The sequence below is a fragment of the Pseudomonas sp. NGC7 genome (assembly GCF_047159675.1).
Taxonomy (GTDB): Bacteria; Pseudomonadota; Gammaproteobacteria; order Pseudomonadales; family Pseudomonadaceae; genus Aquipseudomonas; species Aquipseudomonas kermanshahensis.
Genome location: NZ_BAAFZY010000001.1, coordinates 512,050 through 623,782 on the forward strand (window position 1 = coordinate 512,050; position 111,733 = coordinate 623,782).

A 111,733-nucleotide genomic window follows, 5' to 3' on the forward strand; every position below is an offset into this window, starting at 1 on the left:
TTTGCCGGGGCGTTCTGGCTGAATATTCTGCTGACGCTGTGTGGGTACATTCCGGGGATCGTGCACGCGGTGTATATCATCGCCAAGCGCTAAGAAACGCGGGGCCGCAGTGCGGCCCCCTTGGCTTTACTGGCCCAACACCCGGCAATAAAACGCCCATTCCTCTTCCAACGCATGCGCCAGGTTCTGTGCATTACGGAACCCGTGCCGCTCTTCCGCATAGAAGTGCCCCTCGGCTGCAATGCCATTTGCCTTCAGGGCGTCCAGCATCAGGCGCGTCTGCTCTGGCACCACCACCGCATCCAGCTCACCCTGGAAGAAAATCACCGGCACTTTGATCTGCGCTGCATGCAACAAGGGCGTGCGTGCGCGATAACGTTCGGCGTCCTGCAGCGGGTCGCCGATCAACCAGTCCAGGTAGTCCCCTTCGAACTTGTGCGTGGCGCGGCCCAGTGCGACTGGGTCACTGACGCCGTACAGGCTGGCGCCGGCCCGGAACACATCATGGAACGCCAGGGCACATAGCGTGGTGTATCCGCCCGCGCTGCCGCCGCGAATGAAGGCCTTGCTCGGGTCGATCAGCCCCAGCCCCGCTAGGTGCGCAACCGCCGCGCAGGCATCCTCGACATCGCTCTCGCCCCAGCGCAGGTGCAGCGCCTGGCGATAGGCCCGGCCATAACCCGTGCTGCCGCGGTAGTTAAGGTCGGCGACGGCGAAGCCGCGCTGGGTCCAATACTGGATGCGTGGGTCGAGCGCTGGGTAGCACGCCGAGGTCGGCCCGCCATGAATAAACACCACCAAGGGCGCGGGCGCTTTGGCGTTCATGGCCGGGTAGAAGAAACCATGGGCGATACCGTTGCCGCTGGCGTAGCGCATGGCCTGCGGCTTGCTGATGCATTCGGCGGGCAGCACCTCGGCACCACCGGCCAGTACCCGCACCTCATGATTGCTCAGGTCGATGGCAATGACGGCGGGTGGGCTGACGGGCGAGGCGGCGATGGCATAGAGCTGCCCGGCATCCATCGCCAGGCTGCGAAAGCGGGTGTAGGCGCTGGCAAAACGCTCCACTTGCTGGTTTGCGGTTATCAGCCCTAGTTGCGCAAAGCCATCCTCGAACCAACTGGCTACATAGCGTTGCGGCCCCAGCGCGAGCCAGGTGCTGGTACCCAGTTGCCAGGGCGCGCCGGCATGGTCGGCGGGTTCGGCGGGCAGGGCCTGCCAGTGCCCGGCGATCTCCCCCCAGGGCTGCCAGAAGCCATTGCGGTCCGACAGGCAATACAAGCGGCCTTGCGCATCGAAACGCGGTTGTTGCAGGGATTCGTCCAAGCCCGCCACGCAACGCGCAGGCCCCCAGGCGCCGCTGCTGTCACGCTCGCGCAGCAGCAAGCGCGTCTGTGTCCAAGGTTGCGCCGGGCGGTCCCATTCGACCCAGGCCAAGCGCTGCCCGTCGCCGCTCAAGGTGGGTGACGCGTAGAAGTCGGCACCTTCAGCCAGCACCTCGCGGGCGCCTTCGCGCAGGGCAACCAGGCGATGCTCCACGGTTGGCCCATGGTGCTCCTCGACTGCCAGCACCTGGCCGTCATGCCAGTGCACATCGCCGTAGCGGCAGTCGTCTGCCTGGGTCAGCGGGCGCGGCACTTCGCCGTCCAGCCCTTGGGTATACACCTGTTGATCCGTTTCGTTGACGAAGACCAGCCCGTCACCGCCGACGCAGAAACTGCCGCCGCCGTATTCGTACACCCGGCTGCGCACACTGAAGCCATCCGGTGTCAGGCACTGGGCTTGGTACTGGTGCCAGTGCCAGATTCGGCAGGCACCATCGGCCGGGCGAAATTCGTTCCAGAACAGCCCGGCCGGGCTGACCTTGAGCTCGGCGAAGTCGGTGCCTGCAGCAACGGCCTGGGCTGCGCTGAATTCAGCCGCGAGCGATGACACGGGAGTTTCGTTCATTGCGGAAGGTCATCTCTTCAATCGCGAGTTGGGCGGTTTCTGCCTCCTCGCGGGCCTTGAGGATGATGCCGTGGTCAGCCGATTTTGCGCACACCGGGTCGGCGTTACTGGCATCGCCGGTGAGCATGAAGGCCTGGCAACGGCAACCGCCGAAGTCCTTTTCCTTCTCATCGCAGGAGCGGCAGGGCTCAGGCATCCATTGGTAACCGCGGAAACGGTTGAAGCCGAACGAGTCGTACCAGATATGCCGCAGGTCGTGGTCACGCACGTTGGGGAACTGCACCGGCAGTTGGCGGGCGCCGTGGCAGGGCAGGGCGGTGCCGTCCGGGGTGATGGTCAGGAACAGGCTGCCCCAGCCATTCATACAGGCCTTGGGGCGCTCTTCGTAATAGTCCGGGGTGACGAAGATCAGCTTGCAGGGGTTGCCCTCGGCTTTGAGCTTGTCACGGTACTGGTTGGTGATGCGCTCGGCGCGCTCTAGCTGCGCGCGGGTCGGCAGCAGGCCCAGGCGGTTGAGGTGCGCCCAGCCATAGAACTGGCAGGTGGCGAGCTCGACGAAGTCGGCTTCGAGGGCGATGCACAGCTCGATGATGCGGTCGATCTTGTCGATGTTGTGCCGATGGGTAACGAAGTTGAGCACCATCGGGTAGCCGTGTGCCTTCACGGCACGGGCCATCTCCAGCTTCTGCGCGAAGGCTTTTTTCGAGCCGGCCAGCAGGTTGTTCACCTGCTCGTCGCTGGCCTGGAAGCTGATCTGGATATGGTCCAGGCCGGCTTTTTTGAATTCGGCGATGCGGGCTTCGGTCAGGCCGATGCCGGAGGTGATCAGGTTGGTGTAGTAGCCCAGCCGACGGGCCTCACCGATCAGCTCGGCGAGGTCCTGGCGCACCAGCGGTTCGCCGCCGGAGAAACCAATCTGCGCGGCGCCCATTTCTCGCGCTTCGGCCATCACCTTGAACCACTGCGCGGTGCTCAGTTCCTGGCCTTGGGCGGCGAAGTCCAGCGGGTTGGAGCAGTACGGGCATTGCAGCGGGCAACGGTAGGTGAGCTCGGCCAGCAGCCACAGCGGCAAGCCGACCTCGGGCGTGGCCGGCAACTCAGGCGAGGACGATCCAGTGTTCGCCACGGGCCACCTCCATGAACTGCTCGATGTCGTCGGCAACTTCCGGCACATCGGGGAACTGCCGCGCAAGTTCGGCAATGATTGCCGCGACGTCGCGCTGGCCATCGATCAGGCCACCGATCAGCGCAGCGCTTTCGTTGAGCTTGATCATGCCCTCGGGGTACAGCAACACATGGCCTTTCTGTGCCGGCTCGTACTGGAAGCGGTAGCCAGGGCGCCAGTTGGGCACTTGCTTGCGATCGAAACTCATAGGGCGATCCCCTTGTGCCAGACCCGTTCCTGGGTGACCGAATGATAAGGCGGGCGGTTCAGCTCGTAGGCCATGCTCATGGCATCGAGCATGCTCCAAAGAATATCCAGCTTGAACTGCAGGATCTCCAGCATACGCTCCTGGCCCGCATGGGTGGTGTAGTGCTGCAAGGTGATTGCCAGGCCGTGCTCGACATCACGCCGCGCCTGGCCCAGGCGCGTGCGGAAGTATTCGTAACCGGCGGGGTCGATCCAGGGGTAGTGCTGTGGCCAGCTGTCCAGGCGCGACTGGTGGATCTGCGGGGCGAACAGCTCGGTCAGCGAGCTGCTGGCCGCCTCTTGCCAACTGGCGCGGCGGGCGAAGTTGACGTAGGCGTCGACGGCAAAGCGCACGCCGGGCAGTACCAGCTCCTGGGAGCGCAGTTGATCAGGGTCCAGGCCCACGGCCTGGCCAAGGCGCAGCCAGGCCTCAATACCGCCGTCTTCGCCAGGCGCGCCGTCATGGTCGAGCAGGCGCTGGATCCACTCACGGCGTACTTCGCGGTCCGGGCAGTTGGCCAGGATCGCGGCATCCTTCATCGGGATGTTGACCTGGTAGTAGAAGCGGTTGGCTACCCAGCCCTGGATCTGCTCGCGGCTGGCGCGGCCCTGGTACATCGCCACGTGATACGGGTGATGAATATGGTAGTAGGCACCTTTGGCGCGCAGGGCCTGCTCGAATTCGGCAGGGGACATCGGCAACGGGTCGCTCATCAGGCCTCCTTAAAGCTCGATGCTCATGCCATCGAAGGCGACTTCAACGCCTCGACGCTGGACCTCGGCCCGTTCTGGCGAGTCTTCATCGAGAATTGGGTTGGTGTTGTTGATGTGGATAAGTACCTTGCGCTGGCGCGGGAAACCATCGAGCACCTCGAGCATGCCGCCGGGGCCGTTTTGCGCCAGGTGGCCCATCTCGCGCCCGGTGCGGGTGCCGACACCACGGCGCTGCATTTCATCGTCTTCCCACAGGGTGCCGTCGACCAGCAGGCAGTCGGCGCCGTGCATCATCGCCAGCAGCTTGTCGTCGACCTGGCCCAGGCCCGGGGCGTAGAACAGCTTGCCACCGGTGCGGGTGTCTTCGACCAGCAAGCCCAGGTTGTCACCTGGGTGCGGGTCGAAGCGGTGCGGCGAATAGGGGGGCGCGGCGCTGCGCAGGGGGAAGGGCGTGAACCTGAGGTTGGGGCAGGCGTCGATAACGAAGCTGCCTTCGAGCTCGATACGGTTCCATTGCAGGCCGCCGTTCCAGTGGCTGAGCATGTTGAACAGCGGAAAGCCGGTGGTCAGGTCTTGGTGGACCATGTCTGTGCACCACACCGGGTGCGGGCAGCCTTCGCGCAGGCTGAGCAGGCCGGTGGTGTGGTCGATCTGGCTGTCGAGCAGGACGATGGCATTGATGCCGGTATCGCGCAGGGCGCGGGCCGGCTGCATCGGCGCGAAGGCCTGCAGTTGGGCGCGGATGTCGGGCGAGGCATTGCACAAGACCCAGTGCTCGCCATCGTCGGACAGCGCGATGGACGATTGCGTGCGCGCCGTGGCCCGCAGGCTGCCGTCGCGGTAGCCCTTGCAGTTGACGCAGTTGCAGTTCCACTGGGGGAAGCCGCCGCCGGCGGCAGAACCGAGAATCTGGATGTACATGGCCACTCTCTACCGGGAAACCGTATCCAAAAAACACAAACGCCCCGGCGGGCCGAGGCGTCGAACCGTAAGCAGGGCTTAGCGGTTGGCGAAGTACATGGTGACTTCGAAGCCGATACGCAGATCAGTGTATGCAGGTTTGGTCCACATGGGATGACTCCTTCCGAACGGGGTTGGGTTGGTCAGCTACTTATTGGGTACCGCCGTACGCCGGAGGTTCCCTTGACTGAGATTGCGCTATCTTACAAGAAAAATTTGTACCGAAAGGTTAATTCTTCGAAAAGCGCCCTTGCAGTTAACGTAACAATCCTCGTTTTTGCTAGTGCCAGGATGGGTCTGGCGCTGCGCTGTTGGCCAGGCAGAGCCAAGGGGCATGTGGGGCCAGAAGGCTGTCGAGCAGCGCATCAAGGTCCGCTTGCCGAGCCATGAGGATAGACCACTGTAGGTCATTCAGCCTGTCGGGTCGTGTCGCCAGGTGTGTCTGCCACGCCCATTCGGCCACCTCGGCATTGGCCATCGCAGGCTCGGCGAACTGCTCGGCCAGCGCCTGCTGTGCTGCGCTGTCGAGCACCACGCCTTTGCTTAGGACCGGTTGCAGGTGAGCGAGAATTTGAGCAGGGGTGGCATGGGGCGATTGCACGCCAAACAGCAGGCCAGCGCAGCCTTCAATCTGACGGAAGGCGCTGAACACCGCGTAGCCCAGTTGCAGCTCTACCCGTAGGCGTTGATACACCGGCCCCTGCAACAGCTGCGCGAGCAGGCGGCCGATGGCTTGCTGGTCAGCTGGCAGTGGGCAGAACAGCAACACTGCGTTTTCGCTGCCGGCCAGTGCAGCGTCTACCCATCGACGGGCTTGCCACTGGGGCGGCGCAGTGGCCGTGGTGCCTTGCCCGGGGCAGTGGGTCAGCACGGTGCCGAGAGGGCCCGTGTCTTCAAAGCCCAGTGCCAGGCCATGCCAGCGGGCCTGTTTCCACGCCTGCGCAAGCTGCCTCGGTTCGAGCGAGCCCGCGGGTAGCGGTTCGGCCTTGTGGGCATGCATGGCATCAGGCAGTCGCTTGAGCAGGGCTCTGATCGGGATTAGGGCGGGCGCGGGCGGCGGGGTCTGCCAATCGGCAGGTGAGGGCGCGTTCAGCAGCGCGAGGGCTTCGGTGACGGCGTTCATCACCGCCGACGGTTGGCCGGCGCACTGTAGCTGCCAATATTCGCCAGCTTCGCTGAACTGTAGGTGCAGCCCGGCGCGTTCGGCGCGCTCCTGCAAGGGGCGCAGCGCCTGGCAAAGGATTGGGAACACGCCATGGCGCAGGTTTGAGGGCAGGTGCCAGCGCAGATAAAGGGCGGCGTATTGGCGTGATGCCGGGAGCATGTCGCTGATGGCCAGTGCTTTAGGTAACGGCGCGGTCGCGGGGGGCGGTGCGGCGGTCAGCAGAGCGTCTGCGGCGGGTATCTGCCATTGGCCATGCTCGCTGCTGGGAAGGCTGGCAAGCAGTGCCTTCAGCGCGCTCAGGCCTTGTTCGTCGAGTGCGGCGAAGGGCTGGCCTGAGCTGTCCCGTCGTGCCAGCTCCAGCGGGCTGGCGGCCCACTCACGGCTGCGCTGCAATTGACTGAACGCGGCGTTCAGCCGCTGCGGATCGGCCTGACGGACAAAACCGAACCAGCTATGCAGCAATGCGATCGCCTCATCCTTGCAGGCATCAGCCCCGAGCTGCAGGTCGATGTGCCAGAGCAGCTGCCCGGCGAACGCATACAACGTTTCGGCTTTGAAGCCTTGCAGCCAACCGCGCTGGCGAAGCGCACTCAGCCAGCCGCCTGGTCGGCTGTCGTCGAGCAGGTCGATCAGCAACCCCAGTGCGCGCTCGGCACCTTCTGGCAGGCTTTCGTGGGCGAACGTCAGTGGCTGCCCGGCCCTGCGCAGTGGCGGCGGCGATGCCTGCGTGGCACGGCTACCGGCCGGGAACAGGCTGCCAGATTCCCGACCCAGGCGTTCCAGTGCTTCCAGCGGTTGTGGGCCGCACAGGCTCAGTGTGATCTGCCCACCTTGGTAGAAGCGTTGGTGAAACAGGCCAAGGGCGCGTTGAAACGCAGGATCTTGCAGGGCGAGGGTATAACGATTGCCCGCCTGAAAACTGCTCAGCGGATGCTGGGGCGAAACCGACTGCAGCAGGGCGAATTGCTGCTGAGCCTGCGGGTTACGTGACCAGGCGATGAACTCGGCATGAATGACCTCACGCTCCCGGCGCTGGCGCTCGATGCCAAGGTCGGGTTCGGCCAGCATCTGGCACAGGCGCTCCAGCCCGCCGGCTAAAGCCGCGGGGGGGACCTCGAAGAAAAAGTCGGTGGTGCGCTCACGGGTGCTGGCGTTGACCTGGCCACCGAGGGCCTGCACATACCGCATCAGGCCGTCCTCCAACGGGAAGCGTGCTGTGCCCAGGAAGAACAGGTGTTCGAGAAAATGCGCCATGCCCGGCCATTTTGCCGGGGCATCGTGGCTGCCTGCCTGCACCCGCAACGCGGCCGCTGCACGCTTGAGGCGCGGGGCATGGCGCAGGGTCAGCTGCAAGCCGTTGGCGAGGGTGAGGTGCTGCGTGGCGTCAGGCATGGGGGCTCCAGGTAGGCGTTCATGCTAACGCATTTGTGCTGCCTGGCCTGGCCCAATCGCCGGCAAGCCGGCGCCTACGGGGCCTGTTTGCGTTGTCATTGTGGGAGCAACTGTCTTGTGGTGGTTGTGCCGGCCCCATCGCTGGCAAGCCAGCTCCCACAGGTGCGGCGCTAGCCTTTGAGGCTACACAGTTCGGGTGGGAGCCGGCTTGCCGGCGATTGGGCCGCAACGCGGCCCCTGTCAGCCCTCGCGCACATGCAGTTCCTGGCGCAAGTCGGTCAGGTAAGGAAACGCCTTGCGCCCTTCTACCACCTGCTCACGCGCAAGCTCGGCCAGCAACTGGCACTCGTCCCGCCCGGCCATGGCCAGCAGGCTGCCATCCGGGCCGATGATGCTGCTCTGGCCGCAATAGTGGATGTCGCCCTCGGCCCCACAATAGTTGGCATACACCAGGTAACACTGGTTCTCCTGCGCCCGCACTCGCACCGTCACCTGGCAGATGAAATCGTAAGGCGCCATGTTCGCCGTCGGTACCAGGATCAGTTCGGCGCCGTCCAGCGCCAGGCGCCGGGCGTTCTCCGGAAACTCGATGTCGTAGCAGATCAGCAGGCCGACCTTCCAGCCTTCCAGTTCCACAACGGGGAAAAGGTCGGGGCCTGCGCTGAACATCGAGCGGTCCAGCTCACCGAACAGGTGCGTCTTACGGTAGTTGCACAGGCTGCGACCATGGGCATCGATCAACTGCACGCTGTTGTAGAACGCGCCATCATCGCTGCGCTCCGGGTAGCCATAGGCGATGGCGATGCGATGCGCCTGGGCGATCTCCACCACGTCCATGGCCGCGGGGCCATCACTGGCCTCGGCCAGGCGCTCGACCTGGGCCAGGCCGATGTTGTAGCCGGTGAGGAACATCTCCGGGCACACCAGCAGCTGGGCGCCGCGTTCAGCCGCCCGTTGCGCCTGGTGCTGCAGCCGTTGCAGATTGCCGGGCACGTCCAGTGGGTTGGGCGCGCCCTGGAACAGAGCGATACGCATGGCGCCTCCTTGTCTCAGTCGGCCAGGGCGATCGGGCCGATTTCATCGAACACATCGCCTGGGCCTGGGTTGTCCGGGTGGGTCTGGCCACCGAAGTGATTCATGATACCCCACACGGCATTGAGCGACGTCTGCACCGCGCCTTCCACCCACGCCGGCGTCCACGACACGTCGTCGCCGGCGATGAACATGCCGCGCTGTTCGGCGGGCATGTCCTGCTGCATGAAGTGCGCGTACATGCGCTGGTTGTAGCGGTAATGGCCCGGCAGCGCGCCCTTGAAGGCACCGAGAAAGTGCGGGTCGGCCTCCCACGAGATGGTGATCGGGTCGCCGATGATGTGCCCGGCGATATCGGTCTTCGGGTAGATTTTCTTCAGTGCGTCGAGGGCCAGTTGCACGCGTTTTTCCACCGGGTGCGGGAGCATCTTCAGGGCATCGCTCATCCACGCGTAGGACAGGCAGATCACCCCCGGCTTGTCGTCGCCGTTGTCGAACAGGTAGGTACCGCGGGTGAGGCGGTCGGTGAGCGTCATGCTCATCAGGTCACGGCCGGTTTGCGGGTCTTTGTCCTTCCAGAACGGGCGGTCGACCATCACGAAGGTTTTCGACGATTGCATGTAGCGGGTACGGTCCAGGGCCATCCACATCTTCTGCGAGAACAGCGACTCTTCGCAGTCGATCTGCGTGGTCAGCAGCCAGGTCTGGCACGTTGCAAGCACGGCGGCGTAATGGCGGGTGTCGCCCCAGTTGTCGGTCACCGCCAACTGGCCATCGGCGGCGCGGGCAATACGTTTGACCCCGGTGCGCGGCGCACCGCCGTGCAGCGAGCTGAGGCTGGTGCCTTGCGGCCAATGGGCGCAGCGCTCCGGCACATGGCGCCAGATGCCTTGCGGCACCTGCTCGACGCCGCCCACGACCAAGTGTTGGTGGTCGTCGCAATTGGTCATCACCACGCGGAAGATTTCCAGCATCGAGTTGGGGAAGTCCGAGTCCCAGCCTCCGGTACCGAAGCCGACCTGGCCGAACACCTCCCGGTGCTGGAAGCTCAGCTTGGCGAAGGAGCGCGAGGTGGCGACGAAGTCGTAGAACGTGCGGTCGTCCCACAGGGGCACCAGCGTGTTCCACAGCGCTTTCAGGCGCGGTACATCACGGTCACGGATCGCCTGCTGGATATCGGCAAACTGCGCGCCACTTTCCAGGGCGTCGGCCCAGGCGTCGGCCACCTCGTGGAAAAGGTCGGGCAGGTCCGCGGCCTTTTCGGCGTAGTAGGTCTGGCCTTCCAGGTCGATCACCGTGCTGCCCGAGGCGGGGGTCAGCGGGTTGGGGAATGGCTTGGTCTCCAGGCCCAACTTGTCCACATAGTGGTAGAAGGCCGTCGAAGAGACCGGAAAGCGCATGCCACCCAACTCGGCGATGATCCCGTCGGTGCCGTTGAAGGCTTGCGAACGCAGCCGGCCACCCAGTTTCGACGCTTCATAGACGACAGGCTTGAGGCCCAGCTTCATCAACTCGTAAGCCGCTACCAGGCCAGCGATCCCGGCCCCTACAATTGCCACTTCCTCACCCTGGCGCTCGGCCGGGATGCTGCCCAGGCCGGCCGGGTGTTCCAGCCAGTCATCGAAGGCGAAGGGGAAGTCCGGGCCGAAGATGGTGATGGGCTTTTTACCGTCGGCGGGGTGGCGGTTCTTGTTGTTCATGAAGTGACCTTGCCAGAGGGGCTGCGCAGAGAGCGGAGCCTGAGTATAGGAGATGCCTGGGGGGCATTTTAGGGCGTGGGGGGTTCGTAATTAAGATGCAGAGTGTTGGCTGAATGTATGTTTTTTCGTCGAAATGAGCATTAATTGGTTATTTTTGACGAGATCGATGGTGACGGTTAAGGGTTTGTCTGGAGATTTGCAGCGCCTGTGAGATCGAGCGCCGCCCGCGCGGCGCATCGCGAGCAACGCTCGCTCCTACGTTTGTTTCTGGCCAATAACGCCTGTGACAGGCGCGCGCGACTGCCTTGTTTGTTCGACGTAATATCGAGTCATGCGCCAAGGCGGCCGCGCGCGTTTACCCCAGGAAGAATTGGCCCGAAACAAACGTAGGAGATTCTATGGTGCGAGGGAAGCATCAAGTAGGCGCTTCCTCCGCCGTCCCCCTCAATATCAAGGCGCAAGCAGAAGCGAGCGGTGTCCCTCCTCCTCCCTTCAAGTCCTACCATACAAGCGAGCGTTGCTCGCGATGCGCCGCGCGGGCGGCGCTCGATCTCATGCGCGCCGCCAATCGCAAGCCTGGCACCTCGTGCCCCTCACGTCACAGCAGCTGCCCCCGGTCCACCTTGCTGCTCAAAATGATCGATGTGGTGGTCTTCTCCACCCCATCGACACTGCCGATCTGGTCAAGCAACTGGTCCAGTTGCTCCGGCGAGTCGGTCCGCAGCCAAGCCACATAATCGAACTCGCCACTCACCGCGCACAGTTGCTGCACCTGCCCCATGGCACTCAGACGCCGCACTACCTCCTTGCCGGAACGGGGCTGCACCTTGATCCCGACATACGCCTGCAAGCCACCGCCCATCACGTGTTGGCCCAGGCGCACACCATAGCCTGAGATCACCTTGTTCTTCTCCAGCCGCTCCAGGCGTGAGTTGACCGTGGTGCGCGCGATACCCAGCAGGCGGGCGAGGGTGGCAACGCTTTCGCGGGCATTGATTTGCAGCAGGGCGATCAGCTGGCGGTCGATTTCATCCAGCGAAATGTGGCGGGCATCCGACATGGCAAGTCTCTACAGTGGGCCCGCTAGCCTAGCCAGCCAATGGCAACCAGGGCAAGGCTGCGTCACTGGCTTTCTTTCGGCATCATGGCAGGCCGACCGTACTGGACCCGCGCCGTGAACTTCGCAAATCTGCTCGAATGCTGGCGACTGGAAGTCTCCAACAAGAAAAAGCCCGGCCGCTGCATCAGCCTGCTGTTCAACGTGCTGCGCCGCGCCCGCAAGGACAACAAGCTGCGCTTTCTCTTTGCCTTCCGCCTGGCCCAGTACCTCGACGCACGAGGCGGCCTGGCCCAGCGTCATGCCGCGCGCATGCAGCAACGGCTCAATCTGAAGTACGCCGTGGACATCGACATCGGCGCCCAAATCGCCCCCGGGCTGCGCATCGCCCACCTGCCTGGCGTGGTGATTACCCGCCACGTGAGCATCGGGCGTAACTTTTTCATCCGGCAGAATTGCTCGATCGGCATCAAGACCCTAGGGCTGGAGGCGTATGCGTTGCGCATTGGCGATAACGTCAGCGTGGGCGCCAACAGCTGCATAGTGGCGGACCGGATCAGCATTGGCGATAACGTGGTGATTGGTGCCATGTCGCTGGTGATGCGGGACATTCCGGCGGGGACCACGTTTTACAATGCGCGGCAGGTTGAGATGAAGCCTCGGACGAGCTACTGAACACTTTTTTGCGCTGGACAACAGGCACAAAAAAGCCGCGCGATTGCGCGGCTTTGTCGTATTTGGTGGGCCCACACGGACTCGAACCGTGGACCAAAGGATTATGAGTCCTCTGCTCTAACCAACTGAGCTATAGGCCCTCAGTAAGTGGCCGGATTATAACGAGGGTTTTGAAAGGGTGCCATCCGAAAGATCGGATAGTGCTATACGAAGAAACGTCGCGGCGAACTCCTCTGGGGGTAAGGGCAGGCTGACGATGTAGCCTTGGATCTGTTCACAGCCCTCGGCTGCCAGGAAGCGCTGCTGGGCCTGGTTCTCCACACCTTCGGCAATGATCGTGAACTGCATGCTGCGGCCCAGGGCAATGATCGCCCTGGCGATGGCAGCGTCGTGGGGGTCGTCAGGTAGGCCGCGGATGAACGACTTGTCGATCTTGAGGATGTCCAACGGCAGGCGTTTAAGGTAGCTGAGGGACGAATAACCCGTGCCGAAGTCGTCGATGGCCAGCTGCACGCCCAGTTTTTTCAACTGGTGCAGCACGGCCAGGGCTTCTTCTGCCTGGCTCATGATGAAGTTCTCGGTGATCTCCAACTGCAGGTCGCCGGCCTTGAGCTGGTAGGTCTTTAACAACTGTTCGATGCGCCGTGCCAGGTGGGGGTGGCGCAGTTGGGCGCCGGCCAGGTTGATCGACAGTGGGCCAAAGTCTTCGTAGTGCATCTTCCAGATGTGCATCTGCTGGCACGCCTTTTCAAGCACCCAGTCACCGAGCTGCAGAATGGTGCCGTTCTCTTCCGCCAGGTGAATGAAGTGCTCTGGCGGCACTTCGCCAAAGGTCGGGTGGCTCCAGCGGATCAGCGCTTCGGCGCCGACCAGGCTCTGGGTCTTGAGGCTGAGCTTGGGCTGGAAGCACAGGCTCATTTCGTTGCGTTCGACGGCGCGGCGCAGCTCATGTTCGAGGGCGATGCGCTCGCTGGCCTGGGCGGTGAGGTCGCGGGTGTAGGCTTCTACGCGGTTGCGGCCTTTGGCTTTGGAGCGGTACATGGCGGCGTCGGCATTGCGGATCAGTGTGGAGACGTCGCTACCGTCCTGTGGATAAAGGCTGATACCGATGCTGGCGCTGGTGAAAAACTCGTGCTCGCCGGCCTGGAAGGGCGCGCTGAAGCAAGCCAGCAGTTTGCCGGCGATGCTGTTGGCGTCGCTGGGCCTGTGCAGGCCGGGCAACAGGATGATGAACTCGTCACCGCCCAGGCGCGCCACGGTGTCGACGTCGCGTACCTGTTCTTTCAGGCGCTGGGCGATGCCTTTGAGCAACAGGTCGCCGACCGGGTGGCCCAGGCTGTCGTTGATGTGCTTGAAGCGGTCGAGGTCGAGGAACAACACCGCGCCCTGGCGGTTCGAGACTTGGGCACAGGTGAGCACGGCCTGCAGGCGGTTCTCGAACAGGGCGCGGTTGGGCAGGCCGGTGAGCGGGTCGTGGTGAGCCTGGTAATCCAGCTTGGCCTGGGCGTGCTTGAGGCTGGAAATGTCGGCGAACACGGCGACGAAATGGGTGATCTCGTACTCGCTGTTGCGCACCGCGCTGATGGTCAGCCAACTGGGGTACAGCTCGCCATTCTTGCGTTTGTTGTAGATCTCGCCCTGCCAGTGCCCCTCGTCGGTCAGTTGATGCCACATGGCGGCATAGAAGGCGCTGTCGTGCTGGCCTGAGGCAAGCAGGCGCGGGGTTTGGCCGAGCGCCTCGATCTCGCCGTAGCCGGTAATTTCGCTGAAGGCGCGGTTGACCGCGCTGATGCGCTGGTCGATGTCGGTGATCAGCACGCCCTCGGCGGTGTTTTCGAACACGGTGGCGGCCAGCTGCAGTTTTTCCTGCATGAGGTGGCGCTCGGTGATGTCGCGGGCAATGGTCAGCATGCAGTCGACACCGCCGATCGGCAGGGGCCGGGCGGACAGTTCGCACAGGCGGATCTGCCCATCGCTGCGGCGGATGTGGCAGCTGAAGTCACGTACGAAGCCATCACGCTTGAGCTGGTCGACCAGCCGCTTGCGCTCGTTGAGGTCCACCCAGATGCCCAGGTCAAGGGAGGTCTGGTCGATGGTCGGGTTCAGGTCGTAGCCGGTGAGGCGGCAGAAGCCTTCGTTGACTTCAATCAGCAGCCCGTCGCTCTGGCGCGACAGCAGCAGGCCGTCGGGCGATGCGTGGAATGCCTTGGCGAACTTCTCTTCCGAAGTTTGCAGTTGCTCCTGGGTTTCTTTGAGCTGGCTGATGTCGCGCACGGCCACGACCAGCGCCGGCGTGCCATCGAGCTCGAATGTTTCTGCCGAGGTCAGGCCTGTGAACAACTGGCCATTGCTGCGGCGGAAGCTCATTTCCAGGTTGCGGATGCCGCCTTGGTGCAGGCGTTCGAGCAGCCGCGGCCCGGTGCCGGCGACGGCCCACAGGTTCAGCTCGGTGGCGGTGCGGCCGATCACTTGACCTGGGGTGAGGCCGATCTGCTCTTCGAAGGCTTCGTTGACCTCCAGCAGGCAGCCGTCGCTGTGGCGGGCGATCAGCAGGATGTCCGGGCACTGCTGGAACACCGAGGCGAACTTCTGCTCCGACAGGCGCAGGGCGTCTTCGGTGCGCTTGGTTTCGCTGATGTCGATCATCAGCCCGCGCATTACCGGCCGGTGGCCATGCTCGATCATGCTGACGATGTTGCGAATCCACAGGGGCTGCCCGTCGGCGCGGATGACCCGGTAGTCGAGGCTGTGATCGCGGCCGGCTGCGGTTTCACTGTCGCAATAAGCCTGGGCCCAGAGCGCGTCCTCCGGGTGCAGAATGCTGCGCCAGAAGCCGGGCTTGAGCCAGTCATGCAACGGGTAGCCGAGCAGGTCTTCGGCATGGGGCGAGACATAGTTGTAGGTGAAATCGTTGGCGTCGGCTTCCCAGGCGATGGCCGACAGGCTCTCGACCAGGCCGCGGTAGTGATACTCGCTGCTTCGCAGTTCTTGTTCGAGGGCGATGCGCCGGGAAATTTCCGAGCTAAGCCTGCGGTTGATGCGGATCACCACGGCAAGAACCGCCACCAGCAACAGCACCGCAGGCAGGCCATACACCAGCATGTCGGACCAGAACAGGCGCTGGTCCACCACGTTACCGACCCAGCGCTGTTGAATACGGTTGATCTCGGCGCTGCTCATGTCGGCCATGACTTTGTCGAGAATGCCCACCAGGACTTTGTTGTCCCGTGGTGCGGCCATGGCCAGTTGGTAGCGGTAGGGCGTTTCGCCACTGACATAGAGGCCGTCGAGCTTGAGCTGGCGAAGGCTCCAGATACTCGAGGCGAGGTCGCCGACCACGGCGTCGACTTCGTCTGTGGCCAGTGCCTGCAGGGTCGAACTGACGTTGGGCATGGCCACCAGGTTCAGGTCGGGGTGGTGGGTGCGCAGCAGTTCGTGCGGGGCGTAGTTTTCGACCACAGCGATCTTCAGGCCGTACAGGTCCTTCAATGAGCGGGGTTGCGCGCCGCCTTTGTGGGCCAGGATAACAATCGGGAAGTCGAGGTAGGGGCGCGTAAAGGCCAGGTAACCCTGGCGCTCGGGAGTCGACATGATGCCGGGTAGCAGGTCGAGCTGGTTATTGCGCGCCTGCGCCAATACCTCGGTCCAGCTCTTGGGCTCGACCGGTTTTAGCGTCACGCCCAGGCGTTCCTGGATCGTGTCGATGTAGTCGGCGGCCAATCCCTGGTACCGGCCCTCCTGGTCGCGAAACTCGAACGGTGGCCAAGAGGCGTCTACGCCCAGGCTTAACTGCGGGTGGGCAGCCAGCCAGGCTTTTTCCTCGTCTGTCAGGGTCAGGGCGCCGGCCGTTGTGGTCCACAGGATAAGGAGCAGCAACAGAATGGCCGGCATTAGGGGCATAGCGGCCTCGCTATCAGAGTGTCTGACGTCGAGTGTAGACGGGCATTCAGGGGGATGTGGGGCAGAAATCAGGCATTGTGTCGCCGCTTTGGCCACAAAAGAAAAACCCCGGCCTGGGCCGGGGTTTGTCATCACTCGTCGAGGAAGGAACGCAGATGCTCGCTGCGCGTCGGGTGGCGCAATTTGCGCAACGCCTTCGCTTCGATCTGACGGATCCGTTCACGGGTCACGTCAAACTGCTTACCTACCTCTTCGAGGGTGTGGTCGGTGTTCATGTCGATGCCGAAGCGCATACGCAGCACTTTGGCTTCGCGGGCGGTCAGGCCCGAGAGCACGTCACGGGTGGCTTCCTTGAGGCTTTCGACCGTGGCTACGTCGATCGGGGACTGCATGGTCGAGTCCTCGATGAAGTCGCCCAGGTGCGAATCTTCGTCGTCACCAATTGGGGTTTCCATGGAGATCGGCTCTTTGGCGATCTTCAGTACCTTGCGGATCTTGTCCTCAGGCATTTCCATGCGCTCGCCCAGCTCTTCCGGGGTCGGTTCACGGCCCATTTCCTGCAGCATCTGGCGGGAAATACGGTTGAGCTTGTTGATCGTCTCGATCATGTGCACCGGAATACGGATGGTGCGGGCCTGGTCGGCGATCGAACGGGTGATCGCCTGGCGAATCCACCAGGTGGCATAGGTCGAGAACTTGTAGCCGCGACGGTATTCGAACTTGTCCACCGCTTTCATCAAGCCGATGTTGCCTTCCTGGATCAGATCGAGGAACTGCAGGCCACGGTTGGTGTACTTCTTGGCGATGGAGATCACCAGACGCAGGTTCGCCTCGACCATTTCTTTCTTGGCGCGGCGGGCCTTGGCTTCACCGATCGACATGCGACGGTTGATTTCCTTGATCTCCGCGACGGTCAGGCCAGTCTCGGTCTCAAGGTCGATCAGCTTCTGTTGGCAGGCGACGATGGCAGCGTCTTTTTCACCCAGGGCAGCAGCCCACTTGGTGTTACGCTTGGCCAGGTCACCGCTCCAGGTCTGGTCGGTTTCGTTGCTTGGGAACATGCGCAGGAAGTCGGCACGCGGCATGCGAGCGTCACGGACGCACAGTTGCATGATGGCGCGTTCTTGCTGACGCAGGCGGCTCAGTGCATCACGCACGCGCTCGACCAGTACCTCGAACTGCTTGGGTACCAGCTTGATCGGCATGAACAGATCGGCCAGCGCCTGCATGGCGCCGATGCTCTCGGCATGGCTACGGCCATGCTTTTTCAGCACCTTGAGGGTGACGGCGAGCTGATCGGAAACCGCACCGAAACGCTGAGCGGCAACGACTGGGTCCGGGCCACTTTCGGCCTCTTCCTCATCGTCGCTCTCTTCGCTTTCTTCTTCGTCGTCCGTTTCTTCCTTGGCAGCCGCAACCTTGGCACCTGGAACAGGCACTTCTTCGGTCGGGGCAGCGATGTTGTCATCAGGGTCGATATAACCGCTGAGCACATCGGACAAACGGCCACCTTCGGTGGTGACGCGGTCGTATTCGCTGAGAATGTAGTCGACAGTACCCGGGAAGTGAGCGATGGCGCCCATGACTTCACGGATGCCTTCCTCGATACGCTTGGCGATTTCGATCTCGCCTTCGCGGGTCAGCAGCTCGACAGTACCCATTTCACGCATGTACATGCGCACTGGGTCGGTCGTGCGGCCGATATCGGTTTCAACTGCCGCCAACGCAGCAGCGGCTTCTTCGGCCGCGGCTTCGTCGGTGTCGGCTTCCGCCAACAGAAGGGCATCCGCATCCGGAGCACTCTCGAATACGTTGATCCCCATGTCGTTGATCATGCGGATGATGTCTTCCACCTGTTCAGGATCTGAAATATCCTCAGGCAGGTGGTCGTTGACCTCCGCGTAAGTCAGGTAGCCCTGCTCACGACCGCGGGTGATCAACTCTTTGATACGAGACTGCTGTTGCGCTTTTCCGGACATAACACCCTATCCACTGAAGGTCTTGGCGGGCAAAAAACAAGCCGAGGATTATACCCGAGCATGGGCCTCACGCGCCAGATGAGGTCGGCGTTTGTGCGGGAACATTCCTGCTAAGCAGGGCGAGAAGCTGCGATTTTTCCTCACTGCTCAACTCGCTTTGACGCGCTTTCCTGAGCAGATGTTCCAGGCTGCGCTCGCGTTGGCGGGCGGACAAGCTAGTTATAGTGTCGAAAAACTGTTGTTCAAGGTTGTCGGCTACGATCAGCCATTCCTTCTCGGCCAGCGCCCGCAGCAAACGGCCCTGTTCAGTGCCGTGCCAGCGTGCGATCAACTGCATTGAGCTTAGCCCAGGATTCTTCTGAGCGGCTTCGATCAATGCCACCAGCAACTGGCTGTACAGGTGCTCTTCGTCGGCGAAGTGGCTGGCATCTTCCACCTTGCCGGCCAGTAATGGGTGGTGCAGCAACGTGCGCAAGGCCGCCAGGGTCGGGGGCTCCACGGGTGCCGGGGTGCGCGGTGGGGCCTCGTCGCGTTGCTGCCAGGGCTTGCCGCCTTTGCGGTTTTTGTCCCAAGGCTTGTCGCTCCACGGCTTCTTGCCGCCCGCCTTGTTCGGCTTCCATTGTTGCTCTTGCTGCGCCGGCGCGTAGTCGTGCTGCGGCATGTCGCCGTAGTCAGGCGTGTAGCTGGCCATGGCATCGTAGTCATAGCCCGGATCGTAGTCCGGGACGCTGCTACTGGCTGCCGGTTGTTGGGCCAGTTGCTCGACTTGCTGAGGGTCGAGGCCGGTGATTTCCTTCAGGCGGTTACGCATCAACTGACGCAAGTTGGCGCCAGGGATTTTTTCGATCAACGGTGCAGCCAGGGTCGCCAAATGCGCCTTGCCTTCTAGCGAGCGCGGGTCAGCTTCGGCGCTCAGTTGCTCGAAAAAGTAATCTGCCAGGGGTTGGGCATGCTGGTTGATGCGTGCCATGAAGGCATCGGTGCCTTCGGCGCGCACCAGGCTGTCCGGGTCTTCGCCTTCGGGCAGGAACAGAAAGCGTGCGCGGCGGCCATCCTGCAGGGCCGACAGGGTCGACTCCAGCGCGCGCCAGGCCGCCTTGCGCCCGGCCTGGTCGCCGTCGAAACAGAACAGCACGCTGGGCACCACGCGGAACAGGCGCTTGAGGTGCTCTTCGCTGGTGGCGGTACCGAGGGTGGCGACGGCGTTGCGCAGGCCCTGCTGGGCCAGTGCGATGACGTCCATGTAGCCTTCGACGACGATGATTTCGTCGAGGTTGCGGTTGTGCTTGCGCGCCTCGTAAAGCCCGTAGAGTTCCTGGCCTTTATGAAAAACCGGGGTTTCCGGGGAGTTGAGGTACTTGGGTTTGTCGTCACCCAGTACGCGGCCGCCGAAGGCGATCACGCGGCCACGGCTGTCGCGGATCGGGAACATCACGCGGTCGCGGAAGCGGTCATAGCGTTTGCCGGTTTCGGCGTTCTCGATCAGCAGGCCGGCATCGATCATGACCTTTTGCTGCAGGGTGTCGGCGCCCAAGTGCTTGAGCAGGTTGTCCCAGCCAGGTGGCGCGAAGCCCAGGCCGAAGTCCCGGGCAATCTCCCCAGACAGGCCGCGGCCTTTGAGGTAGTCCACCGCCGCTTTGCGGGTGGGGTGGTTGCGCAGTGCCTGGCGGTAGAATTCGGTAGCGGCTTCCAGTAGCGGATACAGCGGTGAATCGGTTGGCTGGCGCGGCTTTTGTGCGCGACGGCCTTCTTCGCGGGGCACTTCCATGCCAGCGGCGCGGGCCAGTTCCTCGACGGCCTGGGGGAAGTCCAGGTTGTCGTGGTCCATGACGAAGCCGAGGGCGTTGCCACCGGCGCCGCAACCGAAGCAGTAATAGAACTGCTTGTCGGGGCTGACCGTGAAGGACGGGGTCTTTTCCTTGTGGAACGGGCAGCAGGCCGAGTAGTTTTTGCCGGTTTTTTTCAGCTGGACGCGCGAACTCACCACGTCGACAATGTCGAGGCGGTTGATAAGGTCGTCAATGAAACTCTGGGGAATCAGCCCGGCCATGGCAGTCTCGTCATCTGGCAACTGGCAAGTCTAATCGCTCACGCGCCGGTTGGGGCGAATGCTGCAAGGGGAAGTGCGAGGGAAGTATGTGCTCGTCGCCAGCCAATGAAGGCTCGTCAGACAGGACGTGCACGATCTGGTCAATGACCAGCTCTGACGTTTCAGGCAGGTTGCCCCCATGCAGTTCGCATGACGCGAGTGCATAAAAGGCCTTGAGCTAGCTGCCCAAGTTTGAAGCAGTTGTGAAGCAACCGCTGCCATCGGCCCGGCGGTGAGCCGGGCAGGGCAGAAGCTTTGCGTAGAACGTCTGTATTAGTACAGACGAACGGCGCGGCGCTGTTCGCGCTGAACTTTCTTGGCGTGGCGCTTAACAGCAGCAGCTGCTTTACGCTTACGCTCGGCGGTCGGCTTCTCGTAAAACTCGCGGCTACGAACTTCAGCCAGTACACCGGCTTTTTCGCAGGAGCGCTTGAAACGACGCAGAGCTACGTCGAAGGGTTCGTTCTCTTTAACTTTGACGGCTGGCATCCAGGGCTACCTTAATTCATTACCGGGGTAGACGTGCTCCTGGCAAAACAAAGGTGTGCTGGAGAACGTCGGTTTTCAAGGGTTGCGGATGTTAACCCTTAGCTGGCCGGAATGCAAAGCCTCTGATCGAAAACCGCTGGTCGGCACCCGACACGGCGACTATCATGCGCGGCTTCGAATTCAGCCCCCACAAGGGACGAGCCCATGCTAGTACTGGGATTGGAAACATCCTGCGACGAAACTGGCGTCGCATTATATGACAGCGAACGCGGTTTGTTGGCCGACGCGCTGTTCAGCCAGATCGACCTGCACCGCGTGTTCGGCGGTGTGGTACCGGAGCTTGCCTCACGCGATCACGTCAAGCGCATGCTGCCGTTGATTCGCCAGGTATTGGACGAGGCTGGCTGCGTGGCCACCGAGATCGATGCCATCGCCTACACCGCGGGTCCTGGGCTGGTCGGCGCACTGCTGGTCGGCGCGTCCTGCGCTCAGGCCCTGGCGTTTGCCTGGGACATCCCGGCCATTGGCGTGCACCACATGGAAGGCCATCTTCTGGCGCCCATGCTGGAAGAAAACCCGCCCGAGTTTCCGTTCGTCGCTTTGTTGGTGTCGGGTGGCCATACCCAGTTGGTCAGGGTGGATGGCATCGGCCAGTACGAGCTGTTGGGCGAAAGCCTGGACGACGCAGCCGGTGAGGCGTTCGACAAGACCGCCAAGCTGATCGGCCTGAACTACCCCGGCGGCCCGGAAATCGCCCGGCTGGCCGAGCAGGGCGTGCCAGGGCGGTTTGTTTTCCCACGGCCGATGACCGATCGCCCCGGGCTGGAATTCAGCTTCAGTGGCCTCAAGACGTTCGCCCTGAATACCTGGCAGCAGTGCCGTGATGCTGGCGACGACGGTGAGCAAACCCGTTGCGACGTGTCGCTGGCATTCCAGCAGGCGGTGGTGGAGACTTTGACCATCAAGTGCAAGCGGGCCCTGAAGCAGACGGGCCTGAAGCGGCTGGTGATTGCCGGTGGTGTCAGCGCCAACAAGGCCTTGCGAGCCTCCCTCGAGGAAATGCTGGGTGGCATGAAGGGCAACGTGTACTACGCCCGCCCGCAGTTCTGCACCGACAACGGCGCGATGATCGCCTATGCCGGCTGCCAGCGCCTGTTGGCCGGGCAGCAGCAGGACCTGGCGATCAGCGTGCAGGCGCGCTGGCCGATGGAGCAGTTGCCGCCGGTCTGAAAGTTGTCAGAAGTGGCGTTCACGCCCGGCGAACAGGTCGCGTAGGTTGTTGCGGTGGCCCCAGACGATCATCAGCGTGAGCACGCTGATCGGCAGCAATGCCTCGGGTTCGCGCCAGGCGAGCAGGGGCAAGGTCAGCGGCGTGGCGATAAGCGCCGCCAGTGAGCTGGTACGTGTGAGGTAGAAGGTCAGCAGCCAGGCAGCGATGGCCAGTAATGCCGCCGGGAAGTACAGGCCCATGAGCATGCCGGCCGCCGTTGCCACGCCCTTGCCGCCCTGGAAGCGAAAGTACAGCGGGAACAGGTGGCCCAGCACCGCGCACACGCCAACCCAGGCCTGCTCCTGCAGGTCGAGGCCGGCAGCGCGGGCAAGCAATACGGGCAACAAGCCCTTGCACAGGTCGCCAAGCAGGGTCAGGATCGCCAGCTTGCGGCCTGCCAGGCGAAGCATGTTGGTGGCCCCGGCATTGCCTGAACCGCTGGCACGGGGGTCCGGGCTGCCGAAAAGGCGGCTCAGGACAATGGCGAAGGACAGCGAGCCGAGCAGGTAGGCGAGCAGCGCCAATAACCAAAACATGCTAACTATTCCGGGCGAGGACGCCCTGATTCTAACGGCGCCAGTCGCCCTTGTCGTGCTGTGGAGAGAAGTGCTTGGACAGAGTGTTCATCGAAGGCCTGGAAGTCGATACCGTCATCGGTGCCTATGACTGGGAGCGGGATATTCGCCAGTGCTTGCGCCTGGACCTGAGTTTTGCCTGGGACAACCGCCCGGCGGCGGCCGGCGACGATCTCAGCCTGGCGCTGGACTACGCCAGTGTTTCGGCGCGTATCCAGGCATTTTCCGAACAGGCTCGCTTCGAGTTGGTAGAAACCTTCGCCGAGCGCCTGGTCGCGGTGCTGATGGAAGAATTCCAGATTCCGTGGGTGCGGTTGAAGCTGACCAAGCCAGGCGCGGTTCCGGCTGCCCGTGGCGGTGTTGGCGTGGAGATCGAGCGCGGATGTCTCTGAACACGGTTTACCTGGGCTTGGGCAGTAATATCGACCGGCATGCGCACTTGTGTGCCGGGCTCGATGCCTTGGCGGGCATTCTCACCGACATGCGCTGTTCGCCAGCGTTTGAAAGCCAGGCGGTCGGGATCAAGAGTGGGCCGTTCATCAACTTCGTGGTGACCGGCAAGACCGATTTGCCGTTGATGGAGCTGGACCGCCGCCTCAAGTTCATCGAGGCCGACAACGGCCGTTACGCGCCAGAGCGTAAAGGGCTGCCGCTGGATATCGACGTGCTGCTGTATGACGATCTGCACGGCACGTTCGATGGGTTGGTGCTGCCGCGGGCCGAGATTTTGAAAAACGCGTTTGTGCTGTGGCCATTGTCGCTGCTGGCGCCAGAGCTGGTGCACCCGGGGGTGGGCAAGCCGATGGCGCAGGTGTGGCAGGAGGCGCGGATCGATCAGGTGCTGGCGCCGGTTGCCTTTGAGTGGCGCGGGTTGCAACTGACGCCTGCCTGATCCGGGAGATCTGGTTGCCTGTGCCGGCCCTTTCGCGCTCCCACAGGGACCGCAAAATGCCTGAAAGCAGCGGCGTACTGGTGGGAGCGGGCTTGCCCCGCGAAAGGGCCAGGCCAGGCAATCGATAAATCAGCCTTCTGCACTACCCTTGTAGGCAACAAGCGCCTTCAACCGCTCACCTTTGAGTGCCTCCCCCAACGCCTGCCCGGTCAGCCCAGCCTGCACCAGCGGCTTCACATCCACCGCCCTCGCCGCCGCCGCTGCGCCCCTTAGGTAATCAGCCTGTGGATAAGCCCGCTCGCCCTGACGGGCACGCGCATCCATCTGGCAGGCGCTGAGGAAATCGTCAAAACGCTGTGGCCGGCGGTACACATCGAACTTCTGCAACAGCCCCAGCAATGCCTCAGGATCCAGCTCAAAGGCCTGGTTGCAGTGTGTTAGGCACTCACCCACCAGCATGGCCAGCTCCTGGCACTCGCGCGGTGCCTTGAAGCGCTGGCTGACCGCCTTGATCACTGCCGGCTGCAGCTCGCGCAGCAGGCAAGCCCAGCGCACGTGCAGCGGTTGACCGTGCAGCGCAGCCTGCTCCAGGCCTGCCAGTGCGTGATGGCTGTCGATGAGCTCAGGCAGCAACTCCTGCAAGGCGTCGCACGCGTGCAAGACCTCGAAGAACACCTGGGGTTGCGGCTCCATCAGCGCGCGCTCGATCTCTTTCCAGCTGCGCTCAGCGGTGAGCGCTTGCAGCTCGCCGGAGGCGCTGATCTGGCGCATCAGCGCCAGCGTCTCGTCAGCGACCTTGAAACCGAGGGGGGCGTAGCGTGCGGCAAAGCGGGCAACCCGCAGCACCCGCAGCGGGTCTTCGGCGAATGCCGGGGAAACGTGGCGTAACAGGCGCCTGTCGAGATCTTCTTTGCCGTGGTAGGGGTCGTACAGCGTGCCCGCATCATCCTCCGCCATCGCATTGATGGTCAGGTCGCGGCGGATCAGGTCTTCTTCGAGGGTGACGTCGGGGCTTGCATGGAAGGTAAACCCGCCATACCCCCGCCCGCTCTTGCGCTCGGTGCGCGCCAGGGCATATTCCTCACCGCTTTTGGGGTGGATGAAAACCGGAAAATCAGCCCCCACCGGGCGATAGCCCAGGGCTTGCATCTGTTCGACGGTCGCGCCAACCACCAGCCAATCGATATCGCTGACGGGGCGCCCGAGCAAGCGGTCGCGCACGGCGCCGCCGACTTTGTAGATGTGCATGTACAGCCTCCATAACTGCCCACAGGATAACCTGTTGGCAGTCATGCAGGGGCAGCGGTGCTAAAGGTGGTGGATGACGGCCAGGTCCATGCGGCCATAGTCGGCGCTTTCGCTGTGCTCGCCGCGGGGTGGCATGTGGTGGGTCTTCATGACCTGGTCGCCCTGTACGGTCTCCAGGTGGATGTCGAAGCCCCACAGGCGATGCAGGTGCTTGAGCACTTCCTCGGTCGAGTCGCCCAGGGGTTTGCGGTTGTGCTGTTGGTGGCGCAGGGTCAGCGAGCGGTCGCCGCGCCGGTCGATGCTCCAGATCTGCACGTTCGGTTCGCGGTTGCCCAGGTTGTATTGCGCCGCCAGTTGCTCGCGGATGACCCGATAACCGGTCTCATCATGGATGGCGGGCACCAGCAGGTCATCGCGCTGGTCGTCGTCCAGAATGCTGAACAGCTTGAGGTCGCGGATCACCTTGGGCGACAGGTACTGCAGGATGAAGCTCTCGTCCTTGAAGCTGCTCATGGCGAACTTGATGGTCGATAGCCAGTCACTGCCGGCAATGTCGGGGAACCAGTGGCGATCCTCCTCGGTAGGGTTTTCGCAGATCCGGCGGATGTCGGTGTACATCGCAAACCCCAGCGCATAGGGGTTGATGCCGTTGTAGTAAGGGCTGTCAAAGCCTGGCTGGAACACCACGCTGGTGTGCGATTGCAGGAACTCCATGATGAAACCGTCGGTGACCAGGCCTTCGTCGTACAGGTCGTTCATCAGGGTGTAGTGCCAGAAGGTAGCCCACCCTTCGTTCATGACCTGGGTCTGGCGCTGCGGGTAGAAATACTGGGCGATCTTGCGCACGATGCGCACCACTTCACGTTGCCAGGGCTCGAGCAGCGGGGCGTGTTTTTCGATGAAATAGAGGATGTTTTCCTGAGGTTCGGCGGGGAAACGCGCATCATCGCGGTCGCCGCCTTTTTCTGCGCCCTTGGGAATGGTGCGCCACAGGTCGTTGATTTGCCGCTGCAGGTGCTCTTCACGCTCTTTTTGCCGGCGCCGTTCCTCTTCGGCGGAAATGGGGTAGGGGCGCTTGTAACGGTCGACGCCGTAGTTCATCAGGGCGTGGCAGGAGTCGATGAGGTCTTCGACCGCATCGATGCCGTGGCGCTCTTCACATTGGGCGATGTACTGCTTGGCGAACACCAGGTAGTCGATGATCGAACTGGCATCGGTCCAGGTGCGGAACAGGTAATTGCCTTTGAAGAAGCTGTTATGGCCGTAGCAGGCGTGAGCAATCACCAGCGCCTGCATGCACATGGTGTTTTCTTCCATCAGGTAGGCGATGCACGGATCGGAGTTGATTACGATCTCGTAGGCCAAGCCCATCTGGCCCCGACTGTAGGATTTTTCGGTGCTGAGGAACTGTTTGCCATAGGACCAGTGGTGGTAACCCAGTGGCATGCCGACCGAGGCGTAGGCATCCATCATCTGCTCGGCGGTGATCACTTCGATCTGATTGGGGTAGGTGTCCAGGGCGTAACGCTCGGCCAGACGGCTGATTTCCCGGTCGTAAGTCTGGATCAGGTCGAACGTCCACTCGGACCCGGTGGAAATGGGTTGGCGTTTCTGAGCTCTGGCGGTCATGTGGCTAACCTGCGCTGGAAGAGTTCACGGAAGACCGGGTAGATGTCGCCGGCCGATACCAACTGCTGCTGGGCGAACGTGTCGGGGAAGCCCTCGCCGATTCGCTCGTACTCGTACCACAGCGCCTGATGCTCACGTGGGGTGATCTCAACGTAAGTGTAGTACTGCACGTGCGGCATGATCTGCTTGGAGAGGATCTCGCGGCAGATCGGCGAGTCGTCGTTCCAGTTGTCACCGTCAGAGGCTTGCGCGGCGTAAATGTTCCAATCGCTGGCCGGGTAGCGCTCGGCCATGATTTCCTGCATCAGCTTGAGTGCGCTGGAGACGATGGTGCCGCCGGTTTCCCGCGAATAGAAGAACTCTTCTTCGTCCACTTCCCGCGCACTGGTGTGGTGGCGGATGAAGACCACTTCGATACGGTCGTAATTGCGCTTGAGGAACAGGTACAACAGGATGAAAAAGCGCTTGGCGATGTCTTTGGTGGCCTGGGTCATGGAGCCGGACACGTCCATCAGGCAGAACATCACCGCTTTTGAACTGGGGTTGGGCTGCTTGACCAGCAGGTTGTACTTCAAGTCGAAGGTATCGAGGAAGGGCAGGCGGTTGATGCGCGCCTTGAGGCGTTCGATCTCTTGCTCGACTTCCTGGATGTCCGTGAAATTGTCAGGTTCCTCGACCTTCAGGCGGTCGAGTTCTTTCTGCGCCTCACGCAACAGGGCGCGGCTGCTGCCGGTCAGGGCGATACGCCGGGCATGGGCCGAACGCAGGGTGCGCACGATGTTGATGCGCGACGGGTTGCCTTCGTTGGCGATACCGGCGCGTACGGTCTTGAAGGTGTCGGCACCGGTCAGGTGACGTTTGACCAGGTTGGGCAGTTCGAGGTCTTCGAACATGAACTCGAGAAACTCTTCCTGGGTGATCTGGAAGACGAATTCGTCCATGCCCTCGCCGGAGTTGCCGGCTTTGCCGCGGCCACCACCACCACCGCCCCCTTGAGGCCTGGGGATGTGTTCGCCGGCAGTGAATTCCTTGTTGCCAGGGTGCACGATGGTCTGCTTGCCGCCACGACCGTGGTGCAACACCGGTTCATCGATGTCCCGTCCCGGAATGCTGATTTGCTCGCCATGCTCCATGTCCATGATGGAGCGGCGGCTCACGGCCTCTTCGACGGCCTTCTTGATGTGGTCACGGTAGCGCCGCAGAAAACGCTGGCGGTTGACCGTGCTCTTGTTCTTGCCGTTCAGGCGTCGGTCGATTACGTAGCTCATGGTCCCTCCGGTAGCTGGGAACAGCTGCACGCTTCAAGCTACGAGCTGCACGTAAAAGCAGCTGCCGCCGCCCGAGGCTGGCACTGCAGCCTTGGGCGTGCGGTGTGTAGCTTGCCGCTTTATTGCGATTTCCTGACCCGCAGGTACCATTCCGACAGCAGACGAACCTGCTTGTCGGTGTAGCCACGCTCCACCATCCGGGTGACGAAGTCGTTGTGTTTCTTCTGGTCTTCCTTGCTGGCCTTGGCATTGAAGCTGATGACCGGCAGCAAGTCTTCGGTGTTGGAGAACATTTTCTTCTCGATCACCACCCGCAGCTTTTCATAGCTGAGCCAGCTCGGGTTCTTGCCGTTGTTGTTGGCGCGTGCGCGCAGTACGAAGTTGACGATCTCGTTGCGGAAGTCTTTCGGGTTGCTGATACCGGCCGGCTTCTCGATTTTTTCCAACTCTTCGTTGAGGGCAATGCGGTTGAGGATCTCGCCGGTTTCAGGGTCGCGGTATTCCTGGTCCTGAATCCAGAAGTCGGCGTACAGCACATAGCGGTCGAAGATGTTCTGGCCGTATTCGCTGTAGGACTCCAGGTAAGCAGTCTGGATTTCCTTGCCGATGAACTCGATGTAGCGCGGCGCCAGGTATTCCTTCAGGTAGCGCAGGTAGCGTTCGCGCACTTCGGCCGGGAACTGTTCCTGTTCGATTTGCTGTTCGAGCACGTACAACAGGTGAACCGGGTTGGCTGCGATCTCGTGTGGGTCGAAGTTGAAGACTTTGGAGAGGATCTTGAACGCGAAGCGGGTCGACAGGCCGTTCATCCCTTCGTCGACACCTGCCGAGTCGCGGTATTCCTGGATCGACTTGGCTTTCGGATCAGTGTCCTTGAGGTTTTCGCCATCGTAGACGCGCATCTTCGAATAGATGTTGGAGTTCTCTGGCTCTTTGAGGCGTGAGAGCACGGTGAACTGGGCCAGCATCTTGAGGGTGTCGGGCGCGCAGTGGGCCTTGGCCAGCGAGCTGTTGACCAGCAGTTTGTCGTAGATCTTGATCTCGTCACTGACGCGCAGGCAGTAGGGCACCTTGACGATGTAGATCCGGTCGATGAAGGCTTCGTTGTTCTTGTTGTTACGGAACGTGTGCCACTCCGATTCGTTGGAGTGGGCCAGCAGGATACCGGTGTAGGGAATCGCCCCCAGCCCCTCGGTACTGTTGTAGTTACCTTCCTGGGTCGCGGTAAGCAGTGGGTGCAAGACCTTGATCGGCGCCTTGAACATCTCGACGAATTCCATCAGGCCCTGGTTGGCCCGGCACAGCGCACCCGAATAGCTGTAGGCGTCGGCGTCGTTCTGTGGGTATTCCTCGAGCTTGCGGATGTCCACCTTGCCGACGAGGGCAGAGATGTCCTGGTTGTTCTCATCGCCAGGTTCGGTCTTGGCAATGGCGATCTGGTTGAGGATCGACGGATAGAGCTTGACCACTTTGAACTTGGAAATGTCGCCGCCGAACTCCTGCAGGCGCTTGGTGGCCCAGGGCGACATGATGGTGTTCAGGTAGCGCCGTGGGATCCCAAACTCTTCCTCGAGAATGGCCCCATCTTCGGTGGCGTTGAACAAGCCCAGTGGCGATTCGAATACAGGTGAGCCCTTGATGGCGTAGAAGGGCACCTTTTCCATCAGCTGCTTGAGCTTTTCGGCCAGCGACGACTTGCCGCCACCTACCGGGCCCAGCAGGTAAAGGATCTGTTTCTTCTCTTCCAGGCCCTGCGCCGCATGGCGGAAGTACGACACGATCTGGTCGATGCATTCTTCCATGCCATGGAAGTCTTCAAAGGCCGGATAGCGCCTGATCACCTTGTTGGAGAAGATCCGCGATAGCCTGGAATTGTTAGAGGTGTCGACAAGCTCCGGTTCGCCGATGGCCAGCAACAGCCGTTCTGCCGCCGATGCGTAGGCGCTGCGATCCTGCTTGCACAGCTCGAGGTACTCCTGCAGCGAAAGTTCTTCCTGGCGGGTGGACTCGAAACGTTGTTGGAAGTGGCTAAAAATGCTCATGACGTCACCTCGCTCGATACGTGGAGACGACGCCGGATCAGTCAGCTGATGCTGGCATGCAACCGGGTTCGCCGATTGCTGTATACCCCCCAGAACACCCTTGAAACGCTACCGATGACCCGCACGCCGGTGTACCGGCTCTCCCCTTTTTTGGATGGCCTGGGCTTAAGGATAGTTGGTAATACGCAAGGTCAAGGGCGTGAGGCCGAGAAGTTGCTCGCGACCGTTCGTCAGGTGAGCCGCGAGCCCGCATGGGGCGCGGGCTGCAGTAAAAATGAAAAAATTATTCGGCAGCGCCTTGGGCGGTCTCGGCTGGGTAGGTGGCGCGCCACAGCTCAAAGCCGCCATCGACGCTGTACACCTCTGAAAAGCCCTGGCCCGCCAGGTAGGCGGCAGCGCTCTGGCTGGAATTGCCGTGGTAGCAGACCACCAGGGTCGGTGCATCGAGGTCGGCGTTGCGGATGAAATCGGCGACCGAATGGTTGTCCAGGTGGGTGGCGCCGCTGATGTGGCCGGCGGCAAAGGCTTGTGGGTCGCGAATGTCGACCACTACCGCACCTTGCGCGCGCAGGGCCAGAGCCTGCTCGGGAGGGATGCGTTTGAATTCGCTCATGGCTACGGTTTCCTTCAGGGCTGATCGTTGATTCTAGTGGGTTGTACCGGCGGGCGTACGGTGCCGTCGTCGGAACAGTCGCAGCGATGGTATTCACCGCTGTCAACGTTGTAGAGGGTCATGGCACCGCCCCACACGCAACCGGTGTCCAGGGCGATGATGCCGGGCTCGTCGACGCGCCCTTCAAGGGCGGCCCAATGGCCGAAGATGATCTTCACGTGGCGTGAACGGCGGTCCTTGTGCGCATACCAGGGCTTGTAGCCTTTGGGGGCGGTGCCCAGGCCTTCCTTGCTCTTTAGGTCGAGCTTGCCCTCGGGGGTGCAGAAGCGCATGCGCGTGAGGTAGTTGGTGATCACCCGCAGGCGCTCGATGCCGGTGAGGTTCTTGCTCCACTTGTTGGGCTCGTTGCCGTACATGCCGTCGAGATAAAGCTTGAGCCGGCCGTCGTCGCGCAGTGCTTCCTCGACTTCGGCGGCGAGCTCCAGGGCTCTGCCCAGGGTCCATTGTGGCGGTATGCCGGCATGCACCATGGCAATGCCGCGGGGCTCGTCGTAGTGCAGCAGTTTTTGCCGGCGCAGCCAGTCGAACAGCAGGTCGGCATCCGGCGCTTCGATGATTTCGCGCAGGGTGTCGCTTTTTTTCAGGCGTTCGACGTTGTGCCAGGCGGCCAGCAGGTGCAGGTCATGGTTGCCCAGCACGCAGACCAGCGACTGGCGGATCGAGTAGAGGAAACGCAGGGTCTCCAGCGATTCGGGGCCACGATTGACCAGGTCGCCGACCAGCCACAGGCGGTCGACGGCGGGGTTGAAGCGAACACGTTCGAGCAGGCACTTGAGCGGTTGCAGGCAGCCTTGCAGGTCACCGACGGCGTACGTTGCCATCAGTGCAGGGCCCCGGGTACCGCCAGGCGGAAGGGCGCGATTTCGGCGTCGAAGCGTTTACCGTCTTCGGCGAACATCTGGTAGCTGCCCTGCATGGTGCCCACGCGGGTGCTGATGACCGCGCCGCTGCTGTAGGTGTGGCTCTGGCCCGGGTCGATGTTAGGTTGCTGGCCGACCACGCCGGCGCCGCGCACTTCTTCGACTTCACCGTCACCGTTGGTGATCAGCCAGTGCCGCGACAGCAACTTGGCTGTGACAGAACCGTTGTTTTGCACGGTGATGGTGTAGGCGAAAGCGAAACGACTGTTTTCGGGGTCGGATTGTTCTTTGAGGTAACGGGTCACGACGCTGACGTCGATCTGGTAACGGGGATCGGACATGCAAAGGCCTTGGGCGAACTGACGCAATAATGCAGTCTAGGCCATTGGCGGGGGGGAGGGCCAGCGGTGTGGTCGCGGGCAGGTATGTGCAGGTGGGGTGGGGTGGCAGTGCCGGCCTCTTCGCGGGCAAGTCGGACCGCGAAGAGGCCGTAAAAGGCGCTAATCAGGCTTGTTGATCGGCCAACTGGTCAGCCAGGCGCACGAAGGCGGCCAGGTCCAGCTGCTCAGGCCGCAGGCTGCCATCTACGCCAGCGGCTTCGATCGCCTGGCTGTCGAGCAGGCCTTTAAGGGTGTTGCGCAGTGTCTTGCGGCGCTGGTTGAAGGCTTCGCGAACGACACGCTCCAGCAGCAGGTGGTCCTTGGCCGGGAACGGCAGCACTTCATGTGGCACCAGGCGCACGATGGCCGAGTCCACCTTAGGCGGCGGGTTGAACGCGCCAGGGCCAACGTTGAACAGGTGTTCGACCCGGCAGTGGTACTGCACCATGATCGACAGGCGGCCCCAATCACCGCCACCCGGGCCTGCGGCCATGCGCTCGACCACTTCCTTCTGCAGCATGAAGTGCATGTCGCGGATCAGGCCGGCATGGCTTAGCAGGTGGAAGATCAGCGGGGTGGAGATGTTGTAGGGCAGGTTGCCGACCACCTTGAGGCTGCGCGGTGGCACACCCAGCTGGTTGAAGTCGAACTTCAGGGCGTCGCCCTGGTGCAGGCGGAAGTTGTCGCGCCCGGCAAACTTGTGCTGCAGGATCGGCACCAGGTCCTTGTCCAGCTCCACTACGTCCAGTTGCGCGCCGCTGCCCAGCAGGCCTTCGGTGAGGGCGCCCTGGCCCGGGCCGATTTCCAGCAGGTGTTCACCTGCCTTGGCGTTGATGGCGCGCAGGATGCGGTCGATGATGCCGGCGTCGTGCAGGAAGTTCTGGCCGAAGCGCTTGCGCGCCCGGTGTTGGTATTGCTCGTTCATGGTCGGTTCTCGGCCATCTGGTAGGCGGTTTCCAGCGCGACCCGCAGGCTGCCGGTGTCGACCTTGCCGGTGCCGGCCAGGTCCAGGGCGGTGCCGTGGTCGACCGACGTGCGGATGATCGGCAGGCCCAAGGTCACATTGACTGCGGCGCCGAAACCTTTGTACTTGAGTACAGGCAGGCCCTGGTCGTGGTACATCGCCAGCACTGCGTCGCAGTGCTCCAGATATTTGGGGGTAAACAGGGTATCGGCCGGCAGCGGTCCGCGCAGGTCCATGCCTTCGGCACGCAGGCGGGCCAGTGTCGGTTCGATGATGTCGATTTCTTCGCGGCCCAGATGGCCGCCTTCTCCGGCGTGCGGGTTGAGGCCGCACACCAGGATGCGAGGGTTGGCAATGCCGAACTTGTCGCGCATGTCGGCATGCAGGATGCGGGTGACACGCTCGACGCGTTCGGCCGTGATGGCGTCGGCAATGTCGCGCAGTGGCAAGTGCGTGGTCACCAGGGCCACGCGCAGGCCACGGGTCGCCAGCATCATCACCACCTGTGCGGTGTGGGTCAGCTCGGCCAGAAACTCGGTATGCCCGGAGAAGGCAATGCCGCTTTCGTTGATCACACCCTTGTGCACCGGGGCGGTGATCATACCGGCGAAATGCCCGTCGAGGCAGCCGTTGCCGGCGCGGGTCAGGGTTTCCAATACGAAGCCAGCATTGGCCTTGTCCAGTTGCCCAGCCGTCACGGCGCTGGCCAAGGGCGTATCCCACACATACAGGCTGCCCGCAGGCGCGGGCTGGTCGGGCCAGTGCCCAGGCGCTACCGGCAGCAGGTTGACGGCCAGCCCCAGCTGCGTGGCCCGCTCGGCGAGCAGGTCACGGCTGGTGATGGCGATCAGGGGGTGGGGCTGGGCGTCTGCGGCGAGCAGCAAGCACAGGTCAGGACCTATGCCAGCTGGCTCGCCGGGGGTGACGGCGAAGCGCAGGGGCTTCACTGGGCGGCCTGGTCGGCGCCAGGCAGCTTGATTTCAACGTAGGCTTCGTCGCGGATCTGGCGCAGCCAGGTCTGCAGCTCTTCGTCGTACTTGCGGTTGCGCAGCACATTCATGGCCTGCTGCTCGCGTGCCTGCTCGGTGCTGTCGGTGGCGCGGCGGCCCAGCACTTCCAGGACGTGCCAGCCGTACTGGGTTTTGAACGGTTTGGTCACCACACCTTGCTGGGCGGTGGCCATCTGCTCGCGGAACTCCGGTACCAGGCTGTTCGGGTCGACCCAGTTGAGGTCGCCGCCGTTGAGTGCGGAGCCCGGGTCTTCCGAGAAGCTCTTCGCCAGCTCGCCGAAGTCTTCGCCGTTCTGGATACGGTCGTACAAGCGCTCGGCCAGCTGCTTGGTGGCCGCTTCGCTACGGATTTCGCTCGGCTTGATCAGGATGTGGCGGACATGCACTTCGTCACGCAGCACGTTCTCGCCGCCACCACGCTTCTCCTCGAGCTTGAGCAGGATGAAGCCGTTGGGGATGCGGATTGGCTGGGTGATGTCGCCGACCGACATGTTGCTGAGCATCTTGGCGAAGTCAGGTGGCAACTGGCCGGCTTTACGCCAGCCCATTTCACCACCCTCAAGGGCGTTTTCGCTGGCCGAGTTGGCAATCGCCACCTGGCCGAAGTCCGCGCCCTGGCGCAGTTGCTGGTAGAGCTCACCGACCTTGCGCGCCGCTTTCTGGATGTCGTCCGAATTGGCGGCTTCTGGGGTCGGGATGAGGATGTTGGCCAGGCGGTACTCTTCCGAGAGCTGCATCTTGCCCAGGTCCGAGTTCAGGTAGTTTTTCACTTCCTGCTCGGAAACCTGAATGCGCTCGGCCACACGGCGCTGACGCACGCGGCTGATGATCATTTCGCGCTTGACCTGCTCGCGCGCGTCGTCGAACGACAGACCATCATGGGCGAGGGCTGCGCGGAACTGGTCCAGCGACATGCCGTTGCGCTGGGCAATGGTGCCGATGGCCTGGTTCAGCTCCTCATCGGTGATGCGGATACCGGAGCGCTCGCCGATCTGCAACTGCAGGTTCTCGACGATCAGGCGCTCGAGCACCTGCTGTTCCAGAGCGCTGGTCGGTGGCACGCCGGCGCCACGCTTGGCGATGGTTTGCTGAACTTCGTGGACGCGCTGGTCCAGTTGGCTCTGCATGACCACGTCGTTGTCGACGATGGCCACCACTTTGTCCAGGGGTTGTACCGCGGCATGCACCGCGCCACTCAGCAATGCAGCGCCCAGCAACACTGGGCGCAGACGATCAATAAGCTTGGTCTTCACGTGTACGGTAACCTTGAATGCCTTCGTCGAGGAAAGATTCGACCTTGTTGCCTACTACACCACCGAGGCCTTTCAGCACGATCTGCAGGAAGATACCGTGGTCGCCTTTTTCGTTCTGCGGGAGTGCCTGGCTGAAGTCGTCGTAGTCGATCCAGTAACGGTTGACCAGGCGCAGCTTCCAGCAGCAGTTGTCGTATTCGAAACCGCCCATGGCTTCCAGGGTGCGGTTGCGGTTGTAGTCATGCTGCCAGCGAGCGATCACGCTCCACTGTGGAACGATCGGCCAGATGACCGAGAAGTCATGCTGTTGGATCTTGTAGTAATCCTTGATGTAGTTCGGATCACCAGGCGTGCCGTAGTCGCCGCCACCCACTTTCCAGGTACCCGTGGTCGAGTCGTAGGCAATGGTGTCGTTGCGGTAGCGGTAGCCGAGGTTGACGATCTTGTTCGGATTGTCTTCAGGCTGGTAGTGGAACATCGCGCTGCCCGAGCGGGTGCTGCGGCTGTCCGGGTCCCAGTTGAAGTCCGAATTGAAGCGCCAGTCGCGGTTGAAGTTGTAGCTGTACAGCAGTGCGTACGGCGACACGTCAGACTGCGAGTCTTTACGGGTGCGGTAGTCGATGCCTGGCAGTTGGACCTTGCGGTCCTTGAAGTACAGCGCCTGACCGATGCTGAAGCTCTGACGCTCGAAGCCGTTGTCTTCGATCCAGCGCGTGGTCACGCCCAGCGACAGCTTGTTCTCGTCGCCGATGCGGTCGGTACCGCTGAAGCGGTTGTCGCGGAACAGCGAGTCGTAGCTGAACAGGGTTTCGCCCGAGTCGAACAGCGGGATGTCCTTCTGGTCCTCGTAAGGGACGTAGAGGTAGAACATGCGCGGTTCGAGGGTCTGGCGGTAGTTGGTACCGAACATCGACGTGTTGCGATCGAAGTACAGGCCGCTGTCGACGCTGAAAATCGGAACGTCGCGGTTCAGGCTGCTGTTGAAGTCGCCGTTGAGCGCGACCGAGGCTGGGTTGTTGGCGATGTCGCTCTTGCCCTTGCCATCCAGATCGAGGTCATAGTGGGTGTACATGTACTTAAGCTTCGGCGTGATGTAGCCGTAGCTGGCTTGCATAGGCAAGCTCATGGACGGGGCAACGTTCAGTCGCGTGCCGTTGGCGCGGGCAACACCGAAGATGTTCTCGTCCAGTCGACGGCCAGGAACGCCGGCACTTGCGTCAGGGTTGCCATCTTTGTCGAGTACGAAGTCGTTTTTCAGGTCACGATCAAAGCGAACCGCTTCAGTCTCATACCCAAAATTCAAACCACCCGGCTGGAACGGCAGTGCGCCATTGAGGGTGATCTGCGGCAGACGGTCATACGGCGTGATCTGCGAGATGGTCGCCATCTCGTAGGCATGCACGTTCAACCGTGCGGTATAGCTGTCACCACGGTAGGTCAGGGCACCCTGCTGGTTGAGCAGGTCACGGCTTTCGACGCCGATCTGGTCAGACTCCAGGTCCTGGAAGTAGAACGGGTCGCTGATGTCGGTGTAGTCCACCTCGGTCATCAGGCGCTCGTCCAGCCCGCCCTTGTGCTGCCAGTTGACCATCCAGCGCTGATCTTTGTAGTCAGTCTGGTCTTTACGGTCGTCGTCCTTGTCGTTCAGGTACGCGCCGCCGAACTGGCCTTCGCTGGATGGGGTCAGGTAACGGAACTCACCTTCCATCAGCAGGCCGCGCTTGGTCATGTAGCGCGGGTACAACGTGGCGTCATAGTTGGGCGCCAGGTTGAAGTAGTACGGCGTGACCAGCATGAAGCCGGTGTCGCTGCTGCTGCTGAACGATGGCGGCAGGAAGCCGGACTGGCGACGGTCGTCGATCGGGAAGTAGATGTACGGTGTGTAGAACACCGGGAAATCCTTGACCCGCAAGGTGACGTTGGTCGCGGTACCGAAGCCGGTCGCCGGGTTCAGGGTGATGTTGTTGCCCTTCAGCTGCCAGGCGTTGCTGCCCGGTTCGCAGGTGGTGTACGTACCGTCTTTCAGACGGATGATGGCGTTTTCGCCACGCTTGGCGTACAGGGCGTTGCCGCGAATGTGCGACTTGTGCATCACGTATTCGGCGTTGTCGACCTGGGCTTCACCCGTGTCGAGCTGGATCTGCGCCTCGTCACCCACTACCAGCGAGCCGTTGTCACGGATCTTGACGTTGCCCTTGAGCTCGCCACGGTTTTCGGTCTGGTAGAGGTTGGCCTCGTCGGCCTCGGCCTGCATGCTGCCTTGGCGCATGACCACGTTACCGGCGAGGGTAGCGATCTGCTGCTCCTGCTGGTACTTGGAAACCTTGGCATTGATGTAGGTCGGCGATTCATCCTTGGGCGTGGTGTCGGCCATGCCTGGGCGGGTCGGCTCGATGTACGCGCCACCGCAGTACGGGCCGGTTTCGGCCAGCTGGGCTGCGGTGAGCTTGTCACGGGGGACCCAGTCCAGGTGGCTGTAGTCTTCGCTGCGCGACTTCAGGCCACGGCCCTTGGCCTCGGTGACCAGCATCGGTTTGTCCGCGGTTTCGGCCTCGGCCGCCTGGGCCTCGGTGCCGGAACTGAGGGCAGCACCCTCGTGCACCGGACGCGGCGGCAGGTTGTTGACTGGAGTCTTGGGCTTGCAGTCCCAACCGCCGGAGGCGGACACTTGGCAGTCGAACTGTTCGGCTGCCACGACGTACGACGTGGCCAGAGGTTGCAGGGCCAGCAAACCGCCGGTGACCAGCAACGGAAACTTTCTACGAAACGCGGGGGATTTCAATGCCATCTTATTAGTCCGGGCTTCCTGCGTGCCATCTGCCCGCGTGTGGGGCCGCACGCCTCTCGATGGTCTGAAAAAGATGCTGGATAATAAAGCATGACCCGCTTGACGGCTAGGGCCGTCGGAGACCCTTGTAATGCCTGATCACGATGTACGCTTGCAACAACTGACTGTCTGGCTCGATGAGCAGCTCAACAATCTTTTTCTGAAAAACGCCTGGGGCGAAGTGCCAGCAGGTAGCCTGACGGCCGCCAGTAGCGATGCGAGCTTCCGTCGCTACTTCCGCTGGCAGGGCGCTGGGCGCAGTTTCGTGATCATGGACGCCCCGCCGCCGCAGGAGAACTGCCGACCGTTCGTCGCCATCGATCACCTGCTGGCCAGTGCCGGTGTGCATGTGCCAGTGATCCATGCCGAAGACCTGGAGCGCGGTTTCCTGCTGCTGGGCGACCTGGGCCATCAGACATACCTGGACATCATTGATGCCGACAACGCCGATGCCCTGTTCAGTGACGCCATCGATGCGCTGCTGGCGTTCCAGCGCCTGCCGATGGACGCGCCACTGCCGAGCTACGACGATGCCCTGCTGCGCCGTGAAGTCGAACTGTTCCCGGAATGGTACGTCGGGCGCGCGCTTGGCTTGACCCTCACCGAAGCCCAGCAAGCCACCTGGCAGCGTGTGAGCCAGGCGCTGATCGACAGTGCCCTGGCCCAGCCCAAGGTGCTGGTGCACCGCGACTACATGCCGCGCAACCTGATGCAGAGCACGCCAAACCCAGGCGTGCTGGACTTCCAGGACGCCGTCTATGGCCCGGTCACCTATGACATCACCTGCCTGTTCAAGGATGCCTTCCTCAGCTGGCCACAGGCCCGTGTCGAAGCCTGGCTGCGGGATTACTGGCAAAAGGCGCAGGCGGCCGGCATTCCGGTACAGGCCGACTTCGAGGCGTTCCACCGTGCCAGCGACCTGATGGGCGTGCAGCGCCACCTCAAGGTCATCGGTATTTTCGCCCGCATCTGCCACCGCGACGGTAAGCCACGTTACCTGACAGACGTCCCGCGCTTCTTCGCCTATATAGATGAAGTGATCAAGCGCCGCCCCGAGTTGGCGGAGCTGGGTGAACTGATCGCGGAACTCCAGGCCGGAGCGTGTGCATGAAGGCGATGATCCTGGCGGCAGGCAAGGGCGAGCGCATGCGCCCTTTGACCTTGCATACCCCCAAACCCCTGGTGCCGGTCGCCGGTCAGCCGTTGATCGAATACCACCTGCGCGCCTTGGCGGCTGCGGGTATTACCGAGGTGGTGATCAACCATGCCTGGCTCGGCCAGCAGATCGAAGACCACCTGGGCGATGGCAGCCGCTTCGGCCTGAGCATCCGCTATTCACCCGAGGGCGAGCCGCTTGAAACCGGTGGCGGGATCTTCAAGGCGCTGCCGTTGTTGGGTGAGGCGCCGTTTCTGCTGATCAATGGTGACGTCTGGACCGACTACGATTTCGCTCGCCTGCAAGCGCCGCTTGCGGGCCTGGCGCATCTGGTGCTGGTCGACAACCCTGGCCATCACGGCCGTGGCGACTTCCGTCTGGTAGCCCAGCAGGTCGTGGATGGCGACGACGCACCGGGTACCCTGACCTTCAGTGGCCTGTCGGTGCTGGACCCGGCGTTGTTCGACGGTTGCCAGCCGGGTGCTTTCAAGCTGGCACCCCTGCTGCGTCAGGCCATGGCGCAGGGCAAGGTCAGTGGTGAGCACTACCGTGGCCATTGGGTCGACGTCGGTACGCTCGAGCGCCTGGCGCAGGCTGAACGCCTGATCGGCGAGCGCGCCTGACATGTGGTGGCCAAGCACGGTGATTGGTGCCGGTGCCGGTTTTGCCGTCGCCAGCATCCCGGGCGCCCTGCTCGGTGCCCTGGTAGGGCAGGCCATGGACCGGCGCCTGCAGGTGCGCGGCTGGGAGGACCTGCGCGAGCGCTTGGGCGGGCGCCCGGCCTTGCGTGACGAAGAATTGCTGTTCGTGCTGCTGGGCAGGCTGGCCAAGTGCGATGGCCGGGTTGCCGAGCAGCATATCCAGCAGGCACGCCAAGAGATGGTGCGCCTGGACCTGGCCGACGCGGCCCGGCTGCGGGCCATAGCCGCGTTCAACCGCGGCAAGGCCGGCAAGGACCGACTGGCCGGCCACCTGCGTCGTATCCGCGAGCAGCCGCATGCCGCCGAGGGGACCTTGCGCGCCTGTTGGCGCATGGTCTGGGCCGACGGCAAGGTCGGCGCCAAAGAGCGCGACTTGCTGTTGGACTGGGGGCAGACGCTGGGCTTGAGCCGGCGGCAGGTGCAAGCCCTGTCGTTGGAGTACGAGCCGCGCAAGTCCGGGCTGGACGGCGGCACCATGACCTACGCGGCAGCCATGCGCCTGCTGGCCGTGGAGGCAGATACCGAGGGCGACAAGGTCAAGCAGGCATATCGCCGGCTGGTTAGCCGCCATCACCCGGACAAGCTGGCGGGCAGCGGTGCCACGGATGCCCAGGTGCGTGCAGCGACCGAGCGGACCCGGGAGTTGCATCAGGCGTATGCGCTGATTCGCAAGCGGCGGGGGTTGTAGAAAAGCGGGGGCGCTTTACGCCCCTTTTCGCGGCGCAAGGCCGCTCCTACAAGTGCTGTGCATCCCTCGGGCTTTGCGCAAAATTGTAGGAGCGGCCTTGTGTCGCGAAAGGGGGGCAAAGCACCCCCATCGATTTCAGCTCACTCTTGCGGGTTCATCCACCCGCGCACCCGGCGGAACAACTGTTCCTGTTCAGCAGCTTTGTTACCGGGCATGGCAATCAGCGACAACTGGCGGTACTGGCTGTCCTTCTGCCGTTTGCTGGCCTGCAAGCGCAGTTCCGCTGCACGGCGATCGCCCGTGCGGGTGGCGTAATACACGTCGGCGGTCGGCACCTTGAGGGTCGGCGCGAGGCTTTCCAGGTCATGTTCCACCCGTGCCGGCGTCTGCGCGGCGATCATCACCAGCTTTTGCACCTGCGCGGGTTGTTTCTCGCTCAGGTAGCGGGCTGCCCAGTACGCGCCACTGCCATGGCCGATCAGCACGATGCTGCGTGAGTCATGCTGTTGCGCGTAAGCCACCGCCGCGTCGAGGCGGGCGAAGATACGCTCGGCGTCGGCCGGGTCATTCTGCTCGCTGGCCTGTGCGGCATCGGTGCTTTCTGCTGTGTCGGGGTCGGCGGCAGTCGCCTGGGCGACGTTGGCGTTGGCATCGGTCGGTGTGTCTTTGGCGGGCGCTGTTTCGCCCTCGTCCTTGGCAGGGGCCGCTGCGGGCTTGGCTTCGACACGCGCCTGCGGGCTATCGGTAAGCAGGTCGGGCAGGCTGACGCTGAGGCTGTGCCAGCCCACATCGGGGAACTTGCGCCGCAACGGGCCGACGGCGTTCGGCCAGTCGGCCGTTTCACCGGCACCGGGCACGAGGATCACCGCACCTTTGGGGTCGCTGCTGTTGGCCGGCTTCCACAGGGCCAGGAAGCTTTCGGCACCCGCCTGCAGGGTTTGCTGCTCGGCCTTGGGCACCAAGCGCTCCAGGGCCAGTGCGTCTTCCTGACTGCGTTCCAGCAGGGGCGGGCGGGTGGCTTCGGCCGGTGGGGCTTCGGCAGTGGTCGGTGGTTTTTCAGCGTCGGCGGCCATGGCCCCGAGCGGAAGGATCGAGGCTAGGCAGCACATTGCCAGCGTCGTGCGATAAAGTGTGGACATGCGTCAACCCAAGGCCAGAATGATACCGGCAGCCTAATAGTATTTGCCCGTGACGGCCATGTTAGGGCCGCCCTTGCCAAGACGAGCGTGTAGATGAAGCGAATGCGTCGCCTGTTGGTTATCGGCTGCTTGTGGCTGCCCTTGATCGCCTTGGCAAGGCCTGAAGCCGTGCCGAGCGTTGCCCTTGAACCCGCGCAACAGCAGTGGTTGGACACCCACCGCAGCCTGCGCGTCGGCCTGGTGCTGCAAGCGCCTTATGCGCAGTTCGACCGGCGCTTGCAGCAACTGTACGGGGCCAACGTCGAGTTGGTGAACGCGTTGGCGCAGGCACTGAGGCTGGACCTCACCTGGCGCAACTTTGCCGACCAGGCCAGCCTCGAGCACGCGTTGCAGGCCGGTGAAATCGATTTTGCCCCCGGCCTTACACAAACCCCGGCAAGCCTGCGCCTGTGGCTGTTCAGCGACCCGTACATGCGCGTGCCGCAGCTGGTGGTCGGCCCACGCACAGGCGCCATGGCCGTCGAGCTGGAAAAACTCGAACCCGATCAGCGCGTCGCGGTGCGCATGCCCAGCCCGTTGGCAGACTACCTGCGCAGCAACTACGGCACGCTCAACCTGCAGGGCGTGCCCAACGAGCGCGAGGCCTTGCAGTTGGTCGTGGGTGGCCAGGCCAGCTACGCGGTGCTCGATGAAGCCCAGCTCAGCCGCCTGTCGCGTGAAAGCGAGTTCGGCGAGCTGGCGGTGGTTGGCGATATTGGCCTGCCGCAGCTGCTGCGGGTGGGTTCGCGGCGCGACTGGCCGTTGCTGGCCGACGTGCTTGAACGTGGCCTGCAGGCCATGCCGGCCAAGGCCTTGGAACAACTTCACCAACGCTGGTTGCAACCCAAGTACCCACGCTTGAGCGAGTCGGCAGGCTTCTGGCAAAACCTCTCCATGCTGTTTGGCATGTTGTTGCTGTGTGCGCTGGTCACGTTGATCTGGCAGCGCCGCCAGCAGCGCCAACTGGAACGTAGCCTGCTGGCCACCCGTGAGAACCTGGCTGAGCGCCAAGTGCGTGAAGAGGCGCTGCGGCTGAGCCAGTTCGCCATCGACCAGAGCACCGTGGGCATTTTGTGGGTCAATTGGGACAGCCATGTCCGTTATGCCAACCATGCCGCAGAGCGCATGCTGGGCTATGGTGAGGGCGCGTTGCTGGAGCGCCCGCTGAGCGACTTTGAGCCCAACTTGAACATGGACCGTTGGTTGGAGCTTTGGCGCGGCGCGCGGGCGGGGGAAGGGGGTGTGGGGCAATTCGAGACCCATTGCCTGCGCGCCGACCTCAGCGTGTTGCCGGTGGAGCTTTCGTTAAGCTTCCTGCGTTTTCGTGATGCCGAGTACCTGGTGGTGTACATCGCCGATGTCACTGAGCGCCACCGCGCACTGGCAGCGCTGCGCGAAAGTGAAGCGCGCCTCAAAGGCATCGCCGGCAACGTGCCGGGGCTGGTGTTCCGGCTGGAACGTGACCCGGCCGAAGGCGACCTGGAGTTCCCCTACATTAGCGAAGGCAGCGAGGCCTTGGTCGGCTACGCACCTGCCGAAATCCAGCACCCGCAGATGGGCCTGCGCAACCTGGTGCACCCCGAAGACCGCAGCGACTATCACCGGGTGCAGGACCTGGCCTTGGCCAGCAACCAGGACTGGTCCTGGCAAGGGCGCATCCTCACGCGCCAGGGTGAACAGCGTTGGGCCGACATCAAGGCCAGTACCCGGCGCCTGGCCGATGGCCGGGTGGTGTGGGACGGTATCGTCTGGGACATCACCCAGGGCAAGCGGGCAGAACTGGCGTTGGCGCGCTCCCAAGAGCAACTGCGCGAACTGTCGGCGCACCTGGAGAGCGTGCGCGAAGAAGAAAAGGCCCGCATCGCCCGCGAAGTGCACGATGAGCTGGGGCAGATGCTGACCGTGCTCAAGCTCGAAGTCTCGATGTGTGAGCTGGCCTTTGCCGAGCTGGATCCGGGGCTTAACGAGCGTTTGTCGAGCATGAAGCGCCTGATCGCGCAGCTGTTCCAGCTGGTGCGCGATGTGGCCACGGCATTGCGCCCGCCCATTCTCGACGCTGGTATCGCCTCGGCCATCGAGTGGCAAGCACGGCGTTTCGAGGCGCGTACACAGATTCCCTGCCTGGTGCAGGTACCGGATAATCTGCCAGCATTGAGTGATGCCAAGGCGACCGGGCTGTTTCGTATCCTTCAGGAGGCGCTGACCAATGTCATGCGCCATGCCCAGGCGCACAGCGTAGAGATCGAACTGGTGCGTGAAGCGGGGCAATTGCGCATGACCGTCAGCGACGACGGCACGGGTTTTTGCCGCGATCAGACCCGGCCCACCTCGTTCGGCCTGGTGGGCGTGCGCGAGCGCGTGCTGATGCTGGGTGGCAGTATGACGCTGGACAGTGAACCGGGCGAGGGCACCAGCCTGAGCGTGGCCATTCCGTTGGAGTAGGAGACCGATCGTGATTCGAGTGCTGGTGGCGGAAGACCACACCATTGTCCGTGAAGGCATCAAGCAATTGATTGGCCTGGCCAAGGACATGCAAGTGGTGGGTGAGGCCGGCAATGGCGAGCAGTTGCTCGAAGCCTTGCGCCATATGCCGTGTGAAGTGGTGTTGCTGGATATCTCGATGCCCGGCGTCAGCGGCCTTGAGGCCATCCCCAGAATCCGCGCCCTGAACGACCCTCCGGCGATCCTGATGCTGTCGATGCATGACGAGGCGCAGATGGCGGCGCGGGCGCTCAAGGCCGGTGCCGCAGGTTATGCCACCAAGGACAGTGACCCTGCCTTGCTGCTGACCGCTATTCGGCGGGTGGCCGGGGGCGGGCGCTATATCGACCCAGCGTTGGCCGACCGCATGGTCTTCGAGGTGGGCCTGACCGAGTCCCGCCCGTTGCACACGCTGCTCTCGGAGCGGGAATTTTCGGTGTTCGAGCGCCTGGCCCAGGGCGCCAACGTCAACGACATTGCCCAGCAACTGGCGCTGTCGAGCAAGACCATCAGTACCCACAAGGCGCGGTTGATGCAGAAGCTCAAGGTGAACTCGCTGGCGGAACTGGTGAAGTACGCCATGGAGCACAAGCTGGTCTGAGTGTTCTGGTTGCGACATGGCCTGACGGTTGGCAATGAGCGAGTACTGTGGGAGCGGGCTTGCCCCGCGAAAGGGCAGGCAAGCTCAACCTCATTGCCTGGGGTGGCGCATTCGCGGGGCAAGCCCGCTCCCACAAGATGAAGTGGTGTGCCTGGGGTCTATTCCAATCCCGCCATTCTTGTAGGGCGATCCCTACACAGAATCTTCCATCTGGATGATGGCATTCTCTCAGTACCCCCGATTTTCGGGCGCTTGCGTCTTGTCTAGTCTTTGCCTACGCAGTCATCCAACAAGAAGGTGCAGGCATGAGCGAGGCGAATTCGAACGCTGCAACCAGCGAAACGCTGGTCAGCTTCCGTGGTGTGCAGAAGAGCTACGACGGCGAGTCGCTGATCGTCAAAGACCTCAACCTGGACATCCGCAAGGGCGAGTTCCTCACCTTGCTCGGCCCGTCCGGCTCGGGCAAGACCACCAGCCTGATGATGCTGGCCGGTTTCGAAACCCCCACCGCCGGCGAGATCCAGCTGGCGGGGCGCTCGATCAACAACGTGCCGCCGCACAAGCGCGACATCGGCATGGTGTTCCAGAACTACGCGCTGTTCCCGCACATGACCGTGGCCGAAAACCTGGCCTTCCCGCTGACCGTGCGCAACCTGAGCAAGACCGACATCAGCGAGCGGGTCAAGCGTGTGCTCAACATGGTGCAGCTCAATGCCTTTGCCAAACGCTACCCCGGCCAGCTGTCCGGTGGCCAGCAGCAGCGGGTGGCCCTGGCGCGGGCCTTGGTGTTTGAGCCACAGCTGGTGCTGATGGACGAACCCCTGGGCGCACTCGACAAGCAGCTGCGTGAACACATGCAGATGGAGATCAAGCATATCCACCAGCGCCTGGGGGTGACTGTGGTGTATGTGACCCACGACCAGGGCGAGGCGCTGACCATGTCTGACCGGGTGGCGGTGTTCCACCAGGGCGAAATCCAGCAGATCGCCGACCCACGCACCCTCTATGAAAAGCCGTGCAACACCTTCGTCGCCAACTTCATCGGTGAGAACAACCGCATCAACGGCACCCTGCTGGCCAGTGATGGCCATCGCTGCCAGGTGCAACTGGCGCGGGGCGAGCGGGTCGAGGCGCTGGCGGTGAATGTCGGCCAGGCCGGCGAGCCGGTGACCTTGTCGATCCGCCCGGAACGGGTGCGCCTCAATGGCCACAGCGAAAATTGCGTCAACCGCTTCTCTGGCCGTGTGGCCGAGTTCATTTACCTGGGCGACCACGTACGTGTGCGCCTGGAAGTCTGTGGCAAGGCCGACTTCTTCGTGAAGCAGCCGATCGCCGAGCTCGACCCGGCACTGGCCGTGGGCGATGTGGTACCGCTGGGCTGGGAGGTGGAGCACGCCCGCGCGCTCGATCCGATTGCCGAAGCCCATTGATGGATTGCTTCACCAACCCTGTACTGTGGAGAGAATAATAATGCACAAGCAGTTGAAACTGACCGCCCTGGCCCTGGGGCTGTTCGCCGCTGGCCAGGCCATGGCGGCCGACCTGACCGTGATCTCTTTCGGTGGCGCCAACAAGGCCGCCCAGGTCAAGGCGTTCTACGAGCCTTGGGAAAAGGCGGGTAACGGCAAGATCGTCGCCGGTGAGTACAACGGTGAAATGGCCAAGGTCAAGGCCATGGTCGACACCAAGAGTGTGTCCTGGAACCTGGTGGAAGTCGAGTCGCCAGAGCTGTCTCGCGGTTGCGACGAGGGTATGTTCGAGGAGCTCGACCCTGCGCTGTTCGGCGATGCAGCCGACTATGTGCCGGGTGCCATCCAGCAATGCGGCGTGGGCTTCTTCGTCTGGTCGACGGTACTGGCCTACAACGCCGACAAGCTCAAGACGGCGCCTACCAGCTGGGCCGATTTCTGGGACACCAAGCAGTTCCCGGGCAAGCGTGGCCTGCGCAAAGGCGCCAAGTACACGATGGAATTCGCCTTGATGGCCGATGGCGTTGCGCCCAAGGATGTGTACAAGGTGCTGGCAACCAAGGAAGGCCAAGACCGCGCCTTCAAGAAGCTCGACGAACTCAAACCCAGCATTCAGTGGTGGGAAGCCGGCGCCCAACCGCCGCAGTTCCTGGCCTCGGGCGACGTGGTCATGAGCTCGGCCTATAACGGCCGGATCGCCGCCGTGCAGAAAGAGAGCAACCTCAAGGTGGTGTGGAACGGCGGCATCTACGACTTCGATGCCTGGGCAATTCCAAAAGGCGCCAAGAACGTCGAAGAGGCGAAGAAGTTCATCGCCTACAGCGTTCAGCCCGAGCAGCAGAAAACCTACTCCGAGAACATCGCCTACGGCCCGGCCAATACCAAGGCCGTCAGCCTGCTGTCGGACGAGGTGAAGAAAGACATGCCGACCACGCCTGAGAACATTGCCAATCAGGTGCAGATCGACGTGGCCTTCTGGGCTGACAACAGCGAGCAGCTGGAACAACGCTTCAACGCCTGGGCGGCGAAGAAGTAAACGACAAGGAGCCGCTACGCGGCTCATCGCCGGCAAGCCGGCTCCCACAGGCCAGGCGTAGCGCCTGAGCCCAACGCTGTATCTGTGGGAGCCGGCTTGCCGGCGATGGCTGCGCAGCAGCCCTGATTTCAGCCGGTTTTTACGGAGTTCGCCATGGCCATTGCAGTGCCCCTCAACGAAGGCGCAGGTCCAAGTCTCAAGCAGCGCCTCAAGCACGCCGAGCGGGTCAACCGCTGGAAGGCGCAGGCGTTGATCGCGCCGCTGGCGCTGTTCCTTCTGCTGGTGTTTCTGGTGCCGATCGCTGCGCTGTTGTACAAGAGCGTCGGCAACCCGGAGGTGGTCGCCGGCCTGCCGCGTACCGTCGAAGCGGTGTCGCAGTGGGATGGCAAGAGCTTGCCCGGTGAGGCGGTATACAAGGCACTGAGCCAGGACCTGGCTGAGTCGCGCAAGAACCAGACCCTGGGCGACCTCTCCAAGCGCCTGAACATGGAACTTGCGGGCTACCGCAGCCTGTTGACCAAGACCGCCCGAGCGTTGCCGTTCAAGGCTGAACCTGCCTCTTATAAAGAAGCACTGCAAACCCTCGATGAGCGTTGGGGCGACCCGGCCTACTGGCAGGCGATCCGCCGCAATACCAGCTCGGTCACCTCGTTCTACCTGCTGGCGTCGCTCGACCACCGTATCGATGACCTTGGCGAGCTGGCCAAGGCCACGCCTGACCAGGCCATTTACCTGGATATCTTTGCCCGCACCCTGTGGATGGGGGTGGTGATCACCGCCATCTGCCTGGTGCTGGCCTACCCGCTGGCGTACTTGCTGGCCAATCTCCCGGCCCGGCAGAGCAACCTGCTGATGATTCTGGTGCTATTGCCGTTCTGGACCTCGATCCTGGTGCGGGTGGCGGCGTGGATCGTGCTGCTGCAGTCGGGCGGGTTGATCAACAGTGCGCTGATGGCCATGGGCATCATCGATGAACCGCTGGAGCTGGTGTTCAACCGCACCGGTGTGTACATCTCGATGGTCCATATCCTGCTGCCGTTCATGATCCTGCCGCTGTACAGCGTGATGAAGGGCATTTCGCCCAGCTACATGCGTGCGGCCATCTCGCTGGGTTGCCACCCGTTCGCCAGTTTCTGGCGGGTGTACTTCCCGCAGACCTACGCCGGTGTTGGCGCGGGCTGCCTGCTGGTGTTCATCCTGGCTATCGGCTACTACATCACCCCGGCATTGCTGGGCAGCCCGAATGACCAGATGGTCAGCTACTTCGTGGCCTTCTACACCAACACCAGCATCAACTGGGGCATGGCGACCGCGCTGGGCGGGCTGCTGCTGCTGGCGACCGTGCTGTTGTACCTGATCTATAGCTGGCTGGTCGGCGCCAGCCGCCTGCGCCTGAGCTGAGGAGCCTTGTCATGCTGAGCCCTTACATGTCACCCGTGGAGCGGGTCTGGTACTACAGCCTGCGCATTCTTTGCGGCTTGATCCTGCTGTTTCTGATTTTGCCGGTGCTGGTGATCGTGCCGCTGTCGTTCAACAGTGGCAGCTTTCTGGTGTACCCGTTGCAGGGCTTTTCGCTGCAGTGGTACCAGGACTTCTTCGGCTCTGCCGAGTGGATGCGGGCGCTGAAGAACAGCATCATCGTCGCCCCGGCGGCCACGGTGCTGGCGATGGTGTTCGGTACGTTGGCGGCGATTGGCCTGACCCGCGGCGACTTTCCGGGCAAGTCGCTGGTGATGGCGCTGGTGATTTCGCCGATGGTGGTGCCGGTGGTGATCATCGGTGTGGCCAGTTACCTCTTCTTCGCACCATTGGGGATGGGCAACAGCTTTACCTCGTTGATCCTGGTGCATGCGGTATTGGGTGTGCCGTTCGTCATCATCACCGTGTCGGCGACGTTGCAGGGCTTCAACTACAACCTGGTGCGCGCGGCGGCCAGCCTGGGCGCTTCCCCGCTGGTGGCGTTCCGCCGGGTGACGCTGCCGTTGATCGCCCCAGGGGTGATCTCGGGTGCGCTGTTTGCCTTTGCGACGTCGTTCGACGAGGTGGTGGTGACGTTGTTCCTCGCCGGGCCTGAGCAGGCGACCTTGCCACGGCAGATGTTCAGCGGTATCCGCGAGAACCTGAGCCCGACCATTGCGGCAGCGGCCACGTTACTGATCGCGTTTTCGGTGGTGCTGCTGCTGACCCTGGAGTGGTTGCGTGGGCGCAGTGAGAAGCTGAGAACCCAGCAGCCTGCTTGATTGATGTTGCCTGTGCCGGCCTCTTCGCGGGCAAGCCCGCGAAGAGGCCGGTACAGGTTGAAACAGCCGCTCGACACGGATTGATACCAATCAGCCTCTACCCGTTCGCCTGAGTTACAATGCGCGCCACCGTGATTCTGACCTACAGGTGCGCCATGCAGCCCTACGCTATTGCCCCCTCCATTCTCTCCGCCGATTTCGCCCGCCTGGGCGAGGACGTCGACAAGGTGCTGGCCGCGGGTGCCGACATCGTTCACTTCGATGTGATGGACAACCACTACGTCCCCAACCTGACCATCGGCCCGATGGTGTGCACCGCCCTGCGCAAGTACGGCGTGACTGCCCCGATCGATGTGCACCTGATGGTCAGCCCGGTCGACCGTATCATCGGCGACTTCATCGACGCCGGCGCCACCTACATCACCTTCCACCCGGAAGCCAGCCAGCACATCGACCGCTCGCTGCAGCTGATCCGCGACGGTGGTTGCAAGGCCGGCCTGGTGTTCAACCCGGCGACCAGCCTGGATGTCCTCAAGTATGTGATGGACAAAGTCGACATGGTCCTGCTGATGAGCGTCAACCCAGGCTTTGGCGGGCAGAAGTTCATCCCCGGCACCCTCGACAAGCTGCGTGAGGCGCGCGCGCTGATCGACGCCAGCGGCCGCGATATCCGTCTGGAAATCGACGGTGGCGTCAACGTCAACAATATCCGCGAAATCGCCGCTGCTGGCGCTGACACCTTCGTTGCCGGTTCGGCCATCTTCAATGCCCCGGACTATCAGGAAGTCATCGCCAAAATGCGCGCCGAACTGGCCCAGGCCCGCCCATGAGCGGCTTCGAGCAGCTGTTCCCAGGGACGCTGCCAAGGCTGGTGATGTTCGATCTGGACGGTACCCTGATCGACTCCGTGCCAGACCTGGCCGCCGCCGTGGACCGCATGCTGCTCGAACTTGGGCGCCCGCCAGCGGGCTTGGACGCCGTACGCCACTGGGTTGGCAACGGTGCCCAGGTGCTGGTGCGCCGGGCGCTGGCCGGGGGCATCGAGCATACCTCGGTGGACGATGCGCTGGCCGAACAGGCGCTGGCGCTGTTCATGGAGGCTTATGCCGAAAGCCATGAACTGACCGTGGTCTACCCCGGCGTGCGCGACACCCTGCGCTGGCTGCGCAAGCAAGGCGTGGAGATGGCGCTGATCACCAACAAGCCCGAGCGCTTCGTCGCCCCGCTGCTCGACCAGATGAAGATCGGTCGCTACTTCCGCTGGATCATCGGCGGAGACACCCTGCCACAAAAGAAACCCGACCCCGCGGCACTGCTGTTCGTCATGCAGATGGCCGGTGTCACGCCGCAACAGTCGCTGTTCGTCGGCGATTCGCGCAGCGATGTGCTGGCCGCCAAGGCCGCCGGTGTGCAGTGCGTGGGCCTGACCTACGGCTACAACCACGGCCGGCCGATCAACGACGAATCGCCGAGCCTGGTGATCGACGACCTGCGTGCATTGCTGCCCGGTTGCGCAGACCCGGCCACTGGGATAACGTTGGCGGACCTTCAAGCCTCACAAGACAGAGAGTCCACCGTGGCGGTTACTGGCAAATTCTGGATGAAAGTCATCAAGGCCCTGGCCCGTTGGCGTTGGCGCGCCTGACTTCTGCTCGCCGGCCGCTGCCGGCCCGTCCGTTTGCCTGACCTTACTGCTGCTTGCCACGAGGCTACTCATGACCCGCGAAGAATTCCTGCGCCTGGCCGCTGCCGGCTACAACCGCATCCCCCTGGCCTGTGAAACCCTGGCCGACTTCGACACGCCGCTGTCGATCTACCTGAAACTGGCCGACCAGCCCAACTCCTATTTGCTCGAGTCCGTACAGGGCGGCGAGAAGTGGGGGCGTTACTCGATGATCGGCCTGCCATCGCGCACGGTGATGCGTGTGCATGGCTACCACGTCAGTATCCTGCAGGATGGCGTCGAGGTAGAGCGCCACGACGTCGACGACCCGCTGGCCTTCGTCGAGTCGTTCAAGGACCGCTACAAGGTCGCGGATATTCCCGGGCTGCCGCGTTTCAACGGTGGGCTGGTCGGCTACTTTGGCTATGACTGCGTGCGCTATGTGGAGAAGCGTCTGGGCGCGAGCCCGAACCCGGACCCGCTGGGCGTGCCGGATATCCTGCTGATGGTGTCTGACGCCGTGGTGGTGTTCGACAACCTGGCGGGCAAGATGCATGCAATCGTGCTGGTCGACCCGGCTGAAGAGCAAGCCTTCGAGCAGGGCAAGGCTCGCCTGGCCGGGTTGCTGGAGACCCTGCGCCAGCCGATTACCCCGCGCCGTGGCCTGGACCTGAGCGGCCCGCTCGCCGCCGAGCCGGAATTCCGTTCCAGCTATACCCGCGAGGATTACGAGAACGCGGTTGGCCGCATCAAGGAGTACATCCTGGCCGGTGACTGCATGCAGGTGGTGCCGTCCCAGCGCATGTCGATCGACTTCAAGTCTGCGCCCATCGACCTGTACCGTGCGTTGCGCTGCTTCAACCCGACGCCGTACATGTACTTCTTCAATTTCGGCGACTTCCATGTGGTCGGCAGTTCGCCTGAAGTGCTGGTGCGTGTCGAGGACAACCTGGTCACCGTGCGCCCGATCGCCGGCACGCGCCCACGGGGTGCGACGGAGGAAGCCGACCGTGCGCTGGAAGACGACTTGCTGTCGGACGAGAAAGAGATTGCCGAGCACCTGATGCTGATCGACCTGGGCCGCAACGACGTGGGCCGTGTGTCCTCGACCGGCAGCGTGCGCCTGACCGAGAAGATGGTGATCGAGCGTTACTCCAACGTGATGCACATCGTGTCCAACGTCACCGGGCAACTGCGTGCAGGCCTTACCGCCATGGATGCATTGCGGGCGATTCTGCCAGCCGGCACCTTGTCGGGTGCACCGAAAATCCGCGCCATGGAGATCATCGACGAGCTGGAGCCGGTCAAGCGTGGCGTTTACGGTGGTGCAGTGGGCTACTTTGCCTGGAACGGCAACATGGACACCGCGATTGCCATCCGCACTGCGGTGATCAAGGACGGCGAGCTGCATGTGCAGGCGGGTGGCGGCATCGTGGCCGACTCCGTGCCGGCGCTGGAGTGGGAAGAAACCATCAACAAGCGCCGCGCAATGTTCCGCGCGGTGGCCTTGGCTGAGCAGACGTCCGCCAAGTAATGCTGGGAATTGGGGGCTGCTGTGCAGCCCCTCGCCGGCATGAGGGAGCGGGTGAACCCGCTTCCTCAGGGCCCAAATCACTCAGAAGTCCAAGCTGACCGCCAAACTCACCCCCTGCTGCGTCAACTCATCACTCTTGCGCCAGTTGTAATTCCCTCGCACATGCACCCCCGCCATCAGCTCATGGCTCAAGCCCAAGCTGGCCCGGGTGAGGTCACTGTGCGGCGTATACCCGGTCAGGGTGAAGTCGTGCGCTGCCAACGTCGTCAGGTGCATCGTCACGTCCTGTTGGTCATCCTCGAACTCGTGCTCCTGGGCAACCTCGGCAAACAGCCGCGTCCCCGTTGCCACCTGCACACTGCCTAACAGCCCGATGCCCAGCCGCCGCGAGGTCCGTTCCTGGTCATCGAAGCCCAGCGCTGTCGAGCGCCCGCTCTTCTCGTCATAACCATCGACCTTGACCCGGGCATAGTCGGCGCTGATGAATGGCGCCAGTTGCCACGGGCTGCTCTCAGCGGCCAGGTTGTAACCCAGCCGGCCCGTCACCGCCCACGCTTCGCCATCGGTATCGCCTTTTTCGCTGCGGTCATTCACGCCCAGTGCGAAGGTGCGTTTGAGGTCGCTGTAGTCCAGGTGCCCGGCCGTCAGTGCAGCATCGGCCCACCAGCGGTCCTGGCGGTATTGGGCGAACGCCGTGGCCAGGTAGCTGTCGAGCTTGTAGTCCGAGTCCTGTTCACCCGCCTCCAGTTTCTGCCGATATACGCCACCCGCCAGGCCCAGGCGCCAGGCATCGTTCAAACGGTAGCTGCCACCCAGGGTCAGGTTGTAGCCGCGGCCGTCGCCGCTGGCCGCGCTGCGCTGGCCGTCAAAGTCCAAGTCCTGCGCGCCGGTGGCGACGAAGGCCTGCCATTGCCCCACGGCTTGCCAGGGCGTTTGCCACTGGTTGCGCAGCTCGTCCTGGTGGGCGCGCAGCGTGGCGTGGGCCATTTCCGGCAACAGGGTCAGTTCCCAGGGGGCGGAGATGATCGAGTAGGCGTAGTCGGCTATCAACTGCTGGCCGGCAATGGTCGGGTGTACCGAGTCGTTGAACAGCAGTTTGGTTGGGTCCGGAGTGGCGCCGTTGATGCCGTAGACCGGGTTTTCGACGCAGCCTTGACCGCTGTAGCAGGTGCCGACCAGGTTCTGGCCGCTGGCCAAGCCGAATTGGGTCGGGCTGGCCAAGGCCTCACCCAGTAATACCGGAATGTTCAGAGGGATGATCTCGGCGTCGATCTGCCCGAGTTGATTGAGCAGTGACTGGTTGAACACGCCCGACAGCAGCGACAGCGGGTTCTGTTGCGGGGTGCCGCTGAAGTTCGGCGTTTGGCCCAGGTCGGGCAGCAACCAGACCATGATGTAGCGGGCGCCGCCTTGTTGCAGGGCCTGGGCGCTGGCAGCCAGCCGGCCTCCAGCCGCGGCGGCATCGGCGGGGCTGTTCACCAGGCCCTGGAGGAAGTCGTTACCGCCACCGGTGAGGTAATAGAGCGCGTTGGGGTCGGCGCGCAGGCCATTGGCCAGGTAGCCGGGGCGTTCACGGAAGACAAAGCCTGGCGCCGGTCCATTGGGGGGGACGATCACTTTCGACGATTCGGTGATCGAATCGAGAATCTGCTGCGTCGTGTAGCCGCCCACTGCCCAGTTGTTGCCATCAGGCCGGATGCCGACCGACGTGGAGGGGTTGAGTTCGTCTTGCCCGATGCCCAGCCGACCGCCAAGAATCATCGGCGAAACCGGCGCGAAGTTACCGTCGGCATCGCGGTTGGTGAAACGCTGGCCTGCCGTACCGCCGGTCAGGTCAGGAAACTGGCCGGCGTCACTCAGGCTGTCGCCAAATACGATCAAGGTCGAATAAGGGGAAGGGGCAGCGAATGCCTGGCTGCAGGCCAGGGCCAAAGAGGCGAGGGTAAAGCGCAACAAGGGAGCTTTTCGCATCAGAGAACATCCTTTTCTTTGTTTTTATGAGGACTACCCGATCGACCATAGCAAATCGCGGGGCTTGTCTCCCAAGTCCATTCGTTTCCCCGTGTTTACAGGCATATTGCGCCCATCGCCCCGGTAGGCTACTGTGCCGGGACGTATGAGCGAGACCTATCCTGTGTTGATCGTCAGCAAACTCTTGATGCGCGTTATCAAGGCCCACGCCCGTTGGCGTTGGCGCGCCTGACTTTATCTCCTGCCGGCCAGCCCGGCCCGTTTCTGTTTGCCTTCTTATCCGTTTCCGAATGCCCTTAGTGGCAATGCCATGCTGCGGGCGGTGTAGGAAGGTTCGTATTCTGAAGTCAGTAGATTCAAGAGGTTTAGCCCGATGTTACTGATGATCGACAACTACGACTCATTCACTTACAACGTCGTCCAATACCTCGGCGAGCTAGGTGCCGAGGTCAAGGTCATTCGCAATGACGAAATGACTATCGCTGAAATCGAAGCCCTCAACCCGGAGCGCATCGTTGTCTCCCCTGGCCCCTGCACGCCGAGCGAGGCGGGTGTGTCGATTGAGGCGATCCTGCACTTTGCTGGCAAGCTGCCGATTCTGGGCGTCTGCCTGGGCCACCAGTCCATCGGCCAGGCATTTGGCGGCGACGTCGTGCGTGCCCGCCAGGTGATGCACGGCAAGACCAGCCCCGTGCTGCACCGCGACCTGGGCGTGTTCGCCGGCCTCAACAACCCGCTGACCGTGACTCGCTACCACTCCCTGGTGGTCAAGCGTGAAACCCTGCCCGATTGCCTGGAGGTCACTGCCTGGACTGCCCATGCAGACGGTACGGTCGACGAGATCATGGGCCTGCGCCACAAAACCCTGAATATCGAAGGGGTGCAGTTCCACCCCGAGTCCATCCTCACCGAGCAGGGCCACGAGCTGTTCGCCAACTTCCTCAAGCAGACCGGCGGCCGCCGCTAAGGATCGAACATGGATATCAAGAGCGCGCTGAGCCGCATCGTCGGTCATCTGGACTTGTCCACCGAAGAAATGAGCGACGTCATGCGTCAGATCATGACCGGTCAATGCAGTGAGGCGCAGATCGGCGCCTTCCTGATGGGCATGCGCATGAAAAGCGAGAGCATCGACGAGATCGTCGGCGCGGTGTCGGTGATGCGTGAGCTGGCCGACAAGGTCGAGCTGAAGAGCCTCGATGGGGTGGTCGATATCGTCGGCACCGGTGGCGATGGCGCCAACATCTTCAACGTCTCCACCGCCTCCTCGTTTGTGCTCGCCGCGGCCGGTTGCCCGGTGGCCAAGCACGGTAACCGTGCGGTCTCGGGCAAGAGCGGTAGCGCCGACCTGCTGGAAGCCGCTGGCATCTACCTGAACCTGACCCCGGTGCAGGTCGCCCGCTGCATCGACAGCCTGGGCATCGGCTTCATGTTTGCCCAGAGCCATCACAAGGCAATGAAGTACGCCGCTGGCCCGCGCCGTGAGTTGGGCCTGCGCACCCTGTTCAACATGCTGGGCCCGCTTACGAATCCGGCCGGTGTGAAGCACCAGGTGGTCGGCGTGTTCACCCAGGCCCTGTGCCGCCCGCTGGCCGAAGTGCTGCAGCGGTTGGGCAGCAAGCACGTGCTGGTGGTGCATTCCAAGGACGGCCTGGACGAGTTCAGCCTGGCGGCGCCGACGTTTGTCGCCGAGCTGAAAAATGGCCAGATCACCGAGTATTGGGTAGAGCCGGAAGACCTCGGCATGAAGAGCCAAAGCCTGCATGGCCTGGCGGTTGAAGGCCCACAGGCCTCCTTCGAGCTGATTCGTGATGCCCTGGGCCGACGCAAGACCGAGAACGGCCAGAAAGCCGCGGAAATGATCGTGCTCAATGCGGGCGCCGCGCTGTACGCCGCGGATCATGCCATGACCCTGGCACAGGGCGTGGAGCTTGCCCATGACGTGCTGCACACCGGCCTTGCCTGGGAAAAGCTGCAGGAGCTGGGTGCCTTCACCGCCGTATTCAAGCTGGAGAACGAAGCATGAGCGTACCGACCGTGCTGGAAAAGATCATCGCCCGCAAAGTTGAGGAAGTGGCCGAGCGCAGTGCCCGGGTCAGCCTGGCTGAGCTGGAGCGCCTGGCCAAGGCCGCCGACGCGCCACGTGGTTTTGCCAATGCGCTGATTGAGCAGGCCAAGCGCAAGCAGCCGGCGGTCATTGCCGAGGTCAAGAAGGCGTCGCCGAGCAAGGGCGTGATTCGCGAGCACTTCGTGCCAGCGGAAATCGCCGTCAGCTACGAGAAGGGCGGGGCGACCTGCCTGTCGGTGTTGACCGATGTGGATTACTTCCAAGGCGCTGATGTGTACCTGCAGGAGGCGCGCGCGGCAGTGTCGCTGCCGGTGATCCGCAAGGATTTCATGATCGACCCCTACCAGATCGTCGAGGCCCGTGCACTGGGCGCTGACTGCGTGCTGTTGATCGTCTCGGCGCTGGATGACGTGAAGATGGCCGAACTGGCTGCCACAGCCAAGGCTGTAGGCCTTGATGTGTTGGTCGAAGTGCATGACGGCGATGAGCTGGAGCGTGCGTTGAAAACCCTCGACACGCCGCTGGTGGGGGTGAACAACCGCAACCTGCACACCTTCGAGGTCAGCCTGGAAACCACCCTTGACCTGCTGCCGCGTATTCCGCGTGATCGCCTGGCGATTACCGAGAGCGGTATCCTCAACCGGGCCGATGTAGAGCTGATGGCAATCAACGAGGTTTACTCGTTCCTGGTGGGTGAGGCGTTCATGCGCGCTGATCAGCCTGGGCTGGAATTGCAGCGGTTGTTCTTCCCTGAGCAGGTGAAGAAGACTGTTCAGCCACTGGACTGATCGAAACGAAGCCGGCGTGACTGCCGGCTTTTTTGTATGCCTGTAATGGCCCTTTCGCGGGTAAACCCGCACCCACAGGTTCTTTGGCACCCTTGTGGCTGTGTTGAACCTGCGGGGATCGATAACAACATCAAAGGTGGATCAATGACCGATCAACCCCTGGCACTGACCGTTGAACAAGGCCTGCATGCCGAACAGGACCTGCTGGCCGCCGTCTGCCGCGGCGAACGCGACAGCGGTGTGCTGTTTTGGCGCCCGACCGACCATGCCCTGGTCATGCCGCGGCGCATGAGCCGCCTGGACAACTTTGAAGCCGCCTGTGCCGAGCTGGCGATCGCTGGCTGGCCGGTGCTGTTGCGTGAGACCGGCGGTGAACCGGTGCCGCAGTCGCATGCCACGGTCAATGTGGCGCTGGTCTATGTGGCGCCGCGCAGTGAAGGTGACCATGGGCGCATCGAAAATGCCTACGAGCGCCTGTGCCTGCCGCTGTGCGAGGTGCTACGCGAGTGGGGCGGGGTGGCTTCGGTGGGCGAGATCGACGGGGCGTTCTGCGACGGCCGCTATAACGTCAACCTCAATGGCCGAAAACTGGTCGGCACGGCCCAACGCTGGCGCCAGGGGCTGGGTGGCAAACGCCCGGTGGTGTTGGTGCATGGCGCGTTGCTGCTGGATAACGAGCGTGAATCGATGGTCGCGGCAGTCAACCGCTTCAACGAATGCTGCGAGCTGGAGCAGCGCTGCCGCGCCGATGCGCATATAGCCTTGCACGAAGTGGCGCCCCAAGCGCCCTGGTTCGAGCGCCTGTCACAGGCTTATGCCAAGGTGCTGGCCGATTTGCCCAAGGACTAACGGGTACCGTAGACCACCATGGTCTTGCCCTTGACCTGCACCAGGCTGCGTTCCTCGAGGTCTTTGAGGACGCGGCCGACCATCTCCCGCGAACAACCGACGATACGCCCAATCTCCTGCCGAGTGATCTTGATCTGCATACCGTCCGGGTGGGTCATTGCATCGGGTTGCTTGCACAGTTCGAGCAGGCAGCGGGCAACACGCCCGGTGACATCGAAGAAGGCCAGGTCGCCAACCTTACGCGTGGTATTACGCAGGCGCTGGGCCATCTGGCCGCCCAGGGCGTAGAGGATGTCGGGGTCTTGACGCGAGAGTTCGCGAAACTTGTCGTAACTGATCTCTGCTACTTCGCATTCAGTCTTGGCGCGGACCCAGGCGCTGCGCTGCTGCTCGCCTTCTACGGGCTCGAAAAGGCCCAGCTCGCCAAAGAAATCGCCATTGTTGAGGTAGGCAATGATCATTTCGTGACCATCGTCGTCCTCAATCAGGATGGTCACCGAACCCTTGATGATGAACGACAGTGTTTCGGCCTTGTCGCCGGCGCAGATAATGTTGCTTTTTGCGGTGTAGCGGCGGCGTTGGCAGTGCACCAGCAGTTTGTCGATGTTCTTGATCTTGGCGGGTAGGGCGGAGGCAACCATCACGAAATCCTGTTCGATACGACGCATAGGTTTCTTATAAAGAGTGTCTGGCAGAACGCGCCAGTCATTTGGCGCCAGCTTATCAGACACTACAGGATGTTTCGGTACTAAACCGACACGTCTTGAGCTTTTCCGACAGCCACACAAGGTCTAAGCTGACACCCTTTTCCGAAAATTAGGAGTCCGGGTAGATGAAGGCACGTATCCAGTGGGCCGGTGACGCGATGTTCCTCGGCGAGTCGGGGAGCGGGCATGTCGTCGTGATGGACGGCCCACCCGAGGCCGGTGGCCGAAACCTGGGCGTGCGCCCGATGGAAATGCTGCTGCTGGGCCTGGGTGGTTGCAGCAGTTTCGATGTAGTGAGCATCTTGAAGAAGTCGCGCCAGGCCGTGGAAAGCTGCGAGGCGTTCCTGGAAGCTGAGCGCGCCAGTGAAGACCCGAAGGTGTTCACCAAGATCCACATGAACTTCGTGGTCAAGGGCCGTGGCTTGAAAGAGGCCCAGGTCAAACGCGCAGTGGAGCTGTCGGCGGAGAAGTACTGCTCGGCTTCGATCATGCTGGAGCGTGCAGGTGTCGAGATTACCCACGGTTACGAGATTGTAGAGCTGGGTTAAGTGCTGGATTGTTGGGGCTGCTTCGCAGCCCATCGCAGGCAAGCCAGCTCCTACAGGCCCGCGCCGTTTTGGAGGCTTGCGTTGAACCTGTAGGAGCTGGCTTGCCTGCGATGGGCCGCGAAGCGGCCCCTGCTATCTTCAGTCACGTAATGCCGGAAGGGCCATTCGCAACCATTGCGGTAAACCGTTTCTGAATACCTGGCTCAACCGCTCCCGCCGCTTCTGGTAAACCAGACCCAGCCAGATAACCCCCAGCCCAATCACCGTCACCACCACCGGGAACAGCAGCGATTCGGCGAATACCTCGTACGACAGGTAGCCCAGGTAAGCCGCCACGCCCAATGCCCCGAACACCATGAACACCGGCCTGCGTAACAGCACGGCGATGCCCATCAGGCCGATATTGATCAGGCAGTAGAGGGCCTTGCCCAATTCGCTACCGCTGTCCACCAGGGTCAACCCGCCCCAGAACGCCGCAAGCCCAGCCAGATACCCCCAGTGGGCGTAGTCCTCACGCGTGCGGCCGTCCACCACCAGAAACACCAGCAGCATGCCCAAGCCGAACCACAGCGACACTTCGCGTCGTTGTTCCCAGCTGAACGGCGAGCCATAGAACCATTCGCTGAGGTCCATCGACATGAACCACAGCGCCACGGCAATGGGCATCATGATGAACGGGAAGGGGATCAGCCTTAGCATGAGCAACCCGGCAATAACCGTTGCTGCTTCCATCATCAGCCAGCCACCCTGCACATAGGTGTAGTACTGGTGATAGGCGGTTTGCCTGTCATCCATCGGCCACCAGCCTACCAGGCGTTCGATGGCGAATACCGCCAGCGGCACGATGCTGACCGCGACCGCCGCCAGTACACCGGCGGCAATCGGCTGGGCGCGCCGCTGCACATTAAGGGCAAACAGGGTTAGCAGGACGATGTACACGGTGGCAATGGCCAGCAGTGCCCGGTCGCCGATCGACATCCAGGCTTCGGTCAGCAGCCAGCCCATGGCGCCCATTATGAGCAAGGCGCCGAAATAGAAGGCGACGTGCGCCAGCTGAAAACTGCCACGTGTTGCCGGTTGCTGGCGCAGAAACTGCAGCAGGGCCTTGTCTTGGCCCGGCTGAAGGATGCCGGCTTGCACGGCACGCGCCAGGTCCTTGGCGCTGAAACGTTCCGTCATGGGGGAGCCTTCAGATGCGGTACGTGCTTTTGGTCATGACCTTGGCCAGCAGGCTCATGCCGAAACGCACAGGGGCAGGGAAGCGATAGCCGCCCGCTTCGAGGGCAGATTCGGCGTGCTGCTCTTCATCGATGCGCATCTGCTCGAGAATTGCGCGGGACTTTTCGTCCTCGTGCGGGATTTGCTCCAGGTGTTCGTCCAGGTGTTTGCACACCTGATGCTCGGTGGCCGCAACGAAGCCCAGGCTGACCTTGTCGCTGACCAGGCCGGCGAGGGCGCCAATACCGAACGACATGCCGTAGAACAACGGGTTGAGCACGCTCGGGTGGCTGTTCAGCTGACGAATGCGCTGTTCACACCAGGCCAGGTGGTCGATTTCTTCCTCGGCGGCGTGCTCCATGGCTTTGCGTACCTGGGGCAGCTTGGCGGTCAGGGCCTGGCCTTGGTACAGCGCCTGGGCGCAGACTTCGCCGGTATGGTTGATGCGCATGAGGCCGGCAATGTGACGGCTCTGGGCGTCGTCCAGGTCGGCATCCGGCTGGACGATGGCCGGGGATGGGCGGGACGGTTGGCCGCTGAAGGGCAGCAAGGTGCGCATGGCGGTATCGGCCTGCAGCAACAAGCGGTCGAGCGGCGAGTAGTGACGTTCGGTAGCCATCGGGCACCTCCGCAAGAGTGTGCCCGACAGTTTACCGCAATAGCGCAAGGGTCGCTTGCCCTGGATCAGCCCGGTGGCCAGTGCATCTGGCGTTGGCCAAGCACGTGCATATGGATGTGGTAGACGGTCTGCCCACCTTGCTCGTTGCAGTTCATGACCACGCGGAAGCCGTCATCGCAACCCAGTTCTTTGGCCAGGCGCTGAGCAGTGAACAGGATGTGGCCGGCCAGGCCTTTATCCTCTTCGGTCAAATCGTTGAGGGTGCGGATGTGCTTTTTCGGGATGACCAGAAAATGCACGGGCGCCTGGGGGGCGATATCGTGGAACGCCAGAACCTGGTCGTCCTCGTAAATGATCTTCGCCGGGATTTCCCGGTTGATGATCCTGGTGAATAAATCGTCCACAGCACTTGCTCCATGGTGAGGGTCCGGGCCGAGTGTACTCAGCCGGGCGCCGCTCGCCCAGTGGCTATTCCATTCCGACCGGGCAGTAACGGCGATGGATTACCCCGGCGAGCTTGCGCACCAGCCAGCGCGGTAGCAGGCGTGGCGCGAACGCCAGCCAGCGATTGCGTCGGCCGGGGGTGATCAGCGTCCGGTTTTTGTCCAGCGCCCGCACGGTGTACAGCGCCACTTCCTCGGGGCTGAGGCAGCGCGTGCTGCCCTCGAGCCGCGGAATGCACCGGCGCGAAGAGCGTACCGGGCCAGGGCAGAGTACCGAGACCTTGATGCCGGTGCGTTTGAGCTCCTCGCGCAATGCTTGGGAGAAACTCAACACATAAGCTTTGCTGGCCGCGTAGGCCGCCATCCAGGGGCCTGGTGCGACGCCGGCCAGGCCTGCGACATTGAGGATCTGCCCGCCGCCCTGTACAGCCATCAGGTTGCCGATGGCATGGCAGAGGCGGCTCATGGCCAGGATATTGACCTCCAGCAGGTCCTGCTCGTCGGCCCACTCGTGGGCCAGGAACGGCCCGTAGGTGCGCAGCCCCGCGCAGTTGACCAGCAGGTCGATTCGCCGCTCACCTTCTTCCAGCTCTAGCACAAAGCCCGAAAGGCGAAGCGGCTGGCTGAGGTCACAGGCGCGGAACAACACCTCGACACCGAAGCGTTGGGTCAGCTCGATGGCCACCGGCTCCACCGTTTCGCGCTGACGTGCCACCAGGATCAGATTGCGCCCGCGCCGTGCCAGCGCTTCCGCCAGGGCCAGGCCCAGGCCGCTGGAAGCACCAGTGATCATGGCGTAACGGGTCATGCAAAGGCTCCTGGGGGCTGAAGAGGGCGCCTAGTGTACAGCTTGGCTGGGCAAGGTGTTGCCTTTTGCTACAAGGCCTGAACGCGAATACCCTGGCAGCGATCCAGGGCTTCCCGGTACTCGCTTTGCAGGCGTTCGATCAGCACGCGGGCGTCCGGCAGGTCATGGATATCGCCCACCCCCTGGCCTGCCGACCATACGGTTTTCCAGGCCTTGGCTTCGTCGTCGATCGGCTTGAGCTTGCCCAGTTCGTGGCCACTCTTGAGTGCGTTCATGTCATAGCCCGCCTGCTCCAGGCTCGGGCGCAGGAAACTCGCCGGCACACCGGAGACCGCCGGGGTGTGGACGATATCCACGGCATGGGCATCGAGCAGCATCTGCTTGTAGGCATCCTGCGCCTGGCTTTGCGCGGTGGCAATGAAGCGGGTGCCCATGTATGCCAGGTCCGCACCGAGCAGTTGTGCCGCGAGAATTTCATGGCCATGGTTGATGCAGCCCGCCAACAGCAGGGTCTTGTCGAAGAACTGCCGGATTTCGGCCACCAGGGCGAATGGGCTCCAGGTACCGGCATGGCCGCCGGCACCCGCCGCGACGGCGATCAAGCCATCGACGCCGGCCTCGGCGGCTTTCTCGGCATGGCGGCGGGTGGTGACATCGTGGAACACCAGGCCGCCGTAGCTGTGCACGGCATCGACCACTTCCTTCACCGCGCCCAGGCTGGTGATGACGATGGGTACCTTGTGCGCTACACACAGGGCAAGGTCCGCCTGTAAGCGCGGGTTGGTCGGGTGCACGATCAAGTTCACCGCATAGGGGGCCGGTGCTTGCAACTGTGCCAGGCCTGCCTCGATCTCTTCTAGCCAAGCCTTGAACCCGGCACTGTCGCGCTGGTTCAGCGCCGGGAAGCTGCCCACCACGCCACTGGCGCAGCAGGCCAGCACCAGGCTCGGGTTGGAAATCAGGAACATCGGTGCTGCCACCACGGGCAGGCGCAGGCGTTGTTCGAGCGAGGCGGGCAATGACATGGCAAGGCTCCTGTAGGGGGTTACCGTCAGAACGGTTTGACCACCACGAGAATTACGATACCCAGCAGGAACAGCACCGGGACTTCGTTGAACCAGCGGTAGTAGACGTGGCTGCGGGTATTGGCGCCGCTGGCGAAGCGTTTGCGCTGCGCGCCGCACATGTGATGGTAGCCGGTCAGCAGGATGACCAGGGTGAGCTTGGCGTGCAGCCAACCTTGGCTCAGCCAGCCCGGGGTCAGGTAGAGCATCCAGGCGCCGAACACATAGGTGGCGATCATGGCCGGGTTCATGATGCCGCGGTACAGCTTGCGCTCCATGGTCACGAAGCGGTCCTGGCTGATGCTGTCCTGGCTCTGGGCGTGGTAGACGAACAGCCGGGGCAGGTAGAACAGGCCGGCGAACCAGCAGACCACGCTGACGATATGCAGCGCTTTGATCCATAGGTAAAGCATTGAGGGAGTTCCTTCAGGTTTTCACGGTCGTCAGATAGTAGTGGTCAAGCGCCCGAAGGGTCACCCGAAGAGTTGTTACAGGCGGCTTGCGCCCCTATTATCGTGCGCTTTCCAGTGGGCTCGTTGATAAGGGGCAAGCGTTATGATCAAGGTCGGTATCGTCGGCGGCACGGGTTACACCGGCGTCGAACTGTTGCGTCTGCTGGCGCAGCATCCACAGGCCGAAGTGGCGGTCATCACTTCGCGCTCCGAGGCGGGCGTGGCGGTAGCTGACATGTACCCGAACCTGCGCGGCCACTATGACGGCCTGGCGTTCAGCGTGCCGGACAGCAAGGCCCTGGCGGCGTGCGACGTGGTGTTTTTCGCAACGCCCCATGGTGTCGCCCACGCCCTGGCAGGCGAACTGCTGGCGGCCGGCACCAAAGTGATCGACCTGTCTGCCGACTTCCGTCTGCAGGATGCTACCGAGTGGGGCAAGTGGTACGGCCAGCCTCATGGTGCGCCAGAACTGCTCAAGGACGCCGTCTATGGCCTGCCTGAAGTCAACCGCGAAAAAATCCGCCAGGCACGCCTGATTGCGGTCCCGGGCTGCTACCCGACGGCCACCCAGCTGGGCTTCTTGCCACTGCTGGAGGCTGGCCTGGCCGACCCGTCGCGCCTGATTGCCGACTGCAAGTCGGGTGTCAGTGGTGCCGGGCGTGGCGCTGCAGTGGGCTCGCTGTTCTGTGAGGCTGGCGAGAGCATGAAAGCCTATGCGGTCAAGGGCCATCGCCACCTGCCTGAAATCAGCCAAGGCTTGCGCCTGGCGGCGGGCAAGGATATTGGCCTGACCTTCGTGCCGCACCTCACGCCCATGATCCGGGGTATTCACGCCACCCTGTACGCCACCGTGGCAGATACGTCGGTCGATCTGCAGGCGCTGTTCGAGAAGCGTTATGCCGATGAACCGTTCGTCGATGTGATGCCCGCTGGCAGCCACCCGGAAACCCGCAGCGTGCGCGGTGCGAACGTCTGCCGTATCGCTGTGCATCGTCCGCAGGGCGGTGATCTGGTGGTGGTGCTGTCGGTGATCGACAACCTGGTCAAGGGCGCGTCGGGCCAGGCGGTGCAGAACCTGAATATCCTGTTCGGCCTGGACGAGCGTATGGGCCTGTCCCACGCGGGCCTGCTCCCCTAACAGGGTAAGCTGGCACAGGGGCCCGCCGTGTGCGGGCCTTTTTGTGGGCGCGACTAAAGCCGCACAATTCTTGACCATTTTTCTCGGAGAAGCGGATAATGCGCGTCATCGAGTTTTATGGCGGCAACTGCGCCGGGAGAATCAGCATGAGCGTCGAAACCTTCACCCCTACCGGTCTGGAATTCACCCAAGGGGCAGCCCAAAAGGTGAAGACCCTGGTCAACGAGGAAGGCAATGAGCGTCTGAAGTTGCGTGTGTTCGTGACCGGCGGTGGCTGCTCGGGCTTCCAGTATGGTTTCACCTTCGATGAAGATGTGGCCGAAGATGACACCATCGTCGAGCGTGAAGGCGTGTCGCTGGTGGTCGACCCGATGAGCTTCCAGTACCTGGCAGGTGCCGAAGTGGACTATCAGGAAGGCCTGGAAGGCTCGCGCTTCGTCATCAAGAACCCGAACGCCGCCACCACCTGCGGCTGTGGTTCTTCGTTCTCGATCTGATCACGGGCTGTACGAAAACGCCGCGCATTTGCGCGGCGTTTTGCATTCTGGCGGGGTGTTAAGCGGGGTAGATGGCGCCAAGCACGCGCAGCCCACGGGCCGCTGTCACGCTGGGGCGGTTGGCTGGAATGCCTTCCAGGCAGCAATGCGCAAGCCAGGCAAAGGCCATGGCCTCTACCCAGTCCGGGTCGACGCCATGCGCTGCGGTGCTGCCCACCTGGGCACCTGGCAACAGTTGGGCAAGCCGGCGCATCAGTGTGCCGTTGCGGGCCCCGCCACCGCACACCAGCAGTGCCTCAGTGCCTTGCTGCGCAGTGCACAGTGATTCGATGATGCTGCGCGCGGTCAGCTCCAGCAGGGTCGCCTGCACATCTTCGGCACGGTAGGGTGGTAGCTGGCTCAGGTGGCTGTGCAGCCACGCCAGGTTGAACACTTCGCGGCCTGTGCTCTTGGGGCCGGCGCCTGCAAAGAACGGGTCGCGCAACAGCGCCGCAAGCAAGTCCTCGATCACCACGCCACTCGCCGCCCAGGCGCCGTCAGCATCGTAATGCTGGCCGCGCGAGTGCTCGATCCAGGCGTCCAGCAGCACGTTGCCCGGCCCACAGTCGAAACCATGCACCGGCGTGTCGTTGGCAATCAGGCTGAGGTTGCTGAAGCCGCCGACATTAAGCACGGCGAGCCGTTTGCCCAGGTGGCCGAAGAGCGTTTCGTGAAAGGCCGGGACCAGCGGAGCCCCTTGCCCGCCAGCGGCTACATCCCGGCGTCGGAAGTCGCCGATCACGCTGATCTGGGTAAGCTCGGCAAGCAGCGCCGGGTTGCCAATTTGCACCGTGAAGCCGCGGGCGGGTTCATGGCGGATTGTCTGGCCATGGCTGCCGATGGCGCGGACAGCGTTGGCTTGCAAGCCCTGGCTCGCGAGCAGGTGGCCGATGCCTTCGGCTGCCAGGCTGGCCCAGCGGTTCTCGGCCAATGCAGCACGGGCAATCTCGTCAGGGCCGCTGGCGCAAAGGCTCAGCAAGTCCTGGCGAAGGTCGGTAGGCATGGGGATGTAGTGAGTGGCGAGCAGTTGAGGCTGCTCGCGCTGTTCGATCAGGGCGATGTCCAGGCCATCTAAGCTGGTACCGGACATGACCCCCAGATAAAGCGCCATGGCTTAGCGCTTGTTCGCTGCGAGCATGGTGGCCTTTTCCTGATCCATGCGGGCGATCAGTGGCTGGCTCTGCTGCAGGAAGCGTTGGCGTTCGGCCTTGGCGATCGGGTCGGACATCGGCACTTTCTGGCTCAGCGGGTCAACGTGAACGCCGTTGACCTGGAACTCGTAATGCAGGTGTGGGCCTGTGGAGAGGCCGGTGGTGCCGATGTAGCCGATGATCTGGCCCTGCTTGACCGAGCCGCCGGTCTTGATGCCTTTGGCAAAGCCTTGCATGTGGCCGTAAAGGGTCTTGTAGCGGTTGCCGTGCTGGATGATCACGGTATTGCCGTAGCCGCCACGGCGCCCCGCCAGTTCGATACGGCCGTCACCCGCTGCCTTGATCGGTGTGCCGCGGGGGGCGGCATAGTCGACGCCTTTGTGGGCGCGGATCTTGTTCAGAATCGGGTGTTTGCGGCCAGCGGAGAAGCGTGAGCTGATGCGGGCGAAGTCCACCGGGGTACGGATGAACGCTTTGCGCAGGCTGTTGCCATCGGCGGTGTAGTAGCTGGTATTGCCTTGTTTGTTGGTGTAACGCACCGCAGTGTAGGTTTTGCCGCGGTTGGTGAAGCGTGCAGAGAGGATGTTGCCGGTGCCAACCACCTTGCCATCCATGACTTTCTGCTCGTACACCACGTCGAATTCGTCGCCCGGGCGGATGTCCTGGGCGAAGTCGATGTCGTAGCCAAGGACGCGAGCCATGTCCATGGTCATGCTGTGGGAAAGGCCGGCGCGTTGGGCGGAGGCCGACAACGAGCTCTTGATCACGCCATGGGCATAGGCCGTGCGGACCACGGGCTTGCTGATTTCGCGGTTGAAGGTGTAGCCCTTGGCGTTTTTGGTCAGGCGAATGGTTTCAAGGTTGCTGACCTTGCTGTGGAGGTTGGTCAGCTGGCCGTCCTTGTCGAGCTCGAACTGCAGCACCTGGCCGTGCTTGAGCTGGCTGAACTGCTTCGCCTGCTTGTTGCTGGCCAGCACCTCATGAACCGCGCTGGCTGGCAAGCCGACCTTGGCGAACAGGGTGGAGAGGGTGTCGCCACGCGCTACGGTGACTTCGCGGTGGCCGGGCTGCTTGGCGGCCTCGGCTACCGGTGCTGCTGCAGGCTTTTCCTGTTCAGCTTTCTCGGTGGCCGACTCGGCCTCTTCGATCTGGGCGAACGGCGAGCTTTGCTCAGCGTCAGCCTGCACCAGCGGCGCGGCCTTGGATTCTTCTTTCAGTTGCTCGACCGGGCTTTCCAGTTCGAGGTTGAGGGTGGTTTTCTTGGCTTCGACTTCGCTGGAGGGAAATACCAGCAGTGCCAGGCTGAGCAGGGCGGCGATGCCGCTGGCGGCCAACAGATGGCTTTTCGGATAAAGCGGGGGCGCTTTAGGCGGTTCGTTGGTCATAGGTAAGGTGACTTTTTGAAGAAAAGTGAATATGGAAAAGATGAATGACATGATGAAGATGAAATAACTGTATAAAATATAACCAAATCCATTTTCACGCAAGGGCGCGTAGACGCCGCAAGCCTGCGGTCAGGTCACATTCCGTTGCGAAACTTGTATTTGATGGCCGATCTTGTATGGTTGGCTCCCCTTGAATCTGAGCCTTGCGGGTCTGTCTATGAAGTCGGTTGAAGAGCAGCTGGCGCTTATCAAGCGCGGTGCGGAAGAAGTATTGGTCGAGTCGGAACTGGTGGAGAAGCTCAAGCGCGGCCAACCTCTGCGCATCAAGGCAGGCTTCGACCCTACTGCGCCTGACCTGCACCTTGGGCACACGGTGCTGATCAACAAGCTGCGCCAGTTCCAGGAGCTGGGGCATCAGGTCATCTTCCTGATTGGTGATTTCACCGGGATGATCGGTGATCCGAGCGGCAAGAGCGCCACGCGCCCGCCCCTGACCCGCGAGCAGGTACTGGATAACGCCGAGACCTATAAACAGCAGGTGTTCAAGATTCTCGACCCGGCCAAGACCGAGGTTGCGTTCAACTCCACCTGGATGGACACGCTGACGCCAGCTGACTTCATTCGCCTGGCATCGCAGTACACCGTTGCGCGCATGCTTGAGCGGGATGACTTCGACAAGCGTTACACCACCAATCAGCCGATCGCCATCCATGAGTTCCTCTACCCGCTGGTGCAGGGCTATGACTCGGTGGCACTGAAAGCTGACGTGGAACTGGGCGGTACCGATCAGAAGTTCAACCTGCTGATGGGGCGTGAGCTGCAGCGTGCCTATGGCCAGGAAGCGCAGAACATCGTGACCATGCCGCTGCTCGAAGGGCTGGACGGCGTGAAGAAGATGTCCAAGTCGCTGGGCAACTATGTGGGCATCCAGGAAGCGCCAGGGGTGATGTACAGCAAGCTGGTGTCGATCCCGGACACGTTGATGTGGCGTTACTTCGAGCTGCTGAGCTTCCGCTCGATGGAAGAGATCGAGCAGTTCCGTGCTGATGTTGCCAATGGCGCGAACCCGCGCGACATCAAGATCAAGCTGGCGGAAGAGATCGTGGCGCGCTTCCATGGTGAAGAGGCTGCTGCCAATGCTCACCGTGCGGCGGGCAACCGAATGAAGGAAGGCGAGTTGCCAGAAGACTTGCCAGAGATCGAAGTTGCTGCGGCTGAAGACCTGCCGATCGCTGCCGTGCTGAACCGGGCAGGGTTGGTGAAGAACTCGGCGATGGCGCGGGATCTGCTTAATGGTGGTGCTGTTAAGGTAGATGGAGTGGTGGTCGATCGCGACTTCGTATTTGCACTGGGCGCCACCCACGTGTGCCAGGCCGGTAAGAAGGCGTTTGCCCGGGTCACTCTAAAGGCCGAGTGATCGTTAGTAGGTGTAGCTATATAGAAGCGGGGAGGCCGACAGGCCTCCCCGCTTTGTTTTTCAGCTTTATTAAGGTTTCTTGGAATTAAAGGTTGACGGGGTTTCGAATCCCCTTATAATGCGCCCCACTTCCAGCGTGATTGGAACGAGAAACTCCTTGAGTATCAAAGAGTTAATCGATTCAGGTAGTGTTGTAAGGGCTTCGATCGAAAGATCGTCAGCGGTTGAAAGGGTGGTTGACAGCGCTTCTAAACGCTGTATGATTCGCCTCCCGCTACGAGAGATCGCAGCGAGCCAAGTGTTTGAAGCTAAACGAGTTTCTCGCGGTAGTGTGGGGTTTCCCCATGTGAGAGTAGGTCATCGTCAAGATTCATTTCGCAAAACCCCTATCTGCGCAAGCAGGTAGGGGTTTTGTCTTTTCCGATCGAAAATAGTCCTTCCTGCGGTCTTTCCGGGCAGCCCTTTTCCTATGCAAGCCCCCTACCCATAGCTATCATGCCAGCCTTATTCCAAGTCGAGACTGGCATGCTGAAGTTGTTGAATCTCCTCAAGGATGGCCGGTTCCATTCCGGAGAAGCCTTGGGGGCAGCCCTCGGGGTGAGTCGCAGCGCCGTTTGGAAGCAGCTGCAGCACCTGGAGACTGAGCTGAACCTCACCATTCACAAGGTTCGTGGGCGTGGCTACCAGTTGGCGGCACCTCTCGCCCTGCTCGAATCACAAGCGATCAATGAGTTCGCCGAGGGTGAGCAGTGGCCTGTTTTCATCCACGAAACCATCGATTCAACCAATGCTGAAGGGCTTCGGCTTGCTAGCGAAGGTCAGCCGGCGCCATTCCTGGTCCTTGCCGAGCGCCAGAGCGCTGGGCGTGGCCGTCGCGGTCGACAATGGGTCAGTCCGTTCGCAGAAAACCTCTATTACAGTCTCGTCCTGCGTGTCGAAGGTGGCATGCGTCAGCTCGAAGGGCTGAGCCTGGTGGTGGGGTTGGCAGTGATGCGGACCCTGCAGGGCTTTGAAGTAAAGGATGTGGGGCTGAAATGGCCCAATGATGTGCTTGTTCGTGGGCAGAAGATCACCGGTATCTTGCTTGAGTTGGTCGGTGATCCTGCAGACGTGTGTCACGTTGTGCTTGGAATAGGTATCAATGTGAACATGCAAGCCAATGACCAGGTCGACCAAGAGTGGACCTCGATGCGGCGTGAGGTAGGCACCGCTATTGATCGCAACCGTCTGGTGGCGAAGCTCAGTCAACAGTTGCAGCATGAATTGGCGCGTCACCGCCGCTATGGTTTTGCTGCTTTCCAGGAAGAATGGGAGCAGGCGCATTTATGGCAGGGGCGTAATGTATCGCTTGTTGCCGGCAGTACTCGTATTGATGGGGTGGTGCTGGGGGTGGACGGGCAGGGCGGTTTGCGCCTTGAGGTCGAAGGTGTAGAAAAGAGCTTCAGTGGTGGTGAGCTCAGTTTGAGGTTGCGTGATGATTCTTGAGCTCGATTGCGGTAACAGCTTCATTAAATGGCGGGTGATTCACGCCGCCGACGCTACGATCGTGGGCGGCGGTATTGTCGATTCCGACCAGGCATTGGTTGCCGAGGTCAGTGCGTTGGCGTCGTTGCGTTTGTCTGGCTGCCGTATCGTCAGTGTGCGCAGCGAAGAAGAAACTGCGGCGCTCTGCGCGCTGATCCGTCAGGCGTTCTCGGTAGTGGCGCGCGTTGCCGAACCTGCACAGCAAATGGCAGGGGTGCGTAATGGTTATGAAGACTACCAGCGCCTGGGCATGGATCGTTGGCTTGCGGCATTGGGTGCATTCCACCTGGCCAAAGGGGCTTGCCTGGTGATTGATCTTGGCACCGCCGCCAAATCCGATTTCATTGCCGCCGATGGCGAGCACTTGGGCGGTTACATCTGCCCGGGCATGCCGCTCATGCGCAGCCAGCTGCGTACGCATACACGGCGTATCCGCTATGACGATGCTTCGGCAGTACGCGCACTGACAAGCCTTGCCCCTGGCCGCTCGACGGTCGAGGCTGTGGAGCGTGGCTGTGTGTTGATGCTGCAGGGCTTTGCTCACACTCAGCTTGAGCAGGCGCGGGCGCTGTGGGGGGAGAATTTTACGGTGTTCCTTACCGGTGGGGATGCGCCGTTGGTGCGTGAAGCGGCACCGACGGCGCGCGTAGTCCCTGACCTGGTATTCGTTGGCCTGGCAATGGCCTGCCCACTGGACTGAGGTGCTTATGCGTTGGTTGTTTCTGCTGTTGCTGGTGCTCAACGTCTTCTATTACGTCTGGCACCAACAGGAAGCCCCGCTCAAGGCCAAGGATGTCGCCCCGCTGTCGTTGTACAAAGGTAGTCAGCAAGAAATTCGCCTGTTGCGTGAAACCGGTGTATCCGCGCCGGCCCGTCGTCGTGATGAATGCCTGGTAGTGGGTGGCCTGGCGGCAAAAGAGGAGCTCGATGCACTGCGCCAGCGGCTGTTGAGCCTGGATATCAATGCGTTGCCGGTGCTGGGTCAGTTACCGGGTGCTGATGGTCTCTGGCTCAAGATTTCCCCGGAAAGCGAGCGTTTGCTGGACCAAACAGTACTCGTCGCTCTTTCCAACGATTTCAAAGACTTAAAACATAAAATTATTTTCTGCCAGGGTATTGCAACTGGCGAATAGCTTGATAGAATGGCGCCCGCTTCACAGGGAACACCACTGAGGTGGTAGAGCTGGAAGCGGTGTCAAAGCAGCTAAGTTTCAGATTTGATTGAAAAAATTTGAAAAAACGCTTGACACTAGGACGGCAGACAAATAGAATGCCGGCCACATCTGGAGGGATTCCCGAGCGGTCAAAGGGGACGGACTGTAAATCCGTTGCGAGAGCTTCGAAGGTTCGAATCCTTCTCCCTCCACCAGTTTTAGCGAGAGCCGCAAGCTCCGCGGGTATAGTTTAGTGGTAGAACCTCAGCCTTCCAAGCTGATGATGCGGGTTCGATTCCCGCTACCCGCTCCAAGTTTGCTGGATTTTGCGCAAAGTGTTTCGCTCTTGTAGCTCAGTTGGTAGAGCACACCCTTGGTAAGGGTGAGGTCAGCGGTTCAAGTCCGCTCAAGAGCTCCATATAAACAAGGCAGATATGAAAATATCTGCCTTTGTTTTATCAGCTTTATCAGCGTAAGACTATTTCTTCTGCGGAGGATTGTATCGATGGCTAAGGAAAAGTTTGATCGTTCCCTACCACACGTGAACGTTGGCACTATTGGCCACGTTGACCATGGTAAAACCACTCTGACCGCAGCTCTGACTCGCGTCTGCTCCGAAGTTTTCGGTTCGGCAGTCGTTGAGTTCGACAAGATCGACTCGGCTCCGGAAGAAAACCACTCTGACCGCAGCTCTGACTCGCGTCTGCTCCGAAGTTTTCGGTTCGGCAGTCGTTGAGTTCGACAAGATCGACTCGGCTCCGGAAGAAAAAGCGCGCGGTATCACCATCAACACCGCTCACGTCGAGTACAACTCGAACATTCGTCACTACGCTCACGTCGACTGCCCAGGTCACGCTGACTACGTGAAGAACATGATCACCGGTGCTGCCCAGATGGACGGCGCGATCCTGGTTTGCTCGGCCGCCGATGGTCCGATGCCACAAACCCGTGAGCACATCCTGCTGTCCCGTCAGGTTGGCGTTCCGTACATCGTGGTCTTCCTGAACAAGGCTGACCTGGTAGACGACGCTGAGCTGCTGGAACTGGTCGAGATGGAAGTTCGCGACCTGCTGTCCACCTACGACTTCCCAGGCGACGACACCCCGATCATCATCGGTTCGGCTCGTATGGCGCTGGAAGGCAAAGACGACAACGAAATGGGCACCAGCGCTGTCAAGAAGCTGGTTGAAACTCTGGACAGCTACATCCCAGAGCCAGAGCGTGCTATCGACAAGCCGTTCCTGATGCCAATCGAAGACGTATTCTCGATCTCGGGTCGTGGTACCGTTGTTACCGGCCGTATCGAGCGTGGTATCGTCCGCGTTCAAGATCCGCTGGAAATCGTTGGTCTGCGTGACACCACCACCACCACCTGCACCGGTGTTGAGATGTTCCGCAAGCTGCTGGACGAAGGTCGTGCTGGCGAGAACTGCGGCGTTCTGCTGCGTGGTACCAAGCGTGACGACGTTGAGCGTGGCCAGGTTCTGGTCAAGCCAGGTTCGGTCAAGCCGCACACCAAGTTCACCGCAGAAGTCTACGTCCTGTCGAAGGAAGAAGGCGGCCGTCACACTCCGTTCTTCAAAGGCTACCGTCCTCAGTTCTACTTCCGTACCACTGACGTGACCGGTAACTGCGAACTGCCGGAAGGCGTTGAAATGGTAATGCCAGGTGACAACATTCAGATGACTGTCACTCTGATCAAGACCATCGCAATGGAAGACGGTCTGCGCTTCGCTATCCGTGAAGGCGGTCGTACCGTCGGCGCCGGCGTCGTAGCTGACTGTCACTCTGATCAAGACCATCGCAATGGAAGACGGTCTGCGCTTCGCTATCCGTGAAGGCGGTCGTACCGTCGGCGCCGGCGTCGTAGCAAAAATTATTGAATAAGTAGTTGATTTACTTGATCAGGCCGGTATAATGGCCGGCCTGATACAGCGTTACAGGTCAGTAGCTCAATTGGCAGAGCGACGGTCTCCAAAACCGTAGGTTGGGGGTTCGATTCCCTCCTGACCTGCCATTCACCTCGGTGTGATTGGCTTTCTTCTCACAGGATCCTCCCCGATGACTCCCAAAACTGAAGCCCAAGAATCGCGTTTTGATCTGTTCAAGTGGCTGGCTGTAGTTGCTTTGGTGGTTGTTGGCGTCGTGGGTAATCAGTATTACTCCGCCTCCCCAATCCTGTATCGCGTACTCGCATTGCTCGCCCTGGCTGCGGCTGCTGGCTTTGTTGCCTTGCAGACTGCGAAGGGTAAGTCGTTCTTTGCGCTGGCGAAGGAAGCTCGTACTGAGATCCGTAAAGTCGTGTGGCCGACCCGCCAAGAAACCACTCAGACCACGCTGATTGTCGTGGCTGTAGTTCTGGTTATGGCGCTGCTGTTGTGGGGTCTTGATTCCCTGCTCGGCTGGGCGGTCTCCTTGATTGTTGGCTAAGGGTGTCCCGTGGCTAAGCGTTGGTACGTAGTGCATGCTTACTCGGGTTACGAGAAGCATGTGATGCGCTCGCTGATCGAGCGCGTCAAGCTGGCTGGCATGGAAGACGGTTTCGGCGAAATTCTGGTTCCGACCGAAGAAGTCGTTGAAATGCGTAACGGCCAAAAGCGCAAAAGTGAGCGCAAATTCTTCCCTGGCTATGTTCTGGTCCAGATGGAGATGAACGAAGGGACTTGGCACTTGGTCAAGGATACCCCTCGTGTGATGGGCTTTATTGGTGGTACCGCAGACAAGCCTGCGCCAATCACTGATAAAGAGGCTGAGGCTATCCTGCGTCGCGTTGCCGACGGCAGCGACAAGCCGAAGCCGAAGACGCTGTTCGAGCCAGGTGAAGTGGTTCGTGTCATTGACGGCCCGTTTGCTGACTTCAATGGCAGTGTCGAAGAGGTTAACTACGAAAAGAGTCGCCTCCAGGTGGCGGTGCTCATTTTCGGTCGCTCTACTCCGGTAGAGCTCGAGTTCAGCCAGGTCGAGAAGGTCTAGGCGAACGAAGCATCCCATACCCCGCAGCCCTGTGTGCTGCGGGGTTTTGTCGTCACTGGGATAAAACGCAAGTCATCCGGGGAGCCATCTGGCGTTTGTACCCGATTTTGGAGTAGCTCATGGCTAAGAAGATTCAGGCTTACATCAAGCTGCAAGTTAAGGCCGGCCAGGCCAACCCAAGCCCACCCGTTGGTCCAGCACTGGGCCAACACGGTGTGAACATCATGGAATTCTGCAAGGCCTTCAACGCCCGTACTCAGGGTCAAGAAGCCGGCCTGCCGACTCCTGTGATCATCACTGTTTACAGCGACCGTAGCTTCACTTTCGAGACCAAGAGCACCCCTGCCTCGGTTCTGCTGAAGAAAGCTGCTGGCCTGACCAGTGGTTCGGCTCGTCCGAACACCGTTAAAGTCGGTACCGTGACCCGTGCTCAGCTCGAAGAGATCGCCAAGACTAAACAGGCTGATCTGACCGCTGCTGACCTGGACGCTGCTGTACGCACCATCGCTGGCTCTGCCCGCAGCATGGGCCTGAACGTGGAGGGTGTGTAATGGCTAAGCTGACCAAGCGCCAAAAGGCCATTGCTTCGAAAATCGAAGCTGGCAAAGTTTACAACTTCGAAGAAGCAGCAGTGCTGCTGGCCGAACTGTCCACCGTGAAGTTCAGCGAATCCTTCGACGTTGCCGTCAACCTCGGCGTTGACCCGCGTAAATCCGACCAGGTCGTTCGTAGCGCTACTGTGCTGCCACACGGCACTGGCAAGACCGTACGCGTTGCCGTCTTCACCCAGGGTCCAGCTGCTGAGGCCGCTCTGGCTGCCGGCGCTGACCGTGTAGGTATGGACGATCTGGCTGCAGAAATGAAAGCCGGCGACCTGAACTATGACGTCGTCATCGCATCGCCTGATGCCATGCGCGTTGTTGGTCAGCTGGGTCAGGTTCTGGGTCCTCGCGGCCTGATGCCTAACCCGAAAGTGGGTACTGTGACTCCAGACGTAGCCGGCGCTGTCAAAAACGCCAAGGCTGGTCAGGTTCGCTACCGTACCGACAAGAACGGTATCATTCACACCTCCGTTGGCAAAGTCGGCTTCGAAGCTGGCAAGCTGAAGGAAAACGTTGAAGCCCTGATCGCTGATCTGAAGCGTATCAAGCCAGCTTCTTCGAAAGGTATCTACGTCAAGCGCGTTACCCTGAGCACCACTATGGGCCCAGGCCTGGTCATCGACCAGGGTTCGCTGAACGCGTAAGACCATGGCGGTGCGACGTGTCGCGCCGCCAGCAAAAAATTGGGGTCCCTGCCTGGCGGGGGCTATCCAAGACCGTAGGCGGCGCAAGCCTTAAACCACAAGCCTACGCAGATGGTGCTCCCGATTCGTTATCGAATCAGACACCAAAACGACATCCGGCTTCGGCCAGATGAAACGGTAGAAACCAGGAGTAAACCCGTGGCAATTAAACTCGAAGACAAGAAGGCCATCGTCGCTGAAGTCAACGAGGCTGCCAAAGTCGCTCTGTCCGCTGTCGTGGCTGATGCCCGTGGTGTGACTGTAGGCGCAATGACCGGACTCCGTAAAGAGGCTCGTGAAGCTGGCGTTTACGTACGTGTCGTACGTAACACCCTGCTCAAGCGCGCTGTTGCCGATACTGAATTCAGTGTCCTCAACGACGCCTTCACTGGCCCGACCCTGATCGCTTTCTCCAACGAACACCCGGGCGCTGCTGCTCGTCTGTTCAAAGAGTTCGCCAAGGGTCAGGACAAGTTCGAGATCAAGGCAGCTGCGTTTGACGGCAAATTCATTGCCGCCAACCAGATCGATGTACTGGCTACCTTGCCGACCCGTGACGAAGCTATCGCACGTCTGATGAGCGTGATTCAAGGCGCCACCAGCAAGCTGGCTCGTACTCTGGCGGCCGTTCGCGACCAGAAAGAAGCTGCTGCTGCCTAAGGCGGCGTAACCTCTTTCAAAATCATTTGTTTAATTTGATGGCTGCGAAGGCTGTCACCCCAATACAGGATTTAAGTCATGTCCCTGACTAACGAGCAAATCATCGAAGCAATCGGCCAGAAAACCGTTCTGGAAGTTGTTGAGCTGATCAAAGCTATGGAAGAAACCTTCGGCGTTACCGCTGCTGTTGCCGCTGCTGGCCCAGCTGCTGCTGCTGCCGTTGTTGAAGAGCAAACCGAGTTCAACGTTGTTCTGGTTGAAGCCGGCGAGAAGAAAGTAAACGTGATCAAGGCCGTTCGTGAACTGACCGGTCTGGGCCTGAAAGAAGCCAAAGAGAAAGTCGACGGCGCTCCTCAGGTCGTAGCTGAAGGCGTTTCGAAAGAAGCCGCTGAAGACGCTAAGAAGAAGCTGGAAGAAGCAGGCGCTAAAGTCGAGCTGAAGTAATTTCGACTTTGCGATGCCAGCCTGAGCGTTGAGCACAAGGCTGATGGCTGGTGGCTTATGCCACCGGCCTTTTTCCGTTATTGGTGGCCGATCAGATCGGCCCCGATAACGAGCTGCAAGACACCCATGTGGGTGGCGCAAACCAAGGGGTTTGCACGATTTTCTGGCTGCTCCCGCCGGGAGAAGCCAAACAAGCAGGTGACCAAGCTGGGGAACGCTGATGGCTTACTCATACACTGAGAAAAAACGTATCCGCAAGGACTTTAGCAAGTTGCCGGACGTCATGGATGTGCCTTACCTCCTGGCCATCCAGCTGGATTCGTATCGCGAATTCCTGCAAGCGGGAGCATCCAAGGATCAGTTCCGCGACGTCGGCCTGCACGCGGCCTTCAAATCGGTATTCCCGATCATCAGCTACTCCGGCAATGCTGCCCTGGAGTACGTAGGCTATCGCCTGGGCGAACCCGCCTTCGATGTGAAGGAATGTGTCCTGCGTGGCGTGACCTTCGCGGTCCCACTGCGGGTCAAGGTGCGCCTGATCATCTTCGACAAGGAATCGTCGAACAAAGCGATCAAGGACATCAAAGAGCAAGAAGTCTACATGGGTGAAATCCCCCTGATGACTGAGAACGGTACCTTCGTAATCAACGGTACCGAGCGTGTGATCGTTTCCCAGCTGCACCGTTCGCCTGGTGTGTTCTTCGACCACGACCGTGGCAAGACGCACAGCTCCGGCAAGCTGCTGTACTCCGCTCGCATCATCCCTTACCGCGGCTCCTGGCTGGACTTCGAGTTCGACCCGAAGGACTGCGTGTTCGTGCGTATCGACCGTCGCCGCAAACTGCCGGCCTCGGTACTGCTGCGCGCACTGGGTTACAGCACCGAAGAGGTTCTGAACACCTTCTACACCACCAACGTGTTCCACGTTTCCGGCGAAAAACTCAGCCTGGAACTGGTACCTCAGCGTCTGCGTGGTGAAGTTGCGGTCATGGACATCCATGACGAAACCGGCAAGGTCATTGTCGAGCAGGGTCGCCGCATCACTGCGCGCCACATCAACCAGCTCGAGAAAGCCGGCGTCAAGCAGCTCGACGTTCCTATGGAATACGTCCTGGGTCGCACCACCGCCAAGGCTATCGTGCATCCGGCTACCGGCGAGATCCTGGCCGAGTGCAACACCGAGCTGACCACCGAGCTGCTGATCAAGGTCGCCAAGGCACAGGTCGTCCGTATCGAGACCCTGTACACCAACGACATCGATTGCGGTCCGTTCATCTCGGACACCCTGAAGATCGACACCACCAGCAACCAGCTGGAAGCCCTGGTCGAAATCTATCGCATGATGCGTCCAGGCGAGCCGCCAACCAAGGATGCTGCCGAGACCCTGTTCAACAACCTGTTCTTCAGCGCCGAGCGTTACGACCTGTCCGCCGTAGGCCGCATGAAGTTCAACCGTCGTATCGGTCGTACCGAGATCGAAGGTTCGGGCGTGCTGAGCAAGGAAGACATCGTCGAGGTCCTCAAGACCCTGGTCGACATCCGTAACGGCAAAGGCATCGTCGACGACATCGACCACCTGGGTAACCGTCGCGTACGTTGCGTCGGCGAGATGGCCGAGAACCAGTTCCGTGTTGGCCTGGTGCGCGTTGAGCGTGCGGTCAAGGAACGTCTGTCGATGGCCGAAAGCGAAGGCCTGATGCCGCAAGACCTGATCAACGCCAAGCCGGTAGCGGCGGCGGTGAAAGAGTTCTTCGGTTCCAGCCAGCTGTCGCAGTTCATGGACCAGAACAACCCGCTCTCCGAGATCACCCACAAGCGCCGCGTTTCTGCACTCGGCCCTGGCGGTCTGACCCGTGAGCGTGCTGGCTTCGAAGTCCGTGACGTGCACCCGACCCACTACGGCCGTGTGTGCCCGATCGAGACCCCTGAAGGTCCGAACATCGGTCTGATCAACTCCCTGGCAGCCTATGCCCGCACCAACCAGTACGGCTTCCTTGAAAGCCCGTATCGCGTGGTGAAGGAAGGCGTGGTCAGCGACGACATCGTGTTCCTGTCGGCCATTGAAGAAGCGGATCACGTTATCGCCCAGGCTTCGGCCGCGATGAACGAGAAGAAGCAGCTGATCGATGAGCTGGTAGCGGTTCGTCACCTGAACGAATTCACCGTCAAGGCGCCAGAAGACGTCACCTTGATGGACGTTTCGCCGAAGCAGGTTGTTTCGGTCGCAGCGTCGCTGATTCCGTTCCTCGAGCACGACGACGCCAACCGTGCACTCATGGGTTCGAACATGCAGCGTCAGGCTGTACCGACCCTGCGCGCTGACAAGCCGCTGGTAGGTACCGGCATGGAGCGCAACGTTGCCCGTGACTCCGGCGTCTGCGTCGTGGCCCGTCGTGGCGGCGTGATCGACTCGGTCGATGCCAGCCGTATCGTCGTGCGTGTTGCCGATGACGAAGTCGAAACCGGTGAAGCAGGTGTAGATATCTACAACCTGACCAAATACACCCGTTCGAACCAGAACACTTGCATCAACCAGCGTCCGCTGGTCAGCAAGGGTGATGTGGTCAAGCGTCACGACATCATGGCCGACGGCCCGTCCACCGATATGGGTGAACTGGCACTGGGTCAGAACATGCGCATCGCGTTCATGGCGTGGAACGGCTTCAACTTCGAAGACTCCATCTGCCTGTCCGAGCGTGTGGTTCAGGAAGATCGCTTCACCACGATCCACATTCAGGAACTGACCTGTGTGGCGCGTGACACCAAGCTTGGCCCAGAGGAAATCACCGCAGACATCCCGAACGTGGGTGAAGCTGCGCTGAACAAGCTGGACGAAGCCGGTATCGTTTACGTAGGTGCCGAAGTCGGCGCTGGCGACATTCTGGTTGGTAAGGTCACTCCGAAAGGCGAAACCCAGCTGACGCCGGAAGAGAAGCTGCTGCGTGCCATCTTCGGTGAGAAGGCAAGCGACGTTAAAGACACCTCCCTGCGTGTGCCAACCGGCACCAAGGGTACTGTCATCGACGTCCAGGTCTTCACCCGTGACGGCGTTGAGCGCGACAGCCGCGCCCTGGCCATCGAGAAGATGCAGCTGGACGAGATCCGCAAGGACCTCAACGAAGAGTTCCGCATCGTCGAAGGTGCAACCTTCGAGCGTCTGCGTTCCGCCCTGAACGGCCAAGTGGTCGACGGTGGTGCGGGCCTGAAGAAAGGCACCGTGATCACTGACGAAGTACTGGACGGTCTGGAGCACGGCCAGTGGTTCAAACTGCGCATGGCCGAAGACGCGCTGAACGAACAGCTGGAAAAGGCTCAGGCTTACATCGTCGATCGCCGTCGTCTGCTGGACGACAAGTTCGAAGACAAGAAGCGCAAGCTGCAGCAAGGCGACGACTTGGCGCCGGGCGTACTGAAGATCGTCAAGGTCTACCTGGCTATCCGCCGCCGCATCCAGCCGGGCGACAAGATGGCAGGCCGTCACGGTAACAAAGGTGTGGTCTCGGTGATCATGCCGGTCGAAGACATGCCGCACGACGCCAACGGTACTCCGGTCGACGTCGTACTGAACCCACTGGGCGTACCTTCGCGTATGAACGTCGGTCAGATCCTTGAAACCCACCTGGGCCTCGCGGCCAAAGGCCTGGGCGAGAAGATCGACCGGATGCTCGAAGAACAGCGCAAAGCCGCTGAGCTGCGCGTGTTCCTGACCGAGATCTACAACGAGATCGGCGGTCGTCAGGAAAGCCTGGAAGAGTTCACCGATGCAGAGATCCTTGCCCTGGCGAACAACCTGAAGAAGGGCGTGCCTATGGCTACCCCAGTCTTCGACGGTGCCAAGGAAAGCGAGATCAAGGCCATGCTGAAACTGGCAGACATGCCAGAAAGCGGCCAGATGGTGCTGTTCGATGGCCGTACCGGCAACAAGTTCGAGCGTCCTGTGACCGTTGGTTACATGTACATGCTCAAGCTGAACCACTTGGTGGACGACAAGATGCACGCGCGTTCCACTGGTTCCTATAGCCTGGTTACCCAGCAGCCGCTGGGTGGTAAGGCGCAGTTCGGTGGTCAGCGTTTCGGGGAGATGGAAGTGTGGGCGCTGGAAGCATACGGCGCGGCATACACCCTGCAAGAAATGCTCACAGTGAAGTCGGACGACGTGAACGGCCGTACCAAGATGTACAAGAACATCGTGGATGGCGATCACCGTATGGAGCCGGGCATGCCCGAGTCCTTCAACGTGTTGATCAAAGAGATCCGTTCGCTCGGTATCGATATCGATCTGGAAACCGAATAACACGTGACGCGAAGGGGAGCGGGGCAGGTAATGCCCGCTTCCTGCTCCGCCAGGAGGAAAGGCCTTGAAAGACCTACTGAATTTGCTGAAAAACCAGGGTCAAGTCGAAGAGTTCGACGCCATCCGCATCGGTCTGGCGTCGCCTGAAATGATCCGTTCGTGGTCGTTCGGTGAAGTTAAGAAGCCGGAAACCATCAACTACCGTACGTTCAAACCCGAGCGTGACGGCCTGTTCTGCGCCAAGATCTTTGGCCCAGTCAAGGACTACGAGTGCCTGTGCGGCAAGTACAAGCGCCTCAAGCACCGCGGTGTGATCTGCGAGAAGTGCGGCGTTGAAGTTGCCCTGGCCAAGGTTCGTCGTGAGCGCATGGCGCACATCGAGCTGGCCTCGCCGGTTGCCCACATCTGGTTCCTGAAGTCGCTGCCGTCCCGTATCGGCCTGCTGATGGACATGACCCTGCGTGATATCGAGCGCGTTCTCTACTTCGAGAGCTACGTCGTTATCGACCCAGGCATGACCACCCTTGAAAAAGGCCAGCTGCTGAACGACGAGCAGTACTTCGAAGCGCTGGAAGAGTTCGGTGACGACTTCGACGCCCGCATGGGTGCCGAGGCTGTCCGCGAGCTGCTGCACGCTATCGACCTGGAGCACGAGATCGGCCGCCTGCGCGAAGAGATTCCGCAGACCAACTCGGAAACCAAGATCAAGAAGCTGTCCAAGCGCCTGAAGCTGATGGAAGCTTTCCAAGGCTCGGGCAACCTGCCTGAGTGGATGGTCTTGACCGTCCTGCCAGTACTGCCGCCGGACCTGCGTCCGCTGGTACCGCTGGATGGCGGCCGCTTCGCGACCTCCGACCTGAACGACCTGTATCGTCGGGTGATCAACCGTAACAACCGTCTGAAGCGCCTGCTCGATCTGTCGGCGCCGGACATCATCGTGCGCAACGAAAAGCGCATGCTGCAGGAAGCGGTCGACGCCCTGCTGGACAACGGCCGTCGCGGTCGCGCCATCACTGGCTCGAACAAGCGTCCGCTGAAGTCCCTGGCTGACATGATCAAAGGTAAGCAAGGTCGTTTCCGTCAGAACTTGCTCGGTAAGCGCGTGGACTACTCCGGTCGTTCGGTAATTACCGTAGGTCCGACCCTGCGTCTGCACCAGTGCGGTCTGCCGAAGAAAATGGCCCTCGAGCTGTTCAAGCCGTTCATTTTCGGCAAGCTGGAAATGCGTGGTCTGGCGACCACCATCAAGGCTGCCAAGAAGATGGTCGAGCGCGAGCTGCCAGAGGTGTGGGACGTTCTCGCCGAGGTCATCCGCGAACACCCCGTACTGCTCAACCGTGCACCGACCCTTCACCGTCTGGGTATCCAGGCGTTCGAGCCTGTGCTCATCGAAGGTAAGGCGATCCAGCTGCACCCGTTGGTCTGTGCGGCGTACAACGCCGACTTCGACGGTGACCAGATGGCCGTTCACGTGCCGCTGACGCTGGAAGCCCAGCTCGAAGCGCGCGCGCTGATGATGTCGACCAACAACATTCTGTCGCCAGCCAACGGTGAGCCAATCATCGTTCCGTCGCAGGACGTTGTACTGGGTCTGTACTACATGACCCGTGAAGCCATCAACGCCAAGGGCGAAGGTCGCGTATTCGCGGACCTGCAAGAAGTCGACCGCGTATTCCGCGCCGGCGAAGCTGCCCTGCACGCGAAAATCAAGGTCCGTATCAACGAGACCGTGAATGACCGTGATGGCTCCATCACCAAGAACACCCGCATCGTCGACACCACCGTCGGCCGTGCGCTGTTGTTCCAGGTTGTACCGGCAGGTCTGCCGTACGACGTGGTCAACCAGCCGATGAAGAAGAAAGCGATCTCCAAGCTGATCAACCAGTGCTACCGCGTGGTTGGTCTGAAAGAGACCGTCATCTTCGCTGACCAGCTGATGTACACCGGTTTTGCCTACTCGACCATTTCCGGCGTTTCGATCGGTGTTAACGACTTCGTTATCCCGGACGAAAAAGCCCGCATCATCGGTACTGCTACCGACGAAGTGAAGGAAATCGAGAGCCAGTACGCCTCCGGCCTGGTAACCCAGGGCGAGAAGTACAACAAGGTCATCGACTTGTGGTCGAAGGCGAACGACGAAGTGTCCAAGGCGATGATGGCCAACCTCTCGAAAGAGAAGGTCATCGACCGCGAGGGCAAGGAAGTCGAGCAAGAGTCCTTCAACTCGATGTACATGATGGCTGACTCGGGTGCGCGGGGTTCCGCAGCACAGATCCGTCAGCTGGCCGGTATGCGTGGTCTGATGGCCAAGCCGGACGGCTCGATCATCGAGACGCCGATCACCGCGAACTTCCGGGAAGGTCTGAGCGTACTCCAGTACTTCATCTCGACTCACGGTGCTCGTAAGGGTCTGGCGGATACCGCACTGAAAACTGCGAACTCCGGTTACCTGACGCGTCGTCTGGTAGACGTGGCGCAAGATCTGGTCGTGACCGAGATCGACTGTGGCACCGACCACGGCTTGCTGATGACTCCGCACATCGAAGGCGGTGACGTTGTCGAGCCGCTGGGTGAGCGCGTACTGGGTCGTGTCATTGCCCGTGACGTGTTCAAGCCAGGCACCGAGGACGTCATCGTCCCGGCCGGTACCCTGGTTGACGAGCAGTGGGTCGAGTTCATCGAGCTGAACAGCATCGACGAAGTTATCGTGCGTTCGCCGATCAACTGCGAAACCCGCTACGGTATCTGCGCCAAGTGCTACGGTCGTGACCTGGCTCGTGGTCACCAGGTGAACATCGGTGAAGCTGTCGGCGTTATCGCTGCTCAGTCGATCGGTGAGCCGGGTACCCAGCTGACCATGCGTACGTTCCACATCGGTGGTGCTGCAAGCCGGACCTCGGCTGCCGACAGCGTCCAGGTGAAGAACGGCGGTATGGTTCGTCTGCACAACCTGAAGCAGGTCGTGCGCGCCGATGGCAACCTGGTTGCCGTATCGCGTTCCGGCGAGCTGGCCATTGCCGACGAATTCGGTCGTGAGCGTGAGCGTTACAAGCTGCCTTACGGTGCGGTCATTTCGGTCAAGGAAGGTGACAAGGTCGAAGCTGGCGCCATCGTCGCCAAGTGGGACCCGCACACCCACCCGATCGTTACCGAGCTGAAAGGTACCGTGACCTTCGTGGGCATGGAAGAAAACATCACCATCAAGCGTCAGACCGACGAACTGACTGGTTTGACCAACATCGAAGTTCTGGACGTCAAGGATCGCCCTGCCGCAGGCAAGGAAATCCGTCCGGCAATCAAGATGGTCGATGCCAACGGCAAGGACCTGTACCTGCCAGGTACCGACGTACCGGCTCAGTACTTCCTGCCGGCCAACGCCCTTGTCGGTGTGGCTGACGGTGCACAGATCGGTGTTGGTGACGTTATCGCGCGTATCCCGCAAGAAACGTCGAAGACCCGTGACATCACCGGTGGTCTGCCGCGCGTTGCTGACTTGTTCGAAGCGCGCCGTCCGAAAGAAGCCTCGATTCTGGCTGAAGTCAGCGGCACCATCGCGTTCGGTAAAGAGACCAAAGGCAAGCGCCGTCTGGTCATTACGCCGACCGACGGTAGCGATCCGTACGAAGAGCTGATTCCGAAGTGGCGCCACCTGAACGTCTTCGAAGGCGAACAGGTAAACCGCGGCGAAGTTATCTCCGACGGCCCGAGCGATCCGCACGACATCCTGCGTCTGCTGGGTGTGAGCGCGCTGGCCAAGTACATCGTCAACGAGATCCAGGACGTTTACCGCCTGCAAGGCGTTAAGATCAACGACAAGCACATCGAGACCATCCTGCGTCAGATGCTGCGTAAGGTCGAGATCGCCGAGTCGGGTGATTCCAGCTTCATCAAGGGCGACCAGATGGAACTGACTCACGTACTGGTCGAGAACGAGCGTCTCGCCAGCGAAGACAAGTTCATCTCGAAGTTCTCGCGTGTGCTGCTGGGTATCACCAAGGCGTCGCTGTCGACCGAATCGTTCATCTCCGCGGCTTCCTTCCAGGAAACCACCCGCGTACTGACCGAAGCGGCTGTCACCGGCAAGCGCGATTACCTGCGCGGCCTGAAAGAGAACGTGGTCGTGGGTCGTCTGATCCCGGCCGGTACTGGTCTGGCTTACCACAGCGAGCGCAAGCGCCGCCGTGATGCCGACAAACCGCTGCGTGTGAGCGCCAGTGAGGTGGAAGCCGCACTGACCGAAGCGCTGAATTCCAGCGGTAACTAAGTACAGGGCAGGGCCCCGGCAAGCCCCGAACGGCCATCGTCGACATGAATTGTTGCCGATGACCGGGCGGGGAGGGCCGGGGCCTCGTCTTGACTGGGTGCAAGATCCTCCGTAGACTTTTGTACCCTTAAATTTGGTGAGGCTCCGTCTCGCCAATTTTTGGCTTTCTTGCAAGACAATAGAGTCGCAAGACAATCAGTGGAGCTAGTAGATGGCAACTATCAACCAGCTGGTACGTCAGCCGCGTAAGCGTTCGGTCGAGAAGTCCGACGTTCCTGCGCTGCAGAACTGCCCGCAACGTCGTGGCGTGTGCACCCGCGTGTACACCACCACGCCGAAAAAACCTAACTCGGCACTGCGTAAAGTTTGCCGTGTGCGTCTGACCAACGGTTTCGAGGTTTCCTCGTACATCGGCGGTGAAGGCCACAACCTGCAAGAGCACAGCGTCGTCCTGATCCGTGGCGGCCGTGTAAAAGACTTGCCAGGTGTTCGTTACCACACCGTTCGCGGCTCTCTGGATACTTCGGGCGTTAAAGGCCGTAACCAGGGTCGTTCGAAGTACGGTACCAAGCGTCCGAAGTAATCGGTCGTTTGCACCCATCCATTTTTTTGAGTCGATAAGAGTAAGGTCGGGCAGGGGTCGAAGACCCACGTCCCGGGCTAACCTGAAGACCGTTTGAGGGCTTATCATGCCAAGACGTCGTGTAGCAGCAAAACGTGAGATTCTGGACGATCCTAAGTACGGATCCCAAATCCTCGCCAAGTTCATGAACCACGTGATGGAAAGCGGCAAGAAGGCCGTGGCCGAGCGCATCGTTTACGGTGCACTGGACAAGGTCAAAGAGCGCAAGAACAGCGACCCCCTGGAAATCTTCGAGAAAGCTCTCGACGCCATCGCTCCGCTGGTCGAAGTAAAGTCCCGTCGTGTCGGCGGTGCCACTTACCAGGTTCCGGTTGAAGTTCGTCCATCCCGTCGTAATGCTCTGGCAATGCGCTGGCTCGTAGACTACGCCCGCAAGCGCGGCGAGAAGTCGATGGCTCTGCGCCTGGCTGGCGAGCTGCTGGATGCTGCTGAAGGCAAGGGTGCTGCAGTCAAGAAGCGTGAAGACGTTCACCGTATGGCTGAAGCCAACAAAGCGTTCTCGCACTACCGCTTCTAATTCAAGCATCAATCATTTTGCGAGGGCTTTATGGCTCGTACTACAGCAATTAACCGCTACCGTAACATTGGTATCTGTGCCCACGTTGACGCGGGCAAGACCACCACTACCGAGCGGATCCTGTTCTACACAGGCCTGAGCCACAAGATGGGCGAGGTGCACGACGGCGCCGCGACCACCGACTGGATGGTTCAGGAGCAGGAGCGGGGTATTACCATTACCTCCGCTGCCGTAACTACCTTCTGGAAAGGCTCCGTTGGTCAGTACGACAACTACCGCGTAAACGTCATCGATACCCCTGGCCACGTTGACTTCACCATTGAAGTAGAGCGTTCGCTGCGCGTACTCGACGGCGCGGTCGTTGTGTTCTGCGGTACCTCCGGCGTTGAACCTCAGTCCGAAACCGTATGGCGTCAGGCCAACAAATACGGCGTTCCACGTGTTGTTTACGTGAACAAGATGGACCGTGCCGGTGCAAACTTCCTGCGCGTCGTAGGTCAGATCAAGAACCGTCTGGGTCACACCCCGGTTCCTGTTCAGCTGGCCATCGGTTCGGAAGATAACTTCCAGGGTCAGGTCGACCTGATCAAGATGAAGGCTATCTACTGGAACGACGACGACAAAGGCACCACCTATCGCGAGGAAGAAATTCCTGCCGATATGCTGGAGCTGGCTGAAGAGTGGCGCTCCAACATGGTTGAGGCGGCTGCCGAGGCCAGCGAAGAGCTGATGAACAAGTACCTGGAAGGCGAAGAGCTGACCGTCGAAGAGATCAAAGCCGGTCTGCGCGCGCGCACCCTGGCCAGCGAAATCGTACCGGCCGTCTGCGGTTCGTCGTTCAAGAACAAGGGCGTTCCCCTGGTTCTCGACGCCGTCATCGACTACCTGCCTGCTCCGACCGAGATTCCTGCAATCCAGGGTATCAACCCGGACGACAAGGATCTGGACAAAGACGATCCGGCTGTTCGTAAAGACGAGCGTCACGCTGACGACGACGAGCCGTTCTCGGCTCTGGCGTTCAAGATCGCGACTGACCCGTTCGTGGGTACTCTGACCTTCGTTCGCGTCTACTCGGGTGTTCTGACCTCCGGTGACTCCGTCATCAACTCGGTCAAGGGCAAGAAAGAGCGCGTTGGTCGTATGGTGCAGATGCACGCCAACCAGCGTGAAGAGATCAAGGAAGTGCGCGCTGGCGACATCGCGGCCCTGATCGGCATGAAGGACGTGACCACAGGCGAAACCCTGTGCAACGCCGACAAGCCAATCATCCTTGAGCGTATGGACTTCCCTGAGCCGGTTATCTCGCTCTCCGTAGAGCCGAAAACCAAGGCTGACCAGGAGAAGATGGGTATCGCTCTGGGCAAACTGGCCCAGGAAGACCCGTCGTTCCGCGTCAAGACCGACGAAGAGACTGGTCAGACCATCATCTCGGGCATGGGTGAGCTGCACCTGGACATCCTCGTTGACCGCATGAAGCGCGAGTTCAACGTCGAAGCCAACATCGGTAAGCCTCAGGTTTCGTACCGCGAGAAGATCACCAAGTCCAACGTCGAGATCGAAGGCAAGTTCGTTCGTCAGTCGGGCGGTCGTGGTCAGTTCGGTCACTGCTGGATCCGTTTCTCGGAGCCGGACGTCGACGAGAAGGGCAACATCACCGAAGGTCTGGTCTTCACCAACGAAGTCGTTGGTGGTGTGATTCCTAAGGAATTCATCGCCCCGATCCAGAAGGGTATCGAAGAGCAGATGAAAAACGGCGTTGTTGCCGGCTATCCGCTGCTCGGCCTGAAGGCCACGGTATTCGACGGTTCGTACCACGACGTCGACTCCAACGAAATGGCGTTCAAAATCGCTGCTTCGATGGCGACCAAGCAACTGGCCCAGAAGGGCGGTGGCGTGGTGCTTGAGCCGATCATGAAGGTCGAAGTTGTAACCCCGGAAGACTACCTGGGTGACGTGATGGGTGACCTGAGCCGTCGTCGCGGGATGATCCAGGGTAATGAAGACTCGGTGTCCGGCAAGGTAATCACTGCTGAGGTACCGCTCGGAGAAATGTTCGGTTATGCGACCGACGTTCGTTCCATGTCTCAGGGTCGCGCAAGCTACTCCATGGAATTCTCCAAATACGCCGAAGCTCCGTCGAACATCGTCGAAGCACTCGTTAAAAAACAAGGCTAATCCCCTTTAGGCAAGAGGTTCACTGTCGTGGCTAAAGAAAAATTTGATCGTTCCCTTCCCCACGTTAACGTCGGCACCATCGGCCACGTTGACCACGGTAAGACCACTCTGACCGCAGCTCTGACTCGCGTCTGCTCCGAAGTTTTCGGTTCGGCAGTCGTTGAGTTCGACAAGATCGACTCGGCTCCGGAAGAAATGACTGTCACTCTGATCAAGACCATCGCAATGGAAGACGGTCTGCGCTTCGCTATCCGTGAAGGCGGTCGTACCGTCGGCGCCGGCGTCGTAGCCAAAATCATCGAGTAATCACTCGACCGATTGAAAAAACCCCCGCTCAGCGGGGGTTTTTTTTATTGGGTTGACACTAAATTGGGGCGTCTATAGAATCACGCCTCCTTTTAGCGGGCGTAGTGCGTCCGTTGGGAACAGCCTGGAGTCTGAAATCCAATGCAAAATCAGCAAATCCGTATCAGGTTGAAGGCTTTCGACCATCGCCTGATCGACCAATCCACCCAGGAAATCGTGGAAACCGCGAAACGTACTGGTGCACAAGTGCGTGGTCCAATTCCACTGCCTACCCGCAAAGAGCGTTTCACCGTTCTGGTCTCCCCGCACGTCAACAAAGACGCGCGTGACCAGTACGAGATTCGCACTCATAAGCGTGTTCTGGACATCGTCCAGCCAACGGATAAAACCGTTGACGCGCTGATGAAGCTTGATCTCGCGGCAGGTGTGGAAGTGCAGATCAGCCTCGGCTAAGACTTCGGTCTTGTCCGTGTAACGCTCTGAAATGGGCGGCCATAGCGGGTGAAAGCCCCGTACACTCATGAGGTTACAACATGACTATTGGTGTAGTCGGTCGTAAATGCGGTATGACCCGCGTTTTCACCGAAGAAGGTGTCTCCATTCCGGTCACGGTCATTGAGATCGAGCCGAATCGCGTCACCCAGTTCAAGACTGAAGAAACCGATGGCTACCGTGCAGTGCAAGTCACTGTCGGCGAGCGTCGTGCTTCGCGTGTGACTGCTGCTCAAGCAGGTCACTTCGCTAAAGCGAACGTTGCCGCTGGTCGCGGTGTCTGGGAGTTCCGCCTTGAAGAAGGCGAGTTCCAGGCTGGCGACTCGATCAAAGCTGAACTCTTCACTGCAGGCCAGCTGGTAGACGTTACTGGTCAGTCCAAAGGTAAAGGCTTCGCCGGTACCATCAAGCGCTGGAACTTCCGTGGTCAGGACAACACCCACGGTAACTCCGTGTCGCACCGCGTCCCAGGCTCCATCGGCCAGTGCCAGACTCCTGGTCGTGTGTTCAAGGGCAAGAAAATGTCCGGTCACATGGGCGCCGAGCGCGTGACTGTTCAGTCCCTGGAAGTAGTACGCGTAGACGCTGAACGCAACCTGCTGCTGATCAAGGGTGCCGTACCTGGCGCTACTGGCGGCGACGTGGTTGTACGTCCGGCTGTCAAGGCTCGCGGTTAAGGGGAAACTGACATGCAACTTAATGTAAATGACGCTCAGGCGATCGAAGTTTCCGAACTGACTTTCGGTGGCGAATTCAACGAGACGCTGGTTCACCAAGCAGTCGTGGCCTACATGGCCGGCGGCCGTCAGGGCACCAAGCAGCAAAAGACCCGTTCCGACGTGGCTGGTGGCGGTAAGCGCCCATGGCGTCAGAAGGGTACTGGCCGTGCTCGTGCTGGTACCACTCGTGGTCCGATCTGGCGTGGCGGTGGTGTTACCTTCGCAGCTCGCCCTCAAGATCACTCGCAAAAGCTCAACAAGAAGATGTATCGCGCAGCTCTGCGCTCCATCCTCGCTGAGCTGGTGCGTAGCGACCGTCTGGTCGTGGTTCAGGACTTCGCTGTTGAAGCACCGAAAACCAAAGATCTGCTGAACAAGCTGAACGGCATGGGTCTGAGCGACGTTCTGATCGTTTCGGACGCTGTTGATCAGAACCTGTACCTGGCTGCTCGCAACCTGCCACACGTCGATGTACGTGACGTGCAAGGTTCCGACCCGGTCAGTCTGATCGCATACGAGAAAGTGTTGATCACTGTCTCGGCCGTGAAGAAATTCGAGGAGCTGCTGGGATGAACCAGGAACGCGTATTCAAAGTCCTCCTTGGCCCGCACGTTTCCGAGAAGGCTACCGTTCTGGCTGAGAAAAAAGGCCAGTTCGTATTCAAGGTTGCTACTGACGCAACCAAGCTGGAAATCAAGAAAGCTGTCGAAGGCCTGTTCAACGTAAAAGTTGAAAACGTGTCGACCGTTAACGTTCTGGGTAAAACCAAGCGTACCGCACGTGGTCTGGGCAAGCGTAATGACTGGAAGAAGGCAATTGTCTCCCTTCAGCCAGGCCAAGATCTCGATTTCAGCAGCAGTGCTGAGTAAGGAAGGGGTGCATCATGGCAATCGTTAAATGCAAACCGACTTCCCCTGGCCGCCGTTTCGTGGTCAAGGTGGTCAACAAGGAGCTCCACAAGGGCGCTCCTCACGCACCGCTGCTCGAGAAGAAATCGAAGTCTGGTGGTCGTAACAACAATGGCCGCATTACCACTCGTCACGTTGGTGGTGGTCATAAGCAGCATTACCGTCTGGTCGACTTCCGTCGCAACGACAAAGATGGCATTCCAGCCACTGTCGAGCGTATCGAATACGATCCAAACCGTACTGCTCACATCGCCCTGCTGTGCTATGCAGACGGTGAGCGTCGCTACATCATCGCCCCTAAAGGCGTGAGCGCTGGCGATCAGCTGATCGCAGGTTCCCTGGCCCCAATCAAGGCCGGTAACTCCCTGCAGCTGCGTAACATCCCAGTAGGTAGCACCATTCACGGCATCGAACTGAAGCCGGGTAAAGGTGCACAGATCGCTCGTTCCGCTGGTGCTTCGGCTCAGCTGATCGCTCGCGAAGGTGTCTACGTGACCCTGCGTCTGCGCTCTGGTGAAATGCGTAAAGTACTGGCTGAGTGCCGTGCGACCCTGGGCGAAGTCTCGAACTCCGAGCACAGCCTGCGTTCGCTGGGTAAAGCAGGTGCCAAACGCTGGCGCGGCGTTCGCCCAACCGTTCGTGGCGTTGCCATGAACCCGGTTGACCACCCGCATGGTGGTGGTGAAGGTCGTACCTCCGGTGGTCGTCATCCGGTATCGCCATGGGGCTTCCCAACCAAGGGTGCTAAAACCCGTGGTAATAAGCGTACCGACAACATGATCGTCCGTCGTCGCAAGTAACTAGAGGGATACGACAGTGCCACGTTCTCTGAAAAAAGGTCCTTTTATCGATCTTCACCTGTTGAAGAAGGTCGAAGTGGCGGTGGAGAAGAACGATCGCAAGCCAGTTAAAACCTGGTCGCGTCGCTCGATGATCCTGCCACAAATGGTCGGTCTGACCATCGCGGTTCACAACGGTCGCCAGCATGTCCCAGTTCTCGTGAACGAAGACATGGTCGGCCACAAACTGGGCGAGTTCGCCGGTACCCGCACTTATCGCGGGCACGTGGCTGACAAGAAAGCCAAGCGTTAAGGGGTAAGGAAATGGAAGTAGCCGCTAAGTTGTCGGGCGCTCGCATCTCCGCCCAGAAAGCCCGCTTGGTCGCCGACCAGATCCGCGGGAAGAAGGTGGGCGAAGCGCTCAACCTGTTGGCCTTCAGCAGCAAAAAAGCCGCTGAAATCATGAAGAAAGTCCTCGAGTCGGCCGTTGCCAACGCCGAACACAACGAAGGCGCAGACGTTGATGACCTGAAGGTCTCCACCGTCTTCGTCAACGAAGGGCGTTCGCTGAAGCGCATCATGCCACGTGCCAAAGGCCGTGCTGATCGCATCGTCAAGCGGTCTTGCCATATCACTGTCAAGGTTGCGGACAAGTAACGGAGTCGATCAGATGGGTCAGAAAGTACATCCCACTGGCATTCGCCTGGGAATCGTCAAGGAGCACACCTCCGTCTGGTACGCAGACGGTGCTACTTACGCAGATTACCTGTTGAAGGATCTGAAAACACGTGAGTACCTCCAAGACAAACTAAAAAGCGCGTCCGTAAGCCGTATCGATATTCATCGTCCGGCTCAAACTGCACGCATCACCATCCACACCGCTCGTCCCGGTATCGTTATCGGTAAGAAAGGTGAGGATGTCGAGAAGCTGCGTCAGGACCTGACCAAGCAGATGGGTGTGCCTGTGCACATCAACATCGAAGAGATCCGCAAGCCGGAACTCGACGCTATGCTGGTTGCGCAGAGCGTAGCTCAGCAGCTGGAACGCCGCGTAATGTTCCGTCGCGCCATGAAGCGCGCCGTACAGAACGCCATGCGTATTGGTGCCAAGGGCATCAAGATCCAGGTGAGCGGTCGTCTCGGCGGCGCCGAGATTGCTCGTACCGAGTGGTATCGCGAAGGTCGTGTGCCTCTGCACACCCTGCGTGCCGATATCGACTACAACACCTACGAAGCTCACACCACTTACGGTGTGATCGGTGTGAAGGTTTGGATCTTCAAAGGCGAAGTTATTGGTGGTCGCCAAGAAGAACTGAAACCACAAGCACCAGCGCCTCGTAAAAAAGCTGCTAAGTAAGGGGTACGCCAAATGTTGCAACCAAAGCGTACAAAATTCCGCAAGCAGATGACTGGCCACAACCGTGGTCTGGCACTGCGCGGTAGCAAAGTCAGCTTCGGCGAATTCGCCCTGAAAGCTGTTGCTCGCGGTCGCCTCACCGCTCGCCAGATCGAGTCGGCACGTCGTGCTCTGACTCGTCACGTGAAACGTGGCGGTAAGATCTGGATCCGTGTCTTCCCGGACAAGCCGATCTCCAAGAAGCCTCTCGAGGTTCGTATGGGTAAAGGTAAGGGTTCCGTGGAATACTGGGTTGCCCAGATCCAGCCAGGCAAAGTCCTGTACGAGATCGAGGGTGTTTCTGAAGAGCTGGCGCGCGAAGCTTTCGCCCTGGCTGCTGCAAAGCTGCCTCTCGCCACCTCCTTTGTTAAGCGGACGGTGATGTGATGAAAGCGAATGAACTTCGTGAAAAATCGGCACAGCAGCTGAACGAGCAACTGCTCGGCTTGCTGCGCGACCAGTTCAATCTGCGTATGCAGAAAGCAACTGGCCAGTTGGGGCAGTCGCACCTGCTCTCGCAAGTTAAGCGTGACATCGCTCGCGTGAAAACTGTGCTCAACCAGCAGGCAGGTAAGTGATCATGGCTGAAGCTGAAAAAACCGTCCGTACGCTGACTGGCCGTGTCGTCAGCGACAAAATGGACAAGACCATCACCGTTCTGATCGAGCGTCGCGTAAAGCACCCGATCTACGGTAAATACGTTAAGCGTTCGACTAAGCTGCACGCGCACGACGAAGCCAACCAGTGCAAGATCGGCGACAAGGTTTCCATCCGTGAAACCCGTCCGCTGGCCAAGACCAAGTCCTGGGCACTGGTTGAAGTCCTCGAACGCGCTGTTGAAGTCTAAGGGCTAGGGGTCGGAGAAATTTTATGATTCAGACTCAATCCATGCTCGATGTGGCCGATAACAGCGGCGCTCGTCGCGTCATGTGCATCAAGGTACTCGGCGGTTCGCACCGCCGTTACGCCGGCATCGGTGACATCATCAAAGTAACCGTCAAGGAAGCAATTCCGCGCGGTAAGGTCAAAAAAGGCCAAGTGATGACCGCTGTTGTCGTCCGTACCCGTCACGGTGTACGTCGCGCTGACGGTTCCATCATTCGTTTCGACGGCAACGCTGCTGTTCTGCTGAACAACAAGCAAGAGCCGATCGGCACTCGCATCTTCGGGCCAGTGACCCGTGAACTTCGTACTGAGAAGTTCATGAAGATCGTCTCGCTCGCCCCTGAAGTGCTGTAAGGAGATCCGACATGCAAAAGATTCGTCGTGACGACGAGATCATCGTGATCGCCGGCAAAGACAAAGGTAAGCGCGGTAAGGTGCTGAAGGTTCTCGCTGATGACCGTCTGGTCATCGGTGGCGTGAACCTGGTCAAGCGTCATACCAAGCCTAACCCGATGGCGGGCGTTCAGGGCGGTATCGTCGAGAAAGAAGCGCCTCTGCACGCTTCCAACGTTGCCATCTTCAACGGCGAAACCAACAAGGCTGACCGCGTTGGTTTCAAAGTAGAAGACGGTAAGAAAATTCGTGTCTTCAAGTCGACCCAAAAAGCGGTTGATGCTTGAACACTGCTAGGTAGAAGACCATGGCACGACTGAAAGAGATTTACCGGAACGAAATCGCTCCCAAGCTTAAGGAAGAACTTAAGCTGTCGAACGTGATGGAAGTTCCGCGCGTTACCAAAATCACCCTGAACATGGGTCTGGGCGAAGCGATCGGCGACAAAAAAGTCATCGAGCACGCTGTTGCCGACCTGGAAAAGATCACCGGTCAAAAGCCGGTCGTGACTTTCGCTCGTAAATCCATCGCGGGCTTCAAAGTCCGTGAAGGATGGCCGATCGGCGTCAAGGTGACCCTGCGTAGCGACAAGATGTACGAATTCCTGGACCGCCTGCTGGCGATCTCCCTGCCTCGGGTTCGCGACTTCCGCGGCCTGAATGCCAAGTCCTTCGATGGCCGTGGCAACTACAGCATGGGCGTGAAAGAGCAGATCATCTTCCCGGAAATCGATTACGACAAGATCGATGCTCTGCGCGGTTTGGACATCACCCTGACCACCACTGCTCGTTCGGATGACGAAGGCCGCGCTCTGCTGCGTGCTTTCAAATTCCCGTTCCGCAACTGATTGGAGTAGGAAAATGGCCAAGAAGAGCATGAAAAACCGCGAGCTGAAGCGTCAGCTCACGGTAGCCAAGTTCGCCAAAAAGCGTGCTGAGCTGAAAGCGACCATCGTCAACCTGAACGCCTCTCCAGAAGAGCGTTTCGCTGCCGTTGTCGCTCTGCAGAAGCAGCCACGTGATGCCAGCGCTGCGCGTCTGCGCAACCGTTGCCGCCTGACCGGTCGTCCTCACGGTGTATACCGTAAGTTCGGCCTGGGCCGTAACATGCTGCGTCAAGCGGCAATGCGCGGTGACGTACCAGGTCTGGTCAAGGCCTCCTGGTAATCGCTGCAGGTGTGATCCCGGTGGAAGGGGAGCAATCTTCCGACCGCCGGTGACCTCGCCAACAAACAAGCCCCTATATGGGGCTTGTTTCGTTTCTACCTTGTGTCTAGAATGACCGGCTCACCTGAGCCTGGGTTTTTTGCCCAATCCGCTCGGGTGGTTGTGATAGCCGCAAGGCTAATAATTCTTGTATCAGGAGCATCTAGCCCATGAGTATGCAGGACCCGTTAGCGGACATGCTAACTCGCATCCGTAATGCCCAGATGGCTGAAAAGTCCGTCGTAAGCATGCCTTCCTCTACGCTGAAGGTCGCGGTTGCCAAAGTTCTGAAGGATGAAGGTTACATCGCTGGCTACCAAGTCAGTGGCGAAGCCAAGCCCTCCCTGTCGATCGAACTGAAGTACTTCGAAGGCCGTCCGGTCATCGAGGAACTGAAGCGCTCCAGCCGTCCAGGCCTGCGCCAGTACAAGGCCGTTACCGATCTGCCGAAAGTACGTGGCGGTTTGGGCGTGTCTATTGTCTCCACCAACAAAGGTGTGATGACTGATCGCGCTGCGCGCGCTGCCGGTGTCGGCGGCGAAGTTCTCTGCACAGTGTTCTAAGGGGGGATAGACATGTCTCGCGTCGCTAAGAACCCCGTTAAGCTGCCATCTGGTGTCGAAGTCAAATTCGCCGGCCAGCAGCTTTCGGTGAAGGGTGCCAAAGGCACTCTCGAACTGAACGTTCACTCGTCTGTTGAAGTTACCGAAGAGTCTGGTGAGCTGCGTTTCGTCGCTCGCAATGGTGACCAGCAAGCTCGCGCCATGGCCGGTACTACCCGCGCTCTGGTCAACAACATGGTCCAGGGCGTAAGCCAAGGCTTCGAGCGCAAGCTCCAGCTGGTCGGTGTTGGTTACAAGGCACAGGCCAAGGGCACTATCCTGAACCTGGCCCTGGGCTTCTCGCACCCAGTGGACTACGAACTGCCAGCCGGTATCACCGCTGAAACGCCTAGCCAGACCGACATCCTGATCAAGGGTATCGACAAGCAGCTGGTAGGTCAGGTGGCCGCTGAAATCCGCGACTTCCGTCCACCAGAGCCTTACAAAGGTAAAGGTGTGCGTTACGCGGACGAAGTAGTCCGTCGTAAAGAAGCCAAGAAGAAGTAGGGCCTAGCAAATGACCGACAAAAAAGTTACTCGACTGCGTCGCGCTCGCAAAGCACGCCTCAAGATGCACGAACTCGAAGTCGTGCGCCTGTGCGTGTTCCGCTCCTCGCAGCACATCTACGCCCAGGTCATTTCGGCCGACGGCAGCAAGGTTCTGGCAAGCGCCTCGACCTTGGACAAAGACCTGCGTGATGGCGCCACTGGCAACATCGACGCGGCCACTAAGGTTGGCAAGCTGGTAGCTGAGCGTGCGAAAGCCGCCGGTGTATCTCAAGTTGCCTTTGACCGTTCCGGCTTCAAGTACCATGGCCGCGTCAAAGCGCTGGCTGATGCTGCTCGTGAAGGCGGGCTGGAGTTCTAAGTTATGGCAAATAACGATCAAAAGCGCGACGAAGGCTACATCGAGAAGCTGGTTCAAGTTAACCGCGTTGCCAAGACCGTAAAAGGCGGCCGTATCTTCACCTTCACCGCGTTGACCGTGGTTGGTGATGGTAAAGGTCGTGTCGGCTTCGGCCGTGGCAAATCGCGCGAAGTACCTGCTGCGATCCAGAAAGCCATGGAAGCTGCTCGTCGCAACATGATCCAGGTTGACCTGAAGGGCACCACCCTGCAGTACGCCACCAAGGCTGCCCACGGCGCCTCGAAGGTTTACATGCAGCCTGCCTCGGAAGGTACCGGTATCATCGCCGGCGGTGCAATGCGTGCTGTCCTGGAAGTTGCTGGCGTTCAGAACGTTCTGGCCAAGTGCTACGGTTCGACCAACCCAGTGAACGTGGTTTACGCCACCTTCAAGGGTCTGAAAGCCATGCAATCTCCTGAATCCATTGCTGCCAAGCGCGGCAAGAGCGTCGAGGAGATCTTCTGATCATGGCAACCGTTAAAGTAACGCTGATCAAGAGCGTCTCGGGCCGTATCCCTAACCACAAACTGTGCGTTAAGGGTCTGGGTCTGCGTCGCATCGGTCACACTGTAGAAGTCCAGGATACTCCCGAGAATCGCGGGATGATCAACAAGGCTTACTACATGCTGCGCGTCGAGGGTTAATCGATGAAACTCAATGATCTGAGTCCAGCGCCGGGTTCCCGTCGCGAAAAGCATCGTCCGGGTCGTGGTATCGGTAGCGGTCTGGGTAAGACCGGCGGCCGTGGCCACAAAGGTCAGACCTCCCGTTCGGGTGGTTCGATCGCTCCGGGCTTCGAAGGCGGTCAACAGCCGCTGCACCGTCGTCTGCCGAAATTCGGCTTCGTTTCCCTGAAAGCCATGGACCGCGCAGAAGTGCGTCTGTCCGAGCTGGCCAAAGTGGAAGGCGACGTGATCTCCGTGCAATCCCTGAAGGATGCCAACGTGATCAACCAGCACATTCAGCGTGTGAAAATCATGCTGTCTGGCGAAGTTACTCGCGCAGTCACCATCAAGGGCATCGCAGCCACCAAGGGTGCGCGTGCGGCTATCGAAGCAGCTGGCGGCAAATTCGAGGAATAAATGGCTAAGCAAGGTGCTCTCTCTTCGCTCGGTAAGGGCGGGATGTCGGAACTCTGGGCTCGTCTGCGCTTTCTGTTCATGGCGATCATCGTCTATCGGATAGGTGCGCATATCCCGGTTCCAGGCATCAATCCGGACCGTCTGGCGGATCTGTTTCGGCAGAATGAGGGGACCATTCTTAGCTTGTTCAACATGTTTTCCGGTGGCGCGCTTGAGCGCATGAGCATCTTTGCACTGGGGATCATGCCGTACATTTCGGCATCGATCATCATGCAGCTGATGACGGCGGTCAGCCCGCAACTGGAGCAGTTGAAGAAGGAAGGTGAAGCTGGCCGTCGCAAGATCAGCCAGTACACCCGCTACGGCACCGTTATCCTGGCGCTGGTCCAAGCCATTGGCATGTCCATTGGCCTGGCCAACCAGGGCGTGGCGTTTTCTGTCGGCCTGGGCTTCCATGTCGTCGCGGTTTCCACGTTTGTGGCCGGCGCGATGTTCATGATGTGGCTGGGCGAGCAGATCACCGAGCGCGGTGTGGGCAACGGTATCTCGATGTTGATCTTCGCAGGTATCGTTGCCGGTCTTCCGAGAGCAATCGGGCAGTCTTTCGAGTCTGCGCGTACAGGCGATATCAACATTTTCGCCCTGGTCGCAATCGGTTTGCTGGCAGTAGCGATTATCGGTTTCGTGGTGTTCATTGAGCGTGGTCAGCGTCGTATCGCCGTTCACTACGCCAAGCGTCAGCAGGGCCGCAAGGTCTTCGCTGCGCAGACCAGCCACTTGCCGTTGAAGGTGAACATGGCGGGGGTTATCCCGGCTATTTTCGCCAGCAGCATTTTGCTGTTCCCGGCTTCGCTGGGTGCCTGGTTCGGTCAGTCCGAAGGTATGGGCTGGTTGCAGGACATCTCGCAGTCGATCGCTCCTGGTCAGCCGTTGAACATCTTGCTGTTTAGTGCAGGGATCATTTTCTTCTGCTTCTTCTACACAGCGCTGATGTTCAATCCGAAAGACGTAGCGGAAAACCTGAAGAAGTCCGGTGCCTTTATTCCGGGTATCCGTCCTGGTGAACAGTCGGCTCGCTACATTGATGGCGTTCTGACCCGTTTGACCATGTTCGGTGCTCTTTACATGATGGCCGTCTGCCTTCTGCCCCAGTTCCTGGTGGTGGCAGCAAATGTGCCGTTCTACCTTGGCGGGACCTCGTTGCTGATTGTGGTAGTGGTTGTGATGGACTTCATGTCCCAAGTACAATCGCACCTCGTTTCGCACCAGTACGAATCCCTGATGAAGAAAGCCAACCTGAAAGGCTACGGTGGCAGCGGTTTGCTGCGCTGATACGCCCCTAAGGTTCGAGGAGTCGGTAATGAAAGTTCGTGCATCGGTGAAAAAGCTGTGCCGTAACTGCAAGATCATCCGTCGCGAAGGCGTCGTACGAGTGATCTGCAGCGCGGAACCGCGTCACAAACAGCGCCAAGGCTGAGTGTGATCGTCGCTTCAAACCCAGCAGCTAGTGTGCTGCTGGGTTGATTATTCGTTTCTACAGCGATATTATCTCGCGCCCTATTTCTTGGCTTCCGGGGCGTAGGTAGCTGTCAATTGGAGTCCCACTGAATGGCCCGTATTGCAGGCGTCAACATTCCAGATAACAAGCATACTGTTATCTCGCTGACCTACATCTATGGTGTCGGTCGCACAACTGCGCAGAAGATCTGTGCAGACGCTGGTGTAAACCCAGCCGCTAAGATCAAGGATCTGAGCGACGAGCAAATCGAAACCCTGCGTGGCGAAGTCGCGAAGTTCACCACCGAAGGTGACCTGCGTCGTGACATCAACATGAAGATCAAGCGCTTGATGGACCTGGGTTGCTACCGCGGCCTGCGTCATCGTAAAGGTCTGCCGGTTCGCGGTCAGCGCACCAAGACCAACGCACGCACCCGTAAGGGCCCGCGTAAGCCGATCCGCAAGTAACCGCCCAGGAATATAGACATGGCAAAACCTGCTGCTCGTCCTCGTAAGAAAGTCAAAAAGACAGTGGTTGATGGCATCGCCCACATCCATGCGTCTTTCAACAACACCATCGTGACCATCACCGACCGTCAGGGCAATGCGTTGTCCTGGGCGACCTCCGGTGGTTCGGGTTTCCGTGGTTCGCGCAAATCCACCCCGTTCGCAGCACAGATCGCTGCTGAGCGTGCTGGTCAAGCTGCGCTGGAATACGGTCTGAAGAACCTCGACGTTAACGTCAAGGGTCCAGGTCCAGGTCGTGAGTCCGCCGTTCGTGCATTGAACAGCTGCGGCTACAAGATCGCCAGCATCACCGACGTGACGCCAATCCCGCACAACGGGTGCCGTCCGCCGAAGAAGCGTCGCGTGTAATCAGGAGACAGAAGAATGGCACGTTACATTGGTCCAAAATGCAAACTGTCTCGTCGTGAAGGCACCGATCTGTTCCTGAAGAGCGGCGTTCGCGCTCTGGAATCGAAGTGCAACATCGAAGCAGCCCCAGGTATCCACGGCCAGCGCCGTGGCCGTCAGTCCGACTACGGTACCCAGCTGCGCGAGAAACAAAAAGTCCGTCGTATCTACGGTGTTCTGGAGCGTCAGTTCCGCGGTTACTACCAAGCTGCTGCCTCGAAAAAAGGCGCAACCGGTGAGAACCTGCTGCAACTGCTCGAGTGCCGTCTGGATAACGTCGTCTACCGTATGGGCTTCGGCTCGACTCGTTCCGAGTCCCGTCAGCTGGTTTCGCACAAAGCGATCAGCGTCAACGGTAAGACTGTAAACATTCCATCCTACCAAGTTCGTCCGGGTGACGTGGTCGCGGTTCGCGAGAAGTCGCTGAGCCAGCTGCGCATTGTTCAAGCCCTTGAACTGTGCGCCCAGCGTGGCCGCGTTGAGTGGGTTGACGTGGATGCTGCTAAAAAGTCGGGCGTTTTCAAGAACGTTCCTGCTCGCAGCGACCTGTCTGCCGACATCAACGAGAACCTGATTGTCGAGCTCTACTCCAAGTAAGGGCTAGAAAATAGGTGCATCCATGCAGATTTCGGTAAATGAGTTCCTGACTCCCCGCCACATTGATGTGCAGGTAGTCAGTCCGACCCGCGCCAAGATCACGCTCGAGCCTCTCGAGCGTGGCTTCGGCCATACCCTGGGCAACGCGCTGCGCCGCATCCTGTTGTCCTCCATGCCTGGCTGTGCAGTAGTCGAGGCCGAGATCGATGGCGTACTCCATGAGTACTCCGCGATCGAAGGTGTTCAGGAAGACGTAATTGAAATCCTGTTGAACCTGAAAGGCCTGGCTATCAAACTGCACGGTCGTGACGAAGTTACGCTGACCTTGTCGAAAAAGGGTTCGGGGGTGGTTACCGCTGCCGATATTCAGCTGGATCACGATGTCGAGATCGTCAACCCCGATCACGTAATCGCGAACCTGGCGTCGAACGGCGCCCTGAACATGAAGCTCACCGTAGCTCGTGGTCGTGGTTACGAGCCGGCCGACTCCCGTCAAACCGACGAAGACGAAAGCCGTAGCATTGGCCGTCTGCAGTTGGACGCTTCGTTCAGCCCGGTGCGTCGTATCGCCTATGTGGTCGAAAACGCCCGTGTTGAACAGCGTACCAACTTGGACAAGCTGGTCATTGATCTGGAAACCAACGGCACCCTGGATCCTGAAGAGGCAATCCGCCGCGCTGCGACCATCCTGCAACAGCAGCTGGCCGCGTTCGTCGACCTCAAAGGTGACAGTGAGCCTGTCGTAGTCGAGCAGGAAGACGAGATCGATCCGATCCTGCTGCGTCCGGTTGACGACCTGGAACTGACTGTACGTTCGGCCAACTGCCTCAAGGCGGAGAACATCTACTACATCGGCGACCTGATTCAGCGTACCGAAGTAGAGCTGTTGAAGACTCCTAACCTGGGCAAGAAGTCCCTGACTGAAATCAAGGACGTCCTGGCCTCTCGTGGTCTGTCTCTCGGCATGCGCCTCGACAACTGGCCGCCTGCAAGTCTTAAGAAAGACGACAAGGCGACCGCCTGATCGTCGTAATCACCGAACGTAGTGTTTGGTAAGGAATGAATCATGCGTCATCGTAAAAGTGGACGTCACCTGAGCCGTACCAGCTCTCACCGCAAAGCTATGTTCCAGAACATGGCTGTGTCGCTGATCGAGCACGAGCTGATCAAAACCACCCTGCCGAAAGCCAAGGAACTGCGCCGCGTTGCCGAGCCGCTGATCACCCTGGCCAAGGAAGACAGCGTTGCTAACCGTCGTCTGGCCTTCGACCGTACCCGTTCGAAGTCCGCTGTTGGCAAACTGTTCAACGATCTGGGCAAGCGTTACGCCACCCGTCAGGGCGGCTACCTGCGCATCCTGAAGTGCGGTTTCCGCGCTGGCGACAACGCGCCTATGGCGTACGTCGAGCTGGTTGATCGTCCAGTCGGTGGTGCTGTAGAAGCTGCCGAGTAAGACGTTCTGTCTGCTACAAAGAACCGGGCCTTGTGCCCGGTTTTTTGTGTCTGCAAGTATTGTTAATTTCTATTGATACAAGTCATGTAATGAATTTGTCCTGAAACGACCGTTCGTCAATACTCCTATCCAAGCCGATTAGCCGGCAGTTCTAGACCGATAAGGAGAGCCCATGAGCAAGATTCTCACCACCGCCAGCGGTGCACCTGTAGCTGACAACCAGAATTCCCGCTCTGCCGGCCCCCGCGGCCCGCTGCTGCTCGACGATTTCCACCTGATCGAGAAGCTCGCCCACTTCAACCGCGAGAACATCCCAGAACGTCGTGTTCACGCCAAGGGTTCGGGGGCGTACGGCACCTTTACCGTTACCCGCGACATCACCGGCTACACCAGCGCCAAGCTGTTCGAACAGGTCGGCAAGGAGACCGAAACCTTCCTGCGCTTCTCCACGGTCGGTGGCGAACGTGGTTCGGCTGACACCGAGCGTGATCCGCGTGGTTTCGCCGTCAAGTTCTATACCGAGGAAGGCAACTGGGACATCGTTGGCAACAACACCCCGGTGTTCTTCATCCGTGACCCGCTCAAGTTCCCGGATTTTATCCACACCCAGAAGCGCCACCCGCAGTCCAACCTGAAGAACGCGCAAATGATGTGGGACTTCTGGTCACACTCGCCCGAGGCGCTGCACCAGGTCACCATCCTGTTCTCTGACCGCGGCATCCCGGACGGCTACCGTCACATGCACGGATTTGGCAGCCACACCTACAGCCTGATCAGCGCCGCCGGTGAACGTACCTGGGTGAAGTGGCACTTCAAGACCCAGCAAGGCATCAAGAACCTCGCCCCTGCTGACGCTGCACGCTTGGCCGGTACAGACCCGGACTACGCCCAGCGCGACCTGTTCGAGGCCATCGAGCGCGGCGACTACCCGCGCTGGACCGTGTGCATCCAGGTGATGACTGAGGCCGAGGCCGCCAGCCGTGACGAGAACCCGTTCGATGTGACCAAGACCTGGTCGCAGAAGGATTATCCGCTGATTGAGGTGGGCGTACTGGAGCTCAACCGTAACCCGCTCAACTACTTCGCTGAGGTCGAGCAAGCGGCGTTTGGCCCGAGCAACATGGTCCCAGGTGTCGGGCTGTCGCCTGACCGCATGCTGCAGGGCCGGGTGTTCGCCTACGCCGATGCACATCGCTACCGCGTGGGCACCAACCACCAGCAGTTGCCGGTCAACGCACCGCGCTCTGCGGTCAACAGCTACCAGCGTGATGGTTCGATGGCTATTGGCAGCTACGGCAGCGCGCCGAACTACGAGCCCAATAGCTATGGCGATGCACCCAAGCAGTCGCCACGCCATGCTGAGCCTGCCCTGGCCCTGAATGGCTCGGCTGATCGCTACGATCACCGTGAGGACAATGACTACTACAGCCACGCCGGTGCACTGTTCCGCTTGATGAACGAACAGCAGAAGGCCCTGCTGATCAACAACATCGCGGGCGCCATGGCAGGCGTGAGCGACGATGTCATCCAACGCCAGTTGCAGTACTTCTTCAAGGCTGACCCGGCCTACGGTGAGGGCATTGCCAAGGCGCTGGGCGTGAATCTCGCCTAAGTCGAAGTGATAAGAAGAACCGCCCTCATTTGGGCGGTTTTTCAATGAATATCACTACTGTTTAACCGATTTTTTGGATCTAATTGCGCGTTTTTCAGTGACCGCGAGCAAAACGTGGTTCACACTATGTCCATTGATGTTTTCACATGGAGAAGCAGGGCGATGCAAGGTCACCCGGACGTAATCAACTACCTCGTCACGTTGCTGAAGGGCGAACTGGCAGCACGCGACCAGTACTTCATTCACTCGCGTATGTATGAAGACTGGGGCCTGTCCAAGCTCTACGAGCGCATCAACCACGAGATGGAAGAAGAAACGCAGCACGCCGACGCGCTGATGCGCCGCATCCTCATGCTCGAAGGCACCCCCGACATGCGCGCGGATGACCTCGAAGTGGGCAGCACTGTGCCGGAGATGATCGAAGCCGACCTCAAGCTGGAATACAAGGTCCGCGCCGCGCTGTGCAAAGGCATCGAGCTGTGCGAGTTGCACAAGGACTACATCAGCCGCGACATCTTGCGCGCGCAGTTGGCCGATACCGAAGAAGATCACACCTACTGGCTGGAGAAGCAGCAGGGCCTGATCAAGGTTATCGGCCTGGAGAACTACCTGCAGTCGCAGATGTAAGTTATCCACAGTCAATAAAAAGCCCCTGGCACTTACGGTGCCAGGGGCTTTTTTATGCACAGGCGAATCAGGCCCGGTCACGCTCCAACAGCGGCTTGAGGTAATGCCCGGTGTAGGACTGCTTCATCTTGGCCAGTTCTTCCGGTGTACCGCTGGCAATGATCTGCCCACCTTTGGAGCCACCTTCCGGCCCCAAGTCCACCAGCCAGTCGGCGGTCTTGATCACGTCCAGGTTGTGCTCGATCACCACCACGGTGTTGCCGTGGTCGCGCAGGCGGTGCAGCACATCGAGCAACTGCTGGATATCGGCAAAGTGCAGGCCCGTGGTTGGCTCGTCGAGGATATACAGGGTCTTGCCGGTATCGCGCTTGGACAGCTCGCGGGACAGCTTCACCCGCTGAGCCTCACCGCCCGACAAGGTAGTCGCCGACTGGCCCAGCTTGATGTAGGACAGGCCTACGTCCATCAGGGTTTGCAGCTTGCGCGCCAACGCCGGGACCGCGTCGAAGAACTCGCGGGCGTCCTCGATGGTCATTTCCAGCACCTCGTGGATGTTCTTGCCCTTGTACTTGATCTCCAGGGTTTCGCGGTTGTAGCGCTTGCTCTTGCACACGTCGCACGGCACGTAGATGTCGGGCAGGAAGTGCATCTCGACCTTGATCAGGCCATCGCCCTGGCAGGCCTCGCAACGGCCGCCCTTGACGTTGAACGAGAAGCGCCCTGGGCCGTAGCCGCGTGAGCGCGATTCTGGAACACCCGAGAACAGCTCGCGGATCGGCGTGAAAATGCCGGTGTAGGTTGCCGGGTTCGAACGCGGTGTGCGGCCAATCGGGCTCTGGTCGATATCCACCACTTTGTCCAGGTGCTGCATGCCATCCATGCTGCTGTGCGGCGCGGCTTCCAGGCTGCTCGCGCCGTTGAGCGCGGTAGCGGCGAGCGGGTACAGGGTGTTGTTGATCAGGGTCGATTTGCCCGAACCCGACACGCCCGTTACGCAGGTCAGCAGGCCGATCGGGATTTCCAGGTCGACGTTCTGCAGGTTGTTACCGCGCGCGCCCTTGAGCTTCAGCGAGAGTTTTTTGTCGCGTGGCGTGCGTTTGGCTGGGACGACGATTTTCTTGCGCCCGGACAGGTATTTGCCAGTCAGCGAGTCAGGATGCGCCATGACCTCCTCGGGCGTGCCCTCGGCGACGATCTGGCCACCATGCACCCCGGCACCCGGGCCGATGTCCACCACATAGTCGGCTAAACGAATAGCGTCTTCGTCGTGTTCCACCACGATGACCGTATTGCCCAGGTCGCGCAGGTGGTTGAGGGTGGCCAGCAAGCGGTCGTTGTCGCGTTGATGAAGACCGATGGACGGTTCATCGAGGATGTACATCACCCCGACCAGGCCCGCACCGATCTGGCTGGCCAGGCGGATGCGCTGGGCCTCACCACCCGACAGTGTGTCGGCGCTGCGGTCCAGGGTGAGGTAGTCCAGGCCGACGTTGACCAGAAACTGCAGGCGCTCGCAGATTTCCTTGAGAATTTTCGCTGCAATTTCGCCACGGCGCCCGGTCAGGGTCAGCTCGCCGAAGTAGCTGCTGGCTTCACCGATCGGCAGGTTGGTGACGGCCGGTAGGGTTTTTTCGCCCACCCACACGTGCCGAGCTTCGCGCCGCAGACGGGTGCCGCGGCAGTCAGGGCAGGGTTGGGTGCCGAGCAGTTTGGCCAGCTCTTCACGCACGGTGGCCGACTCGGTCTCGCGGTAGCGCCGCTCCAGGTTCGGCACAATGCCTTCGAACGGGTGCGAGCGTTTGACGATGTCGCCGCGGTCATTCAGGTATTTGAAGTCGACGCTCTGCTTGCCGCTGCCTTGCAGGATCACCTTCTGGTGCTCGGCCGACAGCTCGCCGAACGGCGCCTCAAGGCTGAACCCGTAGTGCGCGGCCAGCGAGCCAAGCATCTGGAAGTAATAGACGTTGCGCCGGTCCCAGCCGCGTATAGCGCCCTCGGCCAGGGTCAGCTCGGTGTTGACCAGGCGTTTGGTGTCGAAGAACTGCTTGACCCCCAGGCCGTCACAGGTCGGGCAAGCACCGGCTGGGTTGTTGAAGGAGAACAGCTTGGGCTCCAGCTCACTGATCGCATGGCCACAGACCGGGCAGGCGAAGCGAGCGGAGAAGATCATCTCTTCGCCTTCTTCGTCGTCCATCGGCGCCACCAAGGCGATACCGTCGGCCAATTTGAGTGCCGTCTCGAACGACTCGGCCAGACGCTGCTGCAGGTCGGCGCGGACCTTGAAGCGGTCTACCACCACATCGATGCTGTGCTTCTTCTGTTTATCCAGCTTGGGCAGCTCATCGAGCTCGTAGAGCTTGCCGTTGACCCGCGCACGGACGAAGCCCTGGGCGCGCAGTTCGTCGAACACCGCCAAGTGCTCGCCCTTGCGCTCGCGGATCACCGGTGCCAGCAGCATCAGCTTGCTGCCTTCGGGGCGCTCCAGTACCAGGTCGACCATCTGGCTGACGGTCTGCGCCTCCAGCGGGATGTCGTGGTCCGGGCAGCGCGGCGTGCCAACGCGGGCGTAAAGCAGGCGCAGGTAGTCGTAGATCTCGGTGATGGTGCCGACGGTGGAGCGGGGGTTGTGCGAGGTCGACTTCTGCTCGATGGAAATGGCCGGGGAGAGGCCTTCGATGGTGTCGACGTCGGGCTTTTCCATCATCGACAGGAACTGCCGGGCATAGGCCGACAGGGATTCGACATAACGGCGCTGGCCTTCGGCGTACAGTGTGTCGAATGCCAGGGAGGACTTGCCGGACCCGGACAGGCCGGTGATGACGATCAGCTTGTCCCGCGGCAGGGTCAGGTCGATGTTCTTCAGGTTGTGGGTACGTGCCCCACGAATCAGGATCTTGTCCACTGCGGCCTCGCTCGGCGGGCATAAACAAAGAAGTATACGGCGCGCTGCCAGTACGCGGCAAAGCGTCGCGTATATGCCGTCAAGCTGTCGGACTGATAGAATCGCCGCCGGTTCACACGAGGTTAATCCATGCACGACACCCACAACGAGCGCATGAGTGGCAGCGAAACCCGCGCCGCAGGCGGCCTGGCCCTGGTCTTTGCCTTTCGTATGCTGGGCATGTTCATGGTCTTGCCGGTGCTGGCCACCTACGGCATGGACCTGGCCGGTGCCACACCCGCGCTGATTGGCCTGGCCATTGGCGCCTACGGCCTTACCCAGGCGGTCCTGCAGATCCCGTTCGGCATGGTGTCCGACCGCATCGGCCGGCGCCCGGTAATTTACCTGGGGCTGGTGATCTTCGCCCTGGGCAGCGTGCTGGCGGCCCAGGCCGACTCTATCTGGGGGGTCATCGCCGGGCGCATTCTGCAGGGTGCGGGGGCGATTTCCGCCGCCGTCATGGCACTGCTGTCCGACCTGACCCGGGAACAGCATCGCACCAAGGCCATGGCCATGATCGGCATGAGCATCGGCCTGTCGTTCGCTGTCGCCATGGTCGTCGGCCCGCTGTTGACCCGTGCCTACGGGCTGTCAGGATTGTTCTTGTCCACGGCAGGGCTTGCGCTGGTGGGCACCCTGCTGATCGCCTTCGTCGTGCCTAGCACTCACAGCACCTTGCAGCACCGTGAGTCGGGCGTTGCCCGCCAGGCACTGGGCCCGACCCTGCGCCATCCGGACCTTCTGCGCCTGGACATCAGTATCTTCATCCTCCACGCCATCCTCATGGCCAGCTTCGTCGCACTGCCCTTGGCCTTCGTCGAGCGTGGCGGCCTGCCCAAGGAAGAGCACTGGTGGGTCTACCTGACCGCGCTGTTCATCTCATTTTTTGCAATGATCCCGTTCATCATCTACGGCGAAAAAAAGCGCAAGATGAAACGCGTACTGGCCGGAGCGGTCAGTGTGTTGCTGCTGGTCGAGGTGTTCTTCTGGCAGTGGGCTGACAACTTGCGCGGACTGGTGATTGGCACCGTGGTATTCTTTACCGCATTCAACCTGCTGGAAGCCTCGCTGCCTTCGTTGGTGAGCAAGGTGTCGCCTGCGGGTGGCAAGGGAACGGCGATGGGGGTGTACTCCACCAGCCAGTTCCTGGGTGCCGCCCTGGGGGGCATCCTCGGTGGCTGGTTGTTCCAGCACGGTGGGCTGAACATGGTGTTCCTCGGTTGCGCGCTGCTGTGTGCCGTATGGTTGGTCGTCGCGTTGCGCATGAACGAGCCGCCGTATGTGACCAGCCTGCGCATGCCGCTGACGCCCGAGGCAGTCCGGGAAGCCGGGTTGACCGAACGCCTGATGGCCGTGCCGGGTGTGACCGACGCCGTTGTGGTGGCAGAAGAAGCCGCCATCTATATCAAACTGGATACGAAAATTTTGGACCGTACGACCCTCGAGCGTCTGGTGAACCCAGCCTCTTCGGCGTGCGAAGCCTAGGAGAACGTTATGGCCCGTGGGGTTAACAAAGTCATTCTGGTCGGCACCTGTGGCCAGGATCCCGAAGTCCGCTACCTGCCCAACGGTAACGCCGTGACCAACCTGAGCCTGGCTACCAGCGAGCAGTGGACCGACAAGCAGTCGGGCCAGAAGGTCGAGCGTACCGAGTGGCACCGTGTGTCGCTGTTCGGCAAGGTTGCCGAAATCGCCGGTGAATACCTGCGCAAGGGTTCGCAGGTGTACATCGAAGGCAAGCTGCAGACCCGCGAGTGGGAAAAAGACGGCATCAAGCGCTACACCACCGAGATCATCGTCGACATCAACGGCACCATGCAGCTGCTGGGCGGCCGTCCGCAGAACCAGCAAGGTGGCGGCGACCAGTACAACCAGGGTGGTGGCAACAACTACAACCAGGGTGGCCAGCAGCAACAATACAACCAGGCGCCACCACGTCAGCAGGCCCAGCGCCCGCAACAGGCTCCTCAGCGCCCAGCGCCGCAGCAGCCAGCGCCGCAGCCGGCGGCTGACTTTGACAGCTTTGATGACGATATTCCGTTCTGAAGTGTAGGTTTTACAAAGCCGTAAACATAAGAAGCGAAGCCATTGATTTGGCTTCGCTTTTTTATTGTTTACAGATTTTTGCGGGATAAGGGCTACATTTGTTAAGCGTTTACCTTTCAAAGGCGTAAACAAATGGCTCTCAATCCCTACGTTGTAAAAACGCTCGTGTTGAGTTCTGGAGAGCGTTTGCCGGTGCTGATTGCACTAGCCACGGGTGCTCCCCTATTCGAGCCGTCTGTTTACGTGCTCAGCGAGATTCGGGCTACCAACAGAGCGAGCAACACGATTGACCAGGTCTTGCGGTCGATCATGGTGTTGCAGCTATTCCTCGACTCGAGAGGGATTGATATTCAGCAGCGGATCCGCCAGGGCGGGGTTTTTCGTCTAAACGAGCTCGACGAACTTGTCCGGTACTGCAGGCGGCCTGTCGCTGATCAACTGAAGCGCAAATCACTTCCCCGTGCCCAGGAATCTGTTCCTAGATTCTCCGGGGAAAGTGTGCGCCTTGTTCAACGACAATCTGCACCGGCTGAAGTGGCGGGTCATACCGCAGCTAACCGTATTCGGGTAATCCGCGACTATCTTGATTGGTTGGTGAGATACCACATGGCTCGCTATCTCTCGGGTGCAGTTGAGGGTGAGCGTCTTCGGAATGAATGGACGTCCTGCAAAGAGGCGCTAGACGCGCGGGTGCCGCGTCATAAAGGCCGGAATACCATCGGACAGCGGGAAGGGCTTCAGGCTGAGGTGGCTGAGCGACTTCTCACTGTTACGTCACCTACATCACCGGAGAACCCTTGGAAGGGGGAAGGCACATGCATTCGAAACGCTCTCCTGGTCCGGTGGTTCTATGAGCTTGGCCTGCGTCGTGGCGAAGTTTTAAACGTAAAGATTCCCGATATTAACTTTCAGTCGGAGGAGCTGACGGTGGTCAGGCGTGCAGATGATCCCGAGGATCCCCGAAAGGAGCAGCCACTGGTCAAGACGCGCGACCGAAAGATTCCGTTATCCCCAGGCCTTTGTAAGCTGACGCACGAATACATAACAAACACACGCCGAGCATTTGAGGGCGCTAGACGTCACCCATTTCTATTCATCGCCATGGGCACCGGGGCGCCTCTGTCG

General features: G+C 60.7%; 113 protein-coding genes, 5 tRNA genes and 2 pseudogenes (2 of these 120 running past the window's edge). 81 read left to right on the top strand and 39 right to left on the bottom strand.

Translation table 11 applies throughout. From position 1 onward, the window contains the following. Positions 1-93: the 3' portion of a YqaE/Pmp3 family membrane protein gene (locus ACMCNM_RS02265; protein WP_007904205.1), read on the top strand. The gene continues 66 nt to the left of window position 1, outside the view; 93 of the gene's 159 nt are visible here — the last part of the coding sequence; its start codon lies beyond the left edge, outside the window; its stop codon occupies positions 91-93. A gap of 33 nt (positions 94-126) precedes the next feature. Here ACMCNM_RS02265 and ACMCNM_RS02270 read toward each other — a convergent pair whose 3' ends face one another. From ACMCNM_RS02270 to ACMCNM_RS02315, 10 genes are all read right to left on the bottom strand, one after another. Continuing rightward, positions 127-1,950 carry a S9 family peptidase gene (locus ACMCNM_RS02270; RefSeq protein ID WP_412763873.1) on the bottom strand — a complete coding sequence of 608 codons (1,824 nt, stop codon included), beginning with the start codon at positions 1,948-1,950 and terminating at the stop codon, positions 127-129. Next, positions 1,916-3,076: a pyrroloquinoline quinone biosynthesis protein PqqE gene (pqqE, locus tag ACMCNM_RS02275; protein WP_027594360.1), complete on the bottom strand. Its 1,161-nt coding sequence runs from the start codon at positions 3,074-3,076 to the stop codon at positions 1,916-1,918. Before pqqE ends, ACMCNM_RS02270 begins: the two co-directional genes overlap by 35 nt. Further along, positions 3,048-3,323: a pyrroloquinoline quinone biosynthesis peptide chaperone PqqD gene (gene pqqD, locus ACMCNM_RS02280; protein WP_027594361.1), complete on the bottom strand. Its 276-nt coding sequence runs from the start codon at positions 3,321-3,323 to the stop codon at positions 3,048-3,050. Before pqqD ends, pqqE begins: the two co-directional genes overlap by 29 nt. Further along, positions 3,320-4,075 carry a pyrroloquinoline-quinone synthase PqqC gene (pqqC, locus tag ACMCNM_RS02285; RefSeq protein WP_412763874.1) on the bottom strand — a complete coding sequence of 252 codons (756 nt, stop codon included), beginning with the start codon at positions 4,073-4,075 and terminating at the stop codon, positions 3,320-3,322. Before pqqC ends, pqqD begins: the two co-directional genes overlap by 4 nt. 9 nt (positions 4,076-4,084) lie before the next feature. After that, positions 4,085-4,996, bottom strand: coding sequence for a pyrroloquinoline quinone biosynthesis protein PqqB (gene pqqB / locus ACMCNM_RS02290; RefSeq protein WP_027594363.1), 912 nt, complete (start codon positions 4,994-4,996; stop codon positions 4,085-4,087). Between the two features lie 78 nt (positions 4,997-5,074). After that, the gene (gene pqqA / locus ACMCNM_RS02295) at positions 5,075-5,146 is read right to left on the bottom strand and encodes a pyrroloquinoline quinone precursor peptide PqqA (RefSeq protein ID WP_003243383.1); all 72 of its coding nucleotides are present in this window, start codon (positions 5,144-5,146) and stop codon (positions 5,075-5,077) included. 169 nt (positions 5,147-5,315) lie between these two features. Further along, positions 5,316-7,592 carry a pyrroloquinoline quinone biosynthesis protein PqqF gene (gene pqqF / locus ACMCNM_RS02300; RefSeq protein ID WP_412763875.1) on the bottom strand — a complete coding sequence of 759 codons (2,277 nt, stop codon included), beginning with the start codon at positions 7,590-7,592 and terminating at the stop codon, positions 5,316-5,318. A gap of 240 nt (positions 7,593-7,832) precedes the next feature. Then, complete coding sequence (locus tag ACMCNM_RS02305; protein ID WP_412763876.1) at positions 7,833-8,627, bottom strand: carbon-nitrogen hydrolase family protein; 795 nt, start codon at positions 8,625-8,627, stop codon at positions 7,833-7,835. A gap of 14 nt (positions 8,628-8,641) precedes the next feature. After that, positions 8,642-10,324, bottom strand: a complete 1,683-nt coding sequence (locus ACMCNM_RS02310) for a flavin monoamine oxidase family protein (protein ID WP_027594366.1) — start codon at positions 10,322-10,324, stop codon at positions 8,642-8,644. A gap of 598 nt (positions 10,325-10,922) precedes the next feature. Continuing rightward, positions 10,923-11,384 carry an Lrp/AsnC family transcriptional regulator gene (locus tag ACMCNM_RS02315; protein ID WP_085274064.1) on the bottom strand — a complete coding sequence of 154 codons (462 nt, stop codon included), beginning with the start codon at positions 11,382-11,384 and terminating at the stop codon, positions 10,923-10,925. 114 nt (positions 11,385-11,498) lie between these two features. Here ACMCNM_RS02315 and ACMCNM_RS02320 point away from each other — a divergent pair, with 114 nt between their 5' ends. Continuing rightward, positions 11,499-12,056, top strand: a complete 558-nt coding sequence (locus tag ACMCNM_RS02320) for a serine acetyltransferase (RefSeq protein WP_412763877.1) — start codon at positions 11,499-11,501, stop codon at positions 12,054-12,056. Positions 12,057-12,119: 63 nt separating this feature from the next. Here the strand turns inward: ACMCNM_RS02320 and ACMCNM_RS02325 are convergent. The 5 genes from ACMCNM_RS02325 to rpsU all read right to left on the bottom strand — a co-directional run bounded on the left by ACMCNM_RS02325 (position 12,120) and on the right by rpsU (position 20,513). Then, positions 12,120-12,196 (bottom strand) — tRNA-Ile (locus ACMCNM_RS02325). 16 nt (positions 12,197-12,212) lie between these two features. Then, on the bottom strand, positions 12,213-15,956 hold the full coding sequence (locus ACMCNM_RS02330) for an EAL domain-containing protein (RefSeq protein ID WP_412763878.1): 3,744 nt from the start codon (positions 15,954-15,956) through the stop codon (positions 12,213-12,215). A 131-nt stretch (positions 15,957-16,087) separates the two neighbouring features. Beyond that, positions 16,088-17,935: an RNA polymerase sigma factor RpoD gene (gene rpoD, locus ACMCNM_RS02335; protein ID WP_085274068.1), complete on the bottom strand. Its 1,848-nt coding sequence runs from the start codon at positions 17,933-17,935 to the stop codon at positions 16,088-16,090. Between the two features lie 67 nt (positions 17,936-18,002). Further along, complete coding sequence (gene dnaG / locus ACMCNM_RS02340; protein WP_186681346.1) at positions 18,003-19,985, bottom strand: DNA primase; 1,983 nt, start codon at positions 19,983-19,985, stop codon at positions 18,003-18,005. A gap of 312 nt (positions 19,986-20,297) precedes the next feature. Further along, positions 20,298-20,513, bottom strand: coding sequence for a 30S ribosomal protein S21 (gene rpsU, locus ACMCNM_RS02345; protein WP_003255575.1), 216 nt, complete (start codon positions 20,511-20,513; stop codon positions 20,298-20,300). 204 nt (positions 20,514-20,717) lie between these two features. On the opposite strand from rpsU, the gene tsaD reads away from it, so the two are divergent. After that, positions 20,718-21,743: a tRNA (adenosine(37)-N6)-threonylcarbamoyltransferase complex transferase subunit TsaD gene (tsaD, locus tag ACMCNM_RS02350; protein ID WP_027594375.1), complete on the top strand. Its 1,026-nt coding sequence runs from the start codon at positions 20,718-20,720 to the stop codon at positions 21,741-21,743. 6 nt (positions 21,744-21,749) lie between these two features. Here the strand turns inward: tsaD and plsY are convergent, their stop codons facing one another. Further along, positions 21,750-22,319, bottom strand: coding sequence for a glycerol-3-phosphate 1-O-acyltransferase PlsY (gene plsY, locus ACMCNM_RS02355; RefSeq protein ID WP_027594376.1), 570 nt, complete (start codon positions 22,317-22,319; stop codon positions 21,750-21,752). Positions 22,320-22,393: 74 nt separating this feature from the next. Here plsY and folB point away from each other — a divergent pair, with 74 nt between their 5' ends. Beyond that, the gene (gene folB / locus ACMCNM_RS02360; protein ID WP_033703061.1) at positions 22,394-22,750 is read left to right on the top strand and encodes a dihydroneopterin aldolase; all 357 of its coding nucleotides are present in this window, start codon (positions 22,394-22,396) and stop codon (positions 22,748-22,750) included. After that, positions 22,741-23,250, top strand: a complete 510-nt coding sequence (gene folK / locus ACMCNM_RS02365; RefSeq protein ID WP_027594378.1) for a 2-amino-4-hydroxy-6-hydroxymethyldihydropteridine diphosphokinase — start codon at positions 22,741-22,743, stop codon at positions 23,248-23,250. The genes folB and folK overlap by 10 nt, the downstream gene beginning before the upstream one ends. Positions 23,251-23,379: 129 nt before the next feature. Here the strand turns inward: folK and ACMCNM_RS02370 are convergent, their stop codons facing one another. The 11 genes from ACMCNM_RS02370 to ACMCNM_RS02420 all read right to left on the bottom strand — a co-directional run bounded on the left by ACMCNM_RS02370 (position 23,380) and on the right by ACMCNM_RS02420 (position 37,365). Beyond that, positions 23,380-24,498, bottom strand: coding sequence for a multifunctional CCA addition/repair protein (locus ACMCNM_RS02370; protein ID WP_412763879.1), 1,119 nt, complete (start codon positions 24,496-24,498; stop codon positions 23,380-23,382). Between the two features lie 60 nt (positions 24,499-24,558). Further along, positions 24,559-26,127 carry a SpoVR family protein gene (locus tag ACMCNM_RS02375; protein WP_027594380.1) on the bottom strand — a complete coding sequence of 523 codons (1,569 nt, stop codon included), beginning with the start codon at positions 26,125-26,127 and terminating at the stop codon, positions 24,559-24,561. Next, a complete protein-coding gene (locus tag ACMCNM_RS02380) occupies positions 26,124-27,395 on the bottom strand; it encodes a YeaH/YhbH family protein (RefSeq protein ID WP_027594381.1) in 1,272 nt (423 codons plus the stop codon). The genes ACMCNM_RS02375 and ACMCNM_RS02380 overlap by 4 nt, the downstream gene beginning before the upstream one ends. 119 nt (positions 27,396-27,514) lie before the next feature. Then, on the bottom strand, positions 27,515-29,437 hold the full coding sequence (locus ACMCNM_RS02385) for a PrkA family serine protein kinase (RefSeq protein ID WP_027594382.1): 1,923 nt from the start codon (positions 29,435-29,437) through the stop codon (positions 27,515-27,517). A gap of 283 nt (positions 29,438-29,720) precedes the next feature. Then, positions 29,721-30,050: a thiosulfate sulfurtransferase GlpE gene (gene glpE, locus ACMCNM_RS02390; protein WP_027594383.1), complete on the bottom strand. Its 330-nt coding sequence runs from the start codon at positions 30,048-30,050 to the stop codon at positions 29,721-29,723. A 14-nt stretch (positions 30,051-30,064) separates the two neighbouring features. Next, on the bottom strand, positions 30,065-30,931 hold the full coding sequence (locus ACMCNM_RS02395) for a symmetrical bis(5'-nucleosyl)-tetraphosphatase (protein WP_412763880.1): 867 nt from the start codon (positions 30,929-30,931) through the stop codon (positions 30,065-30,067). Beyond that, the gene (apaG, locus tag ACMCNM_RS02400) at positions 30,931-31,311 is read right to left on the bottom strand and encodes a Co2+/Mg2+ efflux protein ApaG (RefSeq protein ID WP_027594385.1); all 381 of its coding nucleotides are present in this window, start codon (positions 31,309-31,311) and stop codon (positions 30,931-30,933) included. Before apaG ends, ACMCNM_RS02395 begins: the two co-directional genes overlap by 1 nt. 163 nt (positions 31,312-31,474) lie before the next feature. Next, positions 31,475-32,275 (bottom strand): 16S rRNA (adenine(1518)-N(6)/adenine(1519)-N(6))-dimethyltransferase RsmA, encoded by an 801-nt coding sequence (rsmA, locus tag ACMCNM_RS02405; RefSeq protein ID WP_027594386.1) that lies wholly within the window; start codon positions 32,273-32,275, stop codon positions 31,475-31,477. Continuing rightward, the gene (gene pdxA / locus ACMCNM_RS02410) at positions 32,272-33,261 is read right to left on the bottom strand and encodes a 4-hydroxythreonine-4-phosphate dehydrogenase PdxA (RefSeq protein ID WP_412763881.1); all 990 of its coding nucleotides are present in this window, start codon (positions 33,259-33,261) and stop codon (positions 32,272-32,274) included. Before pdxA ends, rsmA begins: the two co-directional genes overlap by 4 nt. Beyond that, positions 33,258-34,577 carry a peptidylprolyl isomerase SurA gene (gene surA / locus ACMCNM_RS02415; protein ID WP_027594388.1) on the bottom strand — a complete coding sequence of 440 codons (1,320 nt, stop codon included), beginning with the start codon at positions 34,575-34,577 and terminating at the stop codon, positions 33,258-33,260. The genes pdxA and surA overlap by 4 nt, the downstream gene beginning before the upstream one ends. After that, positions 34,558-37,365 carry an LPS-assembly protein LptD gene (locus ACMCNM_RS02420; protein ID WP_027594389.1) on the bottom strand — a complete coding sequence of 936 codons (2,808 nt, stop codon included), beginning with the start codon at positions 37,363-37,365 and terminating at the stop codon, positions 34,558-34,560. The genes surA and ACMCNM_RS02420 overlap by 20 nt, the downstream gene beginning before the upstream one ends. 130 nt (positions 37,366-37,495) lie before the next feature. Here ACMCNM_RS02420 and ACMCNM_RS02425 point away from each other — a divergent pair, with 130 nt between their 5' ends. From ACMCNM_RS02425 to ACMCNM_RS02435, 3 genes are read left to right on the top strand one after another with little or no spacing between them, the layout of a single operon-like run. Further along, positions 37,496-38,515 (top strand): aminoglycoside phosphotransferase family protein, encoded by a 1,020-nt coding sequence (locus ACMCNM_RS02425; RefSeq protein ID WP_412763882.1) that lies wholly within the window; start codon positions 37,496-37,498, stop codon positions 38,513-38,515. Beyond that, complete coding sequence (gene murU / locus ACMCNM_RS02430; RefSeq protein ID WP_412763883.1) at positions 38,512-39,183, top strand: N-acetylmuramate alpha-1-phosphate uridylyltransferase MurU; 672 nt, start codon at positions 38,512-38,514, stop codon at positions 39,181-39,183. Before ACMCNM_RS02425 ends, murU begins: the two co-directional genes overlap by 4 nt. A gap of 1 nt (position 39,184) precedes the next feature. After that, on the top strand, positions 39,185-39,949 hold the full coding sequence (locus ACMCNM_RS02435; RefSeq protein WP_275748721.1) for a TerB family tellurite resistance protein: 765 nt from the start codon (positions 39,185-39,187) through the stop codon (positions 39,947-39,949). Between the two features lie 140 nt (positions 39,950-40,089). On the opposite strand, the gene ACMCNM_RS02440 is transcribed toward ACMCNM_RS02435, so the two are convergent. Next, positions 40,090-41,088: an alpha/beta hydrolase family protein gene (locus ACMCNM_RS02440; RefSeq protein WP_412763884.1), complete on the bottom strand. Its 999-nt coding sequence runs from the start codon at positions 41,086-41,088 to the stop codon at positions 40,090-40,092. Positions 41,089-41,181: 93 nt separating this feature from the next. Between ACMCNM_RS02440 and ACMCNM_RS02445 the strand changes: the two genes are divergently transcribed. The 9 genes from ACMCNM_RS02445 (at position 41,182) to trpE (ending at position 52,151) form a co-directional block, all read left to right on the top strand. Further along, the gene (locus ACMCNM_RS02445; RefSeq protein ID WP_412763885.1) at positions 41,182-43,569 is read left to right on the top strand and encodes a PAS domain S-box protein; all 2,388 of its coding nucleotides are present in this window, start codon (positions 41,182-41,184) and stop codon (positions 43,567-43,569) included. 7 nt (positions 43,570-43,576) lie between these two features. Then, entirely contained in the window at positions 43,577-44,209 is a 633-nt protein-coding gene (locus ACMCNM_RS02450) for a response regulator transcription factor (protein WP_172960400.1), read from the top strand. Positions 44,210-44,514: 305 nt separating this feature from the next. Continuing rightward, positions 44,515-45,639 (top strand): ABC transporter ATP-binding protein, encoded by a 1,125-nt coding sequence (locus ACMCNM_RS02455; RefSeq protein ID WP_027594396.1) that lies wholly within the window; start codon positions 44,515-44,517, stop codon positions 45,637-45,639. A gap of 40 nt (positions 45,640-45,679) precedes the next feature. Next, complete coding sequence (locus ACMCNM_RS02460) at positions 45,680-46,714, top strand: ABC transporter substrate-binding protein (RefSeq protein WP_027594397.1); 1,035 nt, start codon at positions 45,680-45,682, stop codon at positions 46,712-46,714. Between the two features lie 153 nt (positions 46,715-46,867). Beyond that, complete coding sequence (locus tag ACMCNM_RS02465) at positions 46,868-48,115, top strand: ABC transporter permease (protein WP_027594398.1); 1,248 nt, start codon at positions 46,868-46,870, stop codon at positions 48,113-48,115. Between the two features lie 11 nt (positions 48,116-48,126). After that, on the top strand, positions 48,127-48,954 hold the full coding sequence (locus tag ACMCNM_RS02470; RefSeq protein WP_099428183.1) for an ABC transporter permease: 828 nt from the start codon (positions 48,127-48,129) through the stop codon (positions 48,952-48,954). Positions 48,955-49,109: 155 nt separating this feature from the next. Next, entirely contained in the window at positions 49,110-49,784 is a 675-nt protein-coding gene (gene rpe, locus ACMCNM_RS02475; protein ID WP_099430855.1) for a ribulose-phosphate 3-epimerase, read from the top strand. Continuing rightward, complete coding sequence (locus ACMCNM_RS02480; RefSeq protein ID WP_412763886.1) at positions 49,781-50,599, top strand: phosphoglycolate phosphatase; 819 nt, start codon at positions 49,781-49,783, stop codon at positions 50,597-50,599. Before rpe ends, ACMCNM_RS02480 begins: the two co-directional genes overlap by 4 nt. A gap of 70 nt (positions 50,600-50,669) precedes the next feature. Then, positions 50,670-52,151, top strand: coding sequence for an anthranilate synthase component I (gene trpE, locus ACMCNM_RS02485; protein ID WP_412763887.1), 1,482 nt, complete (start codon positions 50,670-50,672; stop codon positions 52,149-52,151). Between the two features lie 81 nt (positions 52,152-52,232). Here trpE and estP read toward each other — a convergent pair whose 3' ends face one another. Continuing rightward, positions 52,233-54,122, bottom strand: a complete 1,890-nt coding sequence (gene estP / locus ACMCNM_RS02490) for an esterase EstP (RefSeq protein ID WP_412763888.1) — start codon at positions 54,120-54,122, stop codon at positions 52,233-52,235. 373 nt (positions 54,123-54,495) lie between these two features. Between estP and ACMCNM_RS02495 the strand changes: the two genes are divergently transcribed. The 4 genes from ACMCNM_RS02495 (at position 54,496) to ACMCNM_RS02510 (ending at position 57,827) form a co-directional block, all read left to right on the top strand. Continuing rightward, positions 54,496-55,089 carry an aminodeoxychorismate/anthranilate synthase component II gene (locus ACMCNM_RS02495; protein ID WP_027594404.1) on the top strand — a complete coding sequence of 198 codons (594 nt, stop codon included), beginning with the start codon at positions 54,496-54,498 and terminating at the stop codon, positions 55,087-55,089. A gap of 9 nt (positions 55,090-55,098) precedes the next feature. Then, on the top strand, positions 55,099-56,148 hold the full coding sequence (trpD, locus tag ACMCNM_RS02500; RefSeq protein WP_027594405.1) for an anthranilate phosphoribosyltransferase: 1,050 nt from the start codon (positions 55,099-55,101) through the stop codon (positions 56,146-56,148). Beyond that, complete coding sequence (trpC, locus tag ACMCNM_RS02505; protein WP_412763889.1) at positions 56,145-56,978, top strand: indole-3-glycerol phosphate synthase TrpC; 834 nt, start codon at positions 56,145-56,147, stop codon at positions 56,976-56,978. Before trpD ends, trpC begins: the two co-directional genes overlap by 4 nt. A gap of 144 nt (positions 56,979-57,122) precedes the next feature. Next, a complete protein-coding gene (locus tag ACMCNM_RS02510) occupies positions 57,123-57,827 on the top strand; it encodes a biotin/lipoate A/B protein ligase family protein (RefSeq protein ID WP_186681377.1) in 705 nt (234 codons plus the stop codon). On the opposite strand, the gene crp is transcribed toward ACMCNM_RS02510, so the two are convergent. Then, on the bottom strand, positions 57,824-58,468 hold the full coding sequence (gene crp / locus ACMCNM_RS02515; RefSeq protein ID WP_027594408.1) for a cAMP-activated global transcriptional regulator CRP: 645 nt from the start codon (positions 58,466-58,468) through the stop codon (positions 57,824-57,826). The genes ACMCNM_RS02510 and crp overlap by 4 nt on opposite strands. A 191-nt stretch (positions 58,469-58,659) precedes the next feature. Between crp and ACMCNM_RS02520 the strand changes: the two genes are divergently transcribed. Then, positions 58,660-59,082 carry an OsmC family protein gene (locus ACMCNM_RS02520; protein WP_027594409.1) on the top strand — a complete coding sequence of 141 codons (423 nt, stop codon included), beginning with the start codon at positions 58,660-58,662 and terminating at the stop codon, positions 59,080-59,082. 138 nt (positions 59,083-59,220) lie between these two features. On the opposite strand, the gene ACMCNM_RS02525 is transcribed toward ACMCNM_RS02520, so the two are convergent. From ACMCNM_RS02525 to hemJ, 6 genes are all read right to left on the bottom strand, one after another. Further along, a complete protein-coding gene (locus tag ACMCNM_RS02525; RefSeq protein WP_412763890.1) occupies positions 59,221-60,261 on the bottom strand; it encodes a DUF2157 domain-containing protein in 1,041 nt (346 codons plus the stop codon). A gap of 10 nt (positions 60,262-60,271) precedes the next feature. Next, complete coding sequence (coq7, locus tag ACMCNM_RS02530) at positions 60,272-60,919, bottom strand: 2-polyprenyl-3-methyl-6-methoxy-1,4-benzoquinone monooxygenase (protein WP_027594411.1); 648 nt, start codon at positions 60,917-60,919, stop codon at positions 60,272-60,274. A 65-nt stretch (positions 60,920-60,984) separates the two neighbouring features. After that, entirely contained in the window at positions 60,985-61,323 is a 339-nt protein-coding gene (locus tag ACMCNM_RS02535) for a histidine triad nucleotide-binding protein (protein ID WP_027594412.1), read from the bottom strand. 64 nt (positions 61,324-61,387) lie between these two features. Further along, entirely contained in the window at positions 61,388-62,170 is a 783-nt protein-coding gene (locus ACMCNM_RS02540; protein ID WP_186681381.1) for an SDR family NAD(P)-dependent oxidoreductase, read from the bottom strand. A gap of 68 nt (positions 62,171-62,238) precedes the next feature. Next, on the bottom strand, positions 62,239-63,195 hold the full coding sequence (locus tag ACMCNM_RS02545; RefSeq protein WP_412763891.1) for an NAD(P)H-dependent flavin oxidoreductase: 957 nt from the start codon (positions 63,193-63,195) through the stop codon (positions 62,239-62,241). A 26-nt stretch (positions 63,196-63,221) separates the two neighbouring features. Beyond that, a complete protein-coding gene (gene hemJ, locus ACMCNM_RS02550) occupies positions 63,222-63,647 on the bottom strand; it encodes a protoporphyrinogen oxidase HemJ (RefSeq protein WP_027594415.1) in 426 nt (141 codons plus the stop codon). Between the two features lie 142 nt (positions 63,648-63,789). Between hemJ and argC the strand changes: the two genes are divergently transcribed. Continuing rightward, entirely contained in the window at positions 63,790-64,824 is a 1,035-nt protein-coding gene (argC, locus tag ACMCNM_RS02555) for an N-acetyl-gamma-glutamyl-phosphate reductase (RefSeq protein WP_008089527.1), read from the top strand. A 146-nt stretch (positions 64,825-64,970) separates the two neighbouring features. After that, on the top strand, positions 64,971-65,321 hold the full coding sequence (gene erpA / locus ACMCNM_RS02560; protein WP_099455778.1) for an iron-sulfur cluster insertion protein ErpA: 351 nt from the start codon (positions 64,971-64,973) through the stop codon (positions 65,319-65,321). Positions 65,322-65,379: 58 nt separating this feature from the next. Here the strand turns inward: erpA and ACMCNM_RS02565 are convergent, their stop codons facing one another. Together ACMCNM_RS02565 and ACMCNM_RS02570 are read right to left on the bottom strand one after the other, a co-directional pair. Then, the gene (locus tag ACMCNM_RS02565) at positions 65,380-66,471 is read right to left on the bottom strand and encodes an anhydro-N-acetylmuramic acid kinase (RefSeq protein WP_186681387.1); all 1,092 of its coding nucleotides are present in this window, start codon (positions 66,469-66,471) and stop codon (positions 65,380-65,382) included. Between the two features lie 3 nt (positions 66,472-66,474). Next, entirely contained in the window at positions 66,475-67,896 is a 1,422-nt protein-coding gene (locus ACMCNM_RS02570; protein WP_412763892.1) for a peptidoglycan DD-metalloendopeptidase family protein, read from the bottom strand. A 217-nt stretch (positions 67,897-68,113) separates the two neighbouring features. Between ACMCNM_RS02570 and tyrS the strand changes: the two genes are divergently transcribed. From tyrS to bfr, 54 genes and pseudogenes are all read left to right on the top strand, one after another. Continuing rightward, on the top strand, positions 68,114-69,313 hold the full coding sequence (gene tyrS / locus ACMCNM_RS02575) for a tyrosine--tRNA ligase (RefSeq protein ID WP_412763893.1): 1,200 nt from the start codon (positions 68,114-68,116) through the stop codon (positions 69,311-69,313). Positions 69,314-69,838: 525 nt separating this feature from the next. Beyond that, a complete protein-coding gene (birA, locus tag ACMCNM_RS02580) occupies positions 69,839-70,798 on the top strand; it encodes a bifunctional biotin--[acetyl-CoA-carboxylase] ligase/biotin operon repressor BirA (protein WP_412763894.1) in 960 nt (319 codons plus the stop codon). Beyond that, a complete protein-coding gene (locus ACMCNM_RS02585) occupies positions 70,788-71,537 on the top strand; it encodes a pantothenate kinase (protein WP_027595483.1) in 750 nt (249 codons plus the stop codon). Before birA ends, ACMCNM_RS02585 begins: the two co-directional genes overlap by 11 nt. A gap of 7 nt (positions 71,538-71,544) precedes the next feature. After that, positions 71,545-71,970, top strand: a complete 426-nt coding sequence (locus ACMCNM_RS02590) for a hypothetical protein (RefSeq protein WP_412763895.1) — start codon at positions 71,545-71,547, stop codon at positions 71,968-71,970. Between the two features lie 152 nt (positions 71,971-72,122). Further along, a tRNA-Tyr gene (locus tag ACMCNM_RS02595) sits at positions 72,123-72,206 on the top strand. 24 nt (positions 72,207-72,230) lie between these two features. Further along, positions 72,231-72,304 (top strand) — tRNA-Gly (locus ACMCNM_RS02600). A gap of 29 nt (positions 72,305-72,333) precedes the next feature. Continuing rightward, positions 72,334-72,409: transfer RNA gene (locus tag ACMCNM_RS02605), tRNA-Thr, on the top strand. Between the two features lie 87 nt (positions 72,410-72,496). Continuing rightward, a pseudogene (tuf, locus tag ACMCNM_RS02610) lies at positions 72,497-73,829 on the top strand (elongation factor Tu). Beyond that, a complete protein-coding gene (locus tag ACMCNM_RS02615) occupies positions 73,798-73,878 on the top strand; it encodes an elongation factor Tu (protein ID WP_023835866.1) in 81 nt (26 codons plus the stop codon). Before tuf ends, ACMCNM_RS02615 begins: the two are co-directional and overlap by 32 nt. Before the next feature lie 54 nt (positions 73,879-73,932). Then, positions 73,933-74,008: transfer RNA gene (locus ACMCNM_RS02620), tRNA-Trp, on the top strand. Positions 74,009-74,052: 44 nt separating this feature from the next. Beyond that, positions 74,053-74,421, top strand: a complete 369-nt coding sequence (gene secE / locus ACMCNM_RS02625) for a preprotein translocase subunit SecE (RefSeq protein ID WP_027595465.1) — start codon at positions 74,053-74,055, stop codon at positions 74,419-74,421. Between the two features lie 9 nt (positions 74,422-74,430). Beyond that, positions 74,431-74,964 (top strand): transcription termination/antitermination protein NusG, encoded by a 534-nt coding sequence (gene nusG / locus ACMCNM_RS02630; RefSeq protein WP_003255501.1) that lies wholly within the window; start codon positions 74,431-74,433, stop codon positions 74,962-74,964. Between the two features lie 119 nt (positions 74,965-75,083). After that, positions 75,084-75,515, top strand: a complete 432-nt coding sequence (gene rplK / locus ACMCNM_RS02635) for a 50S ribosomal protein L11 (protein ID WP_027595466.1) — start codon at positions 75,084-75,086, stop codon at positions 75,513-75,515. Continuing rightward, on the top strand, positions 75,515-76,210 hold the full coding sequence (rplA, locus tag ACMCNM_RS02640; RefSeq protein ID WP_027595467.1) for a 50S ribosomal protein L1: 696 nt from the start codon (positions 75,515-75,517) through the stop codon (positions 76,208-76,210). Before rplK ends, rplA begins: the two co-directional genes overlap by 1 nt. A gap of 198 nt (positions 76,211-76,408) precedes the next feature. Continuing rightward, on the top strand, positions 76,409-76,909 hold the full coding sequence (gene rplJ / locus ACMCNM_RS02645) for a 50S ribosomal protein L10 (protein ID WP_027595468.1): 501 nt from the start codon (positions 76,409-76,411) through the stop codon (positions 76,907-76,909). A 78-nt stretch (positions 76,910-76,987) separates the two neighbouring features. After that, the gene (gene rplL / locus ACMCNM_RS02650) at positions 76,988-77,353 is read left to right on the top strand and encodes a 50S ribosomal protein L7/L12 (RefSeq protein WP_007957596.1); all 366 of its coding nucleotides are present in this window, start codon (positions 76,988-76,990) and stop codon (positions 77,351-77,353) included. Positions 77,354-77,403: 50 nt separating this feature from the next. Continuing rightward, positions 77,404-77,574: a hypothetical protein gene (locus ACMCNM_RS02655; protein WP_155951450.1), complete on the top strand. Its 171-nt coding sequence runs from the start codon at positions 77,404-77,406 to the stop codon at positions 77,572-77,574. Continuing rightward, complete coding sequence (rpoB, locus tag ACMCNM_RS02660) at positions 77,574-81,647, top strand: DNA-directed RNA polymerase subunit beta (protein WP_027595469.1); 4,074 nt, start codon at positions 77,574-77,576, stop codon at positions 81,645-81,647. The genes ACMCNM_RS02655 and rpoB overlap by 1 nt, the downstream gene beginning before the upstream one ends. 64 nt (positions 81,648-81,711) lie before the next feature. Beyond that, the gene (rpoC, locus tag ACMCNM_RS02665; RefSeq protein WP_186682785.1) at positions 81,712-85,911 is read left to right on the top strand and encodes a DNA-directed RNA polymerase subunit beta'; all 4,200 of its coding nucleotides are present in this window, start codon (positions 81,712-81,714) and stop codon (positions 85,909-85,911) included. Between the two features lie 211 nt (positions 85,912-86,122). Beyond that, the gene (gene rpsL, locus ACMCNM_RS02670) at positions 86,123-86,494 is read left to right on the top strand and encodes a 30S ribosomal protein S12 (protein ID WP_003255492.1); all 372 of its coding nucleotides are present in this window, start codon (positions 86,123-86,125) and stop codon (positions 86,492-86,494) included. Between the two features lie 106 nt (positions 86,495-86,600). Then, the gene (rpsG, locus tag ACMCNM_RS02675) at positions 86,601-87,071 is read left to right on the top strand and encodes a 30S ribosomal protein S7 (protein ID WP_008089143.1); all 471 of its coding nucleotides are present in this window, start codon (positions 86,601-86,603) and stop codon (positions 87,069-87,071) included. A 30-nt stretch (positions 87,072-87,101) separates the two neighbouring features. Continuing rightward, positions 87,102-89,246: an elongation factor G gene (gene fusA / locus ACMCNM_RS02680; protein WP_027595471.1), complete on the top strand. Its 2,145-nt coding sequence runs from the start codon at positions 87,102-87,104 to the stop codon at positions 89,244-89,246. Positions 89,247-89,273: 27 nt separating this feature from the next. Further along, a pseudogene (locus ACMCNM_RS02685) lies at positions 89,274-89,441 on the top strand (GTP-binding protein); the annotation flags it as partial. A 30-nt stretch (positions 89,442-89,471) separates the two neighbouring features. Further along, positions 89,472-89,552 (top strand): elongation factor Tu, encoded by an 81-nt coding sequence (locus tag ACMCNM_RS02690; protein WP_023835866.1) that lies wholly within the window; start codon positions 89,472-89,474, stop codon positions 89,550-89,552. A 141-nt stretch (positions 89,553-89,693) separates the two neighbouring features. After that, the gene (rpsJ, locus tag ACMCNM_RS02695) at positions 89,694-90,005 is read left to right on the top strand and encodes a 30S ribosomal protein S10 (protein ID WP_003186070.1); all 312 of its coding nucleotides are present in this window, start codon (positions 89,694-89,696) and stop codon (positions 90,003-90,005) included. Between the two features lie 80 nt (positions 90,006-90,085). Continuing rightward, a complete protein-coding gene (gene rplC, locus ACMCNM_RS02700) occupies positions 90,086-90,721 on the top strand; it encodes a 50S ribosomal protein L3 (RefSeq protein WP_027594871.1) in 636 nt (211 codons plus the stop codon). Between the two features lie 12 nt (positions 90,722-90,733). Beyond that, complete coding sequence (gene rplD, locus ACMCNM_RS02705; protein WP_003255485.1) at positions 90,734-91,336, top strand: 50S ribosomal protein L4; 603 nt, start codon at positions 90,734-90,736, stop codon at positions 91,334-91,336. Next, positions 91,333-91,632, top strand: coding sequence for a 50S ribosomal protein L23 (rplW, locus tag ACMCNM_RS02710; RefSeq protein ID WP_003255484.1), 300 nt, complete (start codon positions 91,333-91,335; stop codon positions 91,630-91,632). Before rplD ends, rplW begins: the two co-directional genes overlap by 4 nt. A gap of 14 nt (positions 91,633-91,646) precedes the next feature. Further along, positions 91,647-92,471, top strand: coding sequence for a 50S ribosomal protein L2 (gene rplB, locus ACMCNM_RS02715; RefSeq protein WP_027594872.1), 825 nt, complete (start codon positions 91,647-91,649; stop codon positions 92,469-92,471). A 16-nt stretch (positions 92,472-92,487) separates the two neighbouring features. Further along, complete coding sequence (rpsS, locus tag ACMCNM_RS02720; RefSeq protein WP_003255482.1) at positions 92,488-92,763, top strand: 30S ribosomal protein S19; 276 nt, start codon at positions 92,488-92,490, stop codon at positions 92,761-92,763. Positions 92,764-92,774: 11 nt separating this feature from the next. Continuing rightward, positions 92,775-93,107, top strand: a complete 333-nt coding sequence (gene rplV, locus ACMCNM_RS02725) for a 50S ribosomal protein L22 (RefSeq protein ID WP_003103908.1) — start codon at positions 92,775-92,777, stop codon at positions 93,105-93,107. 13 nt (positions 93,108-93,120) lie between these two features. Continuing rightward, complete coding sequence (rpsC, locus tag ACMCNM_RS02730; protein ID WP_003255481.1) at positions 93,121-93,807, top strand: 30S ribosomal protein S3; 687 nt, start codon at positions 93,121-93,123, stop codon at positions 93,805-93,807. 12 nt (positions 93,808-93,819) lie between these two features. After that, positions 93,820-94,233 (top strand): 50S ribosomal protein L16, encoded by a 414-nt coding sequence (gene rplP, locus ACMCNM_RS02735; protein ID WP_003255479.1) that lies wholly within the window; start codon positions 93,820-93,822, stop codon positions 94,231-94,233. Then, entirely contained in the window at positions 94,233-94,424 is a 192-nt protein-coding gene (gene rpmC / locus ACMCNM_RS02740) for a 50S ribosomal protein L29 (protein WP_002555481.1), read from the top strand. Before rplP ends, rpmC begins: the two co-directional genes overlap by 1 nt. Positions 94,425-94,426: 2 nt before the next feature. Next, positions 94,427-94,693, top strand: coding sequence for a 30S ribosomal protein S17 (gene rpsQ, locus ACMCNM_RS02745; protein WP_003255478.1), 267 nt, complete (start codon positions 94,427-94,429; stop codon positions 94,691-94,693). A 23-nt stretch (positions 94,694-94,716) separates the two neighbouring features. Beyond that, positions 94,717-95,085 carry a 50S ribosomal protein L14 gene (rplN, locus tag ACMCNM_RS02750; protein WP_002555479.1) on the top strand — a complete coding sequence of 123 codons (369 nt, stop codon included), beginning with the start codon at positions 94,717-94,719 and terminating at the stop codon, positions 95,083-95,085. Positions 95,086-95,096: 11 nt separating this feature from the next. Beyond that, positions 95,097-95,411, top strand: a complete 315-nt coding sequence (gene rplX, locus ACMCNM_RS02755; protein WP_003255476.1) for a 50S ribosomal protein L24 — start codon at positions 95,097-95,099, stop codon at positions 95,409-95,411. Between the two features lie 20 nt (positions 95,412-95,431). Continuing rightward, positions 95,432-95,971 carry a 50S ribosomal protein L5 gene (gene rplE / locus ACMCNM_RS02760; RefSeq protein ID WP_003255474.1) on the top strand — a complete coding sequence of 180 codons (540 nt, stop codon included), beginning with the start codon at positions 95,432-95,434 and terminating at the stop codon, positions 95,969-95,971. Between the two features lie 13 nt (positions 95,972-95,984). After that, the gene (gene rpsN / locus ACMCNM_RS02765; RefSeq protein ID WP_012316516.1) at positions 95,985-96,290 is read left to right on the top strand and encodes a 30S ribosomal protein S14; all 306 of its coding nucleotides are present in this window, start codon (positions 95,985-95,987) and stop codon (positions 96,288-96,290) included. Positions 96,291-96,499: 209 nt separating this feature from the next. Further along, positions 96,500-96,892: a 30S ribosomal protein S8 gene (gene rpsH, locus ACMCNM_RS02770; protein WP_027594873.1), complete on the top strand. Its 393-nt coding sequence runs from the start codon at positions 96,500-96,502 to the stop codon at positions 96,890-96,892. Positions 96,893-96,904: 12 nt separating this feature from the next. Beyond that, a complete protein-coding gene (rplF, locus tag ACMCNM_RS02775) occupies positions 96,905-97,438 on the top strand; it encodes a 50S ribosomal protein L6 (RefSeq protein WP_027594874.1) in 534 nt (177 codons plus the stop codon). A 10-nt stretch (positions 97,439-97,448) separates the two neighbouring features. Then, positions 97,449-97,799, top strand: coding sequence for a 50S ribosomal protein L18 (gene rplR, locus ACMCNM_RS02780; RefSeq protein ID WP_008089801.1), 351 nt, complete (start codon positions 97,449-97,451; stop codon positions 97,797-97,799). A gap of 3 nt (positions 97,800-97,802) precedes the next feature. Then, positions 97,803-98,303 carry a 30S ribosomal protein S5 gene (gene rpsE / locus ACMCNM_RS02785; protein ID WP_003255465.1) on the top strand — a complete coding sequence of 167 codons (501 nt, stop codon included), beginning with the start codon at positions 97,803-97,805 and terminating at the stop codon, positions 98,301-98,303. A 2-nt stretch (positions 98,304-98,305) separates the two neighbouring features. Next, positions 98,306-98,482, top strand: coding sequence for a 50S ribosomal protein L30 (gene rpmD, locus ACMCNM_RS02790; RefSeq protein ID WP_008089798.1), 177 nt, complete (start codon positions 98,306-98,308; stop codon positions 98,480-98,482). Between the two features lie 3 nt (positions 98,483-98,485). After that, complete coding sequence (rplO, locus tag ACMCNM_RS02795; RefSeq protein ID WP_003255461.1) at positions 98,486-98,920, top strand: 50S ribosomal protein L15; 435 nt, start codon at positions 98,486-98,488, stop codon at positions 98,918-98,920. After that, a complete protein-coding gene (secY, locus tag ACMCNM_RS02800) occupies positions 98,921-100,252 on the top strand; it encodes a preprotein translocase subunit SecY (RefSeq protein WP_003257108.1) in 1,332 nt (443 codons plus the stop codon). A 28-nt stretch (positions 100,253-100,280) separates the two neighbouring features. Then, positions 100,281-100,397 carry a 50S ribosomal protein L36 gene (gene rpmJ / locus ACMCNM_RS02805; RefSeq protein WP_002555468.1) on the top strand — a complete coding sequence of 39 codons (117 nt, stop codon included), beginning with the start codon at positions 100,281-100,283 and terminating at the stop codon, positions 100,395-100,397. Positions 100,398-100,528: 131 nt separating this feature from the next. Then, a complete protein-coding gene (rpsM, locus tag ACMCNM_RS02810) occupies positions 100,529-100,885 on the top strand; it encodes a 30S ribosomal protein S13 (RefSeq protein ID WP_003255457.1) in 357 nt (118 codons plus the stop codon). 18 nt (positions 100,886-100,903) lie between these two features. Next, positions 100,904-101,293, top strand: coding sequence for a 30S ribosomal protein S11 (gene rpsK, locus ACMCNM_RS02815; RefSeq protein WP_003255454.1), 390 nt, complete (start codon positions 100,904-100,906; stop codon positions 101,291-101,293). A 15-nt stretch (positions 101,294-101,308) separates the two neighbouring features. Next, a complete protein-coding gene (gene rpsD, locus ACMCNM_RS02820; RefSeq protein ID WP_009681977.1) occupies positions 101,309-101,929 on the top strand; it encodes a 30S ribosomal protein S4 in 621 nt (206 codons plus the stop codon). A gap of 22 nt (positions 101,930-101,951) precedes the next feature. Beyond that, the gene (locus ACMCNM_RS02825; RefSeq protein WP_003255452.1) at positions 101,952-102,953 is read left to right on the top strand and encodes a DNA-directed RNA polymerase subunit alpha; all 1,002 of its coding nucleotides are present in this window, start codon (positions 101,952-101,954) and stop codon (positions 102,951-102,953) included. A 42-nt stretch (positions 102,954-102,995) separates the two neighbouring features. Further along, entirely contained in the window at positions 102,996-103,382 is a 387-nt protein-coding gene (gene rplQ / locus ACMCNM_RS02830) for a 50S ribosomal protein L17 (protein ID WP_003255451.1), read from the top strand. Between the two features lie 172 nt (positions 103,383-103,554). Then, positions 103,555-104,994, top strand: a complete 1,440-nt coding sequence (locus ACMCNM_RS02835; RefSeq protein WP_412763896.1) for a catalase — start codon at positions 103,555-103,557, stop codon at positions 104,992-104,994. Positions 104,995-105,156: 162 nt separating this feature from the next. After that, positions 105,157-105,621, top strand: a complete 465-nt coding sequence (gene bfr / locus ACMCNM_RS02840; protein WP_008089766.1) for a bacterioferritin — start codon at positions 105,157-105,159, stop codon at positions 105,619-105,621. Positions 105,622-105,688: 67 nt separating this feature from the next. On the opposite strand, the gene uvrA is transcribed toward bfr, so the two are convergent. Then, complete coding sequence (gene uvrA / locus ACMCNM_RS02845) at positions 105,689-108,523, bottom strand: excinuclease ABC subunit UvrA (protein WP_186682789.1); 2,835 nt, start codon at positions 108,521-108,523, stop codon at positions 105,689-105,691. Positions 108,524-108,652: 129 nt separating this feature from the next. On the opposite strand from uvrA, the gene ACMCNM_RS02850 reads away from it, so the two are divergent. The 3 genes from ACMCNM_RS02850 to ACMCNM_RS02860 form a co-directional block, all read left to right on the top strand. Further along, positions 108,653-110,047, top strand: coding sequence for an MFS transporter (locus tag ACMCNM_RS02850; RefSeq protein WP_085274033.1), 1,395 nt, complete (start codon positions 108,653-108,655; stop codon positions 110,045-110,047). Positions 110,048-110,056: 9 nt separating this feature from the next. Next, the gene (locus ACMCNM_RS02855; protein WP_027594878.1) at positions 110,057-110,608 is read left to right on the top strand and encodes a single-stranded DNA-binding protein; all 552 of its coding nucleotides are present in this window, start codon (positions 110,057-110,059) and stop codon (positions 110,606-110,608) included. A gap of 132 nt (positions 110,609-110,740) precedes the next feature. After that, positions 110,741-111,733, top strand: the 5' portion of a protein-coding gene (locus ACMCNM_RS02860; RefSeq protein ID WP_412763897.1) for a tyrosine-type recombinase/integrase. It continues 294 nt past the right edge of the window; only the first 993 of its 1,287 coding nucleotides appear in the window; its start codon is at positions 110,741-110,743; its stop codon lies beyond the right edge, outside the window.

Bases quoted from the DNA above. Each gene is read 5' to 3' on its own strand.
- rplB (WP_027594872.1), top strand. From the start codon at position 91,647: ATGGCAATCGTTAAATGCAAACCGACTTCCCCTGGCCGCCGTTTCGTG.
- rplX (WP_003255476.1), top strand. From the start codon at position 95,097: ATGCAAAAGATTCGTCGTGACGACGAGATCATCGTGATCGCCGGCAAA.
- erpA (WP_099455778.1), top strand. From the start codon at position 64,971: ATGAGCGTCGAAACCTTCACCCCTACCGGTCTGGAATTCACCCAAGGG.
- rplK (WP_027595466.1), top strand. From the start codon at position 75,084: ATGGCTAAGAAGATTCAGGCTTACATCAAGCTGCAAGTTAAGGCCGGC.
- rpe (WP_099430855.1), top strand. From the start codon at position 49,110: ATGCAGCCCTACGCTATTGCCCCCTCCATTCTCTCCGCCGATTTCGCC.
- ACMCNM_RS02545 (WP_412763891.1), bottom strand. From the start codon at position 63,195: ATGTCATTGCCCGCCTCGCTCGAACAACGCCTGCGCCTGCCCGTGGTG.
- tyrS (WP_412763893.1), top strand. From the start codon at position 68,114: ATGAAGTCGGTTGAAGAGCAGCTGGCGCTTATCAAGCGCGGTGCGGAA.
- ACMCNM_RS02585 (WP_027595483.1), top strand. From the start codon at position 70,788: ATGATTCTTGAGCTCGATTGCGGTAACAGCTTCATTAAATGGCGGGTG.
- pqqF (WP_412763875.1), bottom strand. From the start codon at position 7,592: ATGCCTGACGCCACGCAGCACCTCACCCTCGCCAACGGCTTGCAGCTG.
- rpmC (WP_002555481.1), top strand. From the start codon at position 94,233: ATGAAAGCGAATGAACTTCGTGAAAAATCGGCACAGCAGCTGAACGAG.
- rpsJ (WP_003186070.1), top strand. From the start codon at position 89,694: ATGCAAAATCAGCAAATCCGTATCAGGTTGAAGGCTTTCGACCATCGC.
- ACMCNM_RS02480 (WP_412763886.1), top strand. From the start codon at position 49,781: ATGAGCGGCTTCGAGCAGCTGTTCCCAGGGACGCTGCCAAGGCTGGTG.
- birA (WP_412763894.1), top strand. From the start codon at position 69,839: ATGCTGAAGTTGTTGAATCTCCTCAAGGATGGCCGGTTCCATTCCGGA.
- pqqC (WP_412763874.1), bottom strand. From the start codon at position 4,075: ATGAGCGACCCGTTGCCGATGTCCCCTGCCGAATTCGAGCAGGCCCTG.
- rplL (WP_007957596.1), top strand. From the start codon at position 76,988: ATGTCCCTGACTAACGAGCAAATCATCGAAGCAATCGGCCAGAAAACC.
- rpsH (WP_027594873.1), top strand. From the start codon at position 96,500: ATGAGTATGCAGGACCCGTTAGCGGACATGCTAACTCGCATCCGTAAT.
- ACMCNM_RS02440 (WP_412763884.1), bottom strand. From the start codon at position 41,088: ATGTCCACACTTTATCGCACGACGCTGGCAATGTGCTGCCTAGCCTCG.
- rpsK (WP_003255454.1), top strand. From the start codon at position 100,904: ATGGCAAAACCTGCTGCTCGTCCTCGTAAGAAAGTCAAAAAGACAGTG.
- rplV (WP_003103908.1), top strand. From the start codon at position 92,775: ATGGAAGTAGCCGCTAAGTTGTCGGGCGCTCGCATCTCCGCCCAGAAA.
- ACMCNM_RS02425 (WP_412763882.1), top strand. From the start codon at position 37,496: ATGCCTGATCACGATGTACGCTTGCAACAACTGACTGTCTGGCTCGAT.
- ACMCNM_RS02395 (WP_412763880.1), bottom strand. From the start codon at position 30,931: ATGGCAACGTACGCCGTCGGTGACCTGCAAGGCTGCCTGCAACCGCTC.
- rpoB (WP_027595469.1), top strand. From the start codon at position 77,574: ATGGCTTACTCATACACTGAGAAAAAACGTATCCGCAAGGACTTTAGC.
- rplE (WP_003255474.1), top strand. From the start codon at position 95,432: ATGGCACGACTGAAAGAGATTTACCGGAACGAAATCGCTCCCAAGCTT.
- plsY (WP_027594376.1), bottom strand. From the start codon at position 22,319: ATGTTTTGGTTATTGGCGCTGCTCGCCTACCTGCTCGGCTCGCTGTCC.
- bfr (WP_008089766.1), top strand. From the start codon at position 105,157: ATGCAAGGTCACCCGGACGTAATCAACTACCTCGTCACGTTGCTGAAG.
- folK (WP_027594378.1), top strand. From the start codon at position 22,741: ATGTCTCTGAACACGGTTTACCTGGGCTTGGGCAGTAATATCGACCGG.
- ACMCNM_RS02435 (WP_275748721.1), top strand. From the start codon at position 39,185: ATGTGGTGGCCAAGCACGGTGATTGGTGCCGGTGCCGGTTTTGCCGTC.
- secY (WP_003257108.1), top strand. From the start codon at position 98,921: ATGGCTAAGCAAGGTGCTCTCTCTTCGCTCGGTAAGGGCGGGATGTCG.
- rplF (WP_027594874.1), top strand. From the start codon at position 96,905: ATGTCTCGCGTCGCTAAGAACCCCGTTAAGCTGCCATCTGGTGTCGAA.
- rsmA (WP_027594386.1), bottom strand. From the start codon at position 32,275: ATGAACGAGCAATACCAACACCGGGCGCGCAAGCGCTTCGGCCAGAAC.
- rplO (WP_003255461.1), top strand. From the start codon at position 98,486: ATGAAACTCAATGATCTGAGTCCAGCGCCGGGTTCCCGTCGCGAAAAG.
- ACMCNM_RS02850 (WP_085274033.1), top strand. From the start codon at position 108,653: ATGCACGACACCCACAACGAGCGCATGAGTGGCAGCGAAACCCGCGCC.
- rplA (WP_027595467.1), top strand. From the start codon at position 75,515: ATGGCTAAGCTGACCAAGCGCCAAAAGGCCATTGCTTCGAAAATCGAA.
- ACMCNM_RS02310 (WP_027594366.1), bottom strand. From the start codon at position 10,324: ATGAACAACAAGAACCGCCACCCCGCCGACGGTAAAAAGCCCATCACC.
- rpmJ (WP_002555468.1), top strand. From the start codon at position 100,281: ATGAAAGTTCGTGCATCGGTGAAAAAGCTGTGCCGTAACTGCAAGATC.
- apaG (WP_027594385.1), bottom strand. From the start codon at position 31,311: ATGTCCGATCCCCGTTACCAGATCGACGTCAGCGTCGTGACCCGTTAC.
- rplW (WP_003255484.1), top strand. From the start codon at position 91,333: ATGAACCAGGAACGCGTATTCAAAGTCCTCCTTGGCCCGCACGTTTCC.
- murU (WP_412763883.1), top strand. From the start codon at position 38,512: ATGAAGGCGATGATCCTGGCGGCAGGCAAGGGCGAGCGCATGCGCCCT.
- ACMCNM_RS02510 (WP_186681377.1), top strand. From the start codon at position 57,123: ATGACCGATCAACCCCTGGCACTGACCGTTGAACAAGGCCTGCATGCC.
- rpsG (WP_008089143.1), top strand. From the start codon at position 86,601: ATGCCAAGACGTCGTGTAGCAGCAAAACGTGAGATTCTGGACGATCCT.
- ACMCNM_RS02305 (WP_412763876.1), bottom strand. From the start codon at position 8,627: ATGCGTATCGCTCTGTTCCAGGGCGCGCCCAACCCACTGGACGTGCCC.
- rplP (WP_003255479.1), top strand. From the start codon at position 93,820: ATGTTGCAACCAAAGCGTACAAAATTCCGCAAGCAGATGACTGGCCAC.
- ACMCNM_RS02385 (WP_027594382.1), bottom strand. From the start codon at position 29,437: ATGAGCATTTTTAGCCACTTCCAACAACGTTTCGAGTCCACCCGCCAG.
- rplD (WP_003255485.1), top strand. From the start codon at position 90,734: ATGCAACTTAATGTAAATGACGCTCAGGCGATCGAAGTTTCCGAACTG.
- ACMCNM_RS02835 (WP_412763896.1), top strand. From the start codon at position 103,555: ATGAGCAAGATTCTCACCACCGCCAGCGGTGCACCTGTAGCTGACAAC.
- ACMCNM_RS02590 (WP_412763895.1), top strand. From the start codon at position 71,545: ATGCGTTGGTTGTTTCTGCTGTTGCTGGTGCTCAACGTCTTCTATTAC.
- ACMCNM_RS02455 (WP_027594396.1), top strand. From the start codon at position 44,515: ATGAGCGAGGCGAATTCGAACGCTGCAACCAGCGAAACGCTGGTCAGC.
- rpsN (WP_012316516.1), top strand. From the start codon at position 95,985: ATGGCCAAGAAGAGCATGAAAAACCGCGAGCTGAAGCGTCAGCTCACG.
- rpoD (WP_085274068.1), bottom strand. From the start codon at position 17,935: ATGTCCGGAAAAGCGCAACAGCAGTCTCGTATCAAAGAGTTGATCACC.
- rpmD (WP_008089798.1), top strand. From the start codon at position 98,306: ATGGCAACCGTTAAAGTAACGCTGATCAAGAGCGTCTCGGGCCGTATC.
- ACMCNM_RS02375 (WP_027594380.1), bottom strand. From the start codon at position 26,127: ATGACCGCCAGAGCTCAGAAACGCCAACCCATTTCCACCGGGTCCGAG.
- dnaG (WP_186681346.1), bottom strand. From the start codon at position 19,985: ATGGCCGGGCTGATTCCCCAGAGTTTCATTGACGACCTTATCAACCGC.
- glpE (WP_027594383.1), bottom strand. From the start codon at position 30,050: ATGAGCGAATTCAAACGCATCCCTCCCGAGCAGGCTCTGGCCCTGCGC.
- ACMCNM_RS02825 (WP_003255452.1), top strand. From the start codon at position 101,952: ATGCAGATTTCGGTAAATGAGTTCCTGACTCCCCGCCACATTGATGTG.
- ACMCNM_RS02615 (WP_023835866.1), top strand. From the start codon at position 73,798: ATGGAAGACGGTCTGCGCTTCGCTATCCGTGAAGGCGGTCGTACCGTC.
- trpC (WP_412763889.1), top strand. From the start codon at position 56,145: ATGAGCGTACCGACCGTGCTGGAAAAGATCATCGCCCGCAAAGTTGAG.
- rpsM (WP_003255457.1), top strand. From the start codon at position 100,529: ATGGCCCGTATTGCAGGCGTCAACATTCCAGATAACAAGCATACTGTT.
- ACMCNM_RS02570 (WP_412763892.1), bottom strand. From the start codon at position 67,896: ATGACCAACGAACCGCCTAAAGCGCCCCCGCTTTATCCGAAAAGCCAT.
- argC (WP_008089527.1), top strand. From the start codon at position 63,790: ATGATCAAGGTCGGTATCGTCGGCGGCACGGGTTACACCGGCGTCGAA.
- rpsD (WP_009681977.1), top strand. From the start codon at position 101,309: ATGGCACGTTACATTGGTCCAAAATGCAAACTGTCTCGTCGTGAAGGC.
- ACMCNM_RS02525 (WP_412763890.1), bottom strand. From the start codon at position 60,261: ATGACGGAACGTTTCAGCGCCAAGGACCTGGCGCGTGCCGTGCAAGCC.
- ACMCNM_RS02460 (WP_027594397.1), top strand. From the start codon at position 45,680: ATGCACAAGCAGTTGAAACTGACCGCCCTGGCCCTGGGGCTGTTCGCC.
- ACMCNM_RS02470 (WP_099428183.1), top strand. From the start codon at position 48,127: ATGCTGAGCCCTTACATGTCACCCGTGGAGCGGGTCTGGTACTACAGC.
- ACMCNM_RS02465 (WP_027594398.1), top strand. From the start codon at position 46,868: ATGGCCATTGCAGTGCCCCTCAACGAAGGCGCAGGTCCAAGTCTCAAG.
- ACMCNM_RS02330 (WP_412763878.1), bottom strand. From the start codon at position 15,956: ATGCCCCTAATGCCGGCCATTCTGTTGCTGCTCCTTATCCTGTGGACC.
- ACMCNM_RS02520 (WP_027594409.1), top strand. From the start codon at position 58,660: ATGAAGGCACGTATCCAGTGGGCCGGTGACGCGATGTTCCTCGGCGAG.
- rplQ (WP_003255451.1), top strand. From the start codon at position 102,996: ATGCGTCATCGTAAAAGTGGACGTCACCTGAGCCGTACCAGCTCTCAC.
- ACMCNM_RS02420 (WP_027594389.1), bottom strand. From the start codon at position 37,365: ATGGCATTGAAATCCCCCGCGTTTCGTAGAAAGTTTCCGTTGCTGGTC.
- trpD (WP_027594405.1), top strand. From the start codon at position 55,099: ATGGATATCAAGAGCGCGCTGAGCCGCATCGTCGGTCATCTGGACTTG.
- hemJ (WP_027594415.1), bottom strand. From the start codon at position 63,647: ATGCTTTACCTATGGATCAAAGCGCTGCATATCGTCAGCGTGGTCTGC.
- ACMCNM_RS02540 (WP_186681381.1), bottom strand. From the start codon at position 62,170: ATGACCCGTTACGCCATGATCACTGGTGCTTCCAGCGGCCTGGGCCTG.
- rplR (WP_008089801.1), top strand. From the start codon at position 97,449: ATGACCGACAAAAAAGTTACTCGACTGCGTCGCGCTCGCAAAGCACGC.
- rplC (WP_027594871.1), top strand. From the start codon at position 90,086: ATGACTATTGGTGTAGTCGGTCGTAAATGCGGTATGACCCGCGTTTTC.
- ACMCNM_RS02855 (WP_027594878.1), top strand. From the start codon at position 110,057: ATGGCCCGTGGGGTTAACAAAGTCATTCTGGTCGGCACCTGTGGCCAG.
- rplN (WP_002555479.1), top strand. From the start codon at position 94,717: ATGATTCAGACTCAATCCATGCTCGATGTGGCCGATAACAGCGGCGCT.
- coq7 (WP_027594411.1), bottom strand. From the start codon at position 60,919: ATGGCTACCGAACGTCACTACTCGCCGCTCGACCGCTTGTTGCTGCAG.
- secE (WP_027595465.1), top strand. From the start codon at position 74,053: ATGACTCCCAAAACTGAAGCCCAAGAATCGCGTTTTGATCTGTTCAAG.
- tsaD (WP_027594375.1), top strand. From the start codon at position 20,718: ATGCTAGTACTGGGATTGGAAACATCCTGCGACGAAACTGGCGTCGCA.
- ACMCNM_RS02315 (WP_085274064.1), bottom strand. From the start codon at position 11,384: ATGTCGGATGCCCGCCACATTTCGCTGGATGAAATCGACCGCCAGCTG.
- pqqB (WP_027594363.1), bottom strand. From the start codon at position 4,996: ATGTACATCCAGATTCTCGGTTCTGCCGCCGGCGGCGGCTTCCCCCAG.
- rpsU (WP_003255575.1), bottom strand. From the start codon at position 20,513: ATGCCAGCCGTCAAAGTTAAAGAGAACGAACCCTTCGACGTAGCTCTG.
- trpE (WP_412763887.1), top strand. From the start codon at position 50,670: ATGACCCGCGAAGAATTCCTGCGCCTGGCCGCTGCCGGCTACAACCGC.
- crp (WP_027594408.1), bottom strand. From the start codon at position 58,468: ATGGTTGCCTCCGCCCTACCCGCCAAGATCAAGAACATCGACAAACTG.
- ACMCNM_RS02380 (WP_027594381.1), bottom strand. From the start codon at position 27,395: ATGAGCTACGTAATCGACCGACGCCTGAACGGCAAGAACAAGAGCACG.
- rpsL (WP_003255492.1), top strand. From the start codon at position 86,123: ATGGCAACTATCAACCAGCTGGTACGTCAGCCGCGTAAGCGTTCGGTC.
- ACMCNM_RS02690 (WP_023835866.1), top strand. From the start codon at position 89,472: ATGGAAGACGGTCTGCGCTTCGCTATCCGTGAAGGCGGTCGTACCGTC.
- ACMCNM_RS02565 (WP_186681387.1), bottom strand. From the start codon at position 66,471: ATGGCGCTTTATCTGGGGGTCATGTCCGGTACCAGCTTAGATGGCCTG.
- pqqD (WP_027594361.1), bottom strand. From the start codon at position 3,323: ATGAGTTTCGATCGCAAGCAAGTGCCCAACTGGCGCCCTGGCTACCGC.
- ACMCNM_RS02495 (WP_027594404.1), top strand. From the start codon at position 54,496: ATGTTACTGATGATCGACAACTACGACTCATTCACTTACAACGTCGTC.
- ACMCNM_RS02445 (WP_412763885.1), top strand. From the start codon at position 41,182: ATGAAGCGAATGCGTCGCCTGTTGGTTATCGGCTGCTTGTGGCTGCCC.
- rpsE (WP_003255465.1), top strand. From the start codon at position 97,803: ATGGCAAATAACGATCAAAAGCGCGACGAAGGCTACATCGAGAAGCTG.
- ACMCNM_RS02370 (WP_412763879.1), bottom strand. From the start codon at position 24,498: ATGCACATCTACAAAGTCGGCGGCGCCGTGCGCGACCGCTTGCTCGGG.
- estP (WP_412763888.1), bottom strand. From the start codon at position 54,122: ATGCGAAAAGCTCCCTTGTTGCGCTTTACCCTCGCCTCTTTGGCCCTG.
- rpsQ (WP_003255478.1), top strand. From the start codon at position 94,427: ATGGCTGAAGCTGAAAAAACCGTCCGTACGCTGACTGGCCGTGTCGTC.
- fusA (WP_027595471.1), top strand. From the start codon at position 87,102: ATGGCTCGTACTACAGCAATTAACCGCTACCGTAACATTGGTATCTGT.
- rpsC (WP_003255481.1), top strand. From the start codon at position 93,121: ATGGGTCAGAAAGTACATCCCACTGGCATTCGCCTGGGAATCGTCAAG.
- ACMCNM_RS02270 (WP_412763873.1), bottom strand. From the start codon at position 1,950: ATGAACGAAACTCCCGTGTCATCGCTCGCGGCTGAATTCAGCGCAGCC.